General features: G+C 58.7%; 106 protein-coding genes and 4 pseudogenes (1 of these 110 only partly in view). 56 read left to right on the top strand and 54 right to left on the bottom strand.

The window, feature by feature from the left end:
* Window positions 1-414, top strand: partial view of a hypothetical protein gene (locus tag BFQ03_RS26885; RefSeq protein WP_065944397.1) — the final stretch only. 477 nt of this gene lie to the left of the window's left edge; 414 of the gene's 891 nt are visible here — the last part of the coding sequence; the start codon falls outside the window, past its left edge; its stop codon occupies window positions 412-414.
* Window positions 415-440: 26 nt separating this feature from the next.
* Here the strand turns inward: BFQ03_RS26885 and BFQ03_RS26880 are convergent, their stop codons facing one another.
* Window positions 441-1,220, bottom strand: coding sequence for a DUF2786 domain-containing protein (locus BFQ03_RS26880; RefSeq protein ID WP_065944396.1), 780 nt, complete (start codon window positions 1,218-1,220; stop codon window positions 441-443).
* A 50-nt stretch (window positions 1,221-1,270) separates the two neighbouring features.
* Between BFQ03_RS26880 and BFQ03_RS26875 the strand changes: the two genes are divergently transcribed.
* Both BFQ03_RS26875 and BFQ03_RS26870 read left to right on the top strand, forming a co-directional pair.
* The gene (locus tag BFQ03_RS26875) at window positions 1,271-1,627 is read left to right on the top strand and encodes a hypothetical protein (RefSeq protein ID WP_065944395.1); all 357 of its coding nucleotides are present in this window, start codon (window positions 1,271-1,273) and stop codon (window positions 1,625-1,627) included.
* Between the two features lie 409 nt (window positions 1,628-2,036).
* Complete coding sequence (locus BFQ03_RS26870) at window positions 2,037-2,594, top strand: hypothetical protein (protein WP_139115749.1); 558 nt, start codon at window positions 2,037-2,039, stop codon at window positions 2,592-2,594.
* A gap of 88 nt (window positions 2,595-2,682) precedes the next feature.
* Here the strand turns inward: BFQ03_RS26870 and BFQ03_RS26865 are convergent, their stop codons facing one another.
* Window positions 2,683-3,279, bottom strand: a complete 597-nt coding sequence (locus BFQ03_RS26865) for a hypothetical protein (protein WP_065944393.1) — start codon at window positions 3,277-3,279, stop codon at window positions 2,683-2,685.
* A gap of 93 nt (window positions 3,280-3,372) precedes the next feature.
* Here BFQ03_RS26865 and BFQ03_RS26860 point away from each other — a divergent pair, with 93 nt between their 5' ends.
* Entirely contained in the window at window positions 3,373-4,122 is a 750-nt protein-coding gene (locus tag BFQ03_RS26860) for a hypothetical protein (protein WP_139115748.1), read from the top strand.
* 77 nt (window positions 4,123-4,199) lie between these two features.
* On the opposite strand, the gene BFQ03_RS26855 is transcribed toward BFQ03_RS26860, so the two are convergent.
* Window positions 4,200-4,688: a hypothetical protein gene (locus BFQ03_RS26855; protein ID WP_065944391.1), complete on the bottom strand. Its 489-nt coding sequence runs from the start codon at window positions 4,686-4,688 to the stop codon at window positions 4,200-4,202.
* A 112-nt stretch (window positions 4,689-4,800) separates the two neighbouring features.
* A pseudogene (locus BFQ03_RS31140) lies at window positions 4,801-5,223 on the bottom strand (hypothetical protein); the annotation flags it as partial.
* Here BFQ03_RS31140 and BFQ03_RS26845 point away from each other — a divergent pair.
* Both BFQ03_RS26845 and BFQ03_RS26840 read left to right on the top strand, forming a co-directional pair.
* Window positions 5,170-5,799: a phage minor tail protein L gene (locus BFQ03_RS26845; RefSeq protein ID WP_239695294.1), complete on the top strand. Its 630-nt coding sequence runs from the start codon at window positions 5,170-5,172 to the stop codon at window positions 5,797-5,799. The pseudogene BFQ03_RS31140 and the gene BFQ03_RS26845 overlap by 54 nt on opposite strands.
* Before the next feature lie 2 nt (window positions 5,800-5,801).
* Entirely contained in the window at window positions 5,802-6,569 is a 768-nt protein-coding gene (locus BFQ03_RS26840; protein ID WP_065944390.1) for a C40 family peptidase, read from the top strand.
* A gap of 6 nt (window positions 6,570-6,575) precedes the next feature.
* Here the strand turns inward: BFQ03_RS26840 and BFQ03_RS26835 are convergent, their stop codons facing one another.
* The 3 genes from BFQ03_RS26835 to BFQ03_RS26820 form a co-directional block, all read right to left on the bottom strand.
* Window positions 6,576-6,881 carry a HigA family addiction module antitoxin gene (locus tag BFQ03_RS26835; protein ID WP_139115746.1) on the bottom strand — a complete coding sequence of 102 codons (306 nt, stop codon included), beginning with the start codon at window positions 6,879-6,881 and terminating at the stop codon, window positions 6,576-6,578.
* Window positions 6,882-6,889: 8 nt separating this feature from the next.
* Window positions 6,890-7,168, bottom strand: coding sequence for a type II toxin-antitoxin system RelE/ParE family toxin (locus tag BFQ03_RS26830; protein ID WP_065944450.1), 279 nt, complete (start codon window positions 7,166-7,168; stop codon window positions 6,890-6,892).
* A 662-nt stretch (window positions 7,169-7,830) separates the two neighbouring features.
* Window positions 7,831-8,823, bottom strand: coding sequence for a hypothetical protein (locus BFQ03_RS26820; RefSeq protein ID WP_065944388.1), 993 nt, complete (start codon window positions 8,821-8,823; stop codon window positions 7,831-7,833).
* Between the two features lie 379 nt (window positions 8,824-9,202).
* Between BFQ03_RS26820 and BFQ03_RS26810 the strand changes: the two genes are divergently transcribed.
* From BFQ03_RS26810 to BFQ03_RS30920, 5 genes are read left to right on the top strand one after another with little or no spacing between them, the layout of a single operon-like run.
* Entirely contained in the window at window positions 9,203-9,472 is a 270-nt protein-coding gene (locus BFQ03_RS26810; protein ID WP_239695290.1) for a hypothetical protein, read from the top strand.
* Window positions 9,473-9,490: 18 nt separating this feature from the next.
* Entirely contained in the window at window positions 9,491-9,835 is a 345-nt protein-coding gene (locus tag BFQ03_RS26805) for a hypothetical protein (RefSeq protein WP_065944386.1), read from the top strand.
* A 55-nt stretch (window positions 9,836-9,890) separates the two neighbouring features.
* On the top strand, window positions 9,891-10,475 hold the full coding sequence (locus tag BFQ03_RS26800) for a tail assembly protein (protein WP_065944385.1): 585 nt from the start codon (window positions 9,891-9,893) through the stop codon (window positions 10,473-10,475).
* A 57-nt stretch (window positions 10,476-10,532) separates the two neighbouring features.
* Complete coding sequence (locus BFQ03_RS30925) at window positions 10,533-10,847, top strand: hypothetical protein (protein ID WP_065944384.1); 315 nt, start codon at window positions 10,533-10,535, stop codon at window positions 10,845-10,847.
* Window positions 10,844-12,550: a DUF4113 domain-containing protein gene (locus BFQ03_RS30920; RefSeq protein WP_239695289.1), complete on the top strand. Its 1,707-nt coding sequence runs from the start codon at window positions 10,844-10,846 to the stop codon at window positions 12,548-12,550. The genes BFQ03_RS30925 and BFQ03_RS30920 overlap by 4 nt, the downstream gene beginning before the upstream one ends.
* Before the next feature lie 115 nt (window positions 12,551-12,665).
* Here BFQ03_RS30920 and BFQ03_RS30915 read toward each other — a convergent pair whose 3' ends face one another.
* The 5 genes from BFQ03_RS30915 to BFQ03_RS26770 form a co-directional block, all read right to left on the bottom strand.
* Window positions 12,666-13,658 carry a fimbrial protein gene (locus BFQ03_RS30915; RefSeq protein ID WP_083204922.1) on the bottom strand — a complete coding sequence of 331 codons (993 nt, stop codon included), beginning with the start codon at window positions 13,656-13,658 and terminating at the stop codon, window positions 12,666-12,668.
* Window positions 13,659-14,160: 502 nt separating this feature from the next.
* Window positions 14,161-14,370 (bottom strand): hypothetical protein, encoded by a 210-nt coding sequence (locus tag BFQ03_RS26785; RefSeq protein WP_065944383.1) that lies wholly within the window; start codon window positions 14,368-14,370, stop codon window positions 14,161-14,163.
* A 55-nt stretch (window positions 14,371-14,425) separates the two neighbouring features.
* The gene (locus BFQ03_RS30095; protein WP_139115744.1) at window positions 14,426-15,319 is read right to left on the bottom strand and encodes a fimbrial protein; all 894 of its coding nucleotides are present in this window, start codon (window positions 15,317-15,319) and stop codon (window positions 14,426-14,428) included.
* Window positions 15,320-15,580: 261 nt separating this feature from the next.
* Entirely contained in the window at window positions 15,581-16,696 is a 1,116-nt protein-coding gene (locus BFQ03_RS29410) for a fimbrial protein (RefSeq protein WP_239695288.1), read from the bottom strand.
* An 874-nt stretch (window positions 16,697-17,570) separates the two neighbouring features.
* Complete coding sequence (locus BFQ03_RS26770; RefSeq protein WP_083204921.1) at window positions 17,571-18,572, bottom strand: LysR family transcriptional regulator; 1,002 nt, start codon at window positions 18,570-18,572, stop codon at window positions 17,571-17,573.
* Between the two features lie 82 nt (window positions 18,573-18,654).
* Between BFQ03_RS26770 and BFQ03_RS26765 the strand changes: the two genes are divergently transcribed.
* Window positions 18,655-19,980 carry an MFS transporter gene (locus BFQ03_RS26765; protein ID WP_050593296.1) on the top strand — a complete coding sequence of 442 codons (1,326 nt, stop codon included), beginning with the start codon at window positions 18,655-18,657 and terminating at the stop codon, window positions 19,978-19,980.
* Window positions 19,981-20,012: 32 nt separating this feature from the next.
* The gene (locus BFQ03_RS26760; RefSeq protein WP_032857336.1) at window positions 20,013-20,945 is read left to right on the top strand and encodes a carbon-nitrogen hydrolase family protein; all 933 of its coding nucleotides are present in this window, start codon (window positions 20,013-20,015) and stop codon (window positions 20,943-20,945) included.
* Here the strand turns inward: BFQ03_RS26760 and BFQ03_RS31135 are convergent.
* Window positions 20,902-21,114: pseudogene (locus tag BFQ03_RS31135) on the bottom strand (hypothetical protein); the annotation flags it as partial. The gene BFQ03_RS26760 and the pseudogene BFQ03_RS31135 sit on opposite strands and share 44 nt — an antisense overlap.
* A 207-nt stretch (window positions 21,115-21,321) precedes the next feature.
* Here BFQ03_RS31135 and BFQ03_RS26755 point away from each other — a divergent pair.
* Window positions 21,322-22,575, top strand: a complete 1,254-nt coding sequence (locus BFQ03_RS26755) for a ferredoxin reductase family protein (RefSeq protein WP_065944449.1) — start codon at window positions 21,322-21,324, stop codon at window positions 22,573-22,575.
* A 246-nt stretch (window positions 22,576-22,821) separates the two neighbouring features.
* Here BFQ03_RS26755 and BFQ03_RS26750 read toward each other — a convergent pair whose 3' ends face one another.
* Both BFQ03_RS26750 and BFQ03_RS26745 read right to left on the bottom strand, forming a co-directional pair.
* The gene (locus tag BFQ03_RS26750; protein ID WP_065944380.1) at window positions 22,822-23,805 is read right to left on the bottom strand and encodes a fimbrial protein; all 984 of its coding nucleotides are present in this window, start codon (window positions 23,803-23,805) and stop codon (window positions 22,822-22,824) included.
* 23 nt (window positions 23,806-23,828) lie between these two features.
* Window positions 23,829-24,437, bottom strand: a complete 609-nt coding sequence (locus tag BFQ03_RS26745; protein ID WP_239695293.1) for a fimbrial biogenesis chaperone — start codon at window positions 24,435-24,437, stop codon at window positions 23,829-23,831.
* A gap of 545 nt (window positions 24,438-24,982) precedes the next feature.
* Between BFQ03_RS26745 and BFQ03_RS30910 the strand changes: the two genes are divergently transcribed.
* The 6 genes from BFQ03_RS30910 to BFQ03_RS30375 all read left to right on the top strand — a co-directional run bounded on the left by BFQ03_RS30910 (window position 24,983) and on the right by BFQ03_RS30375 (window position 32,740).
* On the top strand, window positions 24,983-25,324 hold the full coding sequence (locus BFQ03_RS30910; protein WP_083204920.1) for a hypothetical protein: 342 nt from the start codon (window positions 24,983-24,985) through the stop codon (window positions 25,322-25,324).
* A 99-nt stretch (window positions 25,325-25,423) separates the two neighbouring features.
* Window positions 25,424-26,680, top strand: coding sequence for a TolC family protein (locus BFQ03_RS26730; RefSeq protein ID WP_065944376.1), 1,257 nt, complete (start codon window positions 25,424-25,426; stop codon window positions 26,678-26,680).
* Window positions 26,677-28,161: an efflux RND transporter periplasmic adaptor subunit gene (locus BFQ03_RS26725; RefSeq protein WP_065944375.1), complete on the top strand. Its 1,485-nt coding sequence runs from the start codon at window positions 26,677-26,679 to the stop codon at window positions 28,159-28,161. Before BFQ03_RS26730 ends, BFQ03_RS26725 begins: the two co-directional genes overlap by 4 nt.
* Window positions 28,158-31,337: an efflux RND transporter permease subunit gene (locus BFQ03_RS26720; protein WP_065944374.1), complete on the top strand. Its 3,180-nt coding sequence runs from the start codon at window positions 28,158-28,160 to the stop codon at window positions 31,335-31,337. Before BFQ03_RS26725 ends, BFQ03_RS26720 begins: the two co-directional genes overlap by 4 nt.
* Before the next feature lie 221 nt (window positions 31,338-31,558).
* Complete coding sequence (locus BFQ03_RS26715; protein WP_032857323.1) at window positions 31,559-32,455, top strand: LysR family transcriptional regulator; 897 nt, start codon at window positions 31,559-31,561, stop codon at window positions 32,453-32,455.
* A gap of 30 nt (window positions 32,456-32,485) precedes the next feature.
* Window positions 32,486-32,740: a hypothetical protein gene (locus BFQ03_RS30375; RefSeq protein WP_175403922.1), complete on the top strand. Its 255-nt coding sequence runs from the start codon at window positions 32,486-32,488 to the stop codon at window positions 32,738-32,740.
* 67 nt (window positions 32,741-32,807) lie between these two features.
* On the opposite strand, the gene BFQ03_RS26710 is transcribed toward BFQ03_RS30375, so the two are convergent.
* Both BFQ03_RS26710 and BFQ03_RS26705 read right to left on the bottom strand, forming a co-directional pair.
* Complete coding sequence (locus BFQ03_RS26710; RefSeq protein ID WP_050593295.1) at window positions 32,808-33,053, bottom strand: DUF6434 domain-containing protein; 246 nt, start codon at window positions 33,051-33,053, stop codon at window positions 32,808-32,810.
* 54 nt (window positions 33,054-33,107) lie between these two features.
* The gene (locus BFQ03_RS26705; protein ID WP_065944373.1) at window positions 33,108-33,629 is read right to left on the bottom strand and encodes a GNAT family N-acetyltransferase; all 522 of its coding nucleotides are present in this window, start codon (window positions 33,627-33,629) and stop codon (window positions 33,108-33,110) included.
* A 312-nt stretch (window positions 33,630-33,941) separates the two neighbouring features.
* Here BFQ03_RS26705 and BFQ03_RS26700 point away from each other — a divergent pair, with 312 nt between their 5' ends.
* The 12 genes from BFQ03_RS26700 (at window position 33,942) to BFQ03_RS26645 (ending at window position 50,457) form a co-directional block, all read left to right on the top strand.
* A complete protein-coding gene (locus BFQ03_RS26700) occupies window positions 33,942-34,274 on the top strand; it encodes a DUF2790 domain-containing protein (protein ID WP_032857318.1) in 333 nt (110 codons plus the stop codon).
* A gap of 11 nt (window positions 34,275-34,285) precedes the next feature.
* Window positions 34,286-35,200: a LysR family transcriptional regulator gene (locus BFQ03_RS26695; RefSeq protein ID WP_032857316.1), complete on the top strand. Its 915-nt coding sequence runs from the start codon at window positions 34,286-34,288 to the stop codon at window positions 35,198-35,200.
* 235 nt (window positions 35,201-35,435) lie between these two features.
* Entirely contained in the window at window positions 35,436-36,758 is a 1,323-nt protein-coding gene (locus BFQ03_RS26690) for an OprO/OprP family phosphate-selective porin (protein WP_032857314.1), read from the top strand.
* A gap of 309 nt (window positions 36,759-37,067) precedes the next feature.
* A complete protein-coding gene (locus tag BFQ03_RS26685; RefSeq protein ID WP_065944372.1) occupies window positions 37,068-38,402 on the top strand; it encodes an EAL domain-containing protein in 1,335 nt (444 codons plus the stop codon).
* Window positions 38,403-38,781: 379 nt separating this feature from the next.
* Window positions 38,782-39,447 carry a response regulator transcription factor gene (locus BFQ03_RS26680; RefSeq protein ID WP_032857311.1) on the top strand — a complete coding sequence of 222 codons (666 nt, stop codon included), beginning with the start codon at window positions 38,782-38,784 and terminating at the stop codon, window positions 39,445-39,447.
* A gap of 133 nt (window positions 39,448-39,580) precedes the next feature.
* Entirely contained in the window at window positions 39,581-40,246 is a 666-nt protein-coding gene (locus BFQ03_RS26675) for a response regulator transcription factor (RefSeq protein ID WP_032857309.1), read from the top strand.
* 35 nt (window positions 40,247-40,281) lie between these two features.
* The gene (locus BFQ03_RS26670) at window positions 40,282-42,633 is read left to right on the top strand and encodes an ATP-binding protein (RefSeq protein ID WP_239695292.1); all 2,352 of its coding nucleotides are present in this window, start codon (window positions 40,282-40,284) and stop codon (window positions 42,631-42,633) included.
* Entirely contained in the window at window positions 42,630-44,987 is a 2,358-nt protein-coding gene (locus tag BFQ03_RS26665) for an ATP-binding protein (RefSeq protein ID WP_050593294.1), read from the top strand. Before BFQ03_RS26670 ends, BFQ03_RS26665 begins: the two co-directional genes overlap by 4 nt.
* A 353-nt stretch (window positions 44,988-45,340) precedes the next feature.
* A complete protein-coding gene (locus BFQ03_RS26660; RefSeq protein ID WP_032857308.1) occupies window positions 45,341-45,883 on the top strand; it encodes a fimbrial protein in 543 nt (180 codons plus the stop codon).
* 72 nt (window positions 45,884-45,955) lie between these two features.
* Window positions 45,956-46,702, top strand: coding sequence for a fimbrial biogenesis chaperone (locus BFQ03_RS26655; RefSeq protein ID WP_083204919.1), 747 nt, complete (start codon window positions 45,956-45,958; stop codon window positions 46,700-46,702).
* A gap of 33 nt (window positions 46,703-46,735) precedes the next feature.
* A complete protein-coding gene (locus BFQ03_RS26650) occupies window positions 46,736-49,333 on the top strand; it encodes a fimbria/pilus outer membrane usher protein (protein ID WP_032857305.1) in 2,598 nt (865 codons plus the stop codon).
* On the top strand, window positions 49,330-50,457 hold the full coding sequence (locus BFQ03_RS26645; protein ID WP_065944370.1) for a fimbrial protein: 1,128 nt from the start codon (window positions 49,330-49,332) through the stop codon (window positions 50,455-50,457). The genes BFQ03_RS26650 and BFQ03_RS26645 overlap by 4 nt, the downstream gene beginning before the upstream one ends.
* On the opposite strand, the gene BFQ03_RS26640 is transcribed toward BFQ03_RS26645, so the two are convergent.
* From BFQ03_RS26640 to BFQ03_RS26615, 6 genes are all read right to left on the bottom strand, one after another.
* On the bottom strand, window positions 50,451-50,885 hold the full coding sequence (locus BFQ03_RS26640; RefSeq protein ID WP_065944369.1) for an HIT family protein: 435 nt from the start codon (window positions 50,883-50,885) through the stop codon (window positions 50,451-50,453). The two genes, BFQ03_RS26645 and BFQ03_RS26640, sit on opposite strands and share 7 nt — an antisense overlap.
* Before the next feature lie 390 nt (window positions 50,886-51,275).
* Window positions 51,276-52,547 carry an NAD(P)/FAD-dependent oxidoreductase gene (locus tag BFQ03_RS26635; protein ID WP_065944368.1) on the bottom strand — a complete coding sequence of 424 codons (1,272 nt, stop codon included), beginning with the start codon at window positions 52,545-52,547 and terminating at the stop codon, window positions 51,276-51,278.
* Between the two features lie 2 nt (window positions 52,548-52,549).
* Complete coding sequence (locus BFQ03_RS26630) at window positions 52,550-54,121, bottom strand: aldehyde dehydrogenase (NADP(+)) (RefSeq protein ID WP_065944367.1); 1,572 nt, start codon at window positions 54,119-54,121, stop codon at window positions 52,550-52,552.
* Between the two features lie 68 nt (window positions 54,122-54,189).
* Complete coding sequence (locus BFQ03_RS26625) at window positions 54,190-55,137, bottom strand: dihydrodipicolinate synthase family protein (protein ID WP_032857296.1); 948 nt, start codon at window positions 55,135-55,137, stop codon at window positions 54,190-54,192.
* Window positions 55,138-55,163: 26 nt separating this feature from the next.
* Window positions 55,164-56,108 carry a 4-hydroxyproline epimerase gene (locus BFQ03_RS26620; RefSeq protein WP_065944366.1) on the bottom strand — a complete coding sequence of 315 codons (945 nt, stop codon included), beginning with the start codon at window positions 56,106-56,108 and terminating at the stop codon, window positions 55,164-55,166.
* 11 nt (window positions 56,109-56,119) lie between these two features.
* Window positions 56,120-57,751: an APC family permease gene (locus BFQ03_RS26615; protein WP_065944365.1), complete on the bottom strand. Its 1,632-nt coding sequence runs from the start codon at window positions 57,749-57,751 to the stop codon at window positions 56,120-56,122.
* Window positions 57,752-57,939: 188 nt separating this feature from the next.
* Here BFQ03_RS26615 and BFQ03_RS26610 point away from each other — a divergent pair, with 188 nt between their 5' ends.
* Window positions 57,940-58,707 (top strand): AraC family transcriptional regulator, encoded by a 768-nt coding sequence (locus BFQ03_RS26610; RefSeq protein WP_175403921.1) that lies wholly within the window; start codon window positions 57,940-57,942, stop codon window positions 58,705-58,707.
* A gap of 10 nt (window positions 58,708-58,717) precedes the next feature.
* Here the strand turns inward: BFQ03_RS26610 and BFQ03_RS26605 are convergent, their stop codons facing one another.
* The 4 genes and pseudogenes from BFQ03_RS26605 to BFQ03_RS26590 all read right to left on the bottom strand — a co-directional run bounded on the left by BFQ03_RS26605 (window position 58,718) and on the right by BFQ03_RS26590 (window position 62,337).
* Entirely contained in the window at window positions 58,718-60,238 is a 1,521-nt protein-coding gene (locus BFQ03_RS26605; protein WP_083204918.1) for a M91 family zinc metallopeptidase, read from the bottom strand.
* 307 nt (window positions 60,239-60,545) lie between these two features.
* A pseudogene (locus BFQ03_RS31130) lies at window positions 60,546-60,704 on the bottom strand (acid phosphatase); the annotation flags it as partial.
* Window positions 60,705-60,895: 191 nt separating this feature from the next.
* Window positions 60,896-61,426, bottom strand: a complete 531-nt coding sequence (locus BFQ03_RS26595; RefSeq protein ID WP_032857288.1) for a hypothetical protein — start codon at window positions 61,424-61,426, stop codon at window positions 60,896-60,898.
* Window positions 61,423-62,337 (bottom strand): Ssp4 family T6SS effector, encoded by a 915-nt coding sequence (locus tag BFQ03_RS26590; RefSeq protein ID WP_065944363.1) that lies wholly within the window; start codon window positions 62,335-62,337, stop codon window positions 61,423-61,425. The genes BFQ03_RS26595 and BFQ03_RS26590 overlap by 4 nt, the downstream gene beginning before the upstream one ends.
* 187 nt (window positions 62,338-62,524) lie before the next feature.
* Here BFQ03_RS26590 and BFQ03_RS26585 point away from each other — a divergent pair, with 187 nt between their 5' ends.
* Entirely contained in the window at window positions 62,525-63,013 is a 489-nt protein-coding gene (locus BFQ03_RS26585) for an Hcp family type VI secretion system effector (RefSeq protein ID WP_065944362.1), read from the top strand.
* A gap of 61 nt (window positions 63,014-63,074) precedes the next feature.
* On the opposite strand, the gene BFQ03_RS26580 is transcribed toward BFQ03_RS26585, so the two are convergent.
* From BFQ03_RS26580 to BFQ03_RS30370, 4 genes are all read right to left on the bottom strand, one after another.
* The gene (locus BFQ03_RS26580) at window positions 63,075-63,911 is read right to left on the bottom strand and encodes a 5'-nucleotidase, lipoprotein e(P4) family (protein WP_065944361.1); all 837 of its coding nucleotides are present in this window, start codon (window positions 63,909-63,911) and stop codon (window positions 63,075-63,077) included.
* Window positions 63,912-64,262: 351 nt separating this feature from the next.
* Window positions 64,263-64,772, bottom strand: coding sequence for a hypothetical protein (locus BFQ03_RS31125; protein ID WP_032857281.1), 510 nt, complete (start codon window positions 64,770-64,772; stop codon window positions 64,263-64,265).
* A 66-nt stretch (window positions 64,773-64,838) separates the two neighbouring features.
* Window positions 64,839-65,477, bottom strand: a complete 639-nt coding sequence (locus BFQ03_RS26570) for a helix-turn-helix domain-containing protein (RefSeq protein WP_032857280.1) — start codon at window positions 65,475-65,477, stop codon at window positions 64,839-64,841.
* Window positions 65,478-65,482: 5 nt separating this feature from the next.
* Window positions 65,483-65,644, bottom strand: a complete 162-nt coding sequence (locus BFQ03_RS30370) for a hypothetical protein (protein ID WP_167360822.1) — start codon at window positions 65,642-65,644, stop codon at window positions 65,483-65,485.
* Window positions 65,645-65,814: 170 nt separating this feature from the next.
* Here BFQ03_RS30370 and BFQ03_RS26565 point away from each other — a divergent pair, with 170 nt between their 5' ends.
* From BFQ03_RS26565 to BFQ03_RS26540, 6 genes are all read left to right on the top strand, one after another.
* A complete protein-coding gene (locus BFQ03_RS26565) occupies window positions 65,815-67,947 on the top strand; it encodes a TonB-dependent receptor family protein (protein WP_065944360.1) in 2,133 nt (710 codons plus the stop codon).
* Window positions 67,948-68,056: 109 nt separating this feature from the next.
* A complete protein-coding gene (locus BFQ03_RS26560) occupies window positions 68,057-68,599 on the top strand; it encodes a sigma-70 family RNA polymerase sigma factor (RefSeq protein WP_065944359.1) in 543 nt (180 codons plus the stop codon).
* The gene (locus tag BFQ03_RS26555) at window positions 68,596-69,543 is read left to right on the top strand and encodes a FecR family protein (protein ID WP_032857273.1); all 948 of its coding nucleotides are present in this window, start codon (window positions 68,596-68,598) and stop codon (window positions 69,541-69,543) included. Before BFQ03_RS26560 ends, BFQ03_RS26555 begins: the two co-directional genes overlap by 4 nt.
* A gap of 102 nt (window positions 69,544-69,645) precedes the next feature.
* Complete coding sequence (locus BFQ03_RS26550; protein WP_032857270.1) at window positions 69,646-72,123, top strand: TonB-dependent siderophore receptor; 2,478 nt, start codon at window positions 69,646-69,648, stop codon at window positions 72,121-72,123.
* Window positions 72,124-72,306: 183 nt separating this feature from the next.
* The gene (locus BFQ03_RS26545) at window positions 72,307-72,636 is read left to right on the top strand and encodes a hypothetical protein (RefSeq protein ID WP_032857268.1); all 330 of its coding nucleotides are present in this window, start codon (window positions 72,307-72,309) and stop codon (window positions 72,634-72,636) included.
* Between the two features lie 565 nt (window positions 72,637-73,201).
* Window positions 73,202-73,450, top strand: a complete 249-nt coding sequence (locus tag BFQ03_RS26540) for a DUF1652 domain-containing protein (protein ID WP_032857266.1) — start codon at window positions 73,202-73,204, stop codon at window positions 73,448-73,450.
* A 3-nt stretch (window positions 73,451-73,453) separates the two neighbouring features.
* Here BFQ03_RS26540 and BFQ03_RS26535 read toward each other — a convergent pair whose 3' ends face one another.
* Window positions 73,454-73,816 carry an NUDIX hydrolase gene (locus BFQ03_RS26535; RefSeq protein ID WP_032857264.1) on the bottom strand — a complete coding sequence of 121 codons (363 nt, stop codon included), beginning with the start codon at window positions 73,814-73,816 and terminating at the stop codon, window positions 73,454-73,456.
* Window positions 73,817-73,956: 140 nt separating this feature from the next.
* On the opposite strand from BFQ03_RS26535, the gene BFQ03_RS26530 reads away from it, so the two are divergent.
* The 3 genes from BFQ03_RS26530 to BFQ03_RS26520 all read left to right on the top strand — a co-directional run bounded on the left by BFQ03_RS26530 (window position 73,957) and on the right by BFQ03_RS26520 (window position 76,018).
* The gene (locus BFQ03_RS26530; RefSeq protein ID WP_065944358.1) at window positions 73,957-74,925 is read left to right on the top strand and encodes a Gfo/Idh/MocA family protein; all 969 of its coding nucleotides are present in this window, start codon (window positions 73,957-73,959) and stop codon (window positions 74,923-74,925) included.
* A 107-nt stretch (window positions 74,926-75,032) separates the two neighbouring features.
* Complete coding sequence (locus BFQ03_RS26525; RefSeq protein WP_032857261.1) at window positions 75,033-75,671, top strand: ribonuclease T2 family protein; 639 nt, start codon at window positions 75,033-75,035, stop codon at window positions 75,669-75,671.
* Between the two features lie 107 nt (window positions 75,672-75,778).
* Window positions 75,779-76,018: a DUF465 domain-containing protein gene (locus BFQ03_RS26520; RefSeq protein ID WP_032857259.1), complete on the top strand. Its 240-nt coding sequence runs from the start codon at window positions 75,779-75,781 to the stop codon at window positions 76,016-76,018.
* Window positions 76,019-76,163: 145 nt separating this feature from the next.
* On the opposite strand, the gene BFQ03_RS26515 is transcribed toward BFQ03_RS26520, so the two are convergent.
* The 3 genes from BFQ03_RS26515 to BFQ03_RS26505 all read right to left on the bottom strand — a co-directional run bounded on the left by BFQ03_RS26515 (window position 76,164) and on the right by BFQ03_RS26505 (window position 78,796).
* Complete coding sequence (locus tag BFQ03_RS26515; protein ID WP_065944357.1) at window positions 76,164-77,534, bottom strand: 2-oxoadipate dioxygenase/decarboxylase HglS; 1,371 nt, start codon at window positions 77,532-77,534, stop codon at window positions 76,164-76,166.
* 180 nt (window positions 77,535-77,714) lie between these two features.
* Window positions 77,715-78,029, bottom strand: coding sequence for an SCP2 sterol-binding domain-containing protein (locus BFQ03_RS26510; protein ID WP_032857254.1), 315 nt, complete (start codon window positions 78,027-78,029; stop codon window positions 77,715-77,717).
* A 56-nt stretch (window positions 78,030-78,085) separates the two neighbouring features.
* Complete coding sequence (locus BFQ03_RS26505; RefSeq protein ID WP_065944356.1) at window positions 78,086-78,796, bottom strand: histidine phosphatase family protein; 711 nt, start codon at window positions 78,794-78,796, stop codon at window positions 78,086-78,088.
* Between the two features lie 193 nt (window positions 78,797-78,989).
* On the opposite strand from BFQ03_RS26505, the gene sohB reads away from it, so the two are divergent.
* The gene (gene sohB / locus BFQ03_RS26500; RefSeq protein ID WP_032857249.1) at window positions 78,990-80,012 is read left to right on the top strand and encodes a protease SohB; all 1,023 of its coding nucleotides are present in this window, start codon (window positions 78,990-78,992) and stop codon (window positions 80,010-80,012) included.
* 71 nt (window positions 80,013-80,083) lie between these two features.
* On the opposite strand, the gene BFQ03_RS26495 is transcribed toward sohB, so the two are convergent.
* Window positions 80,084-81,625: an MFS transporter gene (locus BFQ03_RS26495; RefSeq protein ID WP_065944355.1), complete on the bottom strand. Its 1,542-nt coding sequence runs from the start codon at window positions 81,623-81,625 to the stop codon at window positions 80,084-80,086.
* 150 nt (window positions 81,626-81,775) lie between these two features.
* Between BFQ03_RS26495 and BFQ03_RS26490 the strand changes: the two genes are divergently transcribed.
* On the top strand, window positions 81,776-82,651 hold the full coding sequence (locus tag BFQ03_RS26490) for a LysR family transcriptional regulator (protein ID WP_065944354.1): 876 nt from the start codon (window positions 81,776-81,778) through the stop codon (window positions 82,649-82,651).
* A gap of 10 nt (window positions 82,652-82,661) precedes the next feature.
* On the opposite strand, the gene dhaL is transcribed toward BFQ03_RS26490, so the two are convergent.
* The 7 genes from dhaL to BFQ03_RS26455 form a co-directional block, all read right to left on the bottom strand.
* Window positions 82,662-83,309, bottom strand: coding sequence for a dihydroxyacetone kinase subunit DhaL (gene dhaL / locus BFQ03_RS26485; RefSeq protein ID WP_065944353.1), 648 nt, complete (start codon window positions 83,307-83,309; stop codon window positions 82,662-82,664).
* A 3-nt stretch (window positions 83,310-83,312) separates the two neighbouring features.
* Window positions 83,313-84,314, bottom strand: coding sequence for a dihydroxyacetone kinase subunit DhaK (locus BFQ03_RS26480; RefSeq protein WP_065944352.1), 1,002 nt, complete (start codon window positions 84,312-84,314; stop codon window positions 83,313-83,315).
* Window positions 84,315-84,470: 156 nt separating this feature from the next.
* Complete coding sequence (locus BFQ03_RS26475; protein WP_032857238.1) at window positions 84,471-85,586, bottom strand: MDR/zinc-dependent alcohol dehydrogenase-like family protein; 1,116 nt, start codon at window positions 85,584-85,586, stop codon at window positions 84,471-84,473.
* Window positions 85,587-85,612: 26 nt separating this feature from the next.
* The gene (locus tag BFQ03_RS26470; protein WP_065944351.1) at window positions 85,613-86,368 is read right to left on the bottom strand and encodes an SDR family oxidoreductase; all 756 of its coding nucleotides are present in this window, start codon (window positions 86,366-86,368) and stop codon (window positions 85,613-85,615) included.
* A gap of 148 nt (window positions 86,369-86,516) precedes the next feature.
* Entirely contained in the window at window positions 86,517-87,527 is a 1,011-nt protein-coding gene (locus BFQ03_RS26465) for a substrate-binding domain-containing protein (RefSeq protein ID WP_032857235.1), read from the bottom strand.
* A gap of 55 nt (window positions 87,528-87,582) precedes the next feature.
* Complete coding sequence (locus tag BFQ03_RS26460; RefSeq protein ID WP_032857234.1) at window positions 87,583-88,560, bottom strand: ABC transporter permease; 978 nt, start codon at window positions 88,558-88,560, stop codon at window positions 87,583-87,585.
* On the bottom strand, window positions 88,557-90,044 hold the full coding sequence (locus tag BFQ03_RS26455) for a sugar ABC transporter ATP-binding protein (RefSeq protein ID WP_032857233.1): 1,488 nt from the start codon (window positions 90,042-90,044) through the stop codon (window positions 88,557-88,559). The genes BFQ03_RS26460 and BFQ03_RS26455 overlap by 4 nt, the downstream gene beginning before the upstream one ends.
* Window positions 90,045-90,326: 282 nt before the next feature.
* Between BFQ03_RS26455 and rpiB the strand changes: the two genes are divergently transcribed.
* From rpiB to BFQ03_RS26440, 3 genes are all read left to right on the top strand, one after another.
* Window positions 90,327-90,788 carry a ribose 5-phosphate isomerase B gene (gene rpiB, locus BFQ03_RS26450; protein ID WP_032857232.1) on the top strand — a complete coding sequence of 154 codons (462 nt, stop codon included), beginning with the start codon at window positions 90,327-90,329 and terminating at the stop codon, window positions 90,786-90,788.
* Window positions 90,789-90,851: 63 nt separating this feature from the next.
* A complete protein-coding gene (locus BFQ03_RS26445) occupies window positions 90,852-91,832 on the top strand; it encodes a sugar-binding transcriptional regulator (RefSeq protein ID WP_032857231.1) in 981 nt (326 codons plus the stop codon).
* 390 nt (window positions 91,833-92,222) lie between these two features.
* Window positions 92,223-93,785: a TerC family protein gene (locus BFQ03_RS26440; protein ID WP_065944350.1), complete on the top strand. Its 1,563-nt coding sequence runs from the start codon at window positions 92,223-92,225 to the stop codon at window positions 93,783-93,785.
* Here BFQ03_RS26440 and BFQ03_RS26435 read toward each other — a convergent pair.
* Complete coding sequence (locus BFQ03_RS26435; protein WP_065944349.1) at window positions 93,782-94,144, bottom strand: thioredoxin family protein; 363 nt, start codon at window positions 94,142-94,144, stop codon at window positions 93,782-93,784. The genes BFQ03_RS26440 and BFQ03_RS26435 overlap by 4 nt on opposite strands.
* Window positions 94,145-94,478: 334 nt before the next feature.
* Here BFQ03_RS26435 and BFQ03_RS26430 point away from each other — a divergent pair, with 334 nt between their 5' ends.
* From BFQ03_RS26430 to BFQ03_RS26395, 8 genes are all read left to right on the top strand, one after another.
* Entirely contained in the window at window positions 94,479-95,327 is an 849-nt protein-coding gene (locus BFQ03_RS26430) for a transporter substrate-binding domain-containing protein (protein WP_065944348.1), read from the top strand.
* A 52-nt stretch (window positions 95,328-95,379) separates the two neighbouring features.
* Complete coding sequence (locus BFQ03_RS26425; protein WP_032857225.1) at window positions 95,380-96,042, top strand: amino acid ABC transporter permease; 663 nt, start codon at window positions 95,380-95,382, stop codon at window positions 96,040-96,042.
* A gap of 12 nt (window positions 96,043-96,054) precedes the next feature.
* Window positions 96,055-96,705, top strand: a complete 651-nt coding sequence (locus tag BFQ03_RS26420; RefSeq protein WP_032857223.1) for an amino acid ABC transporter permease — start codon at window positions 96,055-96,057, stop codon at window positions 96,703-96,705.
* Entirely contained in the window at window positions 96,702-97,469 is a 768-nt protein-coding gene (locus BFQ03_RS26415) for an amino acid ABC transporter ATP-binding protein (protein ID WP_032857222.1), read from the top strand. Before BFQ03_RS26420 ends, BFQ03_RS26415 begins: the two co-directional genes overlap by 4 nt.
* 15 nt (window positions 97,470-97,484) lie before the next feature.
* Window positions 97,485-97,874, top strand: coding sequence for a RidA family protein (locus BFQ03_RS26410; protein ID WP_065944347.1), 390 nt, complete (start codon window positions 97,485-97,487; stop codon window positions 97,872-97,874).
* Between the two features lie 81 nt (window positions 97,875-97,955).
* Window positions 97,956-98,720 (top strand): IclR family transcriptional regulator, encoded by a 765-nt coding sequence (locus tag BFQ03_RS26405; protein ID WP_032857219.1) that lies wholly within the window; start codon window positions 97,956-97,958, stop codon window positions 98,718-98,720.
* 17 nt (window positions 98,721-98,737) lie between these two features.
* Entirely contained in the window at window positions 98,738-99,946 is a 1,209-nt protein-coding gene (locus BFQ03_RS26400; RefSeq protein WP_065944346.1) for an amino acid deaminase, read from the top strand.
* A gap of 139 nt (window positions 99,947-100,085) precedes the next feature.
* Window positions 100,086-100,994, top strand: coding sequence for a sugar kinase (locus BFQ03_RS26395; protein ID WP_065944345.1), 909 nt, complete (start codon window positions 100,086-100,088; stop codon window positions 100,992-100,994).
* Window positions 100,995-101,111: 117 nt separating this feature from the next.
* On the opposite strand, the gene BFQ03_RS26390 is transcribed toward BFQ03_RS26395, so the two are convergent.
* The 10 genes and pseudogenes from BFQ03_RS26390 to yejB form a co-directional block, all read right to left on the bottom strand.
* Window positions 101,112-101,387, bottom strand: coding sequence for a peptidylprolyl isomerase (locus tag BFQ03_RS26390; protein WP_029293742.1), 276 nt, complete (start codon window positions 101,385-101,387; stop codon window positions 101,112-101,114).
* Window positions 101,388-101,428: 41 nt separating this feature from the next.
* Window positions 101,429-103,978: a PAS domain-containing hybrid sensor histidine kinase/response regulator gene (locus tag BFQ03_RS26385; protein WP_032861438.1), complete on the bottom strand. Its 2,550-nt coding sequence runs from the start codon at window positions 103,976-103,978 to the stop codon at window positions 101,429-101,431.
* A 143-nt stretch (window positions 103,979-104,121) separates the two neighbouring features.
* Entirely contained in the window at window positions 104,122-106,074 is a 1,953-nt protein-coding gene (locus tag BFQ03_RS26380; protein WP_032861437.1) for an acetoacetate--CoA ligase, read from the bottom strand.
* Window positions 106,075-106,243: 169 nt separating this feature from the next.
* Window positions 106,244-107,017 (bottom strand): 3-hydroxybutyrate dehydrogenase, encoded by a 774-nt coding sequence (locus BFQ03_RS26375; RefSeq protein ID WP_032861436.1) that lies wholly within the window; start codon window positions 107,015-107,017, stop codon window positions 106,244-106,246.
* A gap of 7 nt (window positions 107,018-107,024) precedes the next feature.
* Window positions 107,025-108,416, bottom strand: a complete 1,392-nt coding sequence (locus BFQ03_RS26370) for a GntP family permease (RefSeq protein ID WP_032861435.1) — start codon at window positions 108,414-108,416, stop codon at window positions 107,025-107,027.
* Window positions 108,417-108,712: 296 nt separating this feature from the next.
* Window positions 108,713-110,110, bottom strand: a complete 1,398-nt coding sequence (locus tag BFQ03_RS26365) for a sigma-54 interaction domain-containing protein (RefSeq protein WP_065944344.1) — start codon at window positions 110,108-110,110, stop codon at window positions 108,713-108,715.
* A 44-nt stretch (window positions 110,111-110,154) separates the two neighbouring features.
* A pseudogene (locus BFQ03_RS30900) lies at window positions 110,155-110,241 on the bottom strand (outer membrane lipoprotein carrier protein LolA); the annotation flags it as partial.
* A gap of 8 nt (window positions 110,242-110,249) precedes the next feature.
* Window positions 110,250-111,827 (bottom strand): ABC transporter ATP-binding protein, encoded by a 1,578-nt coding sequence (locus tag BFQ03_RS26360; RefSeq protein ID WP_065944343.1) that lies wholly within the window; start codon window positions 111,825-111,827, stop codon window positions 110,250-110,252.
* 10 nt (window positions 111,828-111,837) lie between these two features.
* On the bottom strand, window positions 111,838-112,860 hold the full coding sequence (locus tag BFQ03_RS26355) for an ABC transporter permease (protein WP_032861432.1): 1,023 nt from the start codon (window positions 112,858-112,860) through the stop codon (window positions 111,838-111,840).
* A partial coding sequence (yejB, locus tag BFQ03_RS26350; RefSeq protein WP_065944342.1) for a microcin C ABC transporter permease YejB occupies window positions 112,860-113,772 on the bottom strand: 913 nt, incomplete at its 5' end. The genes yejB and BFQ03_RS26355, both read right to left, overlap by 1 nt.

Raw genomic sequence — 113,772 nt, 5'->3', positions numbered from 1 at the left:
AACTGCTTTTTTAGCAATGTTGGTTCGGCGCTAGATGCCCCAGTCAAGCCAGTTGATAGATTGTCTGCTAAGTACAGGTGCGATGTTGATACGTCCCTTTCGCCTGCAATATCAATGTATGCCAAGGGGAAGAGAGTCTCGGTTTGTCCTGGCTTTGTCCAAAATCAGCAGGTGATGTTTTCCACCGCTTGCCGACGAGCCTCTAGGATAATTATTGTCGGCGTTAGAGTGGTTGCCGAGGACTCGCACATATGGGAGCCAATCTTGAAAAGCGGGTCTGAAGTGACTTATTTCGGAAATGAGGCGGATGAAGCTGAGCTGCGAGCTTGGGCTGATGCCGGCAATCGTAAAAATGTAAACTTTGTTAATGGGTATTTTGATAAGGCCATCGCCAGTATTTCCCCATACATTTGACAAGCTGCGCGGCAGTTGAGGGCGGTTCAGGTCGTTGCGGATAGGGCGAGGATATCCTCGCCACCACGCGCGATGCCGGCGTGTAGTTCCACCTTGCTGCCAGCAAGCATCCCGGCGATCTGGGCGTTTAGGTCCAGCTCTACCGCCTTGCCTTTCCTGGACTTCCCGATTTCCTGGGTAGCGAGGTATTCGCTGATCAATGCCTTGTCCTGCGCCTGAATCGCGACGAGGTCTTGGCCGGTGCCGGGGCTCCCCAGCGGATCATCGTCGCCTTGAGGCACAAGGGCTTTCAGCTTGGACTGGACCTCCCAAACCCAAGCCAGCGCAAAGTGATCGCCGGCAGTTTCTGCCGAATACCGGCTGCGATGGACTCCCGACCTGACGGCCGAGCAGTACTCCTTGCGCGCCTGAGTAAGCTTGGTGTGCAGTGCCTCATATGCGTACAGGGCGATGTTCTGGGCGGGAGAAACGCCGACGAATGTCGCGCACTCAATGATCTGGCCTTTTGCGGAACACCACGTCCGGCGCCGCAGGGTTGTGCAGCTGAATGCGTCTGCTACAGCGATGCTCAGCTGCTGGTCCCACGCCGGTCGACGCTTGGCGCGGAACAGGGTCGACTCAACCTCACCTACGTCGCTCAACTTCACATCCATTTCGGTCAACCGGTACTCGCGCATCAATGCCTGGGCCTGCCGGAGTGCCGTTGCGGCTTCGTTCTCATTGGCGCTCTGGGCAAGTGCCAGACAGTGCTTGATCTTGCGGATCGCGCGTTCGAGCTTCTTTTCGTCTATCTGTTGTGCGGACATAGGGGATCCTCGCCGGGTATATTTGGCGGATAAATTACTGAGGGATTCAAATGGATCAGGGATTGATTAACGACATCATTTCAACCTCCGTTGGAGGTGCGGCAGGCGGCGCAGTCGCGGCTCTGGTCGTGCTGGCGGTGCAAGGGATGAGCGCGGCTTGGAAAAATCACCGGGACGCACAGCGCATTTATGACTGGCTTCAGAAAAACAGCGATAGAAAGAAAGAGCCCTTTCGATCAACGCGGGCCATAGCAAGCCATAACAACCTCACAGAAGACCGCGTTCTATTTGTCTGCAGTCACGACCCGAGAATTAAACTGTCAACCGGCAAGGATGAAGGAATGTGGAGCATTCATATTCGCAAGCGCACATCATCTGTGATGAGCACAACTGATGAGATCGACTGAGTAACGCTCGCTGGCTGGCGTGATTCGTTGATGTGGGGTAAACAAAGCGATCAAAATCTAGGAGGCAGAAATGCATGGATTAAAAGTTGTGCTAACTACAGTGCTATGCGTCAGTTCGATATTGTCCTGTCTAAGCTGGGCTATGTCGGCTTCAGCTCATGCCTCCGCAGGCCCGGGAACCTCTGTCAGTTGGGTGCATGCCGACGGAACCGAGACGGACCTTGAAGCAACGATGAAAAAGCAATCGAAGTGGAACAAGATTGCCGCAGCACTCGCTTCATTGGCCGCCATTACGCAAGCAGGCCTTGTTCTTATTCCCTAGTCATCAGCTATTTGCTCATCGCTGGCGCGTTGGGTTGATATGGGGTATTACGGGTGACCGGCATGGAGCCGGAAGGAGCAGATAGATTTGAATTGGATGGATAGCAACTCAGGGCTAGCATCGTGGGCTCAAGCAATTGGGTCGTTTGTTGCTTTGTTTGTCGCTATAGGAGTTGCGTGGTGGCAAGGACGCCAGTCGCGAAAGTTGTTTTTAGACCAGATTAACCATGAGGCGGAAGAGGCCAGACTTCAACGTATCTCGTCCCTGAGAGCTACAGCTGAGGTGGTTGAAATTGTCGCTAGGCGCGTGATTGGGGTGGCCAGGAAGATGCCAGATATTCTCATGGAAGGGAGCGCCCCCCGCCATAAGGACGCTCTTGAGGTAGCAGCGCTGTGGATTTCAAAGTTACCTATTTATGAGCTGCCTGGAGCTTTGGTTGCCAGGGACGTACAGAACATAGCGCTGTCAGCAGATCGAATACTTAAAGTTCTAGATGCGATTTCCATTGATGGGAATCTTTCAGCGAAGAGCTACAAGTCTTTGTGTGGTATTAGTGATGCCGCCGAAAAGACTTTAGAGGATATGTCTTTTTTTGTGGATGAATATAAGGGTGGGGTCGGCGTCATCAGAGCTGTGGATCTTTAAACAATGCTCAGTTTCAATAAACGAACGATCGCTGGCTGAGCTTGTATGTTTCGAGTGGCCGGCCCTTAGCGCAATAGGTGAGGGCGGGTCAGGTCGTGATGCGCTCGCCAATCACCTTGGTGGTGAAGCTCACCGAGCACTCGGTTGTCAGCTCGAACAGGCCGTTGCAGGTGTCGCACTCCATGTTCTTGTCGCCGTAGTCCTCGCTTTCAATGTGGATCACGGTGGCGCAGTGCGGGCATTTGCACTCGTCCAAGTTTCGATAATCCCATTCGTCATAGTCGGTCTCGGCGACCTTGGCCAGCGCTTCGGCCTTCGCAACGGCGTCTTCTGCGTCCTGGCAAGGCTTACAGGTGAACCCGTCAGGATGACCCCACGGTGCTTCCGTGAGCTTCGAACGGTGAGTACTGCACAGGCGGCAAACGTCGTGCATGTCGCAGACGCTGTAGCTGTAACGCTCGCCGCTGCCGGTGCACTTGGCGCAACCCGATACCCAATACCAGGCCCCATCGATGCGCTCGGCGTACAGCCCTACTTCTGGTGGATTAAGCCGAACCTCTGGCAGTCCGTTGCGATGTGGCCGGTCGTGGCTGCAAGCGTTCCAGATGTTGGTTTTCCCTGAGCGGAGTCGCTCTGTCCATTCGCCGGAGATTTCCGGGATCAGGATCTTCGTGTTCTTGTCCATGGTTGAGCTCCTATATGGGGGGCGTGTTACGCAGAGCGTGGTGGCTAGTTGATATGTTTGTTAACATTGCGAAATTTTCAATGGAACTGGACTATGAGCAGCAATCTATTGCGAGGAAGAGTAAGAATTCGCAGATTCTTCCGAAGCAGTGCTGAACGGCTTGCAGGATTAGCTACGTCGATTTATTTGAGCGCTGTCATAATCACGGTCAGTTGGAGGATGCCGGAATTTTCAGCTTTACCTCTCAACGAACTGGGTGATTTTCTTGCGGGTGTTTTTGGCCCGCTTGCTGTCTTTTGGCTTGTTCTGGGCTATTACCAGCAAAGTAGAGAGCTCAGAATAAGCTCTCAGGCGCTTGTTGCTCAGTGCGTTGAGCTAGCTAATTCCGCAGAGCAGCAACGCTTAGCTTTGGAAGTCGCAAAAAACCAAATGATACTGGCGCATGAAAGACATCAAGTTGAACTATTAGAGTTGGAGGAGTCAATTAGGCCCAGAATTTCAATCAGCTACATTAATAATGGCATTTCCACAAGTAAAGAGTGGTTAAATTTTGAATTATTTGCGTTCAATGCCGCAGCTTATGATCTAAAAGTATTATGGATCGAGGGTGGAGTGGAGTTTTCCGCCCTTTCTGCGGGATATTTTGGGGTTAAGGCTAAAGAGCGCTTTCAGGTGAGTTTCGACAAAGGTCAAACTCCAAATAATTTTGATATCGCCATCTATTGCAAAAATGTTCGCGGCAGAAGTTATGGGTATCACTTTACTTATGAGTCTGTCGGTAGGGGCAAGGTGGTTGCCAAGTCACCATCTCCGACCACGGTTGAGAAAATTCCAGAAGCTTAGCGTCCGATGGAACATTGCGACTTGTCTTAAACCATTTCCATCACTTGCATGAACTAACGAATAATCGTGAAATGGTATTAGTATTGATCACTACTTTCTTCGGCGTTCATCTGAAGCGACTCGGCGAATCCTGCCTGCCGTAATTTGCGCGCCACAGTTTCGGATATCTCGTAATCATGGCGCTTGATTTTGAATAGTGGCGCGGAGTTTTCGGCGCCCAGTGAATGGGCATGAGTGATAATTCTCCAGATGGTCGACCGGTCTTTCGTCTCGCCCAGTTCGTCGGTGAGCGCTGCCAGCCGGTCACGCATTCCCTGCCGGAAGTAGTGGCGGATGATGTCGGACGGCCCTTTGACCCTTGGCGGCGCCGGCGGAAGATCCTCGGCCCGTGCATTCAGTACCAGCAACTGCACCGCTTCGCTGACTTCCTCGATCTCATGCCAGAGCATCAGATCGTCGAGCATCTGCCGGGTGCCGTACGGGACTGTGTGCCGCAATTCCTGCTCGCCCAGTCCCTGCCGTTTCTCGGCAAGTTTGGCTGTGCGTTCCTTCTGTTCGGCAGCCATAGCCTACCTCTTCTATTCCGCTGGCCGGCAGTACGAGCCAGGTCTGTCGATGATTCGGATATTGATGCGGCGCTGGCAGTAAGAACCACGTCTACCAGCGCGCAATGTATCGTTAGGTAGTAGGTCTGACCCGGAAGGCCAGGAACACTGGGCCGAATGGGAAGGTACTGACTTCCAGCTCATCTAGCGGGTTGAGCGTGCGCGTGCGACTCCCAGCATTGCTGTAGATCACATGGCTGCTCGATACGGCGATGTTGACCTTGCCGGCGGCCGCCTGGATCAGATTCACCTTGAACCCTTCAGTCACGTCATCACCAATGGTGAGCGTGACGTCTGTATCGCTGATGACCAGGATCGACTTACCTGAATCAGCCATAGTCAGTGGTCTGCTGCCGGTGATGGAGACGTTGGTGTGTACGTGGCCCCCAGCGTGATAGCTGACCATTCTCGGGTCGGCGAAGACGCGGGCGAAGGCGCCGACATAATTGACACTGGCGCGCATGTCATCGAATTGCTCGACCACGTACCCGCCAAGTCAATTTGGTTTCAAGGGAATGAATACGGCGCTTGGCCCATGCACATTGAAGGTATCGAGGCCAATGGTGATGGCACGGCAGTGCGCCCATCGTTAGCCGTTGGCAACGTCAATGGCAGGATCACAGCGCTGTGCCTGGCGTTTGATGATCTGCTTGAGTTCAAGTTGACCATGCGCCACACGTTGGGCCGATTTGTCGATGCCGAGAACTTTGAGGATGGCAATCCGGAAGCTGACCCAACTCAAGAATCTATTGAGGTCTGGTACATCGACCAGAAGACAAGTGAGGACGGGGAGACCGTCGGTTGGGCGCTGGCAAGCCCAGGCGATGTTGGTGGCGAGTCAATTGGTAGGCAGATGACGACGCTGTGCCACTGGGCGCTTACCGGTGGCTATCGCGGGCCAAGTTGTGGGTGGACGGGTGGGTATTTCGACATGGATGGCAATCCAACGGATGACCCGGAGCGGGATCAATGCAATGCGCTGCTTACCACAGGGTGCAGGTGTCGATTCGGTGAAAACAACCCCTTGCCGTTCGGGGGTATGCCTGCCGTATCCCTCATTGCCCGGAGCTGACCATGCGCAAGCACATCTTGAGCGCGATCCAGGCGCATGCGGCCGAGCAGTACCCGAAAGAGTGCTGCGGTCTGGTCCTGGCTGTCGGCCGCAAGCAGCAGTACTTCCCGTGCAGGAACATTTCCACGGAGCCGAACGAAGAGTTTCGGCTTGATCCGGAGGACTACGCCGCGGCGGAAGACTTGGGCGAGGTGATCGGTATTGTGCATTCACATCCTGACGCTACCAGCAGGCCGTCACCCCGGGATCTGGCCATGTGCGAGGCCACAGCCTTGCCCTGGCACATTCTCAGCTGGCCCGAGGGCGACCTGCGCACAATCACCCCCACGGGGAGCACACCACTGCTTAAGCGCCCATTCGTACACGGCGCCTGGGACTGCTGGCAGGTCTGCGCTGACTGGTATCAGCGGGAGTGGGGGCTTGAGTTCGAAGCCTTCCAGCGCACCGATGGCTGGTGGGAGAGTGCGGAGAACATCAGCCTGTATGAGGCCCATTACGAGGCTGCCGGCTTCGTGCGAGTCGACCGACCACAGCGCGGCGATCTGATCGTCATGTCAATTGGGCGGACGGTTCACCCCAACCACGCAGGGATCTACCTGGGTACTGATCCGACGCTACTTGGAGAGGAGTCAGGCACATTCGGCCCTGGGCCGTTCCTGCTGCACCATATGTACGGTCGACCATCTGAAGTTTTGGTGTTCGGCGGGCCATGGCTGGATCGAACCCGGCTTATCCTCAGGCACAAAGGTGCGAGCCTGGCAACTTCGTGACGCGGATTAAGCGGGCTCCGGGGCGCGCTGAACCTGACGGACAATGTCTGCGCCGTGGTCAATCTCTGCACGACGCAGATCGTATACCGCCTGTAGATTGATCCAGAACTGCGCGCTAGTGTCGAAGCAGGCTGCCAGACGAAGAGCAACGTCTGCAGTAATGCCGCGTTTTTCACGAACAATGTCATTAACCGTAGGCGCAGATACATGAAGGAGCCGCGCAAGAGCGGTTGGGGTCATATCCAAAGGATGCAGGAATTCTTCCTTGAGTATCTCGCCCGGGTGGACAGGGCGCATGCCGTTAGTGAACACAAATCACCTCAGTGGTAGTCTACAATTTCAACGTTTTCGGGTCCCTGAGCATCCCAGGTAAAACAAATACGGTACTGATCATTAATTCGGATGCTGTATTGACCGTTTCGGTTCCCTTGTAGTGCTTCCAGCCGATTGCCGGGCGGTGACCGCAAATCCTGCAATGCGATCGCCTGGTCAAGCATGGTCAGCTTTCGTTGCGCCACGGACAGAATTGCCGCCCATTTTCTGGAGGCGCCAGTGGTGAACAGGATGTGAGTGTCGCCACAACGAAAGCTGATGATCATCATTAACGCTTAACGTTATTCGTTAATGACGATTGTAGATCTATCCAAAATCATAATTTATTTTTTCGATGAACGGTTATCTGTCAGCCTTTTTGGGTGATCTCAGCTTCTCTGACGTAGCGTCCGGCCAGCCCTATAAACGTTTTTTCGTGAGCGCGGCATGGTGATACAGTCGCCACTTTCAGGACAAGGATGAATCATGCGGATTTTGATAGCGGCGGTAGCGGTGGTGATGCTTGCAGGGTGTACGCCATCCACGAGTGCTGTCCAGCATGTCGAGCCCGCTTCAGATACTCAGGAGTGCATGACGTACAGGGCCATGATGACAGCTCCGATGGAGCCAATGGCTCATGAGCGGCTGAGATTGGCTTGCGAGAACTCCAGGTCAGCGGCGGGCTCCAAATAGGCTGGAGCGCACTGGAAGCGCTTAGCAGAACTCTCCTATATCTAACATGAAAAAGCCCGGTCAAGTGCCGGGCTTTTTGCATTCAACCAACACTGAGGCTACCCATGAAATGAGACTGGGATCTGGTCAGGATGATCTTGAGCGCCGTTGTGGATCTGTCTGACTTCCATTCGGCAGTCGGCTAGCAGACCTCGACGGTTACCAAAAGAACGATGTGGGTGTATTGCTCCTTAGGTAGCCTTTTGGCTAAAGCGAGTTAATGACGAAAAGATCGTTCAACCCTTTTGAGTGCGTCTGAAACCCTATCGGCCCACCCATCAGGAAGCTCAATAATGAGTATGAGTTCATATGCCCCCGAAGTAGGTCGCGAAGCTATCATTTCTGTTAAGAACTTAGGGATTTTCGCCGTCTGCTCAATTATCGAACCTGCTACGCCTATGTACAGGTCTCGCACGTCCGAGAAGTCTTCATCTACGCTTGTAAAGCAAACGGATTCCTCCCAAAGCAATGTGTTAGCGCAAAGTTCTCCGTAGAGTCTGCATATCCTAACAATATCTACGTCGCTCCCTGAAATTCCAGGCTCTCCCCAAGTTTTCATCAGCTCGAAATTGGTGAGATTACTGAACGCGGCTACGATTAATTGGATTTCTTCAGATTTATCTCCGAGCCATAAAAATGACTCATCTTTGTGTATGCGCTGGGTGGGCTTTGTATATAATCCGCCCTTTAATGCCTCCCACCGCTGCAATGAAGGAGCTATTTCAAATCGTAGAACCTCGGCGGTGAGCAAGTATTCCCAATACGGATCTTTATCAATAATTAGCCGTTCAGCTAAATAGCTCAACTTGCCAAATTCTTCAAGGTGGCGCTTTTCGTACCTATGCCTGACCTCCGATGCAGCTTTACCAACCTCGTCAGAAATACGCTTGTCATGCTCCCGCTGCCATTCAAACAGTAAGCCTGACGGATATCTACTTGGGTCGTCATCAATTTTTTTGTGGCAGTTCCCACATAGCCATATCGCATTTGTAATAGCGCTTCGTTCAGATGACGCCATTTTTTCGTCATATCTTGCTGAACCGGGGTTGGCACCATATATATGCGCGGCTTCACCCAAGTTTACAGAGCCAGTGGGCTCGCTAGTTGGACCACTTGTGAGGGCGCCGCAGCTAGGATTGGCGCATCGATTTCCTGCTCTCTTTGCCAATACTGTAATGACAGATTGTTTGAAACGATCGTCTGTACTCATGACGTTCCTTGACGAGTAATAGATGGTTGGAAAACAAATAAGGTTAGCTGCTTTTGACCGAAATCCTACCAAGCAATCCTCAACGTAACCCCGCACTGTTTTGCTTGCATTTGGTGGGCATGAAAAAGCCCGGTGGGCCGGGCTAGTCTTCGACTGCTTCAGGCTGCTGCTGATCGAACATCTCGCTCAGCATTTTCTCATGCTTGGCCTGCGTGACGGAGTAGAACATTTTTCGGCCCAGGAGGATCCTCTTCATGCTCCGGGCGGACAAGAGGTGCTTGGCCTCGACTGAGATCTCTTCGGTCTCACCATCCCTGGTGTCAGCCACCTCTAGGTGGTACTGCTCAATCGAGCCATCGTCTCGCTTGGTGTGGCCTAGGTGTTTGAAGGTGAGGGTACGCGTGCCGTTGTAATTGCTCGCATAAAAAACTCAACTCCACCTGAAGAGGGGGCTGTGCTTGATGCGGACGCGAAGAAGGCCAAAGAAACCGGCGAGCCTTTTCAATATGTGCTTGAGCGAAAAGACACAAAGGATGGCTGGAAAATAACGAAGATCGCCAGCTTTCCTTCGTATGCAAGTGACTGGAAGGACGTATACGAAAAGCCTGAACCATCAAATAATCGGTACGTTTATGGCGCTTACCAATAAGCTGGCGAGGGGAACGACATGAAACTGTTCATAGGGGCGCTGGCCTTGGTTGCGTTGGCGGGGTGCGTTTCTCCAGCCGATCTTGAAAGCAATAAGCCGAGTATCGCGGCGAACACCAAGAAAAACCCCAAACAGTACGCACTCTGCGTGTTCCCGAAATGGCAGTCGGCCAGAACTGACTCATCCATGGTCGAGACTGAATCCGGTTACCGGCTATGGGTCGCGAGCAACAATATGGCGGACGAGCTTCTTGATATCAAAAAAAACGCCGGTGGTAGTTCTGTAACTTTGCGGCAGCGAATGCCGTGGTCTGCGATGCTTGGACGATCCAGCATCGAGTCTGCGGTTAAATCTTGCCTCTAAATACACGCTCAACCTAAGCCGCCTACGGGCGGCTTTTTATTATGCGGAGAAAAATATGGCAGCAACGGCAGCGCACTACGCACCTATGACCAACATAAAACTCTCAGGCTCACTTGCGCAGAAATTTGGTCGCTTGCATCGCAGGCAGATCGACTCGAGTGCTGGATGGGAAGTGTTCCGCGCCTTGAGCGCGACGCTGGAGGGCTTCGAGAAAGAAATCAAACGACTCGACCGCTTGGGAATGCGCTTCGCTATCTTCAGAAACAGGAAAAACGTTGGGCCGGACGAGCTCGGGCGTAGCGGCACTAAAGAAATTCGAATCGTGCCTGTAGTGGAAGGCAGTAAGCGAGGGGGAATTCTGCAAACGATTATTGGTGCCGTATTGCTTGTGGCAAGTATTTGGTTTCCAGCGCTGGCTCCGGCTGGTATCGCGATGGTTGCCGGTGGCGTTATTCAGATGCTAAGCCCTCAGGCGTCGGGCCTCAAGCAAAGCGCCTCTCCCGAAAACATGCCGTCCTACGCTTTCGGCGGCGCAAAGAACACCACTGCCAGCGGTAACCCAGTACCAATCTGTATCGGTGAGCGCCGCTGGGGTGGGGCGATCATCTCGGCATCGATATACGCCGAAGACAAAACATAAATAGAACGCAGAAAGCAGGCCGCCCATGAGGCGGTTTTTTAATGCCTGGAGGAAAGCATGGGCGCAGCACGAAAGATCGATATACACGGCGCCAAAGGCGGTGAGAGCAAGCCGAAGTCTCCGGTTGAGTCACCCGACAGTCTGCGCTCGACGAACCTGGCAAAGATGCTGATTGCCGTGGGTGAGGGGGAGTTTGAAGGCACGCCAACTGCCCGTGATATCTACCTCGACAACACACCCATTCAAGACGCCAGTGGATCCTTCAACTTCACCAATGTGAAGTGGGACTGGCGCCCCGGCTCAATTGATCAGACTTATATCCCCGGCATCCCATCTACTCGGGCGCCTATCTGGCCCGGGTGCGTTCAGTGAGCGCCTTCGAGATCTCCTCGATCTGGAAGAGCTCCAATCTGACCAACCTGGAAGGCAAGGCCGGCCTGCCGCCGGCGGTGGCGTTCCTGACCACCACCAGCCTGGTCTATGGCATCGGCATCCAGTGGGGCTTTCCACCAGGTGCAGAGGACACCCAGCGTACGGAGGTCTGGTATAGCGAGTCGCCGGACCTGACGACGGCGATCAAGTTGAGCGACTTCAGCTACCCGCAGGCCAAGCATGAAATGCACAGCCTGTTGGCGGGGGCGAGCCTGTTTTTCTGGGCGCGTCTGGTGGACCGTACCGGCAACGTCGGCCCGTTCTTCCCGATCCCTGGCGCGGTCAATGGCCAGGCCAGCTCGGACCAGACTGAGTACGAGAAGTACTACGCCGATAAGATCGGCAAGGGGGCGCTGTACCAGAGCCTGCGCGAAGAGATCGAGCTGATTTCTGGTGATGGGCCAGGGTCCGTCAATGATCGGCTGACGGAGGCCAAGGCCGAACTGGAGGACCTGCTGGGGCAGATCACCGGGGCAGAGCCATACGACCCGACGAAGCCATACGGCGCCGGCGCATTCACGCAAAAGGATGGGCACCTGTACCATGCGACTGGCCCGGTACCGGCCGGCGAAGCGCCGCCAAACCCGCTGTACTGGAAGGATATCGGCACGATCCTGCAAACCACCGACGCGCTGGCCCAGCAGGTTCAACTGGTCACCAGCATGATTGAGGAAATCGACGGCAAGGTGGTGGCCACCGCGTCATCCATTGAGGCGTTGCGTTCAGCCGCTCGCGACGATGACGGTGCTGGTGACCTGGCGAACGCGCTCAAAGGTTGGCAGGCAACCGCTGATCTGGCGCTTGAGAAACGCACCAGGGCAACAGAAAACGAGGCGATGGCGCAGCAGTACCTGACAATGAGCGCGCAAGTAGGGGCGAACAAGTCAGGGCTGACCGTTCTGGAACAGGTGGTGGCGACCAACAGGGAGACGGCAGCCACTCAACTCAACCAGCTCAAAAGTGATCTGGCGCTGACCGACGAGAAGGTGGCCAAGGCTGACCCGTGGACGCTGCGCAAGAAATTCAGCATCGTGATTGAGAAGACTGCGCGGGAGTTGGCCGGCACGTCGTGCCTGGAGCTGGACGAGCCCGACCCACCGAAGCAGGAGATCTGCTGCAGCCGGATGTTCGGTAAGCGCCTGACCGAGTTGCCGCCGATCAAGGAGGCGCTGGCCACCTACATGATGCGGGCCTCTGAAAAGCTCCGGGCCCAGGGCTCACTGTGCAAGAAGGTCCGTGTCTGCATTCGTACCGGTATGTTCAATCCGGAAGAGGCCAAGTATGCAAACGGGGTGGTGGTTGACCTGCCTTATCCAACCGACGACGTTCGCCTACTCACGAAGGCTGCGGTTGATGCGGTGGACCATATCTACCGGCCAGGCTTCAAATACAGCAAGGCCGAGGTGATGTTGCTCAACCTTTGCCAGCCGGGCGAGTACACCGACGATTTGTTCGCCGTGTCGCAGCCTGCGGAGGCTACCAGGGTGATGACGGTGCTGGACCAGATCAATGGACGGTGGGGAAGGGGAACGCTGCGGTCGGCCAGCGTTCCGACAAACCCTGACTGGGGGATGCGTCGGGAGATGATGAGCCAGAGTTATACGACAAGGCTTGATCAACTGTGGACGGTTTCTTGCAAATGAGGGGAGTGAATGGTTTTTTTAAATTTCGATGGATAGTCAGCGTACCCCGAACAGAAAAGCTTCTTGCTGATACCCATTGCTTCAAAAGTGTACGACTCCGCACTCTAACTTTATATTACAAGTAGTTGATTGAAAAGGTGACTTCAGTATCGGCCGAGCCAGAAACAAGTTGTTGGCTTTGTAGTCGTACATAGGAAGCGGTTAAAGGAATGGAGAAGTTCCCCCCGGCCGTATTGTAATCAGAAAACGTGTAAGATTGGTTCAGCTTGATCGGTAGACCGTTTTCATTCATTAGTTTCAGGCCTACGCCTTCGGCCGTAGAGCTGGCATTAATTGAAACTATTCCTCCTTCTCGATCAATGACTGGGGTCGTAGCGATCAGTGCATAATTTACTTTCTTGATACCTTTGGGGCAATTGATAAGCCCGATTTTGTAGCCGATAGGAATGGTTTGTCCATTGTGATTGAAGTCACTCGGTGTATATTCACCCATGGGCACCAAAATGTTAGGTGTTACGCACGATAGTGCTTCCTGAGGAACTTCTTTTGACATGGCAACATTAATAAGGGCCATTTGGTTGGCCTTGATAGTTCCCCAGATACCTGCGGGCAGCTTCGTTTTTCCAGTAATGTTGCCCGTTTTAATTATTTCCAATTTGAATTTGCTAACGTTGCTGGACCAGCCGTACCAAAGGTTAATAGGACCTAAGGGTGGCAAAATTTTACCTGGTGGTACTGAAGGGATTTTTCCCTCGATTAGGCTGCCGTTAGAAGCGGAAATTTGCCAAGAGAGACCAGTGCCTTTGATGGGGAATAGATAGCCTCCCGCGGGTTGTTCGCCGACTGCAAGGTTTGATTTTATACCGAAGGCAGCAGGTGTTTCGCATCTAAAGGTTGCACTAACGTTGCCTTGGGTTTCTTCATAAATTACCGTTCCTGAGGGTGTGTCCGCGGGTATGCTTAGAGATGCCGGGCCATGAAAGTTCAAAGTGCTAGTCCCTGAGGTCCAGGCTTCTTTGCAATCACCTATCGACCAAGCCGCAAATGCGCCGGGAATATGAACCGCTGACATAACGATAAATAAAAAAAACGTTATCGTAAAGTTCATGACCGCTGACCGCTGACCGCTGACCGCTGACCGCTGACCGCTGACCGCTGACCGCTGACCGCTGACCGCTGACCGCTGACCGCTGACCGCTGACCGCTATTATATGTAAGTCATTGATAATAGTCAAGTTTTGCCTTCTGTTTGATATGGACGGCAGAACACTTTAGCGACCGTTTCGGGCAGTGAACATAAGGCATTCCTGAGTTTGTCTGCGGCTGCTGTCATGGCTTTTAGTCAAGTAGTGAGGGGGGCTTTTTTGGCCGAGCACGGGCTATCTATAAGTCTCAGACTGGCAATCTTGAAGCTTGTTTGGTGGTGGTTTGTGTTCGGTCGGCAGGACGCCGGGGGAGGGGGTGAATCTTGTACCACTTTTTGTACCAATGACTGTGTTTAGCAGGGTAAATCCGGGTATTTCTGAGGAGGTAAACCCCCGGATTCATTGGCTTTTGCTACTTACCACGACCCATTGAAAATCGCTGTGTAATTCTGCTCCTCTCGATTGTCATTCTGGCGCCATCATCACTGAAAGCGTTATCTTGATGAACTCTTCATTCCGGTCGATGGCGTCCAGCGCGCCACGTACGTTGTCGGCGATTTCGGTGCCGCCTTGCTGCTCAACCCAGTTCGTAAGCTCCATGATGGCTGCTTCAAGGGCGAGTTGGTTTTCGTTGATTTTGGACAGCAGGGAAGGGAGCAGGTCAGAGTTCGGCATCGGTGTTCCTCCTTGGAGTGAACAGCGTAGCAGCTGTATCTGGAACAACTGCAGACTATTCGTAGGTGATCGTATAGATAACGCTACTGTTGGCAGTGCCTGCCTTGAGCGAGTCGGCTATACGGTAATAGCGAGCTTGGAGGGGGATGTTAAAGGTACCTTGACCTGTCTGCGTGCCTATATCCAAAGGTTCTTCATATTTAACGGGAGCATCATTTGATAATATCTGAACCTTTACCCCTTGAGCGGTATCAGCTGATGTGGGATTGGTGAGATTGAGTAACCCCTTTACATTGTCATAGATGCTCGCATTTCCAGCTTTGAGGGTTAGCTTGACTTTTGTCCCGCGGTCGCAACTAAGAGGAATGGAGAATTGGCGTTCGGCAGCGGTAATGCCTGCACTGCCTAGCTCTTTCATGCCGACCTCTCCAAGTGAAACATCGATATTAGTACCATCAACAGAACAGCCAAGTGTGTTTACAGTAAATGCTGTAGTAGTGAAGTATGATTCTGGACGCTGCCACGAATTTTGATTGTTGCGCAGTATGAAAGATGCCACTTCTTGCCCTGGTATTTTTCCAGGTGTTACCTCGCCAATTTTATAAAATACTAACTTTAAAGAGCCTTTCATTGGTTGCTCTCCAAATAGTCCATTTACGGAGCAAAAAATTTTGTCGTTAATGTTTCCAGTAAAAGTTGATCCGTCTATGGGGGAGTAGCTTGGGCAAGTTGTTCCAGAGTTTCCGTACAGTGCATACCCTATTCCAGAAGCGCCTGAACCAAGCTTGTAAATATTCAGGCCATTGATTTTACTTGAGGCTGTGCCATATCCTTTGACTCCAAACTCCTGATAGCTGAAGGTCCCTGTACAAGAAAAAGCGTTGATGCTAGTCGTTACGACAGTGCTTCCGATTTCCGTACCTATTGCTATATCACGGCGTATTGTCATATCCGGCACGTTCACGGTGGTAGTTTGCGTCTGTGTCGTGCACTCACCCGCCGAACTAATAACGGAATGGGAAAGTACTATAGCTGCAGCGATGATTATTTGTGTTGATTTTGAAAAAGGCATAAAAAGGTTGTACGTCAGTGGGTTAAACTTCAATCTTAACGGCTATTGAACGAAGTGAAAATCAGACGTTCCTGAGTTAGGCGCTGCAGAGTGAGCATCGTAGCGGTTGGCTGGTTGCGGCTATCGGGCCTGAGCATATTACAGGTAGCTCACAGTGAACGTTACTGAAGCATTAGCGGTGCCAGCTTCCAGTTTGCTATCGGCCAGGCGGTAGTAAGCCGCAGATAACGGTATGTTGAAGCTTGTGCCAGTTGTGTTGAACCCGTTGAACGGGTAGGTGGTGTCTAGCGCTATAGGCTGCCCTGCATCATCCATCAGCTTCAGGCCGATACCTTTGGCCGTTGAGCTGGAGTTAAGCGCCACGATACCCTTTTTCTGGTCTATGACTTGCGTGTTGGCTTTGAGTGAATAAGTGACTTTCTTTATGCCGCTCTGGCACTGGTTGAGGCCAATATTGAACTTGACCGTCCGAGGCGTATCGCTAGGTCTGTTGAACTCTTTCAGTTCATAGTCGTCACCCATTTGAACCGATACCGCCGGGGTCTGGCAGGAGGCAGTGTTTAAAGTTATGGGGTTTGCGAGGTATAGCTTTACAAATTCAAAGTTAGAGTATACTATAGTGCCGAGCAGACCTGCGGGTACTAAGTTTTGTCGCGATAGCTCCGCAGATTTATATATTTTAATTCTGTACTCGCTGTCTGTAGTCATATTACTGGTATTTACAGTTATATGATGTGGGCGAGTTACTGGAAAGTAACTTCCTTTAGTGCCGATCCTTCCGGAAAGTTTGAACGATAGACCTGTATTTCCTAAAGTGAAGCTACTATCCGTAGGGCCCCAGCCTACAAGGCTACTGTTGGCTCTAAGGCCCGTAGTAACGCCGTTTGGGGTACAGCTGTATTTAGCGGGTATTAGATGAATTGTATCATCATAAATTACCGTGCCGACAGGTGCGTCAGTCGCGACTGATAGAGCATCTTCTGTCAGGTTTACTCCAAAGTTCTTTGTTTGGGTTTGTCTGTCGGCAGTGCAATCTGCCGTTACAACTTCGCTTTGAAGGTACAAAAGAGTTGCAAGTAATGCGAAGTAAGTTTTTTTGTGCGTCATTCTGCTGACTGCTGACTGCTGACTGCTGACTGCTGACTGCTGACTGCTGACTGCTGACTGCTGACTGCTGACTGCTGACTGCTGACTGCTGACTGCTGACTGCTGACTGCTGACTGATATTATATGTAAGTTGTTGAAATTAATCAAGTTAATACCTTGGTTTTGACTTGGAAGTCAGAGCACTTTAACTACCGCTTTGGACAGTGAACATAGGGCATTCCTGATTTTTCCTGAGGCTGCTGTCATGGCTTTTAGTCAAGCAGTGAAGGGGGCTTTTTTGGCCGAGCACGGGCTATCTGTAAGTCTCAGGCTGGCAATCTTGAAGCTTGTTTGGTGGTGGTTTGTGTTCGGTCGGCAGGACGCCGGCGAGGGGCAAAAACAGTTCCAAAACTAAAACTGCACCCCTTGTAGAATGCGGTCTGTAGCCCGGTCACTTTTCCTGAGTAATGGAACTCCGCAGGCCTTCAACGCCCCGGCCCGCTGGAGTTTGCATAGCGGTCTTGAAAACCGGCGAACGTTAATAGCGTTCCCAGGGTTCGAATCCCTGGTTTCCCGCCAAGATTGATACGAAAGCCCCGCGATTGCGGGGCTTTTGTGTTTCTGGGGTTTGGCTGTGGCGGGCTTGTATTTGCTCGGCGTTCCATAACTATTATGGAACCGTTCCAGAACTTTTCTATTTTGACGGCTTCGCAGTGGCGCCTAGCCTTCTGCACTCCGTCCTTTCAGGTCGTTCAGCAGCAACTGTGCGGCGTTTACGCCCCAAAATAAGATATTCACGCCGAATTGAATTCCACTGCAGTCCTTCCAAAGGGATGCGGTCGCCTGCCAATCTCTGCGTAAGCTTCTTCTCTGGTCATCGTCTTGCCTCCGTTGATTATCCGGATGACCCTGTCGCCAAGGTCATCGAGGAAATATGTTGTCTTGCTCGGCAAACCTTGCGTGTCGAATCCCGATCACGGAAGCAGGCCGTATTGCGTTATCTCCCCCAGGCTTATTGCCGGGCTGTCGTCGTCTTGGTTAATTATGTCGATGATCTGCTGTTTTTTTCATTCGGCTCTGGCAACCGGTCACTGCCTCTCAGGTCGGTGTGTGAGCCGCGCTGCAGTTCCTGGGTGGTGTCGATAATGAAGCTACGTAGCCAGCGGTTGTGCGGATCGTCGTTGTGCTCCACATCCCAGACCATGAACACGCGAAAGGCCGGGACGAAAATCGGTACAGGGCTGACGGTCAAACGCGCAATCCGCGCATAGGATAGTGCTGCAAACGTGGGCAAGGTAGCGATCACATCGCTGTGCACCAGGGTCGCCAGGGCGCCACTGAAGTGGGTGAACGATGCCGACACCCGACGGGCGACCCCTTCGCTTTCCAGCAGATCGTCAACGAACCCCCGGCGCCCGTCGAAGGAAATCCGCACATGTTCATGCATGAGGTATTCATCGCGGGTGAGCGGGTTTTTTAGGTTTAGCCTGGGTCCGTCGTAGAGGCATGAGTAGGACGAAGAAAACAGTACCTGTGAGCTGTAATGCGAAGTCAGTTCCTTGGGTTCGGAGCACAGGACCAGGTCGATATCCGGGTCGGCCAACGAGCTTTTCCACAGCGAACTGTTGCTCTGGTGAAAGGCAAATTTCACCGAAAGCCCGCGTGCTTTTGCTTCGTTGACCAGCCGTGGCGATACATAGCTTTCGATGTCATCCGACAGCGCAATGTTGAACACCCGCGTGGACGATTCGGCGGAAAACTGCGGGCGTTTGTCGACGATGGAGGCCACGGCGGTGAGAGCCTCGGTGACTTTCGGCGCAATCTCCAGCGCCCGTCGGGTTGGCATCATGCCGGTGCTGGTACGGATGAACAACTCGTCGTGAAACTGTTCGCGCAGGCGCTTGAGCGAAGAGCTGACCGCCCCTTGCGTGACATGCAGCACCGCTGCTGCACGGGTCACGCTGCGCTCGTTCATCAGGCACTGAAAAACGATGAGCAGGTTGAGGTCGATCCTGCTGATATTAGCAACGCTAATTATGGTCATCTATTGTATTCGTTTGTTTAATTTGACTCGACATTCTTATTCTCGGCCCTACGCAAACACAACAATAATCAGGTGGCCGGGGATGCAAGATTCAATAGTGCAATCGCAACAGGGTGAGCGCGCGGTCTCATCAAACGACGCAGCAGAGCTGCGCAAACGGGCCATTGCCGTCGGCATTGGCAACTTCATGGAATGGTTCGACTTTGCCATCTACGGCTACTTCGCCGCGGTGATCGGGCAACTGTTCTTTCCTTCCACCGCGCCCGGCGTTTCGCTGCTGTCGTCGTTGGCGGTGTTTGCCGTAGGCTTCCTGTCACGGCCCTTGGGCGCTGTGGTACTGGGCCCGATTGGCGACAAGCTGGGGCGGCGCGCCGTGCTGATCATCACTGTGTTCGGCATGGGCCTGGCCACCACCCTGATCGGACTGTTGCCCGGCTACGCCGCCATCGGTATCGCTGCACCGATCCTATTGGTTGCTCTGCGTTTTCTGCAGGGCATGATGGTGGGTGGAGAGTGGTCCAGCGCCGGCATCTACATTGTCGAAAGCGCCCCCGCCAACCGCCGGGCAACCGCAGCCAGCGTGATCACCGGCACCGCAGGCGCGGCATTCCTGTGTGGTACGGCCATCGCCGCCATCATCACCGCGACCCTGTCGGACGCAGACCTCATGGCCTGGGGCTGGCGCGTACCGTTTGTAGCCTCGATCATCATGGCCGGTGTGGCCATGTACATTCGCCGCAAACTGGGTGACACCCCGGTCTACGAGGCGCTGCAACACAAGCGTGCCACCGGTGCCGTGGAGCAGGTGTCGCGTGGGGCCAAGCAGCGAGCTTTCGTGGTCTCGTTTGCCTTCTCCGCCCTGTTCGGTGTGTCGCTGTACTACTTCATCACCTACGCCAACACCCACCTGACCCAGACCGTGGGCCTGAGCAAATCGACTGCGTTGGTGCTGTGCAGCCTGGCCCTGGTGCTCTACACCCTGTTCAACCCGCTGGTAGGTCGCCTGAGCGATCGCTTCGGCCGTCGTCCGTTTGTACTGACTGCCGCCGCCGGCCTGACCCTGTTGGCGTACCCGGTGTTCCTGTTGATGAATACCGGCAGCTTCGCCGCGATTCTGCTGGGGCTGGTGATCATGGCGGCGCTGGTGGCAATCACCGCAGTGATGGATGTGGTGCTGCTGGTTGAAGTGTTCCCGGCCTCGATCCGTTCGACTGGGGCTGCTGTTGGCCACAACGTCGCCTTGGCGCTGCTGGCAGGCCCCGGACCGTTCATTGCCGTGGCACTGATCCAGGCCACTCATAACCCGAACATTCCTGCAGCCTACCTGGCAGCGGTGTCGCTGATCTGCTTCATCGTGCTCTGGTTCCTCCTCCCGGAAACCAAAGACCGCGATATCACCCACGGTTAATGCCGATCCACACATTCATCAAGGGAAGACTCATGATCAAGGTTGCTGTTGTTCAAGCTTCATCCATTCCGTTCGAGCCGCAACTGAGTGCTGAAAAGGCCGTCGGGTTGATTCGTGACGCCGCAGAGCGTGGTAGTGAACTTGCCGTATTCCCCGAGGCGTTTCTCGGTGGTTACCCCAAAGGTGCAGCGTTTGGCACCGTCGTCGGCAGCCGTAATGATATCGGCCGCGCGCAGTACTTGCGGTATGTGCAAGGCGCCGTCAGCCTCGACGGTCCGGAGCTGGCCAAGATCTGTGAAGTGGTCAATGAAACCGGCGTCCATGTCGTCATGGGCATCATCGAACGCCTGGGCCGGACCCTGTACTGCACCGCCGTGACTCTGGCGCCGGGCAAGGGCGTTGCAGGCTATCACCGTAAGCTCATGCCGACCGGGCAGGAACGCATCATCTGGGGTTTCGGCGACGGCTCAAGCATCGCCCCGGTAGACACCCCGTTCGGCCGAATCGGCACGGTCATCTGCTGGGAAAACTACATGCCGGCATTGCGCCAGGCGATGTATGCCCAGGGTACTGAAATCTACTGTGCGCCGACTGCCGATGACCGTCCCACCTGGGCTGCGTCCATGGTCCATATCGCACTGGAAGGGCGGGTGCCGGTGCTCTCCGCTTGCCAGGCGATCACCCTCGGCGAGTACCCGGCAGCCTACCGGGAAGACTTCAGCCTGGAGGCCGCAGAAGGGGACTACATCATGCACGGCGGCAGCATGATCGTCAGTGCTACCGGTCAGGTGCTGGCCGGGCCGGTGTTTGATCAGGAGACGATTCTGTATGCCGAGATCGATTTGACTGTGGGGCAGGCCAGTAACCTCGACTTCGACGTGTGCGGGCATTACGCCCGGCCGGATGTGTTCACCCTGAAGGTCAATACGGCGGCGATGAAACCGGTGGTGTTTGACGGAGACTGACACCCCCTGTTGTAGGCGTCAGCCTTGCTGGCGATACCCGGCAAAGCCGGGCCAGGGGCACTACATACTTGACGAACGCCCGGCGACTGAGAATCTCCAGCTGTCCACCAACCAAACCGAAGTCAGTCTGGATGATCGCTTTCTGTGCGGCATCCAGGTGAGGGTCGGGCTGTTGCGTGCAAATGAGGGGTTGGTGTTCGGTCGGCAGGACGCCGGGGCAATTCACCGTGCAAGTCTGGGATGATTAAGATGTTCTCCATAGGTATGACTTGGGTCATGCCCCGATTTCGGCAGTCTGCTAGCGTGTCCAGCCGCTGACACGCTCAGGGAGGATCAGGTTCAGCCTACAACCATATTGATGACTGGAGCATTCACGGTGAAGAGCTGGCACTGCATAATTGGTATCTTGGTGGTTACTACACTAACGTTGCTGATTGAAATACCTATTGATACTTGGCTTACATCGGCAACTCTCAGCCTGATACTTGGAACTTGCGCATTGGTCTTTATGGCTGCTTCCTGCCTACTGGCCAGTCGCTGGGGTGTAATTGAGAATCTATTCGGTGGACTAGACCGGGTCTATGAGTCGCACAAGTGGCTAGGCATCTGGGCTCTCGTATTTGCCACTTATCACTTTGTGTTCAAGGCAAATCTGGATGTTTGGAACAGCGTGCCTATCCTGGAGCTATCAAAATACTGGACACGACTAGTGCGCCAGTTGAGCTATGTAGCTTTAGGCTTCATCGTACTACTTGCGCTGAACCGCAATATTCCTTACAGCGTATGGCGGTGGTGGCACAAGCTCTCCGGACCATTGTTTCTTGTCGTGATCTTGCATTGGCTTAGCTTCAAGTCACCGATCACGTTGTTCAGCCCCTCAGGTATCTGGTTGGCGCTGTCCTGTGGGTTGGGTGTGTCAGCGGCCCTCTACAAACTGATTTTTTATCCATTTCTCGCACGTGCTGGCGAGTACAAGGTGACAGCAGTCAATAGAGGAAACAGGGCACTGCATTTGACGCTGGAACCAACCCATAATGGGTTTAACTTCAGCGCCGGGCAGTTTGCTTTTCTGGCAATGCGGCAAAAAGGTTTACGTGAGCCTCACCCTTTCACGATAGCGAGTGCTGGCGGTCCAAATGGGCAGGTTGAGTTCATAATCAGAGGGCTTGGGGATTACACCAAAAAGCTGTGCGAGTGCGCGAAAGCCGGAATGCTGGCCACTATCTATGCCCCTTATGGGCGATTTAAACGGGTTTCTCAGGCCGAGCGGGAAATCTGGATCGGCGCAGGTGTGGGGATTTCACCCTTCATTTCCTGGTTGCAAGATCCGAATGGCAAAGAGTTCAAAAAGGCAACCCTGGTCTATTGCTTCACCCCCTCACGCGTGTTTCCTCCTTCCGAGGAGTTGGAACGCATGACCGCAATGCGTGGCGTGCAATTTGTTCGTAATACAGGTGGTACTGAGCAGTTGGCTGAAACCTTGCGTGAGGCAGCAGCTCAAACCGAGCCGCACAAGATTCAAGTAAGTTTTTGCGGTCCAAAAGGCCTACTCGCCAAGGTGTATGAGCTTATGGAAATCAATCGGATTCCGAAGGCTAATCTTCAATTCGAACTTTTCGAGTTCCGTTGATTCGGCAGGATGCCTAATGCAGCTCACGCTACTTGGCTTTTGCAATCGTCCACCAGTGCTAGAGTCCCGCCAAACGAAAGAGGGAACGACATGCGGACTTTGATGGCGGCGGTAATGATGTTTGAAGCCAAATCACCGCTTCCGTCTTCGCTCACGCGCATCTTGCGGTGATGTAGCTCCAGCATCGTGTCCGCACCCTATTTGTTCCTCAAGTTGCCCGTGGCATAAGAGGTCCCTTAAAAACGCCTACTTGTAATACATATCCACCACCACTGCGGCGTCGAATACACCAGGGATCGGCTGCGTGCGCCATTTCAGGTCCGCGCGAAATTCATTGTGGCTCTGACCTTGCCCCATCAATGCCTGCAGCGTGAACCAGTCGTTGAAAGGCAGTGGCTGTTGGCTATCGACACGAGATAGCGAGATTCCCACTGACTTGTTGTTATCCGGCACCAGCAACCCATTGATCACACCGCCACCGCCTGGTGTGGTGGCGAAGCGCGCACTGACGGTATAAGGCGTGTCGCAGCCTTTGCGCAGGTTCAAGCTGAAGTTCGCGCTGCTGGCGACTTCTCCAATCGATGCTTTATGCGACGGATTGGGGAAATTGACCACACTGGGGCTGATGGTCAGATCGGGGGCGCACGGCACGAAGCGGATATCGTTCATGCCGGTGACCACATAGTTGAGGTTACTGTTGGGGCGGGGGTTGAGCCCGCCCTTGCCGTCCAGCTGGAATACACGGTACGAGGCCAACTGACTGGCCTGGCCGTTTGGCGGCGTGGTGCCATATTTCTCGATGAACACGCTGAAATTGAGGGTGAAGCGTGCCTTGTCCCAGCCTTGACAGTTGGCCCAGTTGCAACCGTGGTCGGAAAAGAATCCGGTAGCGACCGCCCCGGTGCTTTGGGTGATCAACTGGTTGTTATAGCGGATTCCCAAGCGGATACCCGTACCGATGTTGGCTTTGGCTGGATTGACGTAGAAATACACGCCTTCGCGGCCGGCTTCGTAGTCTTGCTTGCAGAGAATCTGGACGGAGCGTGGGCCGGACTCCCAGATGATAGTGCCGTCGGGTGCATCGGCTGAGATCGCCAGCGCCGTGCCCAGCGCTTCTTGAGTGATAGCCGAGTTGGTTCCGTCTTCAACACAGGCCAAGGCGTGGCTGGTAGCAGGCAATACCGCGCCGGCCCACAACAGTAGTGGCAGAAAACGTTTGGTCAGTGGCATAGGTGAAAATACTCCGTGATCGATCACTTGACTACCGCGCTGTGGTGGGACTGCAAGCCGATATCGTTGATTTCGGTGAAGTGGAGGGTGGCGCCTTTCGGCAAGGTGCCTTGGGCGCTTAGGGTTTTGCTCTCATAGGGTTTGAGCAGCAGATAATCGCTGAGGGCGTAGTCGGCGGTTTGCAGGTTCATCAGCGAAAGGTGGAATGCGCTGGGGTTGCTGACCGTTAGGGTGCGTCCGTCGTCGCTGCGCCAGACCAACTGCTGCACCGCTTCGGCCAAGTCACCCTTGAGCATGGGCGGTCGATAAAACAGCTTGAGTCGTTGGCGTATCGCAAACTGCACGCTGTTGGGACCTTCCGGCATGAGTGGGATTTCCATGACGTTGAGCCAGAACAGCGATTCGCGATCTATGGGCAAGCCTTCACCGGCATACAGGATGCGCAGTCGGTGATGCTCCCCGGCAGCCAGTTGCACTAGCGGTTCGGTGACGGCAAAGGGAACATCGCCGTCTGCGGCTTCGTCCTCGCTGGTGATCCAGGTTTGCACCAGCATTTTCTGTGGTGCCTGGTTGACCACGCCGATGCTGACCTCCCGGTCATGACCGAAGTAGATCAGGCGTGTGCCTTGGATTTTCAGTGCGGCGTGGGTTGACGGTGCGAGGGCCAGCAGTGCACAGGCGATCAGTAAGATTCTGAGGAGGGGCGGTAAGGATATTATCGTACGGGTAGGCGCGACCTTAGTGGCTGCTGGCTGCTGGCTGCTGGCTGCTGGCTGCTGGCTGCTGGCTGCTGGCTGCTGGCTGCTGGCTGCTGGCTGCTGGCTGCTGGCTGCTGGCTGCTGGCTGCTGGTATTTTACTTAACTATTTGAAATTAGTCAAGTTTTTGTCCGGTGTCTGACTCGTAAGCAGCACACTTTAGTGGCCACTTTGCGTCGTGAACATAAGGTGTTTCTGAGTTTTCTTGCGGTGGATGCCATCACTCATTGGGCAAATGCCGGTAACGCCAGGCAGAAACGGGCCAATCGCCTTTAATCTGAATGCTGCGTAAATCATAAGTTAGTGATAATGCTGGCTTAATTCAGATACGGTGATATCGCATGAATCAGAGCCTACGGCAGGCTGCTTTGAACCTGCATTCAATTGTAAGAGCCATTTTCAGCGACTGCACTCCGGCCCATGAAACGCTATCTACGGTTTTGCCTCATCTTCTTTATCAGCTTGGCGCTTCCCCTCAGTGGGATGGCGGGTGTTCAGGCACCAACAGAACCTTGCCCAATGAAGACGATGGGCATGGCGATAATGGACGACATGGGGATGGACTGCTGCAACGATATGAAAAGCCCTTCCGAGCACGGTAAGCCTTGCAAGCCGGGCCAGGAATGCAAGACGGGCGGGATACTGCAAGTCTCGGTCTTCAAGCCTCCCGTAACGTTGTTCAGCCCAGTAGCAATTTCCTTTTTCAGCGATTCCCTACCTATACAGACCCTATCCGGGGTATGGCGACCGCCCCGCGTTTGATTCCTGTCCCACATTGAGCCTCATTCTGCATTAGCGGGATGGACTAGCTGTGCGCATGTCTTTTGACGCGTGCAGTGGATGATTACAGGAATCGTAAACATGAACTCCAAGTGCAATTGCACAGGCTGGTCTCTCGTGGCTGGCCTAGCGGCAAGCGTGTTGGCATTGCCGAGTTTCGCTGCCGCATTGACGCTCGATGAAGCGTTGCGGCTGGCAGAAAACAATGCGCCGTCGCTGACCGCACAAGACGCAAAAATTCAGGCTGCCAGCAGTGCAGCCATCCCTGCTGGTGAATTACCTGATCCCAAGCTCCTGGTGGGCGTGCAGAACTACCCCATCGGCGGCCCGGATCGTTGGCGTATCGACCAGGACTTCATGACCATGCAGATGGTCGGGATCAGGCAGGAGGTGCCCAATAGCGACAAGCGCAAAGCGCGTATCGAAGTCGCCGATGCAGCTATTGATCGTGCCTCTGCGCAACGTCGAGTCGAACGTCTGAAGGTGCGCCAGTCCACGGCGTTGGCCTGGATCAGCAGCTACTCGGTTGAGCGCAAGGATGTGCTGTTCCAGGACTTCTACAAAGAAAACCGCCTGCTGAGCGATACCGTCCGGGCCCAAATTGCCGGTGGCCGCGCTCAACCCGCCGATGCGGTGACACCCAAGCAAGAAGCCGCTCAACTGGCGGAGCAACAGGACGATCTGACTCTCCAGAGAGCACAGGCGCGAGCAGCCCTCAAACGCTGGATTGGCTCCGCCGCCAACGACAAGCCCGTGGGGCGTATGCCTGAATGGCCCGTAGATACCTCAGGCTACTCCCATAAGTTGCAACACCACCCCGAGTTGGCAGCGTTTGCACCGATGACCCGCGAGGCGCAGGCTAAAGTTCGTGAAGCCGAAGCGCAAAAGCAGTCGGACTGGAGTTGGGAGCTTGATTATCAGCGTCGTGACCGTCAGTTCGGCGACATGGTCAGCGTTCAACTTTCCTGGGATCTACCGCTATTTCCCGACTCTCGTCAAAACCCCAGGATTGCAGCCAAGCAGGCTGAACTCAACCAGTTGGAGGCCGAGCGCGAAGCGCTGTCACGCGAGCATACCCAGCAACTGGAAAATGAACTGGCTGACTATGAGCGTCTGAATCGCGCCGTGCGCAGAAATCAGGACAGCCTGTTGCCTCTGGCCAAGGAAAAGGTCGAACTCAGCATGGCCAGTTACCGTGCAGGCAAGGGCGATTTAAATGCGGTGATTGCCGCCCGACGTGAACTCATTGAAGCCCGTCTTAAACAGATCGACGTGGAAGAGCAGCGAGCACTGACCAGTGCGCGTCTGTATTTTGCGTATGGGGAGTCCAGCCAATGATCCTTAAAAAATGGAGCGGGGCATTGCTGGTAGGCGTCTCGCTGGCATTCGGTGTTGCCGGGGGTTACTGGTTCGCACATCAACGCGTGAACGGAGTATCTGGTGCCAGCCCGGAGCAGAGTCCCAGCTCCCCAGAGGAGCGCAAGGCTCTGTATTGGTACGATCCCATGTACCCGCAGCAAAAGTTCGATAAGCCGGGTAAATCCCCTTTCATGGACATGCAACTGGTTCCTCAGTACGCCGGGGGCGCAGGAGATCGTGCGACTGTCAGTATCGATCCGAGCCTGACTCAGAATCTCGGTCTGCGTTTTGCGACAGTCACCCGTGGAATCTTTAATTCCAGTCTCGACGTCACAGGAGTCTTGGGATTCAACGAGCGTGATGTCGCTGTGATTCAGGCCCGCACCACTGGTTTTGTGGAGCGGGTCTATGCCCATGCTCCCGGCGATGTACTCAAAGCCAACGCGGCGTTGGCGGATATTCTGGTGCCCGAGTGGGCAGCCGCCCAGACAGAGTTCCTTGCCCTGAAGCGCAACGGTGATGCTGGCTTGTTGGCTGCCGCCCGCCAACGACTGCAGCTCACAGGGATGCCGGCAACACTGATCACTCAGTTAGAGCGTGGCGGTAAGGTTCAGCCCTACCTGACGCTCACCAGCCCTATTGGCGGCGTGCTGCAAGAGTTGAATGTCCGTTCGGGTATGACCGTGGCGACTGGCGACACTCTGGCGCGCGTCAATGGCTTGAGCAGTGTCTGGCTAGCCGTGGCCGTTCCAGAGTCGGATTCCGGAGCTATCACCGTGGGGCAGGCGGTCGAAGCGCGACTGCCGGCCTTCCCAGGAACAACACTCAGTGGCAAGGTCAGCGCGATTTTGCCCGAGACCAATCCGGACAGCCGCACACTTCGGGTACGTGTCGAGTTACCCAATCCGGGCGAGCGCCTCAGGCCGGGTTTGACGGTGCAGGTACGCCTGAATCGTTCGACCGAGCAAAGTGTATTGTGGGTGCCGAGTGAGGCGGTGATTCGCACTGGCCGACGAGCCCTGGTGATGCTCGCCGAAGACGCTGGTCGCTACCGTCCAGTGGAGGTGCACCTGGGGCAGGAAAGCGATGGCAAAACGGCGATAGTGAAAGGTCTGGAAGCAGGTCAGAAGGTGGTTACGTCTGGCCAGTTCCTGCTCGACTCGGAGGCCAGTCTCAAGGGCATTGTTGCTCGCACGGAGGAAGAGTCGCCACCCAGTGAAACAGCCTCCAGCTCTCATGAGGCGGATGGGCAGATCGTTGAGATCGACGACAAAGACGTCACGCTCGCCCATGGCCCTTTCAAGACGCTGGGTATGCCTGGCATGACGATGACTTTCCCACTCGCTAGTCCGGCGCTGATGCAGGGCCTCAAAGCGGGTGACAAGGTTCGAATCGCGTTGAGCCAGACCGACGATGGCTTGCGTGTTGAGCGCCTGGATAAATCGGGGAGCCAGCCATGATTGCTGCCCTGATTCGTTGGTCAGTGGCCAACCGATTCCTAGTGCTACTGGCGACACTGTTTGTCACCGCTTGGGGCGTCTGGTCGGTGCAAAGCACGCCCATTGATGCGTTGCCAGACCTCTCCGATGTGCAGGTGATTATCCGCACCCCTTATGCAGGACAAGCGCCGCAGATCGTCGAGAACCAGGTCACCTATCCGTTGGCCACCACCATGCTCTCGGTGCCGGGGGCCAAGACCGTGCGTGGTTATTCCTTCTTTGGCGATAGTTTTGTCTACGTGCTGTTCGAAGACGGCACTGACTTGTATTGGGCTCGCTCGCGGGTGTTGGAGTACCTGAGTCAGATACAAAGCCGCTTGCCGGCCAATGCCAAGCCGGCGTTGGGGCCAGATGCGACGGGGGTGGGTTGGATCTATCAGTACGCACTGGTGGATCGCAGTGGCGGGCATGATTTGGCACAGCTTCGCGCTCTTCAGGACTGGTTCCTCAAGTTTGAACTCAAGACCCTGCCGAACGTTGCGGAAGTGGCCACCGTGGGTGGCATGGTCAAGCAGTATCAAGTGCAGCTCGATCCGCTGAAGTTGGCCAGCTTCGGTATCACTCAGGCTGAGGTGACCGACGCCATCGGCAAGGCCAATCAGGAAACCGGTGGTGCCGTGCTGGAGATGGCGGAGACCGAGTTCATCGTGCGCGCCTCGGGCTATCTGAAGACGCTCAATGACTTCCGGTCGATCCCGCTTAAGTTGGGTGCGGGTGGTGTACCAGTGACCCTTGGCGATGTCGCAACGATCCAGTTGGGGCCGGAAATGCGGCGGGGCATTACCGAACTTGACGGCGAAGGCGAGACCGTCGGTGGCGTGGTGATTTTGCGCAGTGGCAAGAATGCTCGCGAGACCATTGCGGCGGTCAAGGCCAAGCTCGACGAACTGAAAAGCAGCCTGCCGTCCGGGGTGGAAATCGTTACCACCTACGACCGCAGCAAGCTGATCGACCGCGCTGTTGAAAACCTCAGCCACAAGCTGATCGAAGAGTTCATTGTCGTCGCGTTGGTCTGTGGAATCTTCCTCTGGCACCTGCGTTCATCCCTGGTGGCGATCATCTCGCTGCCTGTTGGTGTGTTGATTGCCTTTATCGTCATGCGCTACCAAGGCATCAACGCCAACATCATGTCCTTGGGCGGGATTGCCATTGCCATTGGCGCCATGGTCGATGCCGCTGTGGTGATGATCGAGAACGCTCACAAGAAAATTGAGGCATGGCACGCGGCCAATCCGGGGGAAGAACTGAAGGGCGAACGTCATTGGCATGTAATGACCGAAGCGGCGGCAGAGGTAGGCCCCGCGCTGTTCTTCTGTTTGTTGATCATCACCCTGTCGTTTATTCCGGTGTTCACGCTGGAAGCTCAGGAGGGACGGTTGTTCGGCCCTTTGGCTTTCACCAAGACCTACGCCATGGCGGCAGCGGCGGGATTGTCAGTGACCTTGGTGCCGGTGCTGATGGGCTACTGGATTCGAGGACGAATTCCCAGTGAACATCAGAACCCGTTGAACCGGTGGTTGATTCGGATCTATCAGCCAGCCCTGGACGCAGTCTTGTGTCGACCAAAGATCACGCTGCTGGTGGCGTTATTGGTTGTTGTCAGTACGCTATGGCCAATGTCGCGCTTGGGTGGCGAGTTTCTCCCCCCGTTGGATGAGGGTGACCTGCTCTATATGCCTTCAGCTCTGCCGGGATTGTCGGCGCAGAAAGCGGCACAACTGCTGCAACAGACTGACCGTCTGATCAAGACCGTGCCTGAAGTTGAACACGTCTTCGGTAAAGCGGGGCGCGCTGAAACCGCCACCGACCCTGCACCGCTGGAGATGTTCGAAACCACCATTCAATTCAAGCCGCACGAGCAATGGCGTCCAGGCATGACCCAGGAAAAGTTGGTGGAAGAGCTGGATCGAGTGGTACGAGTTCCTGGGCTGACGAATATCTGGATACCCCCGATTCGCAACCGTATCGACATGCTGGCTACGGGTATCAAGAGTCCAATTGGGGTGAAAGTTGCCGGCACCAACCTGACGGAGATCGATGCTGTGACTCAGGCGGTCGAGCGGGTGGCCAAGGATGTGCCAGGTGTCAGTTCGGCTCTGGCTGAACGACTGACCGGTGGCCGCTATATCGACGTGGATATCGACCGCAAGGCCGCCGCCCGCTACGGGCTGAATATCGCCGATGTGCAGTCCATTGTGGCCGGCGCTATCGGCGGTGAAAACGTCGGGGAGACCATTGAAGGGCTTGCACGCTTCCCGATCAACGTCCGTTACCCCCGTGAGTGGCGTGACTCGCTCGGCGCCCTGGCGCAGTTGCCAATCTACACCCCGCTAGGCAGCCAAATCACACTTGGCACGGTGGCGAAGATCAAGGTCAGCGACGGGCCGCCGATGCTCAAGAGCGAAAACGCAAGGCCTTCAGGCTGGGTGTATATCGACGTGCGGGGACGGGACATTGCCTCGGTTGTCGCCGACCTGCGTCGGGTCATCAATGAACAGGTCAAGCTGCAGCCAGGCATGAGCCTGAGCTACTCAGGACAGTTCGAGTTTCTCGAAAGGGCCAACGCACGCCTCAAACTGGTAGTACCTGCCACGCTGTTGATCATCTTCGTTCTGCTCTACCTGACTTTCGCCCGCTTCGATGAGGCGCTATTGATCATGGCCACTCTGCCATTTGCACTGAGCGGTGGAGCATGGTTCCTCTATCTCTTGGGGTTCAACCTGTCGGTCGCCACCGGAGTCGGCTTTATCGCCTTGGCTGGGGTTTCTGCCGAGTTCGGCGTGATCATGCTGCTCTACCTGAAGAACGCTTGGGCCGAACGTGAAGACGTCGGTGACAGCACTGAGCGCGGATTGATTGCGGCGATTCGTGAAGGTGCTGTGCAGCGAGTTCGACCTAAGGCCATGACCGTGGCCGTCATTATTGCGGGCTTGTTACCCATCTTGTTGGGCAGTGGGACTGGTAGCGAAGTGATGAGCCGCATTGCCGCGCCCATGGTTGGCGGCATGGTCACAGCGCCCTTGCTTTCACTTTTTGTGATTCCGGCAGCCTATCGCTTGATGCGTCGCCGGCACCTCTCAGTCGAACCCACCAAACCTGAAGGTAGCAGAGCCACGACTGTGTCTATTAAAAAATAAATACCTATGGTGGAAGTGTCCGGCACGCTTTGTTGTACCAGAGGGTGCTGGATCAGATTAATGGACGGTGGGCAAGGGGAGGGAATCGCTGTTTAAAATTACGGTGGGCAGCCAGCGTACTCTAAAACAGATCCTCATGAAGACTGCACTGTCCATCAATCGAAACTGGAAGATGGCCCACAAAAAATATATCGTGCCTCTTATTACTGAGAGGTTAAGCCATGGACTTCAATGCCGTCCGCATGTTCGTCAGCGTAGCGCAGACCGGCAGCCTGTCAGCTGCCGCCGAGCGCCTGGATATTCCATTGCCGACCTTGAGCCGGCGTATTCGCGAGCTTGAACAGCAACTGAAAGTGCAACTGCTCGAACGCTCTGTACGAGGCACCAGGCTCACCGATTCGGGGATGCGGTTGTACGAACATGCCAGTCGCGGCATTGAAGCGTTGGCCGAGGGCGAACAGGCGGTGATCAGTGATCAGGCGCTGCTCAAAGGCCGCCTTCGGTTGTCATTGCCACCTTCGTTTGAGCCCTGGTGGGATGTCTTGTCGGCGTTCCAGCGCCGCTATCCACAGGTCCAGGTCAGCGTCCATACCACCGAGCGGCGTATCGACTTGATCGAGGATGGTGTCGATGTGGCGTTGCGGGTCGGCATGATTGCCCACGAGACCATGGTTGCCCGCCGCCTGCTGAACTATCGCCACTGGTTGGTGGCCAGTCCGACGCTGATTGAAAGGCTGGGTATGCCTGCCAGTGTCGAGGCTTTGCACGGTTATCCCTGTGGCACCTGGAGTCAGGGAACCTGGCAGTTGGGAAGCGTGCTATTCAAGCCGCAGGCCATGTTGACCACGAATGACTATGCGCATTTGCGCAGCCGGGCGTTGGCCGGTGATCTGGTGACGGAGCTCCCGCCTTTTCTAGCCGGGCCCGCCATCCGCGAAGGGAAGCTGCTGGTGCTGCTACCTGAGCATCCACTGCCGGAGCAGCAGATTAACCTGATCTACCCATCACACCGTCATCCGTCGGCTATCGTGCGGGCGTATTTGGATTTTGCGCAGGGGTACGTGGAATATTTGGCGAGCGCGTCGTCAATGACCATTTTGGCTCCAGCCAGTTATTAAATCCGTCGACTATTCGCCGGGAAGCTATCAATGCGTTATTTACTTGGATGTCAGGTTTTGCTGGTGAAAGCCGTTGCGGTCGCTGGCGACCGTGCTGTGACTTCGGGTTCACATCTCCAGGGTAGGAATGGTCACCTGGCCACATTTGATCAGTTGGCCAGCGGTCACTTGAAGTCCATCGTTTGGTTTGGCGGCGTACCCGGCAAGAAAGCCGATGGCTACCAAGGCGATACAGAGCAGGGATCTTCGGATAATCATCGGGAATTCGCTGAGTCATTGGTATGAAAACATGCAGCACTGAGTCCCGATTGTGAAAAAGGTTCCTGGCCTGCGTTGCGCGCCAGCACCCTGATCAGTCGTTTGTCTGCTGCTGAGGCGCGATAAACATTTCCCCTGCGTCTCTGCGACTCCACATATCCGCCACGTCTCCCATCGTCAAGGGCTCGCCACTCTTGATCCAGGCCATGAACGGTCGGTCGAACTTGAACGACTCCCCGCACTCGCTGACCAGAAACTGACGCACCTTTTGCGTATTTCGGTAGTGCTTATCCAATGGGGTGGTGCGGGTGATGGGGCCGGAGTGCCAGTCGAAGATCATTGCCATTCCTTTGGTGATTAAGATGTGAGCGGTATGAGCGGCGTAGCCCCCTGGCTACCGGGAAAGGCCACAGTTCATCACCACCATCCCGATATCGGCCTTGTCGGTACTGAACGGTATTTCTCCTCGCACCTCGAACCCGCAGCTTTCATAGAAACGCTGCGCACTGGCATTGGACTTCAGCACCTCCAGCCAGATAGAGCCTTGCTGACGGTCTTTTGCTGACTGAAAAATGAACTGCAAGAGCTGCTTCCCGTAGCCTCGGCCGGCCTGTGTTTTGAGGAAGTAGACTTTCTGAAGCTCAGCACCAACCTGTCCAGGCAAGGGCATGGGTTTGGACCAGTTGATCTTGGCAAAGCCTACGCCTTGGTTGTCTGCATCAAATGCCATAAGCCAGCAATGACAGGCAGGCGACTCGATTGATTGCTGGAGTTCGCGGATTGAGAAGTCTTTGTTCAGGAAGTCCTGCATGCCCGCAGCGCTCCAGATGTCAGAGAAATGCTCTCGATAGGTCGCCATGCCGAGGTTCCGAAGTAGGGGGATGTCTTCTATGGTTGCTTCTCTAATACCGATCACTGTTTTGCTCCCTGTCTGAATTATCGGATGCGGCTGCTACTCGATTGCTCCTTTGGGTCAGAACCGGCTTTCAGTTGCTCGATACTCACCTGATAGGTCCCACCCGTCGCCAGCGTTACGCTGACCCAAAGTGGTGGGTCAGTTTGTTTGTAATCCGCCCGACGTTGATTGGGCGGTGATCATCGTCGTCGTTTCAGGCAATGCTTAGTGGTTGATAACAGAAAGGTAATCTTCAAGCTACCTTGGTGAAAGGGTCGGTTCGTTAATCTCAAGTCTGGAAAGTTTGCTGTAGTGACTTGAGAGATGAACCCTATGAACCTGTTAAAACTAAGTATTGCTGCATTGATGTTGTCATTGTCCACGGCCGCGCTCGCCACGGGAGGTGGTGACCGTGTGTTTGACCAGATGATGAGCGATAACCAGAAAGCCATGGCCGCTTATGCGGCAAAAAAAGGTAAGGACGAGCCCCAGGTCCAGGGCTATCGCTACGGGATGAAGCTGGACATCGCCAAGGTGGTCAACATAACGCCACCGATCCGTTCCTGTGACATCGTGCCATCGCGCATGACCTACGAGGACTCGGGCGGCAAGCTCAATACCATCGAATATAAAGTCATGGGGCAGTGCCGTAATAATGGCCGCTGAAAGGTTGCCTTATGACTGCACCGCCACCGTTGATTGACCGTGAGCTGGCGCAACGTTTTCTGACATGCGTACGTTGTGCCAGTTTTCGCCAGGCCGCCAGAAGTCTGAATATCCGCGCCGCAGTGTTGCGCAAGCAAATGATCCACCTGGAAAGCCATCTGGGTAGCCCGCTGTTTGTGTATCAGGACAGCGCCCTGCGCCTGACCCTCAAGGGGCAGCGTCTGCAAGCGGCACTGGTGGCGCGTTTTGGCGATGTCCAGCCACAGGCGAGCGTCTTGCCTCAACCGTTGTTGCGCCTGGCCGTGGAAGATTCCCTCATGCACGATCTGCTGGCGCGTGAGGTGTTGGATTTCATGCGCAAGCACCCGGCAATGCAGTTGGAAGTCATCCCGTTGACGGGCGAGCCGACGCGTCAGGCCGATATCATGGTGTGGCTGGCGGATCCTGGTCGCCCGCGTCCTTCCCCTGGGTTTGCCATGACCACGCCGCAACGGCTGGCACGCATTGATTACAGCCCGCATATTGCCAAGCGCTACTGTCGCGGTAACCGTTTGCCGGCGCAAATCGCAGACCTGTCTGACTTTATGTTGGTACAAGGTCGTACGAATGCTCCGGTTGCGGCTTTTGAGCCCTGGAACCGCCTGGTCAAACAACGCCAGAGGGCGGTAGCCCAGGTGCATTCCCAGGCGTGGGTGCGGGAGTGGATCAGGCACAGTGCCTGTGTCGGCTTGTTGCCAAACTACATCACCCATCTGGACAAGACGCTGCTGGGCCTGACGCCATTGTTCAGCGAGCGCATGGAGCGTTTGGCGTGGCTGTCCACTGCGCCCTTGACGGCCGAGCAACCTCATGTGCAAGCGTTGGTGGCGCTGATTCACAAAGCCTTTGACGAGCGCAGTGATTGGTTTGAAAGAGTGGTCAGCTAGCCCCCTTGAGGTGGAGGAGTGTCATCTGAGTCAGCAGCAACTTTAATCATTCTGAAATATTTGGCGAGATCCCTTGAAAAGTTGCTGGGCCCTTTGTTTATAAGGCTTGCGTCGTGATTCAAGAGCGAAAGTCGTCACCGTCACAAAAGTGTCTTTTAAATAAACCAAAACCGTCATCTGCTCTTTGGAAGCTCCCCGTCGCCAAGTTGTACTTAACGATAACGAGGGGAAGTTGATGTCGATTAGCGATTCGAAATACGTTGGATTCACTCAGTTGAGCCTGGCCGTCATGGGCGGCATATTGGCCATGTCGGTTCAGGCTGGCACGGTGACCACCGATGGTGCTGATATCGTGCTGAAAACCAAGGGCGGCCTCGAAGTTGCCACTGCCGACAAAGAGTTCAGCTTCAAGTTGGGCGGGCGTATCCAGGCTGATTACGCCAGGTTCAATGACTACTACACCCGTAACGGCAACTCGGCAGACGCCGCCTATTTTCGTCGGGCCTACCTGGAGTTTGGTGGTACGGCCTACAAGGACTGGAAGTATCAGATCAACTACGACCTGTCCCGTAACGTGGGCAATGACAGCACAGGCTACTTCGACGAAGGCAGTGTGACCTACACCGGGTTCAATCCACTGAACCTGAAAGTCGGTCGTTTCTACACGGATTTCGGCCTGGAGAAAGCCACCAGTTCCAAGTGGGTCACGGCCCTGGAGCGCAACCTTTCCTACGACGTGGCGGAGTGGATCAACGACAACTCCGGCATGGGCGTACAGGCCACCGGCGTCGTAGGGAGCATGGCCTACTTGTCCGGCAGCGTATTCAGCGAAAACAACAACGACACCGACGGTGACAGCGTCAAGCGCTACAACCTGCGTGGTGTGTTTGCGCCGCTGCATGAGTCCGGCAATGTGCTGCACGTGGGGCTGCAATACGCCTACCGTGACCTCAAGGATGCAGCCATCGACACCCGTATCCGTTCACGCATGGGCATGCGCGGCGTCGAGACCAATGGCGGCAACAGCGCGGGCACCAACGGTACCCGCTCGGTATTTGGCGGCAGCGCTGCCCAGCAGGGCTTGTGGCAGGACGATTCGGTGTGGGGCCTGGAAGGCGCCTGGGCGCTGGACGCGTTCTCGGTACAGGGCGAATACCTGCGCCGGACCCTCAAGGCCGATGCCGCACGCAGTGACATCAAGGCCAGCGGTTATTACGCACAGATGGCCTACACCCTGACCGGCGAGCCACGCATCTATAAACTCGATGGCGCCAAGTTCGACTCGATCAAGCCGCAGAACAAACAGATCGGCGCCTGGGAGGTGTTCTACCGCTACGACGCGTTCACTGTCGAGGACGACAATGTGGTGGTCAGCACCAATGTACGCCAGGTCGGCGACAGCGAAGGCAAGGCACACACCCTGGGGGTCAACTGGTACGCTAACGAAGCCGTCAAGGTCAGTGCCAACTACGTCAAGGCCCGCACGGATAACGTCAGCAACACCGTGGGCGATGACACGGGCGATGGCATCGTGATGCGCTTGCAATACGTGTTCTAGAACACGCAGGAAAGTGGGGTGCCGATGGGGCAGTGTTGATGCCCATCGGTGCCGCTCTGGCAGTATTTCATCGAGAAGGGTTCTCGGTCGCTACGTTGCTCATGTCCAGAGTCATCCCTCCCTTTCTCACCACACAGTTAACGGTCTTTGCCATCACGCTGTTCGTGCTGTCGCTGGGGCGCCGTTGCCCAAGAACCAAAGGCCCTGGTGCTTGATCTGATTCGCCGAGCTTTTAGTCCCAATCCTATTTGCTTCTTTTTTGGCACTGATAAGCTTTTTTCCTGGATACAGTCTCGGGAAAATTTTGTCATGATCTTAAATGCCGCCGTGCCCAACGAGTTCAACGCCTTGCGCGTCATCACGTTGGCAACCGACGCTACCTGCGCAAGTCGGCTCTCCGGCGCCTTGAGTGCTATGGGTATTACGCCTCTGGCCAATGTTGAATCCTTGAGCGCAGTGCAGGCCTGGCTGGATGAAAGCCAGGTCGATGTCATTGTCTGCGAAATCCGGCTTGGCAGTGACGCCGGGTTGATGCTGCCCAGCCTGCTCAAGGGGCGGTATGACGCCGGCACTCTGATGCAGTTGCCGAGTATTTTCTGGACGGGTGAAACCACCCTGAATGCTCGGGCGCAAGCGGTCGACGGGGCCTGTGTACCGCCTCGACAGGCTAGCACCAATCAATTCTGGATCAGGCACATTGGCGGGGTGGCGGTGAGTGCGCTGGAGTCCCATGCCCGGCTGGCCCGCACCGCGGGTATTCTGGTGGAGATCCTGCGTGACGGTACGCCTCTGGAGCTGGGTGATGCCTTGCGAGCCGTGATGCTGACCCGCGCAGAAGCCGACCCCCAGTTGAACGTGGCCACCTTCGACGCCCTGGCCGAGGATGAAGTGATCAATGCCCTGACCACAGGAGAGGGGCTACGCTTCGTGTTCCAGCCACAGTTCGAACTGTTGAGTCGGCGTGTGGTGGGCGCCGAGGCGTTGGTGCGCTGGAAGCATCCGCAGTTTGGTGAAATACCGCCGTCAGTGCTGATGCCCCTGGTCAACCGGCTGGGCTTGGACCTGTTGCTGTTCAGTCTGGTTGAAATGTGGACCATCCGGGTCATGCTGGCCCTCAAGCGTGAACGCATCTGGATTCCCATTGCGGTCAATGCGTCGGCGAAAACCATTTGCACCCCGCACTTCGCTGACAGTATGGCGGCGCGTATGCGGCAGGCCGACCTGCCAACCCGGCTGCTGAAAATCGAACTCACCGAGGATGTGCCTGAGCCGGACGAACTCTTGCTGTCGGCTTCGCTGACGGCCATTCGCACCAAGGGTTTCCAGGTGTCCCTGGATGACTTTGGTACCGGGGCGGCCACCTTGAATCTGTTGGCAAATCTGTCGTTCGATGAGATGAAAATCGACGGCTCGTTCGTGCGGGCTGTCGAGCAGCATGCCTCGTCACGCAAGGTGATCGCAGGCATCGTCAATTGGGCGGGCTTGCTCAATTTGAACCTGGTGGCCGAGGGCATCGAGGATGAGTCCACCATCCCGTTGCTGCACCGCTTGGGATGTCGCGTCGGCCAGGGGTATGCCCTGGCTCGGCCAATGGAAATCGATGCGTTCCTGGATTTCGTGATCGAGCAGGGAAAACCCCAGTAACGCGCCTCCGCTCGCCTTCAGTCCTAAGACTGATGGTGTTTTTAGGAGTGCTCCGATGTCCATTTCTGCGTTATTGCCTTAAATTCCCATCATCGAATTTTTTATCGCGGGCTCCAGGGATTAGTGCCTCTTTGCGTCGGGTACTTATTGCTTGCTGTAATTGGCTTGAAAAAACGACTGTTCATCGGGCAACTTTAAAGTTTGTCTGTGGGCACTTCTTTGCGTAAACGAAAGTTCGCCCGTTACTCTTTTAGTGTGCGATTGCTCAGTTGCACGGATGTAATTGATGTTGTAGGTCCGTCAGCCATGACGGCAACTTACCAATGATGAATGGGTGTTATTCATCTTTTTGCTCGTTATACAGAGTGTCCTGTGATCTATGAAACGCTTACAAATTGCTTTGCTGGATGATCATGCAATCGTGCGACATGGTTTGGTCAATCGGCTGGTGCAGGAGCCTGACTTTGAAGTGGTCGGCGTCTATTCCCGCACGCGTGACCTGCTGGCAGGGCTGGCGAAAGATCCGGCGCAGGTCCTGTTGCTGGACTACGTGCTTGGGCCGAATGAGTTGGACGGAGTTTTACTGATTCGCGCACTGCGGGTGAAGTTTCCACAATGCCGCATTCTGGTGTTCTCCACGCACCATGATGCCGCCACCGTGATCCTGGCCCTGCGTGTCGGCGCCCGGGGCTTTCTCGGGAAGGGCGAAGATATGACCCAGTTGATCGATGCAGTACGGCTGGTGGCCTCGGGGGCGGTGTACCTGAGTCCGGACATGGCTTATCGGGTGGCCGAAGCCACAGCCAGCCCGTGTGACGGAGACGCCAGGAGCCGCGAGGACGCACTGCGTTTTGTCAGCTTGTCTGCCCGTGAGCAGGAAGTGATCCGCTGTTACCTGACGGGCATGACCATCACCGAAATTGCCGAGAAATTCAATCGCAGCATCAAGACCATCAGCTCGCAAAAAGCCTCGGCATTTCGCAAGTTGGGTGTGATGTCGAACAACGAGTTGTTCAAGATCAAACACATTATTGAAGGTGTGTGAACCAGTTGGCTTTATGCGCCGTGTCATTTTTCGTTTGTTACATATACTTAAGCAAGAGTCAGACGTTGTATCGGAGGGGTATCCCTGTTTTCCAGCAGCGCCGCGTGCGCTGGGCTGAGTGGGCTCGATTGCGATGAAACCTATACGTATTGCTTTACTCGATGACCATGCTGTTGTTCGTCATGGCCTGGCCAATACCCTGGCCGCCGAGACGAACTTTGAAGTGGTAGGCATTTATGAGCGCAGCCGAGACCTGATCGCCGGTCTCGCCACGGCGCCTGCCGACCTGTTGCTGCTGGATTTCTCCCTGAGCCCCGATGAGTTGGACGGCGTGTCGCTGATCCGCGCCTTGCGGGTCAAGTTTCCCGCCTGCCAGATCCTCATCCTGTCCAGTCATCACGACCCGGCGACTGTGGGCCTGGCCATGCGCGTCGGTGCCCGGGGGTTTGTCGGCAAGGGCGAAGACATGACCCAGTTGATCAAGGCCATCCGCAAAGTGGCTTCCGGGGCGGTGTACCTGAGTACCGACATGACCTATCGCCTGGCCGAAACCGTCACCAGCGATACCCGCAAGGGTTCGGACGAGGTCCCGGACGCACTGATCCTGGCAGAGTTGACCAGTCGTGAGCAGGAAGTCATCCGCTGTTACCTGGCAGGCATGACCATCACGGAAATCGCCGAAAAATTCAATCGCAGCATCAAGACCATCAGCACCCAGAAAACTTCGGCGTTTCGCAAGCTGGGGGTCACGTCGAACAACGAACTGTTCAAGCTCAACAAGATCATCGGTTCGCCATGAGGCAGTGGCTGTGTGGGGGCGTGCTGCTGTGGTTGATGGGAGGAGTGCCTGCCCTTTGTGCGGGGCCCATTGAGTTGAGCGAACAGGAGCAGCGCTGGATAGAGCAGCATCCGGTGTTGCGGGTGGGGGTGGTCGAAGGCTTGATTCCCTTCGAATACATGAGTGATGGGACACTGCAAGGGCGATCAGTTCAGTATCTGAAGTTGGTGACGGATACCACGGGACTTACATTCACGTACACGCCGGGAAAGACCCTGGAAATACGCGAGAAAATGCTCTTTGAAGGTCAGGTCGACCTGTTGTCCTCTTACCTGCATTTCAGGTCTGAGCCATCTACCGAGGGCCTTACCGCGCTGACCTATCACACCACCTCGCCGATCATCGTGACGCGGGTCGACAGCCCCGGTCTTTTCGATCTGGATCAACTGCAAGGCAAAACCGTGATGATCCCCGACACAGATCATTACGAGCAGATATTCAAGGCTACGGGTACCGGTGCCAACCTAATCAGAAGCACCTCGGCCCTGGATATGCTGACCCGCGTCGAGGATGGCAGTGCTGATGCAGCGGTCGCCTCCGAAACCTTCCTGATGCCTTATCTGTATCGGCAGTTCCAGGGCGTCCTGGAAACCTCAGGGGTGGTCGGGAGCCAGATACTGGATGTCAGCATGGCCGTTCGTGATGACCAGGCCATATTGCTTTCGATCCTCGGGAAGGTCCTGGACTCAATCACCGCCGAACAACGCAATCAGATCTACGATCACTGGTATCAAGACCTGGACCTGGATGTTCCGACCCTGTTCACGATTGCCAATCACTACTTGCATGTGCTGATCCTGGGGGCGTTGGTGCTGGCCAGTTTGTGTGTGCTGGCCTATCGCGGTCATCGCCAGCGGCTTAAAGCTGTGCGTAACGAGCAGGAAAAAACCATGTTCCTGGCGGTCATGGGCCATGAAATACGTTCACCGATGAATGCCGTGCTGGCGGCCATGGAGTTACTGGGGCACACCCGGCTCAATGAGCAGCAGCGCCACTTTGCGCACCTGGCCAATAGTGGTGCCAACGCCTTGGTGCGCTTGCTTGATGATGTGCTGCATACACCTGGCTCGGGCGCCAGGGCCCTGCGCCTGAACATCGAGCCGACCGATGTCACGGCGCTGGTGCAGGGCGTGGTCGGCTTGCACCGCCTGCGCGCCCGGGAAAAGCACCTGAGTTTGAATATGAACATCCAGGCACAGCTGCCCTTGCTGTTGCTCGACAGCTCCCGCCTGACGCAGATTTTTCATAACCTGCTTTCCAATGCCATCAAGTTCACCGATGCCGGAGGTGTCGACATCAAGCTGTGCCTGGTGGCCTCGCAGGCCGGTGACCCGCAGTTGCAAGTCAAGGTCCACGACACCGGGATCGGCATGAGCGAAGCGGTACAGGCCTCTTTGTTTCGTCCCTATGCCCAGGCCAGTCAATCGTACAAGCGCTCCGGTGGTACGGGCCTGGGCCTGGTGATCTGCCAGCAACTGGCGAGCTTGATGCAGGGTTCGTTGAGCCTCAGCAGTGAACCGGGTGTGGGCACTACCATCATTCTCTGCGTGCCGGTGACCGTTGCACCTGAGCCCGCTGCACAACCACCGGTTCAGGCGCCAGCGCCTCAGGCTGTCACCGACGGCCTGCAGATCCTCGTGGTGGAAGACACCCTGGCCAACCAGGAGGTGCTGCGCGCCCAGATCGGCGGTTTTGGCTGCCAGGCTGTGATCGCTGCGGATGCTGCCCAGGCCCGGCTCTTGTTCGGTGAGCAGGCCTACGAACTGATCCTGATGGACTGCGACCTGCCGGACCAGGACGGTTACAGCCTGGTCCGTGAACTGCGGGTGTTCGAGCGTCAGTTGGGGCGGGCCCGTTGCCCGATCATTGCCATTTCTGCCTTGACCGGCGAGCAACACCTTAAACGCTGCATGGATGCTGGCATGGACGCGGTATTGAGCAAGCCGATACGCCTGGGACAACTGCGCGAAGTGATCGAGCGCTGGTGCGACGTCAAGTTGGCGGCACCCCGTGCGAGCCTGATGGCACCCAGGCTTGATCAGGAGGCGATCAATCGGGAAATGGCCAGTGACCTAGGGAGCCTGATCAAGGCGATAGCGCTTTGTGATCGTCCCAGCGCCGTGCATGTTGCCCATCGCGTGCACGGCGCGGCGCTGATTATGGAGTGGTCGGCCCTGGGCCAGAGTGCCGAGCGCCTGGAGAGCCTGTTGCGTGCGGAGCAGGGCTGGGATAACCCCGTCTATGCGCAGGCCTTGCAGGCATTGGTTGAGCATTGGCATGCCCTGGGCGCAGACACGGCCTTCGACGTACTGGCGCCTGCCCGGAGCACGCGGATGGCGCCGCGATGAGCGCCGTACTGGCACGCTTGCTGCTGATAGGGCTCCTGCTGGGTAACCTGGGTATGGCAGCGCAGGCCAGCCCAGTGCCGATGCAATTGACGCAGCAGGAGCTTGACTGGATTGCGGCCAACCCGGTGCTGCGTGTCGGGGTGTTCGACAACCTGCTGCCCTTTGAATACATCAGCGATGGCCAGCTCAGAGGGTTGTCGGCCAAATACCTGGGGCTGATATCTTCGCGCACGGGCCTGCGTTTCGAACCGGTGAGCACCACCACGCGCAGCGCCCGCAAAGACATGCTGATCAGTGGCGAAGTCGACATCCTACCCACCCGGCGCCAGGATGACGATCCCGTGCAGGATCGCGGGTTGCTCTACACCACGCCTTACAACACCAGCTCGACCATTCTTATCAGCCGTTTTGGCGATCAGCCTTTTGTGGCCTTGGAGCAGCTCGCCGGCAAGCGCCTGGTGATGTTGGGGCGCGAAGGGTATTTCGCGTTCTTGCAGCAGAAGGCGCCCGGTATCACCATCATCTCGGCGCAGAATGCGGTGGACATGATGGCGATGGTCAAGGACGGCCGTGCGGATGCGGCGATTGCTTCCGAATGGCTGCTGATTCCTTACCTGTCTCGCCAATACCGTGGGGTGTTGCAGATATCCGGTGTGGTCCCCGAGCAACATACCGGCGTGAGCATGGCGATACGTGACAGTGACCTGATCCTGCTGTCCATTTTGCAGAAGGCGCTGGCGTCTATCACCAGCGACGAGCGCAAGGCGATCTATGACGCCTGGTTCGTCGATATGAACCTGGATATTCCTACCATCAAGGCCATTGCCGAACATTACCAAGGCGAGTTGTGGCTATTGCTGTCCGTGGTGGCGCTGTTGCTCGCGCTGGTCGTGCAAAGTCGTCTGCAGCGGCGCCAGGCAATGCACAGTGAGCGGGAGAAAGCGATGTTTCTGGCCGTCATCAGCCATGAAGTACGCTCGCCGATGAACGCGGTGCTGGCTGCTGTCGAGTTGTTGGAGCACACGCCGCTTGACGAGCAGCAGCGTCACTTCACCGGGTTGGCCAATAGCGGGGCCAACACCTTGCTACGGCTGGTGGATGATGTGTTGGATATCTCCAAGATGGAGGCCGGGCAACTGACTCTCAATCTTGAGCCGGTGGATCTCTGGGCACTGGTCCTGCGGATAGTGGACGAGTATCGAGCGCCTGCCGAGGACAAAGGTCTTGAGCTGATGGTGACGGGCGAGCGCCCCGACGATCCCTTGCTGCTGGATGACCTGCGCCTGGCGCAGGTGCTGCGCAACCTGGTGTCCAATGCCGTCAAGTTCACCGATATCGGCCGGGTCGAGGTGCAACTGCAACTGCTGGAAAAGCCTGCGGTTGAGGTTCGACAGCTGGTGATTCGGGTCATCGACACGGGTATCGGCTTGTCCGAGCAGGCGCAGTCCTCGTTGTTCCGGCCTTACGCCCAGGCCAAGCAATCCTACCGGCGCACGGGCGGTACCGGGTTGGGCCTGGTGATCTGTCGGCGGCTGGTGCGGCTGATGCATGGTGAGCTGCTCCTCAGTAGCCTGCAAGGCGTCGGTACCCAGGTCGAAGTGAGGCTGCCTGTTGAGCGCGCCGCTTGCCATGAACTGCCGGCAACCGAGCCGGCTCCGATAGTTGAGATCAGTCACGGTTTGCAGGTGCTGGTGCTCGACGATTCGCTGCCCCGCCGGCAAGGGTTGCAGGCACAGCTCGGCAGCCTTGGTCACGGGGCGCTGCTGGCGGCGGATGCAGCCCAGGGGAGGGCGCTGTTCAGTGCCCGCAGGGTCGACATGGTGCTGATCGACTGTGACTCGCCAGAGGGTGACGCGCAACGCATGGCCGGCGCATTGCGTGAGTTGGAGCGTGAGCAGGAGCGCTCCTATTGTCCAATCATTGCCCTCTCGCCATCTGCCGGTAACGAATACCTTCAGCGTTGTTTCGACGCGGGTATAGATGGCGTGCTGACTAAACCGATCGAACAGGCCAAGTTGCAACAGATGATTGAACTATGGTGCGAAGTTCCCCAGGCTCCCCCGATTGAGCCGCGTCCGGAACCTGCCGCGGCGCCGGAGGAACTGCACAAGGAACTCAACCGCCTGATTGAGCGGCTTGCCCTGCGTGATCGCAGTTCGGCGTTGGACGCGATACAGAAGCTGCACATGGCAGCGTTGGTGATTGGCTGGGCAGACTTTGCGGCCACGGTGCAGCATATCCAAGCGTTGTTGCAGGACGAAGTGAGCTGGCCGGCAGAAGCGATTGCGGACCATGCTCGTAGCTTGCTGGAGCACCGGGGTGGGCTTGTCTGCGGGGCGCAGGTGAGCGGCTGAGCGGCTGTGATTGCGATGGGCTCACCGCGTTTTACTTGCCGGGCCGCAGCGCCAACATTCTATTTCGGTATTTGCCCAATAAGCTGGGTTTAAGAACTATTGGAGTGACTGCTTTTTAGGAGTGATCCTATTGACGCAGTGTCGATGATTTTTAAAAAGGAGTTAAGGCGAAACAGTAAGTTTTGCGGGGCATGTAAGTGCTGAAAAGTTTAGGCGTTAAATTGTTTTTCAGAGCACTCCTATATTGAGTTTGATGCGTCCTCCCTAAACTTCATCCCGCAACAACACAGAAGCTCTCCGGCAAGCGGAAGCTTTAAAACTTACTGTAGAACATCGCTCTCTCGGAGTTACTCATGAATTACAAAGCCCGCGCCCTCGCTGTACTGGTCGCTGCCACGGTGTCTTCTGCTGCTCTGGCTTCGGACGGCAAAATCGATTTCAACGGCGAACTTAAAGCCGAAACCTGCAAAGTTGCAGTGAACGGTGCATCCGGTGCGAATGGGACTACCGTCACGCTGCCAACCATCTCCACCGCTTCCCTGACTACCGCAGGCCAAGTGGCCGGCCAGACCGGTTTCAACATCGAGCTGAGCGATTGCTCTGCTGCGATCAAGACCGCTGCTGCCTTCTTCGAGTCGGGCGGTAGCGTTGACCCGGCCAGCGGCAACCTGAAGAACGTGAGCGGTTCTGCCACCAAAGTTCAACTGCAACTGGTTGACGCAACCAATGGTCAGGCGATCAAGGCCGGAAACACCGCGCAGGTCACTTCGACCAGCCGTGTCGACGTTGCAAACACCTCCGCCATCCTGCCATACGCAGTTCAGTACTTCGCCCAGGCTGCTACTACTCCGGGCACCGTTGTCAGCTCCGTGACTTACTCCATCAACTATCAGTAAGTCGCAGACCATGGACACACGCCCTGCTGTTTATTGAAAGGGCGTGCTTCCATGCGGCAACGGGATTGCTTTATGTCTTGCAAATTTCTATTCAAGCAACTGCTCCTGACAGGGATGGCGACACTGATGTGTTCCCAGGCCTTGGCTGGGGTAGTGATTACCGGAACCCGCCTGATCTACCCGGCGGACCAGAAAGAAATCACCGTAAAACTCAATAACAACGGCACGCAGCCAGCGCTGACCCAGTCGTGGATCGATACCGGCGACGTCAAGTCGACCCCGACCAGCTCCAAGGCGCCGTTCCTGCTTTCGCCACCCGTGGCGCGCATTGATCCGACCAAGGGCCAAAGCCTGCGGCTGATGTTCACGGGGGCTCCCTTGGCCCAGGACAAAGAGTCGGTGTTCTGGCTCAACGTACTGGAAATTCCGCCCAAGCCCGAAGCCGGCACAGACCTCAATACCCTGCAAATGGCGTTTCGTTCGCGGATCAAATTGTTCTACCGCCCGAGCGATTTGCCGGGTACTGCCACTGAGGCGATTGAGCAGGTGCAGTGGCAACTGGTGCCGGCGCGTGACGGGCAAGGCCTGGCCTTGCAGGCGTTCAATCCGACGGCGTTCTACGTCTCGCTGGTTGAACTGGAACTGGTGGCCGGCGCCCAGCGTGAGCGCAGTGAAGACGGCATGATCGCTCCGGGCGAAACCCGGCAGTTCGAACTGCCCGCGCTCAAGGCGCGACCGGCTGGCGATGCCCAGGTGGAGTTCAACGCCATCAATGATTACGGCGCACTGGTCCCGACTCGGAAGCCACTCCAGCGCTGATCAATCCCTGACGTTTTTACTCGCGAGTCATTTATGTCGACCTCTTTCAGCAGCAGGCTTTTTCTGCGGGCGCGGCCTCGCTTCGCCTTGAATCCGCTCACGGCCTTGATCCTCAAGGTATTGGCCGTTGCCCCGGGCGTAATAGCCGTGCAGGACGCACTGGCGCAAGAGGTGCAATTCAATGACGCGTTCCTGCCTGAGGACTCGCGCAATCTCGACCTTGGTGCCTACCAGGCCGGCAACCCGGTGATGCCGGGGCAATACCGTGCAGACGTGGTGCTCAACGGCCAGTTGAACAGCCGCCAGGACATCCGCATCGAGGCCCAGGCCGACGGCAGCAAGCCGGTGGTGTGCATGACTCGTGGCTTGCTTGAGCGCCAGGGCGTGGAGATGTCCAGCCTGTCGCCCGAAGCCAGCCTGGCTCTCGACAACCAGGGCTGCGCTGCTGTGGGCATGTTGATCCAGGGCGCCACCGCAAACTTTTCACCGGATAACCAGGCCCTCGACCTGAGCATTCCACAAATGGCGCTCAAGCGTAATGCGCGCGGCTATGTCAGCCCCGAGTTGTGGGACCGTGGCGTCACCGCCGGTATGCTCAGCTACAACTTCAGCGGCAACCGGAACCACACCCGCAGCGGCAATTCCGACTCGGCGTTCCTGGGGTTGCAGGCCGGCCTTAACCTGGGTGACTGGCGCCTGCGCCACAATGCCTCGGTCAATTGGCAGTCGCGCCTGGGCACTGATTACCAGGCCCTGGACACTTACGCCCAACGCGATATCACTGCGCTGAAAAGCCAGTTGACGGTGGGTGAGTCCAACACCACCGGCGAGATCTTCGACACCTTGTCGTACCGTGGTGTGCAGTTGGCGAGCGATGACCGCATGTTGCCCGACTCCATGCGCGGCTATGCCCCGGTGATCCGTGGCATTGCCCGCACCAACGCGCGGGTGACCATTCGCCAGGCCGGTAACATCCTGCTGGAAACCACCGTGGCCCCCGGCGCCTTTGTGATCGATGACCTGTACTCCACCGGCTACGGCGGCGACCTCAACGTGAGCGTGGCGGAAGCTGACGGTACTGAACAGAACTTCATCGTGCCGTATGCCTCGGTCAGCCAATTGCTGCGCCCGGGCACCTCACGTTTCAGTCTGACCGCCGGTGAAACCCGCAACAACTATGTCGACAAGCAGGTGCGCCTGTTGCAGGGCACTGTGCAATATGGCCTGAACAATACCTTCACCGGGTTTGCCGGTATGCAGTCGAGTGATGACTACACGGCCGCGCTGACCGGCCTGGCCTTCGGCACGCCTATCGGCGCCATGGCCGTGGACGTGACCCATGCCCAGACCGACCTGGCTGGCGGTGCTGCGAAAGGGCAGAGCATGCGGGTGTCCTACAGCAAAAACGTGCTGAGTACTGGCAGTAACTTCTCACTTGCGGCCTATCGTTTTTCCACCAGCGAATACCTGGATTTCAGCAATGCTGTGCAACTGCTCGATGCCGAGAAAAGTGGCTGGGACACCAGCATGTTCGGGCGCCCACGCAGCCGCTTTTCAGTCACCGCCGATCAGAGCCTGGGCGACTGGGGACAAGTGGCAATCAGTGGCTTTGCGCAGAACTATTGGAACCTGCCGGGCAGTGACTTGCAGTACCAGTTCAGCTACAGCAAGCAGTTCAATCGCATCAGCTTCAGTGTGAACGCCAACCGCAGCCGTATGGGCCTGGGCGATATGCAAAACAGCTTCTTGCTGACCATGAGCATGCCCCTGGAGTTTGGTGCGTCTGGCCACACCCCGCAAATAACCGCGCAGGTGGGGCGTGATACCGAAGGCAATTACAGCGAGCAGGCCGGCATCAGCGGCACCGCTGGCGATGACCGCCAGTATGGCTACGGCGCAACCTTCGGTCATGACGGTGCCAACAACAGCAAGAGCGTGGCCCTCAATGGCCAGTACACCGGCGCCCGGGCCATGCTCAGCGCTGCCCTGGGCCGTGGCGATGGCTATACCAGCGCCTCGGTGGGCGCCAGCGGTACGGTGGTGGCCCATGCCGAGGGTGTGACCCTGACACCGTATCGCGGTGAAACCATGGCGGTGGTCAGTGCGCCGGGTGCCGAAGGCGCCAAGGTGTCCGGTTATCCAGGGCTCAAGCTCGACGGCAGCGGCAACGCGGTGGTGCCGTACCTGCGCCCTTATGAATTGAACGAAGTGGCAATCGACCCGATCGGCAGCTCGCTGGATGTCGAACTCAACGAAACCAGCCAGCAGGTGGCCCCGCGTGCCGGCGCCGTGGTGCATCTCAAATACACCACCAACCAGGGCCGCGCGGTGTTGCTCAATGTGCGCCTCGACGACGGCAGCAGCTTGCCTTTCGGTGCGGGTGTGACCGATGCCGAAGGCACGTCGGTGGGCATGGTTGGGCAGGGCGGTCAGTTGTACGCCCGGATCAAGCCTGAAACCCGCCAGTTGCTGATCAACTGGGGCAGCAAGACCCATCAGCAATGCGCGCTGGTGATCCCGGCCGGCCCCGGCGAAGGGCAGCAGTTGCAGCAGTTGGACGCCGTGTGTGCGGCCGGTAAACACGTGGCTGGCAGCGTGCAGCCCAACACTCTTCAAAAGGTACAGTTATGAACATCGGGGCTTTGATCAAGGCGGGCCTGGCCGTCGGCGCATTGTGGGCGGTGGCCGGGACGGCCATGGCGGTCACCTGTACCTACATGGACGGTATTCGCCCGGCCGTAGGCTCCATGCCATTGCAGGTTTCGGCGATCACTGTCGGGCGCGATGTGCCGGTGGGTACTGAAGTGTATCGCCAGAAATTCAGCATGGCGGCAGGCCAGGCGCCCAAGCTTGAGTGCCTCTATGCCCCGTACCAGCAGTGGACCGAGCTGACTGTCGAATCCAGCTATGCCCTGGCCAGTGTGTCCAGCGGGACGTATGCCAACAAAGTCTACAGAACCAGTATTCCGGGGCTGGGGGTCGCCTTCAATAGCGCGGGTGGCCCGCTGCCAAGGCAATCGGGTAAAGCATGGACCACGTGTACGAATGGCTGGAGGTGCCTGGTCCCCTTTGACGGGCCCTCGAACTTTGAGCTGATCCTGATCAAGCTGGGCGATGTGACGCCGGGTGTACTGGTGGGCAGTACGTTACCGATCGTGAGCCTGTTCGGTAACTTCGGCGACGCCAGGATGCAGGGTTTCAGGATGGGCATCTCCGGCAGCATCCAGATTGTCTCGCGCACCTGCAGTACGCCGGATGTGTCGGTGCCCATGGGCTCGCACCTGACTGCCAAATTCACCGGGGTCAACAGCGCCACGGGTTGGACAGACTTTGCCATTGCCTTGAACAACTGCCCGGCGTTCAGCGGGATCTATACGACTAGCGGGCCGAACTGGGTCTCGCAAAGTGGCAACTCACCGTCTGGCAGCAGCACCAGTAGCGGTACCCGAGTCAACAACTCCTTGCAGTACCGTATCGACCCGGCCCGCGTGGCGATCAACGCAACCAATGGTGTGCTTGCCCTCGACCCTGGCGCGACGGGGAATGTACCAGCCGCTACCGGCGTCGGTGTGCAGGTGGCCACCAGCAACGGTACGGCTGTGCCGTTGGCAACCAACCGAGCCAGCGGCCTCACCTTGCGCACCAGCGAGGGCAGCTATTCGATCCCCCTGCGTGCGCGTTACCTGCAAACCGCGAACACGGTCACGCCGGGGCCGGCCAATGCCTCGGCGACGTTCACGATTATTTATCAGTGAGGGGCCAGCAACCGCGCAATCTCCAGTCGCAAGGCACCGTGGATGTCCTCGGCGTACGGCGTGGCAGTTTTCCAGTCGTAGAACCAGACCGGCATCTTGCGGTAGTGCTCTGCTTCCGAGGCGTAGCGGGGGAAGATGTGGCAGTGCAGTTCCGGCTCTGAATTGCCGAGGATTTCGTAGTTCATGCGCAGTGCACCGGTTGCCTGCAGCACGGCATCGCCGAGGCGGGCCATATCCAGCAGGTAGGTGGTCCTGGCCTGGGTATCCAGGTCGTTGAGGCTCGGCACCACGGGGTCGGGCAGCAGCAGGCAGTAGCCCGGCAGAAACTGCACATCGCCCATCACGGCCCAACCGGAGGCCATTTTGCAAATCACCTTGTCATTGGCGCCGCCGCGCGCCAGTGCTACACGTTGCGAGATCAGAGACATCCGTAGTCCTTAAATGGGCAGGCGAAATGCCGCATTGAAACACGGATCAAAGGGCGTGCGGTTGACTCCTGTAGGAGCGGGCTTGCCCGCGATGGCGGTGTTTCAGTCACAAGCTTTGGCGGCTGATCCAACGCCATCGCAGGCAAGCCAGCTCCCACACTTGATTCATGTCGCGGCCAAAATTCCGGACCTGCCACCAACCCCCTGTAGGAGCGGGCTTGCCCGCGATGGCGGTGTTTCAGTCACAAGCTTTGGCGGCTGAACCAACGCCATCGCAGGCAAGCCAGCCCCCACATTTGATTCATGTCGCGGCCAAAATCCCGGACCTGCCACCAATCCCCTGTGGGAGCGGGCTTGCCCGCGATGGCGTGCGCAAGAACGCCTCGACCCTCAAAACCGATCCAATCGATACGCCTCAAGTGCCGGCAACCCCTGCGGCTGTGGCACGTAGATCGGCGAAGCCAACTGCGCGATAAGCTCGGCCGTCACCGCTGCTTGCGTCAGGCCCAGGTGTTGATGGCCGAACGCGAGCAACACTTTGCCGTCGCATACCCGGTCGATGATCGGCAGCGAGTCCGGCAATGAAGGCCGAAAGCCCATCCACGGCGTCGCGTCTTCAGCACTCAGGTCATGCCGCAGCAGGCCGTGGCTCAGGCGATGCAATTGCCAGGCGCGCTCCATATTCGCTGGCCGCTCCAGGCCGGCAAACTCAACGGTGCCGGCGAGCCGCAGCCCGTCGGTCATCGGCGTCATGATGAACTTGCGCTCCAGCGAGGTGACGGCAAACGGCAGGCGCTCCTGCTCATGGGGCAGCATCAGGTGATAGCCGCGCTCGGTGTCCAGCGGCACCTTTTTACCCGTCAGTGCCTGGGTGAGTCTGGCCGAGTGCGCGCCGCAGGCGATCAGTACCTGGCGTGCGTGCATTTGGCCTTGGTCGGTAATCAAGGCAACACCCTGGGCCTGTAACTGGCCGCCCCGGACCTGTTGTTGGAGAAAGCGCACGCCACAGGCCTTGGCGGCTTCGACCAACTCGCCCACCACGCGATACGGATCCAGGAAGTGCCCGGTACGAGGAAAGAACAACCCCCCTTGAATCCGCTCACTCAATTGCGGCGCGGCCCGCTGTACGGCGTCGGCCGACCAGAACTCAACCGGCACCTGTTGGCGGGTCATGCGCGCTTTCAATCCTTCAATCGCTGGCCGTGATTCGGAACGCTCAAACACCAGCAGCGAGCCGTCTTCGCGCATCAACCCAGGCCGGTCAATGCTTGCCAGCAGGCGGTGCCAGGCGCCCAGGCTGCTTTCGTTAAGGGCACGGATGCCGGCCACCGTGCGCTGGTAGGCCGTCGGCCGCAGGTTCAACAACAGGCGGGCAAACCAGGGCAGGGCGTGGGGCAGGTATTTCCAGTCCAGGCGCAGCGGCCCCATGGGGTCCATCAACATGGCGGGCAAACGCATCAGGATCGACAGGTCGGCGATGGGGAACACTTGCTCGGTCGCCAGGTGCCCGGCGTTGCCGAACGAGGCGCCCATGCCGGGTGCCTGCTGGTCGATAACCACTACGCGCCGGCCCTGGCGTGCCAGTTGCAGGGCGCAGGCAACGCCGATAATGCCGGCGCCGACCACGGCGATATCGATCTCGGGTTGACGATTGTCAGGCATATTCAGGCTTCTCTCAGGCCGTCGAGCAAGCGGCGCAACGCCAACGGATTACTGTGCTTGAGGGCGTCGGGCAGCAGGCTGTCCGGGAAGTCCTGGTAGCACACCGGGCGCAGGAAACGCAGGATCGCGGCAGTGCCCACCGAGGTCGAGCGCGAGTCCGAGGTGGCCGGGAACGGCCCGCCATGCACCATCGCATCGCACACCTCGACCCCGGTCGGCCAGCTGTTCACCAACAGGCGCCCGGCCTTGCGCTCCAGGGTCGGTAACAACGCCCGTGCGTGCTCGATATCGCTGTCATCCAGGTGCAGGGTGGCGGTCAACTGGCCTTCGAGATGTTCGGTGACCTGGCGGACTTCGTCGTCATTGGCACATTGCACCACCAGTGATGCTGCGCCGAAGATTTCGGCCTGCAAGCGCGGGTTGGCGAGGAAGTCTTGTGCGCGGGTGGTAAACAGCTGCGCCTGGCACTGGTTCGGACCTTGTGCTGCCAGGCCGCTGGCCAGGCGTTGGGCATGTTCGGCCAAGGTGCCGACGCCCGTTTCATAGGCATTGAAGATGCCGGGGGTGAGCATGGTCTGTGCCGGGCGCTCTTTTAGATGCTCGCTGGCGAGGCTGATAAAACGCTCCAGCGCTGCTCCCTGAACCGCAATCACCAGCCCTGGGTTGGTGCAGAACTGCCCGGCACCCAGGGTCAGCGACGTGACAAAGCCTTGCGCCAGTGCCTCACCACGCGTCTTGAGGGCGCCGGCAAACAGGTACACCGGATTGACTGCACTCATTTCCGCATACACCGGGATTGGCTCAGGCCGCGCCTGGGCCGCCTGGCACAAGGCGATTCCGCCACTTTGCGAACCGGTGAAACCCACGGCCTTGATGCGCGGGTCGGTGACCAGCGCAATCCCCACTTCGCGGCCGGAACCGTACAGCAGGGAGAACACGCCTTCGGGCAAGTCACAGTGCTTGACCGCACGGGCCACGGCGCGGCCCACCAACTCACTGGTGCCCGGATGGGCGCCATGGGCCTTGACGATCACCGGGCAACCGGCAGCCAGTGCAGAGGCGGTGTCGCCCCCGGCCACCGAAAATGCCAGCGGGAAGTTGCTGGCGCCAAACACCGCCACCGGCCCCAGCGGCACCTGGCGCTGGCGCAAGTCAGCGCGGGGCAAGGGTTGACGGTCTGGCTGTGCGGGGTCGACCCGCACATCCAGCCATTCGCCGGCGCGCACGGTACGGGCGAAGGTGCGCAGTTGCTGGCAGGTGCGGCCACGCTCGCCCTGGATCCGCGCATGCGCCAAGCCGGTTTCGGCCACGGCACGTTCGATCAGTTCATCGCCGAGGGCTTCGATTTCGCTGGCGATGGTGTCGAGCAATTCAGCACGCGCCGCCAGGGACGTTTCGCGGTAGCTGTCGAAGGCTGACCATGCCAGCGCGCAGGCCTGGGCCACGTGCTCGGTGGTGCCTCCGTGGTAGGCCGGCTCCAGCGCAGCATTGGTGGCCGGGTTGATCGCACGGACGGCCTCGCGGGTGCCGGGTGTAGCATGCTGACCGATCAGCATATTGCCTGTCAAAGTCATGGTAAATCCTTGCTAAAAGAGTCCAGCCGCTGCGCAACACGATGGTTTCACAGCGGCGTGCGCGGCAGTCAGTCGACGTTCTGTTCCGCCGACCAGTTGGCGTACCACTGGCGGAACAGCGCGTACTGGTTCTCGGCATAGCGGCGCTGGGCATCGCTGAGCACATCGCTTTGGTTGAAGTGCAGGCGGTATTGCAGGTCGCCATTGAGCACCATCAGGTGCTTGTAATAGAGCACCAGGTCGCAGCCTTCATCGAAGGACGACAGCACTGCCAGCGCCGCTTCCAGTTCGCGGGCCTGGCGCCGGGCCTTGGCGTCGCCCTTGGCGGCTTTCTTGCTCAGGGCCACCAGTTGCAGGACTTCCCGTGGCAGGGCGTTGCCGATACCGGTGATGGCACCGGTGGCGTTGCAGTTGACGAAACCGTGCACCACCTGGGTATCGACGCCCACCATCAAGGTCACGTCATCGTCCTTGGAGGTGATGTGTTCGGCCGCATAGCGCAGGTCGGCAGCGCCGCCGAACTCCTTGAAACCGATCAGGTTCGGGTACTCGCGGCGCAGTTCGAAGAACAGGTCGGCGCGGGTCGCAAAGCCGTAGTAAGGGCTGTTGTAGATCACTGACGGCAGGTTCGGAGCGGCGCTAAGGATCGCCGCGAAGTGCGCCTTTTGTGCCGTCGCCGAGGCGCCACGGGACAGCACGCGGGGGATGACCATCAAGCCATGGGCGCCGACCTTGGCCGCGTGGGCGGCATGGGATATTGCCTCACGGCTGTTGACCGCGCCGGTGCCGACGATGGTCGGGATGCCGGCGGCCACCAGGCGCGCCACGCCTTCCTGGCGCTGGGCTTCGGTGAGCAGCGGCCAGTCGCCCATGGAACCGCAATACACCACGGCGCTCATGCCGATATCGATCAGCTCGCGGCCCTTGGCGACCAAGGCGTCGAAGTCCGGCTGACGCTCGGCAGTGCATGGGGTCATCAGGGCCGGGATGCAGCCGGTGAAGATGTTATCGCTCATTGTTTTATCTCCGTGGAAGGGTTTGGTTAAACGCTGCCGGGTGCGCAAATGCCCCAGGCAAAGGGATCCTGTGCGTCGATCAGCAACGTGCTGTCGGCGGTCATGTAGGCGCGGCCAGTGATGAACGGGCGGATACGCTGGCCTTCCCACTCAAAACGGCCTTCGAACTGGCTGGCGGTGATGCTGGCTTGTACCCAGGGTTCACCGGCCTGAAGTTTTCCATCGGCGGCCAGGCACGCCAGCTTGGCGCTGGTGCCGGTGCCGCAGGGTGAGCGGTCGTAGGCTTTGCCGGGGCACATGACGAAGTTGCGGCTGTCGGCCAGTTCGTCATCGGCAAACAGTTCGATATGGTCGATCAACGCGCCGTCTTCGCCCTGGATACCTTGGGCTTCGAGGGCCTTGAGCATCGCCCAGGTGAAGTCGGTGAGGGCGTCGACATTGCCCATGTGCAGTGCCTGGCCGTGCTCCGACACCAGGAAAAACCAGTTGCCACCCCAGGCGATATCGCCGTAGATACGGCCATGCCCTGGCACATCCACCGGCACTTGCTGGCGATAGCGATAGGCGGGCACGTTGCGCAGGGTCACGGCGCCATCCTCATGCAGGGTGGCGCTGACCGGGCCCACCGGCGTGTCGATGCTGTGCACTCCCGGTGCGATGTGCCCCAGGTAGTGCAGCGAGGCGACCAGGCCGATGGTGCCGTGGCCACACATGCCGAGGTAGCCGGCATTGTTGAAGAAAATCACCCCGCAGGTGGCTCCCGCCGAGACGGGCTCGCAGTACAGCGCGCCGACCAGGACATCGTTGCCACGGGGCTCCAGCAGGCACGCGCGGCGCCATTGATCATGTTCGCTGCGCAGGCAGTCGAGCTGGTCGGCGATGGTCTGGCCGGCAAGCTGTGGGAAGCCATTCATGATCAGGCGCGTGGGTTCGCCGCCGGTATGGGAGTCAATCACGTGCAGTCGTTTCATCAAGCTCTTCCTTAGTGATTGGCCAGTTGTGCGTTGGCCGGATGCAGGCCGGTGGCGGGCAGCACGGCTTCGCTTTCGTCGTCTTCGTGTTCCAGTTCAACCAGGTGCGCAGGCACGCCGGTGGCTGCGCCCCAGTAGTAGATGCCCAGTGCGCAGGCGGCGACGACCACGGTGTCGAACGGGTGGGTAAGCACGCCCAGGCCACCAAAGCTGCCGAGCTTGGACAGCGCGATGGTCACCGCGTAGAAGCCGATCAGCCACGCGCTGGAGCGCACTTGCTGGGCGATGTTCAGGTGCTGGGTCGGCACCAGGCGACGGCACAGCAGGTACACCACAAACATCACGATTTGCAGGCCCAGCAGCCAGGACACGGTGTTCCAGCCCGACCAGTAGACGATCAGCGCGGCGATGATGAACGACAGCGGGCCCAGCACATTCATCCGCTTGACCCGAAACGGGCGCGGCATGTCCGGGGCATTGCGCCGTAGTGCGGCGACGCATACCGGGGCCACCGCGTAGCTCAATACCAGGGCGGCGGATACCACGTTGATCAGCGCTTCCCAGGATGGGAATGGCAGGGTCCAGAATACCGACAGGCCAAAGGTCAGCCACAGCGCCGGACGCGGGATGCCGGACTTTTTGTCGATACGGGTGAAGATCTTGAAGAAGGTGCCAGTCTGCGCCCAGCCATAGATCACCCGTGGCGTGGCGTTCATATAGATATTGCCGCAGCCGCTGGGGGAGATCACCGCGTCGGCCACCACCAGGTAGGCCAGCCAGCCCACGCCCAATGCCAGGGCGATATCACGATAGGGCAGCGCCAGTTCCTTGCTGATCCCGGCCCAGCCGTTGGCGAGCATTTCGGTGGGCACGCCGCCGAGGAAGGCCACTTGCAACAACACATAAATGGCCGTGGACAGCAGCACCGAAAGGATCAGGGCAATGGGAATGGTGCGTTGTGGATTCTTCACTTCGCTGGCCACCGAAATGATCGGCGTCAGCCCCAGGTACGCAAAAATCACCCCACCGGCAGACACCGCCATTTCGATCCCTGACAGGCCGAACGGCGCGAACCCTTGGGAGTGAAAATTGGCCGGCTTGAAGAAGGTGAACAGTACGCCGATCACCAGCAACGGCACGACAAACTTGAATAGACTTACCAGGTTATTGGCGATGGCAAAGGTCTTCACGCTGCGGTAGTTGAGCACGAAAAACAGGCACAGCAGGCCAAACTGCAGCAGCCAGCCCAGGGTGGTGGGATCGCTGGATCCCGCCTTGGTCAGTTCGGGAAACCAGGCGGCGGCGTATTGCCGTGCAGCAACCACTTCAATCGCCACCAGGCTAGAGAACGCGATCAGCGTGATAAAGCCCATCAGGTAGCCCAACAGCGGGCCGTGGGAATACACCGGGTAGCGCACCACGCCACCGGCACGGGGCAGGGCCGCGCCCAATTCGCAGTAGACAATGCCCAGCAACAGCACCGCAAAGCCGCCCAGCAACCAGGAAAAAATCCCCGCTGGGCCTGCGATGGACGACACGTGACTGGCGGCAAACAACCAACCGGAACCGAAGATGGCTCCCAGTCCGATAAAGGTGAGGTCGATCAGAGACAGCTGTTTCTTGAACTTGCCTTGGGCTGACATAGCGGCGCCTTCTTGTGGGTTATTGGATAGGCATGCAGTGGCGCTACAGTGAACCCATCGACCCGCTGGCGATTGATGTTTTGCGTGGCGATCAATGACGAATTCAGCACAATTGCCAGACTCGACAGGGCCATGGTCATCGGGCAATCTGCTGGCCTTGCGAGGCGATCAATGAGGCGGTGAGCGGCATGATGCAGAACGCGTTTGCAACCCTTTGCCAAGGCGGCGAGCAGCGGCCACACAGCCTCGAACAGCTGCTGGCGGGCGTGGCCATGCTGTTGCCGATGCTTGACGTGATCCCCAATGCGACGATGTTTATCAAGGACGTGCAGGCGCGCTACGTCATGGCCAACCGCACGCTGGTGCAGCGTTGCGGCTTGAAAGACCGCCGGCCGCTACTGGGCAAAACCAGCGCCGAGGTGTTTCCCGCGCAGTTGGGGCCGGGTTATACCGAACAGGATCGGCGCGTGCTGGAACAGGGCCTGGTGCTGGAGGACCAACTGGAGTTGCACCTGTACGGCAGCCGCGAACCCGGTTGGTGCCTGACCCATAAATGGCCGTTGTACAACCACGAAGGCGCGATCATCGGCCTGGCGGGCATTTCGGTCGACCTGCAATCGGCCAGCGAAACCCACCCGGCCTATCAGCGCTTGGCTGCTGTGGACGAATACATCCGCGCCCATTTCAACCGACGTGTGACCCTGGGTGAGCTGACGCGCATCGCCGGTACGTCCGTGGCGCAGTTGGAGCGTTACTGCAAGCGCGTGTTCCACCTGACGCCCCGGCAGATGATCCAGAAAGTGCGCCTGGAGCATGCCCACCGCCTGCTGCATACCGAGTTGCCGATCACCGAGGTGGCCTTGCAGTGCGGCTACACCGACCACAGTGCATTTACCCGGCAGTTCAAGGCGTTGACTGGTTTTACGCCGCGTCAGTATCGCCAGGCGACAAGTTAACCTTTGACCTTCAAACAACATTCTCAATGTGGTACGCCTTGCGCAGGGGCTCACCCATTTCTTCGTGAAGGCCGTTTTCCGTGAATGGCTTTGGGTTGGTAAATGTAGGCGGTGTGGACGGGTCTCTGTCGAAGTCGAATGACTCGTTCGTCCATAAACCGACGGCTTGACGCTCTATATTATCTTCTAAACCTTTAGGTCCATCATTGATCTTGGTTTTTCCTTTAAATTCACTTTTGTTTACAGCGTTATAAGCGTGGGCCATTTCATGATATAAAATACTGATTGGAAATGTCTGGGGCTTGGTCCCCAAGTATGAAGGGTTGACGTTTATGTCCCGGAAAAAGAAGTGCCCGTCATCATCGTCTGCTTGCTTGATCTCGATGGGTTGATCTTCTTCAAATTGCCCGGTCTCCACGTTGTATATTTCAGCCCTCGGTGTATCACCGTCAGACGCAGTATTGCGCCGATAGGCTTCATCAAGCTCCATCAGCATTTTTTGCCCTGTGGGTGATAGGCGTAGTAGCTCAAAGTCATCTGCAATCCGCTGTTTGAATTCAGGGGTTCCTGAAACTTTCAAGCCCGCGTGCCCTGCGTCAGAGTATTTGGCCTCTACCAGTTTAGAGCCGGAAGTGCGTTGGACAGTATCATCTGTCTTGGCAAAAATCGTATCGGTATCACTGAGTGAGATAACCCGGTTTTTTTCTTTCCCAGTATAGATATGGCTACCGCCACAACTCATTATAAAGTTATTGCCCAGGCCGCCGTGCATAATAGTACGCCCACCCTTTGCGTACATTTCGTCATTGCCACGCCCACCATCCATATAGGTTCTTTGTGTGTTGCCAAAGTAGCCTGCAAACATTCTGTCCTTGCCATCATTTCCGTACAGTGCACCCATTCCGCGGCCTGCAATCAGTACATCATCTCCCTTGCCGCCCTCGGCATAACCAAAGCCGCTGCCAAGTCGCACCGTATCGTTGCCGGCACCCGCCAGCACCCGCGTATAACCACTTCCGGCCTGAACATAGTCAGCACCATCCCCGGTCTCGATGAGCATCCGTTCACTGACATCAGGATCGACCCAGACGTGGTCGTCGCCTCCGAGGGTTTTAATATGGATCTCCGGGATTTTCTGATCACGCTGCTGACTGTCTATATGGTAGGTCTTGCCGTTGATAATAATATCAATACTTTTATTGCTTGCTTTTTTTACGTGAACAGTGTCTGCATGACTTGTGGTTTCTATCACCAGGCGATCTTTTTCTACCTTGGTTTTAGGCGCTTCATATACCCACTTCAGTTCGCGAGAAACTGTTATATTCCGATCGCTTAGAATTGGGTAGTTTTTTGATAGCTCCTTTTTTTCAGGGAATACTCCCAGTGTTGGATTTTTTATTTCAGATATCGTCAGGGTGTTTGAAAAGTCACGCTCTTGCTTTTTTACCCCGACAGAAGATCCATTGCTGGATGATGGTTGATGTTGTGTGGCGTTAAAGGGGGTGGCAGGTGGTCTGTGTGATATTTTCATAGTACAGCCTCTGAACTGTTTTGCTTTTGTCGACACTGACGTAATAATGATTAGGCTGTTGCAGTTTTTAGCTGGGCCCGGAAAGTCCGCAATCCTAATCCATGCTTGTGTTCGTCATTGACTTGATAGCATCTGTGGTGTCGACGGCAACATAGTTCCACGGAACTTGAGGGGGTCATATCGCGTAAAGACTTTTCAACGCACTCCGGTATGCAGCTTCCTCTACCTGGTGATGTCAGTACTTATGGTGGCTGACCCAGATTTGATCGTCATTGCTGCAACTGCAGGGCCTCACGCTTGAAAAAGCGGCCAGGGCCACGTCGAACTGGCGGGTGGCGTCGGCGAACACCTGGCGATAGATCAGATCATGCTTGATGGAGGTCTGGGTCCAGAGCACGGCATCCAGTTGGTCGTTGGTGGGTGGGTACTGCTGACAACCGACCAATAGCGAAGAAAACAGGCAGATACTGGCGAAAGTAGGATTACGCGTGAAAGACTCGGCCTTAAAAGTGAATGGGACTCAGGGTCAGTACATTAGCCTAATCGCCCAGGTTTGTACGTGACCCGCGTGTCAGTGCATTTACCCGGCAGTTCAAGGCGTTGACCGGCTTTACGCCGCGTCAGTATCGCCAGGCGACGGCTGTGTAACCCCTGGCTCTACCACCACTTCCATTTGCCTTGTTTTTTGAGGGTGACGACTCTCTCTTCACGCTTATTGCGGATTTCAACCATCTTTTTGCGCATTTCCTTGCACCGGTTGCTGTTGAGAATCAGCAGGCCTGCTAGCGGCCCAACGAGCGCCATGAGGTAAAGGTAAAGGCTTGGGCGATAGATGATTGCCGGAAGAGATATCAGCAGGCACGTGAAGTAAATTCCGGTACTTATCCAAACCCAATGAGTTCGACCGGACAGAACTTTGAATTTAGCGATCGTAAATATCAGGCCCGACCCCAGGCTACCGAAAAAAAATATCTGGGAGAGCAGAACCGTTGGGAGTGTAGAGAGGTAGGTCACCGTTACTAAGACGGTGGTTATAGCAATCGAGAAGCACCCGACAAGGAGGTCGCCCCCTATAACCGGCATATAACGTTTGAGGAGTGGCCATGGATCTTCAATAAAAAAATTGGAGTCGTAGAGCGTTTTCCGGCCTTTAGACTTTTTCAGGTCTAGTCTCCTTTGCCGGCTCATGGCATTACTTCTTCATAGATGCCAATAGCTAATGTGTTGATGTTCCCAGACATTGCGCTGCTGCCCAAGCCAAGGGTTGCGGCCATGGCGTCTCGAATATGGCTTGCGGTGGGCGCCTGGATTTCTGTGGCACTGATGCGTTTTGGTAGACTTCCTGTGGCCTGTTTTAACTTGAGTAGTTTCGGCGTCAACCGTGGATCCTGAATTTTGAGCAACTCATTATTCAGTTTTATTCGTTCCTGTCGGGTAAGCCCTCTGAGCGCTTGGCGCAGGGATTTTCCGGTTGCTTTTGTGGTCATGTTGACCACCTTCATTGTGGTCAAAGCTGATGCCGCAATGCCCAGCACGGCAATGCCATCCAGTATATTCATCACGGCCTGGTACCAGGCTTCGCTATCTAGAACATCATTAAGTGTTGGTGCATAAGCTTCAATTCCTGTTCTAAGGGCTCCAGCAATACACTGAGTGGTGCTTGCTACTGCCGCCGCCTGCCCAAGAAAAGAAATCACCGCACTGGTTCCGGCAGTGAACGGCATCAGAATAAAGCCACTCGTAATCACTGCCCAACTGAGCAGCGCACCGGCGCATGTCATTGCTGTATTCAGTGCGAGCGCGGTCAGTTCCGATTGCCGAGGCTCATGCTCCAGCATCCGCTTGAACTCTGATGGCCCGACATGTCGGGGCGCCTCACGTAACACCAGCTTTTTTGGCAGTACACTGCAAATAGGCTGGAACTCACGCAAGGTGACTACGTTGAATTGAGCATCTATATAGATAACTCCCGCACCGATCAGCTGCGGGTCTGCATCAATAGCGAAGAACAGTCGGCGCAGGTCAACGCTGCCTTCAATCTGTTGACGTGTGATGCGATGGGCTGAAGGAAACCCATCTCTGAGCGGGGACGAAGTCATTCCTTAACTCCTGGCTTTCATGAGGCCCGTGAGATTAAAGATGCGTCGTCGTGGATGAATGTCAGAAAAGTTCCTTTATGCTGAAAGGTGCTTCCCATATCGATTTTGGTGTCTTGCAGGCGCCATCCTGAATAGGAAAAGGTGCGCTCCTTGCCGCTACCGGCGAACACCAGGACAGGGAGTAACTATGGCAACTGACATGTTTTTGAGGTTGGGAGATATCAAGGGTGAATCACGGGACCAGATGCATCGTGATGAAATCGAGATTACCCACTGGGCCTGGGGCCTGTCCCAATCGGGCTCCATGCATAGCGGTACGGGGGGCGGATCAGGCAAAGTCAACGTCGCTAACTTGAACCTCAAGAAGGCCCTGGATAGATCCACGCCTAACCTGATGATGGCCTGTGCCAGCGGCACACATTATCCAGAAGCGAGACTCGTGGTGCGTAAGGCTGGCGGCCCCAATTCGTTGGAGTATCTGGTCATTGTGTTGAAGGAAGTCATGGTTACTTCCTATGACGTGCGTACTGACGATAACAGCGATATTTTGTATGAGAGTCTCGCGCTGAATTTTGCCAAGGTGGAAGTGAGTTACCAGCCTCAAAAAGCAGAAGGCGCAAAGGACGGAGGGCCGGTGAAGTTTGGCTGGAACATTCGCGAAAATATTAAAAACTAGAGTTACGGAGCAGCTTTGCTCTGCGGCAAGAGCCGGCAAGCCGACTCCTATATAAAGCGGGTTATTGCTGCAACTGCAGGGCCTCACGCTTGAAAAAGCGCTTCTGCGCAAACGGTATCTCTTCGCGGTCGCCATAGGGCGCGCTGTACCAGTTGCCGTAGGTAGGATTGGGCAGCAGGAACCAGCGCTGGCCGAACCAGCCCGCATAGGGTTCGACCGCCCGACGCTGGGCGGCCAGGGTGTTGTGTTCGGCCTGGACGAAATCCCCCAGGGAATCACCGGCCATCAACAGCACTCGCGCCTGGCTGGCGACCCATTGGCGTCGGCAGTTCTTTCCGTAGCCCGCTTGTTCGCAATGGCCGGTCGGGGTGGCGGCTGCCAGCACCTGCTCATTGTTTTCTATCGGGAAACCGCGCAAACGCAGGTTGTCGACGGTGGCCTGGACCTGGCTGTGCTCACGGTTGGTCAGGTAATACACCTTGATCCCGCGTTGCTTGGCCGCCTGCAAAAACGCCACGGCGCCGGGCAGGGCCTGGGCCTTGGCCTGGTCGACCCAGGTGTTCCAGCGGTCATAGGAGTAGACTTGGTTGTTGACGATGTCCCGGGCATTGAGCGGCACGTTGTCCAGGAGGGTTTCATCGATATCGACGATCACCGCCGGCGGCAGGCCGGCCAGGTTGCGTGGGGCAAAGGGCAGGGCGTCCCAGTCCTTGGTGGCCAGGGCCACGTCGAGCTGGCGGGTGGCGTCGGCGAACACCTGGCGATAGATCAGCTCATGCTCGATGGAGGTCTGGGTCCACAGCACTGCATCCAGTTGGTCGTTGGCGGGTGGGTGCTGTTGGCAGCCCATCAGTACCGAAGAAAGCAGGCATACGCCGGCAACATTCATCAGACGCATAAAAATAGTCGGCCTTAAAAAAATGGCGATAGTGGAACGACGATCGAGCTCCGCACAGTACCGCAGTATTGCGCGCCAGCCTGCATCAGGCGCTTATTTTCACAAGGGTTAGATCGTTTATTTCCTTATCGAAGGTACATAGCACTCCAGTGAATATCCATCGCTGCTATTTTCAGGTCGCTGCATCGGGAGTGGATGCAATAACAAGCATTTGTCTGCTCCCACGCTTTTACAGTCTGTCTTAAATGATAATCGGACGGTCTGACGTCTATTTCTGCTGCTCGGCCAGCGTCTTGCACCGCCGTGTGTCATCTCTAGAATCGGCCCCAGAATTTAGTCCTTTCCTGTCGATTACGGAGTTTCGAACATGATGAATGCCATGCAGATGCCAATGAACAACGCGATGCCGATGATGCCGATGATGGGCATGCCGATGATGATGGCCACCATGCAGTGTGAAATGACCGGTGATGCCATGATGTGCACGATGAAACCGGCAGCCGGCATGGACATGGCGATGTTCAAGAACAACGCCGAAATGATGGTGATGATGATGAACTGCGGCATGCCGATGATGATGCAGTGTGCCAATCTGTCGATGATGTGCATGTCGCAAGACACCATGGCCATGATGAACAACATGCCGGCGATGAACATGCCGATGGGGATGTCGATGCCGATGATGAAGTGCGTCATGGAATGCACCCTGCAAGCCGATGGCATGACCTGCAAGATGATGCCGATGCCCGGCATGAGCATGGCGATGATGGACAACTGCTGCATGCTGATGAAGAAAATGATGAATGACTGCGCCATGCCGATGATGATGAGTTGCAACGGCATGCCGATGATGTGCTGCACCTGCTGACAGGCTGTTCGCGGGCATGAAAAAGCCCCGCCTGATTGCTCAGGCGGGGCTTTTTGCGTTCAGTCCAGGCGTTCGGGGTGGATGATGACCAGGAACGCCAGCGCATCGCTGTCTGCCGGGTTGCGGTAGCGGTGGGGCTGGTCGGCATAGAACAGAATCGAGTCGCCGGTGGACAGCAAGTATCGCTCCTCGTTGACGCTGACTTCCAGCACGCCCTGAGCGACCACCAGGTTTGCCTGGATTCCTGGCCTGCGGCCTTCGCACACCTCTTCACCGCGCGCGCTCAGGCGTATCTCATAGAACTCCGACTGGCGTGACATGTCGTCGGGAAACAATGCACGGCTGACGAACGTACCATCGGCACTCACCAGGCGTTTGCTGTGGTGGGCGGGGAGCAATTCAACCCCTTCGAACGAGCGGTTTTCCAGGAACGCCGCCACCGATACTTTCAGGCCCTTGGCGATTTTGCACAGCACCTTGATCGACGGCACACTGCGTCCGGACTCGATTTGCGCGAGCATCGCCCGGCTTACTCCACAGGCGCGGGCCAGCGCATCCAGGGACAAGTAACGTTTGCTGCGCAGGCGCTGCAGGTTATGCGCGACGCACTGGCTGATGGCATCGTCGTCGCGGGTGGCGCAATCCTTGGGTTGAGCGGTGGGAGGCAGCCGTTCGGGAAGGGCCTGGAGAAAACTCATCGGCCTTATGCCCGGCGTGTATCGCTGGATGCGTTACTGGTCTGCAAGGTGAATCCCGACAGCCCGGCACGCGCCGCGTACATTGCCCACATCAGCTCGGCCGCTGCACGTGCCTGGCGGCGCTTGCGGTGGAGGGTGAAATCAATGACGTTGGCGGATATCGACATGGGGCAGTCTCGGGTGACGGTGGTGACTCGGTTGCTCCACATTACTGCGTGCAGCTTATTTCCTTAAATACTGAGTTAGCATTTATTAATTCTATTTTGGACTTAAAAACAGACGTGACCTACCGTACCCCTGGTTCTTCCAACGCTTGAACTTTTCCAGGATTCGGCCCATGCGCCTGCGACAACCTTTGCTGCTTCTTCCTTTCGGCGTCGCCCTGACATTCAGTCACCTGGCCCAGGCCCAGGAGGCACTGCAGCTGGCGCCGCTGCAAGTCACCAGCAGCGAGCTGAGCGAAGGTGAGGCGGCCCAGGCGCAACTGCGGCAGGTGCCCGGTGGGACCAATTACATTGACATGGCCAGCGTCGAGCAGGGGCGAGTCAGCAGCAACGAAGATGTACTCAAGTACCAGGTCGGCATCTACGCCAAGGCGGCGAACAACGAAGGGGTGAAAATCTCCATTCGCGGCTCGGGCATCAACCGTGGTCCCGGCAGCCACGCCTCCGGCCTGTATGAAACCATCGACGGCCTGCCACTTACCGGCCCCGGCGGCACACCTTACGAACTCAAGGACCCGTTGTGGCTCAGTCGGGTCGAAGTGCTGCGCGGCGCCAACGGCTTTGACCGGGGCGCACTGGCCCTGGGTGGTGCGGTCAACTATGTGACCCACACCGGCTACGATGCCCCCAAGTTGCGCGTGCGCTACGAAGCTGGCAGCCATGGTTACGCCCAGCGGGAAATCAGCTCCGGGCAAGTGCTGGGCGATGCTGACTACTACATCAGCCTGACCGACTCTGACTACGATGGCTTCCAGCAACAAAGCGCCGGCAGTGGCAAGGGTGTGGCGGCCAACTTCGGCTACCGATTCAACCCGGACCTGGAAACCCGCTTCTATTTCCGTTACCGCGAAACCGCCAACGACAGCCCCGGCAAACTCACGCGCGAGCAGATCGAGCACAGCCCGCGTAGGGCCAATGCCGTCAACCTGGCGCGCGACTCCAAGCGCTTGCAGCCGGGGTCTACCTGGATCGCCAACAAGACCACATTGCAGTTGGACGATAACTCTCGGGTAGAGGCTGGGCTGGTCTACCACGATTACCCCATGGACCTGCGCGAAGGCACCAACCGGTTGAAGGTGGCATACAGCGATATCAGCGGCACCTTGAATTACATCCGTCAGGACACGCTGCTGGGGCGCGACAGCAAGACCATCGTCGGCCTGCGCACCACCCAGGGTTTGCCCAATAACGGTGTGTCCGAGTACGTGCGTGTACCCGCCGGCACCACTGCTAACTTCACTCCCGGCACCAAGACCCGTGACTACAGTTACCTGGGCTCGGATACGGTGTTGCACGTGAGCAACGACCTGGAACTGTTGCCCGACCTGTGGCTGACTACCGGCCTGGCGGCGATCTACACCCGCCGCGAAACCGAAGTCACTTATCCCGACACCCGTGCCCCCTTGAGTACCCACGACTGGGACTACGCCCCGCGCGTGGGCCTGCGCTATGACTTCAACCCGCAGTTGCAGGTGTATGGCAACTTGAGCCGTTCGGTCGAGCCGCCGCATGCCTGGTCGATGATCTGGGGTTCGAACAAATTCTTTGCGAAAGACTCTGGCAGGCCGGAGGCGGGCCTGACCCGCGAAGGCGTGGAACTGCAAAACCAGACCGCCACCACCCTGGAACTGGGCGGGCGCGGCGAAGCCTGGTTCGGCCAGTGGGACCTGGCGTTGTATCACTCGCTGGTGCGCCATGAACTGCTCAGCGTCGAGACCCAGGCGGCCACGCTCAACAGTTCGCAGGTGGTTGCCGAGTCCAATGCCAGCCCGACCATCCACCAGGGCCTGGAACTGAGCCTCACCAGCCCGCTGTGGGACGGTGGTAATGCCGGCCGCCTGGCCCTGCGCCAGGCCTACACCTTCAGCAACTTCCACTACCGCGACGACCCACGCTTTGGCGACAACACGCTGCCTGGCATCCCCAAGCACTATTACCAGGCGCAGTTGCGCTACAGCCATCCCAGCGGTTTTTTCAGCAGCCTCAATGGTGAGTATTCCTCGCGGGTGGCGGTGGACTATGCCAACTCCTACTACGCGTCAGCCTATGGCTTATTGGGCGCCACCGTTGGTTACGACGCACCGAAACAGGACTGGCAAGCCTGGGTCGACCTGCGCAACCTGACCAACCAGCGCTACGCCAATACCGTGACCCCGGGTTATGACGATCAAGGCCGTGATATGGCGCGCTCGACGCCGGGCGATGGCATGGGCGTGTATGCCGGGGTTTCCTGGAGCCTGCGTTAAGGCTCCTAAACTTATAGCCAGGCGCCATCGTCGGGCCCTTGCCCTGCTATCGTTTTGCTGTCATCGTTTGCGCGATTGGTAATCTTTCTTGTTTGAGAATTTTTTGCGCATGCATGATTTTCCTGTGGCCGAATGTGATATCGCCCGCCGCCAGCAGACACTCACCGCGCTCTACAGCGACCACCACTCCTGGTTGCACGGTTGGCTGCGCAAGAAACTCGGCTGCTCACAGCATGCGGCGGACTTGGCCCAGGATGCATTCGTACGGGTGTTGTTGCTGGCCGAGCCCCACAACATTCAAGAGCCCCGGGCATTTCTCGCGACCACAGCCGGACGCCTGCTGATTGACGGCGCGCGACGGCGCAAGATCGAGAAAGCCTACATGCAAGCCCTGGCCATCCAATACGAAGACGCCGGCATGCCTGACCCGGCGACCATTCATGTGGCGCTGCAGGCCTTGGAGCGCATTGCGCTGATGCTCGCCGGTCTGTCGGACAAGGCTCGCGAGGCGTTCCTGCTCAGCCGCCTGGACGGGCTGACCTACAGTGAAATCGCCGCCCAGCTTCAGGTGTCGTCCAGCACGGTGAAAAACTACATTTCCAGCGCGCTGGTGCATTGCTACCACACGCTGCACGGCGCCGACCCGCTGTGACATCCACCGAGCAGATTGTCAGTGAGGCGGCGCGCTGGTTGGCGCTGCTCAATGACGAGGACGTCAGCGTTATCGACCGCGAGGCCTTTGAGGCGTGGTGCGAGACCGACCCACGCCATCGGGTGGCTTTCGAGCGCATGCGATCGCTGTGGGGCAGCCTTGATGAACTGCCTGCCGAGCCGGCACGCCTGGCGTTGAATCAGGCCTTTGTTCCACGTAAATCCGGGTACGCCGTGCGAGGTGGGCAAGCCCTGGCGTTGCTGGGTGTGTTGGTTATCGGTTGGCTGGGTGTTGAGCAACTGCCGGTGTGGACAGCCGACCAACGTACCAGCGTCGGTGAGCGGCGTCAGGTTGTCCTGGCCGATGGTAGCCAGGTGCAGCTCAACAGCAACTCGGCGCTGGACGTGAAATTCGATGGCCGCCAGCGTGTGATCGAATTGCTCAAGGGCGAGATGTGGGTCGAAGTGGCCAAGGACGCGCAACGGCCATTTATGGTGCGCACTGACCAGGGCACGGCAACGGCACTGGGTACGCGTTTCCTGGTTCAGCGTGCAGTGGACGGCTCGACCGTGGTCACGGTGATCGAGTCAACAGTGGCCGCCAAAGGCAACGACAGCGAAGCGGTGAAAGTGACCGCAGGCCAGCGTGCGATCCTCAAGCAGGGCCGTGCGCAGCCGGCACAACCGGTCGGCAACAGCGACCCGGCTGCCTGGACCCGAGGCTTGCTCACGGTGGATGATCGGCCGCTGAGCGAAGTCCTGCAGACCCTGGCCAGCTATCGCCATGGCGTGGTGCATTTTGATCCCCAGGCGTTGCAAGGCATGCGTGTGTCGGGTGTGTTCAAGCTCGATGACAGCGACGCGGCGCTGGCGACCCTGGCGGATAACCTGCCGATCAAGGTGGAGTATTTCACTGACCTGATGGTGGTGGTCAAACCCATCTGAGCGGGCTGAAAACACCCATTCAAATAAAAAGGCTGCTCATTCATACCCGATTTCCCGACATGGCCGTCATGGAATATAGAACTCCATTTTCCAGGACCTCTCATGTCACGCTTTGCTCGTCCGTTGCACCCGCTGGCGCTGTCAGTGGCGCTGGCTTTTGCCGCTGTGCCCCTGACCATTCACACGGCATGGGCTGATGAAGGCAGCCATTTCTCGATCCCTGCCGGTGACCTGAGCCAGGCCCTCAACGGCTTTGCCGAACAGGCCGGGCTGGCCCTGGCCTTTGATCCGGCCTTGACCCGCAGCAAGCGCAGCAGTGGCTTGAGCGGGCAGTTGAGCAGCGACGCAGCACTGGCCCAATTGCTGGCGGGTAGCGGTCTACGTGCCCAGGCATTGTCTGCCAAGCGCTACCGCATCGAGCCCATCCCCCAGGCGGACGGTTCTGTGGAGTTACAGGCCACGACCATCAGCGGTGCCTATCAAAGCGAAAGCCCGATCGGCCCGGTATCCGGCTATGTCGCCACGCGCAGCCTGTCCGGCACCAAGACCGACACCGCGTTGATCGAGACCCCGCAATCGATCTCGGTGGTCACCAAGGACCAGATGCGTGCGCAGAATGCCGAGAGCCTCAACCAGATCCTGCGCTACAGCGCCGCGGTCGTCCCGGAAACCCGTGGCGCCACTGCCTCGCGCCTGGACCAGTTGACCATCCGTGGCTTCTCGCCGGTGACGTACCTGGATGGTTTGCGCGTGGCGTCAAGCCGCGATGCCTCGCCGCAAAAGGATGCCTTTGACCTGGAGCGCGTGGAGGTCCTGCGCGGCCCGGCATCGGTGTTGTACGGCCAGGGCAGCCCCAGCGGTGTGATCAACATGGTCACCAAGCGCCCGCTGGATACGCCGTTCCATGAAGTGGGCGTCGAGTACGGCACCTTCAACAAGAAGCGCACCACCTTCGACCTCAGCGGCCCGCTGGACGAGCAAGGGGTTTATTCGTATCGCGTCGCCGGGTTGTTCGATGATGCCGACGGCCAGGTCGAACACACCGAGACCCGTCGTCAGTCCCTGTCGTCGGCCTTTACCTGGCGTCCGAATGAGGCCACCTCGCTGACCTTGCTCGGGCATTTCCAGAAGGACCCCAAGGGTGCGTCCTACGGTTCGGTCCCGGCCTGGGGGTCGGTGCTGCACAGCCCGCTCGGGCGCAAGATTGATGTGGATTTCTATGACGGCGAGAAAAACTTCGAGAAGAGTGATCGCGAGCATTACTCCATCGGCTATGCCTTCGAGCATCATTTCAACGATGTCTGGACCGTGCGCCAGAACGCCCGCTATATGCGCAGCGAAGGGATCTATCGCAGTATCTACAGCAATAATCTGCAGGCCGATTACCGCACCATGAGCCGCTCGACCATCGCCACCGATGTCGATATGGACGCCTACAACCTGGATAACCAGTTGCAAGGCAAGTTCGACACCGGCCCGGTGCAGCACACGCTGTTGATGGGGCTTGATTACCAGAACACCAGCGTCGATACCAAGGCCGGTTATGGCAAGGGATCGGACCTGGATATCTTCGACCCGGTATACGGTGTGCCAGTGCAGACGCCGGCATTCACCACTGACGCCACGTCTCGCAGCGAGCAGACCGGGGTGTATCTGCAAGAGCAAATGAAATGGGACAAGTGGGTACTGTTGATGGGCGGCCGTTATGACTGGGCCAGTACCGACAACACCACGCTGACCCTCAAGACTGGCGCCAAGTCCAAATCCTCCCTGGACAGCAAAGCCTTTACTGGCCGCCTGGGTGTGGTCTACCTCTTCGATAACGGCCTGGCGCCCTACGCCAGCTATTCCGAATCCTTCTCCCCGCAAACCGGTACCGGCTACGGCGGTTCGGTGTTCAAGCCGACCGAAGGCAAGCAGTACGAAATCGGCATCAAGTACCAGCCGCCAGGCAGCAACAGCTTTATCACCGCCGCTATCTTCGACCTGCGCCAGAACAACGTACCGACCATGGATCCGGACCCCACTCATCTGTGTGGCAGTGGTCGTTGCCAGGTACAGGACGGTGAAGTGCGCTCCCGTGGCTTCGAACTGGAAGGCAAGGCCAGCCTTAACGACAATCTGGATATCACGGCGGCCTATGCCTACCTCGATAACCGCATCAGCAAATCCAACAGCACCGTGCGCTACGCGCCGATCACCGACATTGGCGTAGGCCCGGCCGTACCGACCCAGGGCACCACCACCTATGCTGTACCGCGCCACACGGCCTCGGTATGGGCCGACTACACCTTGCACGACGGCAACCTCAAAGGGTTTGGCGTAGGTGCGGGCGCACGTTACGTCGGCTCGTCCTGGGGCGATACTGCCAATACCTTGAAGGTCCCGGGCTACACCTTGTTTGATGCGGCGGTGCACTACGACATCCCGCACATCAATACCCTGGGCGACAACCTGCGCCTGGCGCTGAACGCCACCAACCTGGCGGATAAAGAGTACGTCGCGTCCTGCTATTCGTACTCGTGGTGCTGGTATGGCTCGCAGCGTACGGTGCAGGCCAGTGCGACGTATCAGTGGTAAGTTGAAAAAACGCCCTGCGTAGCAATGCCGTCTCAAAAGGTCAGTTCATTATCGAGCTGACCTTTTTTATTGCAGCGGGCAAGGGTTTTGCTCAAATGTATCGAGAAGGCATTTTGCTGGCCCCCACGTCGCCAATGTTTCGCCAAAATCACTTTTATTTTCAGGTGGTTAGGTGGGATGCCAATGCGCAACGTAAAAATCACGCTGATTGCCTTGGCCCTGGCGAGCGGGACGACGGTGGCCCAGGGCAAGGCGCTGCGCGAAGGGGATCGGTACATGTGCAGTTGGGGGGCGGGGACGGCGGCCAGGGCCCAGGAACTGAAGTTGGCCGGCGTTTCATTGTATGCGGCGCGGCAGAAGATCCAGCGGTACAAGTTCGACAAGTCCTGGATGCGCATGATGGCCATGGGCATCACCGAGCAGACCTATGACAGCCCTTCGCGACTCAAGCCTACGGCCGTTCGCGCAAGCTTTTATGAAGAGTGCGTGCGTTACAAGTTGGCGCGCAAATAGATACTTGTAGGAGCGGGCATGCCCGCGAAAAACGTCAACGATAACGCGGGGTGTCTGGTCCCCCGCGTTGCTCTCAGGTGCTTCGCCGGCAAGCCGGCGCCTACACAAACGTCAACTGCGTTCATGGATGTTCATTAACCTGATAGTTATTAAGGTTTTAACCTGGCAAGTTTGCAAGTTGCACCAAAAAGTAGCACTGAGGAAGTCATGCTCCATAAAAAATGTGTGGTTATTGAATGACTTAGCGCTGTTTTAATCCGACGAAAGGCTATTAATCAACTTGTTACAAGTTGTCTCGCTGGTTATTATGCCCGGGCGTTCACCTCCCACGGTTTATGCATTTTTAAATCCCAAGTGTCCATCAGCTACTTGGGATTTTTTTTGCCCGGGATTTGACCTTCATACCTGAATGCTCGTGGTTTTTCTGGCGCCAATGCACCAGCGCCGTCGGGGAAAAGTGTGGGGTAGCTAACACTTTCGTAGGATTACTCACACGCGCTGCACAACCTGACCTACCCTGTATGAATCACGTCTATCGCGTCATGTGCGAGCAAGGGTGTCCAGGATGATTCCGATCGTTGAGTTGAGCCGCATCATGGCGTCCGGTTTTGTCCCGCTGTCGTGCGACTGTAGCGTCAACCCCCAGGGTTTTTTGACGATCCGTGTCTTCGAGCCCGAGTCCGGTCGTGTGGACCTGCTGTTGACCGGCGTGTCGCCCCAGGGCCTGGACAGCATCCGTGCCATCTCCAACCTGATCGGCGAACTGCGCACCGAGCTTGCGGCCGGGCGCCGTGGGTTTGCGGCATTCGGCTAGGTATCAGAGCCTGCGCAGAAACGAGCGGACAATCTGTTTGGTGGTATCGGTTGCGTCCAGTTGCTCCAAGGCACTGTAGGCATGCCACTGGCAATCGATGATTTCATTGCAGGGCCTGGCCTGGTCGATGTTCACCACCGAGGCTTCAAACACGTGATGCAGTGTGTCACTGGCCTTTAATTCTTGCAGATACAGCAAACCATCCACGTTCAGCCCGGTTTCCTCTTGCAGTTCACGCTCGGCCGCGCCGACCGGGCGCTCATCGCGCTCGACCTTGCCACCGGGTAATGCCCATTTCGACCTGGCCTTGCGCACGAACAGAATGTGCCCCTCGTGCTCGCAAATCACCGTTGCGCGTATTTTCATCGTCTGTGCCCCGCAGCTAGATGCTTGTCATAAAAGTGTAATGCAATTGTCATGCTGGGTCTTTATGGGGGGAGGCTGGAGGCCGCACAGGAAAACACCGATACTGCCCGACTGAAAGAATACTGATGAAGGAAAGTCAGATGAGCACCATCCGCTGGGGCATGATCGGTTGTGGCAGTGTTACTGAAATCAAGAGTGGACCCGCCTTCTACAAAGCGCCAGGCTCGGCCCTGGTGGCCGTGATGGGGCGGCGCGAGGAAGTGGTGCGCGATTATGCGGTACGCCACGGGATTGCCCGGACCTACACGGATGCCCAGGCACTGGTCAATGACCCCGAAGTGGATGCGGTGTACATCGCTACGCCACCTGACAGCCATCTGGAATACAGCCTGCTGGCGGCTGCGGCGGGCAAGCATTGCTGCGTCGAGAAACCGATGTCGCTGAATGCTGAACAGAGCGCATTGATGCAGCGCACCTTCGAACGCGCCGGGCTGCATCTGTTTGTGTCCTATTACCGCCGCTCCCTGCCGCGCTTCCAGCAGGTGCGCGCCTGGCTGCAAGAGGGGCGCATCGGCGAGTTGCGGCACCTCAGTTGGACGTTGTGCAAGCCGCCGTCGCCGACCGATACCCAAACCAGCAACTGGCGTACCGACCCGACGATTGCCGGGGGTGGCTATTTTGCCGACCTGGCCAGCCATGGCTTCGACCTGTTCCAGTACCTGGCGGGAGATATCGTCGAGGTCACGGGTTACACCGCACATCAGGCCGGGCGCTATGCGGCGGAAGATGCCGTTACCGCCTGCTGGAGCTTCAGTTCGGGCGCGCTGGGGATGGGCTGCTGGAACTTTGTCGCCGACCGTCGCGAGGATCGGGTCCAGTTGATTGGCAGCCAGGGGCGTATCACTTTTTCAGTGTTCGACGAGCAGCCGTTGCAACTGGAAGCCGAGGTCAGCGAGACCCTGCACATTGCCCATCACCCCCATATCCAGTGGCACCACGTGTTGGGCATGAACGCGCATATCCGCGGCGAGAGCGTGCACCCGGCCCTGGCGATCGAGGCCCTGAAGACCGACCGGATCATGGATCGGGTGTTGCAGCGCAAGCCTTGATGCCTGGAGCTGTTGCGCTTTCTGCTGCGCGGCGGCGCGTTGCCTGACTACCAGTTGGGGCGGAGGTTCAGAACACTGGCCGTTCACTTTAAAGAAGGATTAGCTCGATGAAATGGAAAACCGCCTGGATCGCCCTGTGCCTGGTGTTGGCTACGCAGGCAGGCGCCGCCTCGCGTAACCAGGGGCAAGCCGGCGACTTTGATTTTTATGTGTTGGCATTGTCCTGGTCGCCGACTTTTTGCCTGACCCATCCGCAGGACCAGCAGTGCATCGGCAAGGGTTACGGCTTTGTGCTGCATGGCCTGTGGCCACAATATGCACGGGGCGGGTGGCCAGCCTCTTGCCTGCCGCAGTCACGGTTGTCGGCCGAAGAAATGGCCAAGGGCATGTCATTGTTCGTCACCGAAAAACTGCTCAAGCATGAATGGGCCAAACACGGCACATGCAGTGGTCTGGAGGCGTCCGACTATTTGGACAAGACCGATGCTGCATTGGGCGTGGTGCAGATTCCGCAGGCGTTCCAGCCCTTCAATGTGCCCGGCCCACTCGCCGCCAGGGACATTGAAGCCTTGTTTCGCGAGAGTAACCCCAGCATGGGGCGCCACGGCATGGCCGTGATCTGCAAGGGCAAGGTGTTGTCGGAGGTGCGGGTCTGCTTGAATAAGGAACTGCGCTTGGCCGGTTGCCCGCAGAGCATCAAGACGCAATGCCGTGGTGGTGAGCTCCGGATTCCTGCGCAGCGCTAGTTGTCTTCTATGTCGGCCCGGGGAATTGACCCTGGGCATGACAAGAGACCCATGGATGGGCTAGTTTCAAGGTGTACCAGTCATTGATTAACTTGCGGAGGTACTTCATGCCAGTGAAACATGATCTTTATCAGGATTTGGGGTTGAGCAAGGAGGATGTCCAGCAGCGTCGGGCAAGCCACCATCGGTTGGATGTATTGCTTACCCAATATGACGTCGCCGACAAGGAGGTATTGGAAGCTGAATCCGCAAGTGCCAATGACGATGATGTGGAGAACCTGAAGAAGAAACGCCTGTTGATCAAAGATAAAATCGTCGAACAACTGGAGCAGACCAAGGGGCATTAGCCAGCGCTGGCAGGCGTCCATATTTGTTCAGAATTGACCAAAGGACAGCCGTCCCGCCACTGCCTATTATCCCAACCGTTCGCCCGACCCTGGGGCACGTTGACTGCGCATGGAATGCGTTGTGGTGTCGGGCGAACTCTATTTTCTAGGTGCGCAGCGCCTGCAGGCAGGCGTCGATCGAGCGCTGCTGGGTGTCTGCATACAGCTGCAACTCATCAATGGTCCGGCGGCCCAGGGCCTGTTCAAATTCAGCCTGGTTGGCGTTGGCCGCGTAGTGACTCTGCGCCGTATCGCCCAGGTTCGACTGGAAAATCCCCGCCGCGCTGACCGGCAGAAAATCCTCATACACCAAGGGTTCGATCGCCACGTGACCGGCCTCAAGCAGTGCGTCCAGATTGGGTCGCGGGCTCTTATCGGCTACGCGGCCCTTGTCGGTCACAAAGTAGCGAAAGAACGCCAACCCTTGTTCGCGCATGTCCCGGTAATTATCCGCAAAAGCCTGGAAGTGCTGTTCCATCAGTTCGCTGTAGCGTTGGGCGTTGGTTTCATTGGGAAAGGCGCCCAGTTCGTCCCTGGCGGCGTTGAGTAACTGGTCGTAGAGCGCCCGGCCTTTGGGCGTCAGAGCCACGCCACGCTGTTCGATCTCGCCAAACCTTGCGCTGTGACTGCCTTTGGCATCGGTAAAGGCAATGGCTTCGTCGAGGGCCTTGAAGCTGGTCTGGCGCAGCAGGATCGGGCATTGGCGGCGGGGTGGGCCTTCGATCACGGCCTTGGGGGTGATGCCTTTGCCGGGCATGTCGGCTTGTACGCGGTCGATGTCCAGGGTGCGCGGGGTCAGGTGATTGATGTGCGGACCCTTGAAGGCCACCACGTCGGCAATCAACCGGTGCTGGTCGCTGAGTTGTTGGTATTGGGCGGCGCTGACCGTGGCGGTGTGGTGCCAGCGAAAGGTTTCCAGGGCCTGCTGGATAAAGGCCTGGGCATCACTGGCATTGAGGCCGCCGTCGGCTTCGGCCTGTTCGATCAGGGCCAGGGCCTGCGGGGTGAAGATCGAGCGCTTGGCCAGGGCGGCTTCGGCAAAGGCCCGCAGTTCAAGGTTTTCGATCAGCTCCAGGCGCAGCAGCGAAGTGAAGACCCGGAACGGGCTGGTTTGCAAGGCGCTTTCATGCACTGCGCGAAAGGCTGTGGAATGCACTGGCACGCCAGCCGGGGTGAGGTCGTAGTAGCCCACCGGCTGCATGCCCATCACCGCAAACAAGCGGCTGATGGTTGCCAGTTCAAGGGCAGTGCCCAGGCGGATGGCGCCGTGGCGCTCCCTGTCCAGGCGCTGGATTTCACCGGTGCGCTGCAGTTGCTGCGCCAGGTCGGTATCGTTCGCCAGCACCCGGGCATTGGTTTCGGCCACCAACTCCAGCAACGCGCCATACAGCGGCACTTCCTCGCGGTACATGTCGGACATGGCCCTGGAGAAGTCTTTGCGGATGTCGTCGGGGCTGATATGGCGCGGGGTAGACATAGAAAAATTCCTGGCTGCGATAACGGTGGTATGGGCCGTAAGCCAGATTTTGTTGGGCGTTGCCCGTGGGCGCAAACGAAGATTCCTCTGGACTTCATTCTGCAAATGAATGAGCGCGACAGGCGCAAACAAAAATCCCGCCTGGGCAGGCGGGATTGGTCAATCCAGGGTTGCCCTGGATCAGGCCGGGAACAGCTCGCTCAGCTTCATCGCCAGCATCATGTCGCCTTCGGTGCGCAGCTTGCCGCCCATGAAGGCCTGCATGCCGTCGGTGGAGCCGTCGACGATGCCTTGCATGGTTTCACCGTCCATGACCAAGGTCACTTGGGCGTCTGGGTTCTCGCCTTCTTGCAGTTCGCAAGTATTGTTCTTGACGATCAGCGAGAAGTTCTTGGTGTCGTCGATACGGAAACCGAACACCAGGTCCAGGCCGTCGGCGGCGCTTGGGTTGAATTTGGCTTTCATTGCTTCTACGGCTTTAGCTACGTCAGTCATGGTTCGATCCTTTTATGGGTGGTGCCAGTGACCTTGGGGTCACGGTTGGCCGCAATTCATCGGAAGGTGATGAGCTGCGGCGCCTTCAACAGCTGCAAGTGGGTATGGCTGTTGAAGGAAGCCAGTGCCACTTCGCGACCACGGAACTTCAAGTGGTTGAGCGAAGTGTTGACAATCTGCCAGTTCAGCTCGAAAGCCTGGGCGGCAGGTATGCGGGTAATCAGGTGGAGCAGGGCGGTGATGGTCCCGCCCGAAGTAAATACGGCGATCTTGTGGGTGTTGTCGGCAGTCTCAAGCAGGCGTTGCAAGCCACCGCGGACGCGCTCGACAAACCCCAGCCAGCTTTCCAGGCCGGGCGTGTCGTAAGTCCCGCTCAGCCAGCGCTCGATGATCAGGGCGAAAATGCGCTGGAACTCGCTACGGTTCTGGGGGGCGTTGCGCAGGATCTCCAGGGCTTCGGGCTCGCTGTCGAGCAAGTCCGGGAGCAGGGCGCGGATGATTGCGTCGGCATCGAATTCGTTGAAGGCGCTGTCGATTTCCAGGGGCGGCACCGGCAAGCCTTGGGCACCGATGGACTCGAAGGCGGCGTTGGCGGTGTGCTGCTGGCGGCGCAGGTCGCCCGACACGCAGCGGTCGAACGTCAGGCCCAGGTCAGCCAGGTGGCTGCCGAGGATCTGCGCCTGCTGCACACCAACGGGCGACAGCACGTCATAGTCGTCTGCACCGAAGGAGGCCTGGCCATGTCGAATCAAATAGATGCTGCCCACGTCCGTTCACCCGGTACGTTGAAAGTCTGGCGAGGTTATGAGGATGCCGGGAAGCTGTCAATGAAAAAACATACGCTTGTTTTAAAAGCTCGTTAGAGGCCCGTCTCAAGGGGTTTCAGCTCTGGCTCCCCGGCGGTCCCGTCGGTATGCTGGGGCGATCCGCGCTTGGCGCACCGTATCTGTAAGGAGTCCCATGGAGTTTCTGGCTGAGTATGCAAGTTTTCTGGCAAAAACCGTTACGTTGGTGGTCGCCATTCTGGTGGTACTGATCAGTTTTGCGGCGTTGCGCAGCAAGGGTCGGCGCAAGAATGCCGGGCAGTTGCAGGTCAGCAAGCTCAATGACTTCTACAAGGGCCTGCGCGAGCGCCTGGAGCAGACCCTGCTCGACAAGGATCAGCTCAAGGCCCTGCGCAAATCCCAGGGCAAGTCCGAGAAAAAACAGAAGAAAACCCCTGAGGCCAAGCCACGGGTGTTTGTCCTGGATTTTGACGGCGACATCAAGGCCTCGGCCACCGAGAGCCTGCGTCATGAAATCACCGCGCTGCTGAGCCTGGCCACGCCCAAGGACGAAGTGGTGCTGCGTCTGGAAAGCGGCGGTGGCATGGTCCACAGCTATGGCCTGGCGTCGTCGCAATTGGCGCGGATCCGCGAGGCGGGCGTGCCGCTGACGGTGTGCATCGACAAGGTTGCAGCCAGCGGCGGCTACATGATGGCGTGTATCGGCGAGAAGATCATCAGTGCTCCGTTTGCCATCCTCGGCTCCATTGGTGTGGTAGCCCAGCTCCCCAACGTCAACCGCCTGCTGAAGAAGCACGACATCGACTTTGAAGTGCTGACCGCTGGCGAATACAAGCGCACCCTGACCGTGTTTGGCGAAAACACCGAGAAGGGGCGGGAGAAGTTCCAGGAAGACCTGGACATTACCCATCAACTGTTCAAGAACTTCGTGTCGCGCTATCGCCCGCAACTGGCGATTGATGAAGTGGCCACCGGCGAAGTCTGGCTGGGTGTCGCGGCGCTGGACAAGCAACTGGTGGACGCCCTGCAGACCAGTGACGAATACCTGGCCACCAAGGCCAAGACCGCCGAGCTGTTCCATCTGCACTATGCCGAGCGTAAAAGCCTGCAGGAGCGGGTGGGCCTGGCAGCCAGCGGCTCGGTGGACCGAGTGCTGCTGGCCTGGTGGAGCCGCCTGACCCAGCAGCGCTTCTGGTAACACGGCCCACTGTAGGCGCGAGCTTGCTCGCGAAAAACTCAAGACCAGCGCGGTCATCCAGCAGACCCGCGTTATCCTTGACGACCTTCGCGAGCAAGCTCGCTCCTACAGGGTGTGGGAATCGGATGCCTCAGCAGCAGGCCCACCACCAGCGCCCCCAGCAGGCTCAACAGCCCCGCCACCCACAACACCCTGCCAAACCCACCGACAAACGCCTGCCATGCCAAGGGTTGCACCAGCCCCTGCGCCGATTCCGGCAGCAGCGCCATGGCCGCTGGCATGTCCCCGGCCACCACCCGCGAGGCAATCCCCGGTACTTGCGCCTGCCATTGTGCACCGAGACTGGCGTGCAGCAGATGCTCGCTATGACTGGCCAGCAGCGCCCCGTATACCCCGATCGCCAACATGATCGCGCTGAAGCGCATGGTCGTGCTCATGCCCGAGGCCATGCCAGCACGGTCCCGCGGCACACACGCCATGATGTTTTTCTGGGTATCGCCATTGAGCAGGCCGGCACCGGCGCCGGTCACTGCAATCGCCAGGGCGAACGGTAGATAACCGCCGACACTCACGGCCCAGGCGCTGAGCAGGTTGCCGCTGCCCACCAGGGCTAGCCCGCTCGCCATCAGGGTGGCCGGGGCGAAGCGGCTGGCCAGGCGTGCGCCGATCCGCGGGCAGATCAGCATGGTCAGGGCAAACGGCAGCATGCCCAGACCCGAGGCAATCGCAGAAAATCCCAGGCCGTTTTGCAGGTAGAACGGCAGCAACGTCATCATCACCTGGGCACAACCGGCATAGGCAAACATCCCGAGCAGCGCGCCGATAAACCGTGGGTACTGGAACAGCTGCAGGTCCACCATCGGCCGGCGTTGCAAACGCTCGACCCACACAAACAGACCCAGCAGGAATGCGCCGCCGAGCAACCGCGCATAGGTCAGCGGGTTGTCCCAGCCGATCCGGTTGGCTTCGATCAGCCCCCAGATCAGGCACAACAGGCTGGCGCTGAAGGTCAGGCTGCCCCAGGGGTCGAGGCGCGCCGATTGGCTGTCGCGCGATTCCGGTATGGCGTGCAGGACCAGCGCCAACAACGCCAGGCCCACCGGCAGGTTGAGGTAGAAAATCCAGCGCCAGCCCGTGTAGTGGGTAATCAGGCCGCCGAGGGTCGGGGCGGCGGTCATCGCCACGCCCATGCAGGCGCCCCAGAAGGCCCAGGCCTTGGCCCGTTCCAGTTCATCGTGAAAGGCGTGGCCGATGGACGCCAGGGCTGAGGTCAGCAGTAATGCCGCACCGACACCTTTGACGGCGCGGGCAATATCCAGCAGCAGCACGTTGGGGGCGGCGCCACAGCCCAGGGAGGCGAGGATAAAAATAGCCAGGCCCCAGAGCAGGGTTTTCTTGCGGCCGAAGCGGTCGGCAATGCTCCCGGCCGGCAACAGCAGGGCGGCGAACGCCAGCATATAGGCGCTGACCACCCATTCGATATCGGCGAAATTGGCCCCCAGGTCGCGGGCGATAGTCGGCAGGGTCACGGCGACGATATTGGTGTCGAGGACAATCAGCGAACAGACCCCAGAGGCGGTCAACAGGGTAAGGCGTGGGCTGACCTGGCTCATGGTATGATTACCTGAAAGGCAACAGGCAAGGTGCAATTGACGAACATGATGAGGACTCTCTACTGTGGGCATCCTGTCAGCTTATCGTCGGCGCCCAGTGGTTCTGTTAGCCGAAGCGAAGCACATCATTACCTTTGAGCTAATCCTGCAATGGAAATACGCCATTTCCGCTACTTCCTGGCCGTTGCCCGGCACCGCAACTTCACGCGTGCCGCCGAGCAGTTGGACATTGCCCCGCCCACCTTGAGCCGGCAGATCCAGGATATGGAGCGTGCCTTGGGCACTCGCCTGTTTATCCGCCGCCAGCGCGACGTCAGCCTGACGGAGGCGGGCACTGCGCTGTTGGCCGAAGCCGAGGCCACCGTGCGCCAGTTCGAGTTTGCCCAGCGCAATGCACAGCGCGCCGGGCGTGGCGAGATCGGCCATATCGAGTTGGGTTATGTCGCGTCGGCGGTGTATTCGGGAGTGTTGCAACGGCAGGTCCAGGCATTTTGCGCAGAGTTTGCCGATGTCAGCCTCAGCGTACGGGAAAGTCCCATGGCCCTGTTGCCGGGGCTGGTGGCCGAGGGGCGCTACGACATTGGCTATATTCGCTCACCGATGACCTTGCCCGACGGTGTGGAGGCGCTACGCCTGGGCAGCGAAGGTTTTGTCCTGGCGTTGCCCCAGGGGTCGTGGCTGCTGGGTTTGAAGGCGATCACCTGCGAGCATTTGCAGAACGAGACCTTCATCCTGCCCGAGCAAATCAGCGGCACCTTGCAGGTGGCCGCGCAAGGCGGGTATGCCCCGCGCCTGGGGCCGCAGCCGGGAGGCCTGGTGGCGGTGATTGCCCTGGTGTCGCTGGGGCAGGGCGTGGCGGTGGTGCCGGAGTCGGTGGTGGGGCATGTCAGCCTGCCGGGTGTGCAATACCGCAACATCCAGGGCAGCGATGCCTCGTCGTGGCTGTCGCTGATTTACCGGCGCTTTGAAAAGGCCCCGGCGGTGGCACGGTATATCCAGCACGTCAAACATAACCCCACTTTGTAGGCGTCGGCTCCTACAGGGTCAGGCGGGGTTGGATCGAGTCTGCCAGTTGCGTGAGGATCAGGCAGCAGGACACCGCCCCGGCATCCAGTACCCCCAGCGAGCGTTCGCCCAGGCGGCTGGCCCGGCCGATCTTGGCCACCAGGTCCTTGGTCGAGTCGCGGCCCTGGGAGGCTGCAGTTTTCATCGCGTCCAGGGCATCACCGAAGGACGCGCCCGCTGCCTGCGCCCGCTCAAACGCCTCCACCGCCGGAATCAGGGTGTCCATCAAGCACTTGTCGCCCACACCGGCTTCGGTGATGTCCTGCAACGAAGTCAGGCCGCCGCGCAGCAAATGGGCGAAGGTGGCGCCATTGATGTCTTCGCAGCCGCGCACCTCGTCGGCCATGCCGATAAACAGGCTGCCATATAGCGGTCCCATGGAGCCACCGATGCCTTCCATCAGGCTCAAGGTCAGTTCATCCAGGGCCTCGGCCAGGGTCAACTGCCGGCCTTCGATGGTGCGGCCGCAATGGGCGAAGCCCTTGGCCATATTGATGCCGTGGTCGCCATCGCCAATCGCACCGTCGACTTCGCTGAGGTACTCACGGTTGGCGACGATCACGCTGACCAGGTCGGTGACAATTGCACTGCCATCGTGGGTAGAAAAATGCTGGCTCATGGTTTATTCCGCCTGGGTCATGCCGATGGAGCGGCAAGGTTGGTCGATCAGGGTTTTCAGTTCGGCATCCAGGCCTAGCAGGGTCAGGGTCACGCCCATCATTTCCAGGGAGGTGAAGTAGTTGCCGACGTAGCAACGATGGATCTTCAGGCCTTTGGCCTTGAGCTGGCTTTCGACTTCGGCGTAGAAGATGTACAGCTCCATCACTGGCGTCGCGCCCAGCCCCGAGACCAGCACCACCACGCTGTCATCCTGGCTGAAGTCACGGTCGGCGAGGATCGGTGCCAGCATGCGCGTGGCCATGGCGGCGGCGGATTCGATCGGAATCACTTCGATGCCGGGTTCGCCGTGGTGGCCGATACCCAATTCCATCTGGCCGTCGGGGATCTGGAAGTTCGGCTTGCCCACTGCCGCAATGGTGCAGGGGGTCAGGCCGATACCGATGGAGCGACAGTGATCGACGGCCTTCTGTGCGACGCGAATCACTCCATCCAGGTCGTAGTGCTGCGCGGCGGCGGCACCGCCGATCTTCCACATGAAAATCTCCCCGGCCACCCCGCGACGCTTGGCGATATCGGCCTTGGGGGCCGAGGCCACGTCATCGTTGGCGACCACGGTGCGGATCTGCATGTCCTTGCTGGCGGCCATTTTCATTGCCAGCTTCACGTTCATATTGTCGCCGGCATAGTTGCCGTACAGGCAAGCCACGCCAGCCCCATGGTCGGCGGCGCGGAAGGCATCGAAAAAGCTCTTGGCGGTGGGCGAAGAGAAGATTTCGCCGACGGCCACGGCGTCCACCAAGCCTGGGCCGACATAACCGAGAAACGCCGGCTCATGGCCCGAGCCGCCACCGGTGACGATGCCGACGCAGCCCTGGCTGGAGGGCTTGGCCTTGCTGATCACGCGGGGATTGGTGTCGCTCTGGCGCAGTTCGGGATGGGCGACCAGAATGCCGCGCAGCATGTCCTCGACCACTTGGTCCGGATCGTTGATGACTCGATTCATAACGCGGGTTCCTGTTCTTGTTGTGAGCAACTGACTGTAGGAGCGAGCTTGCTCGCGAAAAACGTTAACGCTAACGCGGGCTGCCTGGATGAGTGCGTCGCCCTCAGGTTTTTCGCGAGCAAGCTCGCTCCTACAGTAAAAAGCGGTTGGGGTGTTTTAGGGTTCGAGCACGACCTTCAAGGACTTGTCCCCACGTTCCATCACTGCAAACGCTTCCTTGAAATCCGCCAATGCAAACTTGTGGGTCACCACGTCGCGCATGTCGATCTTGCGCTTACCGATAAAGTCGATGGCCCGTGGGTACATGTAGGGGCCCAGGTGCGAACCCAGCACATCCAGTTCCTTGCGGTCGCCAATGATCGACCAATCTACCGTGGCCTCGTCGTTGAATACGCTGAATTCGACGAAGCGCCCCAGCTTGCGCAGCATCGCCAGGCCCTGGTTCACCGCCTTGTGGTGCCCGGTGGCTTCGATATAGATATCGCAGCCATAACCGTCGGTGATTTCGCGGATTTTTGCCAGTACATCCACCTCGGCCGGGTTCCAGACCTCGTCGGCGCCCATGCGCAGGGCCAGTTCGGCGCGTTCGGGTTTCATGTCGAGCACGATCAGGCGTTTGGGGTTACGCATGCGCACCGCGCCGATGATGCCCAGGCCCAGGGTGCCGGCGCCGGCTACCACTACGACATCGTCGAAATCCACATTGGCCCGTTCCGCCGCGTGCAGCGAGCAGGCCAGGGGTTCGATCAGGATCGCCTCGTCTGGCGCGATGGAATCCGGCACCTGGTGGATGATGCCTTCCTTGGTGAAGATCATGTACTGGGCCATGGCGCCCTGGACGTTGTTCTGGAAACCGTAGAGGTCGTGTTTCTGGCACATCCAGTACTGGCCGTGGTTGCAGAAGCGGCAACCCCAGCAGGGCACGATCTGCTCGGAAATCACCCGGTCGCCAACCTTCACCCCACGCTTCTCGGCGCCAGGGCCCAGGGCGACCACGCGGCACACAAACTCATGCCCGGGAATCATCGGCGGCTTGACGTAGCGCGGCTGCTCGGCGTCGCCCCAGAACGATGGTGCGCCGCGATAGGTCTTGATATCGCCCATGCAGATGCCACACAGCTCGACCTTGGTCAGGATTTCGTCGGGGCCGGGTGTCGGGACGTCGACGGTTTCCAGGCGATAGTCTTCCGGGCCGTGGCACACCACGGCCTGCATGGTCTTGGGGATTACCGGGTTGAGTTGTTCGGCGGTACGTTCGGTGGCGGTGGACATGACAAACCTCGCGACGAATAGATGGGTTACTGAATGCTGTAGCCGCCGTCGATCACCATATTGGCGCCGGTGATCATCTGGGCCGCGTCACTGAGCAGGTACAACGCCAGCCCGGCGATTTCATCCGGCTGGGCAAAACGGCCAGCCGGGATCTGCAATTTGGCTCGTTCGCCCACCTCGCCAGCCCAGGCTTTCTTGCCCAGGGCGGTTTCGACGATGGTCGGGGAGATGGCATTTACATTGATGTGCGGTGCCCATTCCATGGCCAGGACCTTGGTCATGCCGACAATCGCCGCCTTGCTCGCGCAATACGCCACGTGCCGGTCCAGGCCGATCACCGCTGCCTGGGAGGCCAGGTTGACGATGCGCCCGCTGCCTTGGGCCAGCATGTATTTGGCACAGGCCTGGGCCACGAAGAAGCTGGCCTTGAGGTTGATGTCCAGGGTGATGTCCCAGGCGTTTTCGCTGACGTCGATGGCCTTGTCCAACATCACCACACCGGCGCTGTTGACCAGGTAGTCCAGGCGCTTGAAGTGCGCGAACACGTAGTCGATGCTGCTCTGCACCTGGTCCAGCTGGCGCAGGTCGACGACGATCCCCAGATGCCCGGCGCCGAGGCTGGCGGCGACTTCGGCCACGGCCGGATCACGGTCGAGCAAGGCCACGCGCGCACCACGCTCCACCAGCAGGCTGGCACACGCCAGGCCAATCCCCGCGGCCCCGCCGGTGATCACGGCGCAGCGGCCACTGAGGTCGAAGGCTTGGTTCCAGAATCCAGACATTGGTTTAACTCCATTCTCAAAAACAGTGGAGATCAAATGTGGGAGCTGGCTTGCCTGCGATAGCATCGACTGGGTAACCCTGATACACCGAGGTGCTCGCATCGCAGGCAAGCCAGCTCCTACACTGGGCTGTATTTCAACTCAATATTTATTTAGTGCCACTGACCTGCTGGTACAGCGCATCCGCATTCGCAGTGGTCACGGGCACCCACGGCAGGATGTAGCTCTTGGCGGTGCCGTCGCCCCATTGCACGTCCTTGGCATAGCGCTCCCAAATCACGGAGCGCGGCTTGTAGTCCTTGCCGGCCAGGGCGCGCAGGGCTACGTCCAGGGCGCCTTGGGATTGCGCCTGGGCGTCTTGCAGGAAGGTGGTGATTTCGTTTCTCTTCGCAGCCTGGATGGCATCCGGCATGCCGTCGATGGACGTCACCGGTACTTCGGTGGGCGTCAGTCCGCGGGACTTCACCGCTTGCAGGGCGCCGAGGGCCATGTCGTCGTTTTGCGCGATGATCCCGGAGATGCCGCCATTGGGGTGGGCATTGAGCCAGTCTTCGGTCAAGGCCAGGGCTTCGGCCCGGGACCAGTTGGCGGTCTTCATCTCGATAATCTTGATCTGCGGGTGCTTGTTCAGTACCTCCATCTCGCCCCGTTCCCGGTCGATCTGGGCCGACTGGCCAATCGGCCCCTGGATGATCGCCACATTGCCCTTGCCTTTGAGTTGCTCGACCATGGCCTGGGCCTGGAGCCGGCCACCCTCGACGTCATCGTTGCCCACGTAAGGAATCTTGGGGTCTGCCAGCTTGGCATTGGAGGCAATCACCGGGATGTCTTCGGCCATTGCCCGGGTCACGGTACCGATGCCGGCCTTGGTATCGATGGGGACAAACAGGATCGCATCGAAGCGCTGGGTGATCATGGTTTCGATCTGGTTGTTCTGGGTCAGCGCATCGTAGTTGCCATCGAATACGGTGATTTGCACGCTGCCGTCCTTGACCGCCGGGTGCTCTTTGAGTTCGCGCACCCAGTTCTGCATGAACTGGCCCTTGAGGCCGTAGACGGCGGCGCCGATCTTGTAGGGCTTGCCTTCGGCGGCCAGGGTGATGCTGCTGGCGAGCAGGGTGAGGGCCGCAACGGCGGCAAATGATGTAGCGAATTTCATGATGAGAACTCCGTTTATTGTTGTGGTCGTTCAGTTCGTTTCAGAGGAAAAGCGACTAGCGTTTTTTCTTGCGCCACACGTCAATCAACACCGCGAGCACGATGATCAGGCCCTTGGCGACTTGCTGGTAATAGGAGGACACACCGAGCAGGTTCAGGCCGTTGTTGATCACCCCGATCAGCAGGGCGCCGAACAGCGTGCCGACGATGGTGCCGACGCCGCCGGACAGGCTGGTGCCGCCGATCACCACGGCGGCAATCGCATCCAGCTCATAAGACATGCCGGCCTGGGGCAGGGCGGAGGTGGTGCGTGCTGCCAGAACGACACCCGCCAGGCCCGCCAGTAGCCCGGAGACCACGTACACCGAGAACGTCACCTTGCGCACCCCAATCCCCGAGGTGCGTGCGCTCTTTTCGTTGCCGCCTACCGCGTAGATATAGCGCCCGTAAGTGGTGTAGCGCAGCACCATCCAGAAAATCAGCGCGACCACGGCAAAGATGATCACCGGCACGCCAATCGGCCCGAACTTACCGATGCCCAGGGCCAGGTAGGCGTCCGGCAAGTCAGTGACCGGGCTGCCGTCGTTGAGGATGAAGGTCATGCCCCGGGCAATGCTGAGCATGCCCAGGGTCGCGACGAAGGGCGGGATCGACAGGTTGGCCACCATGAAGCCGTTGACCACCCCCAGCATCGCGCCGGCAAACATCCCGGCGCTGACGGCGGCCAGCAAGCCGTAGCCCTGGGTCGCGACCAGGGCGCTGCACAGGCCGGCGAAGGCGAGGATCGAGCCCACCGAGAGGTCAATGCCCTTGGTCAGGATCACATAGGTCATGCCTACAGCGAGGATGCCGTTGATCGAGGTCTGGCGCAGGATGTCCATCCAGTTGCGCCAAGTCATGAAGTATTCGCTGGAAAACGCCATGACCACGCACAGCAGGATAAACACCAGCGGCAGGCCAAAGCGGTCGAGGGAAAGACGCAGGCGGCTGCGCGCGGGGGTGGTCAACGGAGCGGCAATGGTTTTGGCGTTCATGAGGCAAGACTCAACAAGGCTTCCTGGGAAAGGGCGGTGTCGCTGCTGATAGTCACCAGTCGGCCACCCTTGAAGACGGCGATACGGTCACTCAGGTGCAGCAGTTCCGGGGCTTCCGACGACACCACGATGGCCGCGCCACCGGCGCGCACGAACTGGTCCAGCAAGTGATAGATCTCCTGCTTGGCGCCTTCATCGATACCCCGGGTCGGCTCATCGCACAGCAGGCACACCGGTTGGGTCGACAGGCATTTGGCAAGCACCACCTTCTGTTGATTGCCGCCGCTCATGGACGCCACTGGCAGGTCCAGGGAGGTGGTCTTGATTTGCAGGCGCTTGACCATGTCTTCGGCCAACTGGTTTTCCTTGCGCGCATTGATCAGCGACCAGCTCGACAGCTGCTTGTACGCCGATAATGCGATGTTCGAGAGGATGCTGGAGCTGAGCACCAGGCCACTTTCCTTGCGGTCCTCGGTAACCAGGGACATGCCCGCGCGGATGGTCGCCTTGGGCAGCCCGATGGGCATCGGCTTGCCTTGCAGGGTGACGCTGCCGGCATCCGGGGTGGTCAGGCCGTAAATGCAGTTGAGGAACTCGCTGCGCCCCGAGCCCATCAGGCCATAGATGCCGAGGATTTCGCCCTGGCGCAATTGCAGGCTGATGTCCTGGAACTCGCCGCTGCGGCTCAGGCCCTGGACGTCCAGGCAGCACTCGGCGGCGCTTTCACGCCCGGCCTTGTGGTCGATGCGCGTCAGCTCCTGGCCGACAATACCGCGCACCAGGTGGGCGCGGTCGATATCGGCCATGCGTCCGCTTTCGACGAAGGCGCCATCGCGGAAGATGCTGTAGTCGTCGGCGATCTGCGCCAGCTCGCTGAGACGATGGGACACATAGACGATCCCGGCACCGCGGGCAGTGAGGCGGCGGATAGCCTTGAACAGGGTTTCGGCTTCACGCTCGCCGATGGCGGAAGTGGGTTCGTCCATGATCATCACCTGGCAGTCATGGCTGAACGCCTTGGCGATCTCCACCAACTGGATCTGCGCCACGCTCAGGCGGTGCATGGGGGCGGTGGCCTCGACCTCGAACTCCAGGCTTTCCAGCAACTCGCGGGTGCGCCGGTTCAGTTCCTTGCTGTCGACGATGCAGCCGGCGCGCCGTGGTTCGCGGCCCAGCCAGATGTTCTCGGCGACGGTCATGTAAGGGATCGGCTCCAGCTCCTGGGTGATCATCGCGACCCCCGCCGCCAGCGCTTCGCTGGGGCGATGGAAATGCACAGGGGCGCCATTGAGCAGGATGTTGCCGGCATCACGCTGGGTGATGCCCATCAGGATGCTGAGGAACGTGGATTTGCCGGCGCCGTTGCCGCCGCACAGGGCATGCACGCTGCCGGCCCGCAGCGAGAGGCGGCCGTCACGCAGGGCAGGGATGCCGGCGTAGGCCTTGGCGACGTGTTCAGCCTGGAGCAGTAATGGCGTAGCCATCGGCGTGTCCTCGTGCTGTGAATTCTTATTAGGTACACAGTCGTGTTGCTGCGTGATCATATGTGTACCAAATGAAATTCTGATCAGTCAATCTCTTTCACTGAAAACTTGTAATTGCCTGCCATCTCTTATTTCGTGGCGTTTTAGAGGGGTTTGACTGGTGGGTCAGTTAAAACGTGCTTGACAGTTGCGAGGGAATATCCGAGAAATGACTGATAGAAATTTCATCGAGTGATCATATGATCAGTCTTAAGTTTCACCACGGCAGCGGAGCCTAATGTCATGAACTCACCTTTCCCGGTGGCTATCGGATGTGACGAAGCAGGTTATGAGCTCAAGGAGCTGTTGAAGCGCCATATCGAGGCGTTGGGGTATCCGGTGACCGACTTTGGCACCCATTCCACGGCGCCCGTGCTCTACCCGGACATTGCACTGGCAGTGGCCACGGCCATCAACGCCGGGCAACAGCGCCTGGGGGTGCTGGTGTGTGGCACGGGCATCGGCATGGCTATCTCGGCCAACAAAGTCCTGGGGATTCGCGCGGCCCAGGCCCACGACACCTATTCGGCGGAGCGGGCGCGCAAGAGCAACGATGCGCAGATCCTGTCCATTGGTGCGCGGGTGGTCGGGGCGGAACTGGCCAAGAGCATCGTCACTGCGTTTCTGGCCTCGGAGTTCGAGGCGGCGCGTTCCGGGGCCAAGGTCGAGCGCATCAATGCCATAGAGCGTGATGGGCATCAGTAGTGGACGTGGTGGGGCAAGAGTCGGGAGAATGCGCCTTTGACGCCGAAACGGAAGCCCGTCCCCATGAGTGACAGTACCCTGCGCACCGCCAGCGATATCGATCTGATGACCGAAGTGGCGATGCTCTATTACCTTGAGAACGTCACTCAGGAAGCCATCGCCAAGCGCTTTGACCTGTCCCGCGCGAAAGTCAGCCGGCTGCTCAAGCGTGCGCGCGATGAAGGGATTGTCGAGGTGCGGGTGTTGCAGCATCCGGCAATGAACAATGAATTGGAACAGGCGCTGGTGGAGCGCTTCCAGCTGGACCGTGCGTTGATCGCGGTCGATCACAGCGACGCCGACACCCAGCGCTCCGCCGTGGCCAGCCTGGTGGCCAACTACCTGAACAAGACCCTGGGCGACGGCATGATTGTCGCCGTTGGCATGGGGCGCAATGTGGGGGCGGTGGCCGATAACGTGTTTTTGCCGGTGACGCGCAACTGCACGTTTGTCTGCGCCATTGGCGGTTCGCTCAAGGCGGGTGAATACATGAACCCCGACCATATCTGCCGGCGCCTGGCCCTGCGCTTTGGCGGCGAGAGTGAAAGCCTGTATGCCCCGGCGCTGGTCGCCAATCCGGAACTGCGCAGCATCTTGATCAGCAACGACACCGTGCGCTCGACCCTGGACCGCGCGCGCCGCGCCGATATGGCGCTGATCGGCATCGGTGACATGAGCGAAAACAGCAATATGGTGCGCATGGGCTGGTTCTCACCCCAGGAAATCGCCCAGGCGCGTTTGTCCGGCACCGTGGGCGACATGATGGGCTACGACTTTATCGACATCCACGGCCAGCCCGCGGTCAACGCCATTCAAGGGCGGGTGATCGGCTTGACGGTACAGGAGCTGTTCCGTATTCCAGATGTAGTGGCAATCGCCAGTGAAAACACCAAGGCGGCGGCGACGCTGGGGGCGTTGCGCTCGGGGGTGATCAATACCCTGGCAACCACGGTAACTAATGCCCACACCATCCTGGCGCTGGACGACGCAACCCGCAAAACCTGAGCTGCCTCCTATCAAAATGTGGACACTGGCTTGTGTGGGAGCTGGCTTGCCTGCGATAGCATCACCGCAGCGTGACTGATACACCGTGGCGTATGCATCGCAGGCAAGCCAGCTCCTACAGGCTTCGTGCGCCTGCTTTTACAGATCTTGTAATAGTTTTAAATTGTAGGAAATTTGTATTTCGGCTGTAGGATTAAAGTCCTTTTCTCACTGCAGGACTTGCATGAACACCCTCTCGGAGCCCCCCAGTCGTCTTTCCCCAAGACCTCTACTGTCGTTGTTCCCGCTGAAACATCCTGTATTCCGACTGCTAACCTATTCCCGGTCACCTGATCGCGTTTTGCCATGCCCGGCATTCTGAATATCAAATAAAGAGACAGAGACTTTTATATGGAATGGTTAGCGGATCCAACGGCCTGGCTCGGCCTGTTGACCTTGATTGTGCTGGAACTGGTACTGGGCATCGACAACCTGGTGTTTATCGCGATCCTGGCAGACAAACTGCCGCCGGAGCAGCGCGACCGTGCGCGGTTGATCGGTTTGTCCCTGGCGCTGATCATGCGCCTGGGCCTGTTGGCGAGTATTTCCTGGTTGGTGACCTTGACCCAGCCGTTGTTCGAAGTGTTCGACAAGAGCTTCTCCGGACGTGACCTGATCATGCTGTTCGGTGGTGTGTTCCTGTTGTTCAAGGCCACCATGGAGTTGCATGAGCGGCTCGAAGGGCATATCACCGAACGTACCGGCAATGCGGCCTACGCGATGTTCTGGCCGATCGTGGCGCAGATCGTGGTGCTGGATGCGGTGTTCTCCCTCGATGCGGTGATTACGGCAGTCGGGATGGTGGATGAGCTGGCGGTGATGATGATCGCGGTGATCGTGTCCATCGGCGTGATGATCGTGGCCAGCAAGCCGTTGACTCGCTTCGTCAATGCGCACCCGACAGTGATCATGCTGTGCCTGGGCTTCTTGATGATGATTGGTTTCGCCCTGACCGCCGAAGGCCTGGGCTTCCATATTCCCAAAGGCTACCTGTACGCGGCCATTGGTTTCTCGATCCTGATCGAGGTGTTCAACCAGATCGCCCGGGCACGTCGCAAGAAGTCCGCGCAAGGCCTGCGACCGATCCGTGAGCGCACGGCCCATGCGGTCATGCGCCTGCTGGGCGGTCGCAGCCTGGCGGTGGAAGAAGTGGGTGAAGACGTTACCGACCTGCTCGATGGCGGCGATAACCCTCAAGGCCCGCTGTTCGATCGTCGCGAACGGATCATGATCAGCGGTGTGCTGCAACTGGCCGAGCGGCCGATCCGCACCTTGATGACGCCACGGGCGAATGTCGACTGCATCGATCTGGCTGACGATCCGGAGACTATTCGCCTGAAACTGATGCACTCGTCCTACTCGCGTTTGCCGCTGATCCGTAACGGCGCGGTGGATGAGCCGTTGGGCTTCGTGCACAAGAAGGAATTGCTCAAGGAGTACCTGGCCGGCAATGAGCCCAACCTGGAGCACTTGGCGCGTCGGGCGATCAACCTGCTGGACAGTTTCTCGATCCTCAACGCCCTGGAGCAGATGCGCCAGGAGTCGACGCACATTGCCTTCGTGATCAACGAATTCGGCGACTTCATGGGAGTGTTGAGCATGACCGACATTCTTGAGTCCATCGCCGGTGAGTTGCCGGACGCCAGTGAAGTGGAAGGGCCGGACATCGTTGAAGAGCAGGGCGGTTACCGCGCCAACGGTGCGTTGAACCTGAACCTGATTCGCCAGCGCACCGGTTTCCAGGCGGTGGCCACCGAGGATTACCAGACCCTTGCGGGCCTGGTCATGAGCTTGTTGGATCGCCTGCCGGTGGTAGGGGATAGCCTGGAACACGAAGGTTGGCGCCTGACCGTGGCAGCGGTGGAGGAGCGGCGGGTGACGCAGGTGCTGTTGACCCCTGTTTCGGTGGGTTAACGAGGCTTTGCGCGTTTGGTCGGCACACCTCGGGTGTGCCGCTCGAAGGTTCTCTTCAGGGTCTGCTCCTGGGTCTCCCAGGGGCCGAACCCCTTGAGTTTTTCGACCAGCCTGCCGTTCTTCAAGATCAGCAGCGTTGGTGTGCCGGTCACCTCGGGATGGCGTGGGGTCTGAGTCGTATCCAGCACATAAAGCGCAGCCTGGCGGCGATAACGTCCGGCCACTTTGCTGAACAGTGGCTTGGCCGCACCGCATACCGGGCACTGGGGCGATACAAAGAGCATGAATACCGTGCGTTGGGTCTCCAGCGCACTTCTATACGCATCCGCGTCGTCGATTACCGTGGTGATCAACCCCATGACAAGCTTCCTTTATGCCCATGGCTGTGTCCTGAACGCTAAGCGAGGCGGGTGAGCGGGTCTACTGTCAGAGTTCACAGGTAGCGCCTCTGATGTGTGCAAATGCGCACTCAAATAGAACCTTCCACCTTCGGTTGGGGCGCACGGTAGCAATCTGCCTGCCGAAGCTTGCGCAATGTTGTGTCGTCGATCCCTGCGTATCTGACTGATTTAAAACAGATTCAAGGCATCGATATTTTTCTGTTACTGGCTGTGGCACACTTTCTGCTGTCTATTCCGTTGTTACATACCAAGTTCCGGTATAGCGGAATACACAACTCCTGGAGTGCTTGTCATGCATCACCGACCTTCCGTGTTCAAAGCGTGTGTTTTTCTCTTCGCCGCGCAGGCGTCTTTTGCAGGCCTGGTGCAGGCGGCAGACGGCAAACTCGACAGCGTGCTCTCCCGTGGGCACCTGATCGTCGGTACAGGCAGTACCAATGCGCCGTGGCACTTCCAGGGAGCGGATGGCAAGTTGCAGGGTTTTGATATCGATATCGGGCGCATCGTCGCCAAGGGCCTGTTCAACGACCCGAGCAAAGTCGAGTTTGTGGTGCAGTCATCCGATGCGCGGATTCCCAACCTGCTGACCAACAAAGTCGATATGAGCTGCCAGTTCATTACCGTTACCGCCAGCCGCGCGCAGCAAGTGGCGTTCACCTTGCCGTACTACCGCGAAGGCGTCGGCCTGCTGTTGCCGGCCAACAGCAAGTACAAGGAAATCGAAGACCTGCAAGCGGCGGGCGACGACGTCACCGTGGCCGTGCTGCAAAACGTCTACGCCGAAGAACTGGTACACCAGGCACTGCCCAAGGCCAAGGTCGACCAGTACGACAGCGTCGACCTGATGTACCAGGCCGTGAACTCCGGGCGTGCCGACACCGCCGCCACCGACCAGTCTTCGGTCAAGTACCTGATGGTGCAGAACCCCGGTCGCTACCGTAGCCCTACCTACGCCTGGAGCCCGCAAACCTATGCGTGTGCGGTCAAGCGTGGCGACCAGGACTGGCTGAATTTCGTCAACACGGCCCTGCATGAAGCCATGACCGGCGTGGAGTTCCCGACCTACGCAGCGTCGTTCAAACAGTGGTTTGGTGTCGATCTGCCGACCCCGGCGATTGGTTTTCCCGTCGAGTTCAAATGAATTGTGAGCGCGGGGCGTCGTTGCTGGCGCCCCGGTCAAGGTATTGCCGACCATGAACTATCAGTTGAATTTTGCCGCGGTATGGCGTGATTTCGACACCTTGCTGGTGGGGCTCGGCCTGGGCCTGCAACTGGCCTTGCTGTCGATTGCCATCGGCTGCGTGATTGGCCTGTTGATGGCCTTTGCCATGCTGTCCAAACACCGCGCGTTACGCATCCTGGCCTCGGTGTATGTGACGGTGGTGCGCAACACGCCGATCCTGGTGCTGATCCTGTTGATCTATTTCGCCTTGCCCAGCCTGGGCATCCGCCTGGACAAGATCCCCTCGTTCATCATCACCCTGTCGTTGTACGCCGGCGCCTACCTGACCGAAGTGTTCCGTGCCGGCCTGTTGAATATTCCCAAGGGCTTGCGCGAGGCAGGCCTGGCGATTGGCCTGGGTGAGTGGCAGATCCGCGCCTATATCACCGTGCCAGTAATGCTGCGCAATGTGCTGCCGGCCCTGTCGAACAACTTTATCTCGCTGTTCAAGGACACCTCCCTGGCGGCCGCGATTGCCGTGCCGGAGCTGACCTATTACGCCCGCAAGATCAACGTCGAAAGCTACCGGGTGATTGAAACCTGGCTGGTGACGACTGCGCTCTATGTGGCTGCCTGTTACCTCATCGCCATGCTGCTGCGTTACCTGGAGCAGCGTTTGGCGATCCGTCGATAAGAGGGGTTTTCCATGTATTGGCTGCATGAGTTGTGGATCGCCCGGGAAACCCTCTGGACTGGGTTCCAGACCAGCGTGTATTGCTCGGTGCTGGCGATTATCTTCGGCACCCTGATCGGCATCGTCGCCGGGCTGGTGCTGACCTACGGCAAGTTCTGGATGCGCGCGCCGTTTCGCCTGTACGTCGACCTGATCCGGGGTACCCCGGTGTTTGTGTTGGTGCTGGCCTGTTTCTACATGGCGCCGGCGCTCGGCTGGCAGATCAGTGCTTTCCAAGCCGGCGCCCTGGGCCTGACGCTGTTTTGCGGCTCCCATGTCGCCGAGATTGTGCGCGGTGCGCTGCAAGCCATTCCCCGTGGGCAACTGGAGGCCGGCAAGGCCATCGGGCTGACCTTCTACCAGTCCCTGGGGTATGTGTTGTTGCCCCAGGCGCTGCGGCAGATTTTGCCGACCTGGGTCAATTCCTCCACTGAGATCGTCAAGGCCTCGACCCTGTTGTCGGTGATCGGCGTTGCCGAATTGCTGTTGAGTACCCAGCAAGTCATCGCGCGGACCTTCATGACCCTGGAGTTCTACCTGTTCGCCGGGTTTCTGTTCTTTGTCATCAACTACGCCATCGAGTTATTCGGGCGCTACATTGAAAAGCGGGTGGCCTTGCCATGAATCAACCATTGCTCAACATCAGCGGCCTGCGCAAGCAATATGGCGCGGTGGAAGTGCTCAAGGGCGTCGATCTGTCGCTGCAACGTGGCAACGTCGTGACGTTGATCGGCTCCAGCGGCTCGGGCAAGACCACACTGCTGCGTTGCGTCAACCTGCTGGAAGAGTTCCAGGGTGGGCAGATCACCCTCGACGGTGAGTCCATCGGTTACCGCGATGTCGCCGGCAAACGCGTGCGCCATCCGGAAAAGGTCATCGCCCAACATCGCGCGATGACCGGCATGGCGTTCCAGCAATTCAACCTGTTCCCTCATCTGACCGCGTTGCAGAACGTTACCCTGGGCCTGCTCAAGGTCAAGCACATGGGCAAGGACGAAGCGGTGGCCCTGGCAGAAAAATGGCTGGAGCGCGTCGGCCTCCTGGAACGGCGCAACCACTTCCCCGGTCAGTTGTCTGGCGGCCAGCAGCAGCGCGTGGCAATTGCCCGGGCGATTGCGATGAACCCGAGCCTGATGCTGTTCGACGAAGTGACCTCGGCGCTGGACCCGGAGTTGGTGGGCGAAGTGCTCAGTGTGATCAAGAACCTGGCGCAAGAGGGCATGACCATGCTGCTGGTGACCCATGAAATGCGCTTTGCCTACGAGGTCTCGGACAACATCGTATTTATGAACCAGGGCCGGATTGAAGAGCAGGGGCCGCCGAAGGCTATCTTCGAGCGCCCCCAATCACCGCGCTTGGCGGAATTTCTGAAAAATATTCGTTTTTAATCAAGGAGCAACTTTATGAGCATTACTCGTTACGGCGCTGGCAGCACTGCAGGTGGCGGCCAACCCCGCCCGTTTGCCCGCGCGGTGGAAGCGGATGGCTGGTTGTATGTGTCCGGGCAGGTGCCGGCGGTGGGGGGCGAAATCATCAATGGCGGGATTGTCGAGCAGACCCACCAGACCATGAAGAACGTCGTCGCGATCCTGGAAGAGGCCGGTTATGGTCTTGAAGACGTGGTGCGTGTCGGTGTATGGCTGGAAGATCCACGGGATTTCTGGAGTTTCAACAAGGTGTTCGGCGAATACTTCACCCCCGAACATGCCCCGGCACGGGCCTGTGTGCAGGCGAACATGATGGTCGATTGCAAGGTTGAGATCGATTGCGTGGCCTACAAGAAAAAAGGCTAAATGCCCGATCTGAAGACCACTCAAATCCAATCCCACAGGGGATTGGGTGCAAGCCCTATGATTTCCGGACCGAAGACTGCCATGACCGAAGACACCATCAAACGCCGCGCCAAAGGCCTCGACCGAGCGTTCGATATCCTCGATTTTCTCAAGGAAGTCGGCCAGCCCCTGCGCCCCAACGATATCGCCAGCGGCATCGGCAGCCCCAAGTCCACGGTCTATGAGCTGGTCGCGTCCCTATTGGAGCGGCGGATTCTCGAAGCGGTGGGCAAGGACGGCCACGTCTACCTGGGCCGTCAGCTGTACTTCCTCGGGCAGGCCCACTTGCGTCATTTCGACCTGACCCGCGAGGCCGATCACGCCCTGCAGGAGATCGTCAGCCAGACCCATGAAACGGCGCAGATGTGCCTGCTCAACGGGCGTAAATACACGGTGGCGCTGATGCGCGAGGGCGAGCGGCATTTCCGCATTTCCTCGGACATCGGTGAGAACGCGCCAATCCCCTGGACGGCTTCCGGGCGCCTGTTACTTGGGCACTTGAGCGACCAGCAGATTATCGACTTGATCGACCACGATGACTTCATCCTGCCGGACGGCCAGCGCCTGCCCCTGGAGACTTTCCTCGGGCAAATCCGCCAGGCCACGGTCGATGGTTTTTTCTCCTTCGACAGCGTCGCCGACACCTTTACCCACTGCTTTGCCGCCCCGGTACGCGATGCCCAGGGTATCGCCATTGCGACCCTGTGCATCGTCGCTCCACGGGCCGACGCCAAGAACAACTACAACGACTATCGCCGGGTGCTGATCGAAAGCGCCAACAATCTGGCCCGGCGCATCAACGAATAGCAAAACGGAGTAACCCCATGTCTGCCTTCAATGCTGTTGAAAAAGGCGCTGCTGCCAGCGGTGCCCACCTGGTGCGCGACGTCAGCCTGCCAGCCCTGGTGCTGCACCGTGCTGCACTGGAACACAACATTCGCTGGATGCAGGACTTTGTCAGCAAAAGCGGCGCGCAACTGGCGCCCCATGGCAAGACCAGCATGATGCCGGCGCTGTTTGAGCGTCAGTTGGCGCAAGGCGCCTGGGGCATCACCCTGGCCACGGCAGTACAGACTCGCGCGGCCTATGCCGGCGGGGTGCGTCGGGTGTTGATGGCCAACCAATTGGTGGGCGCACCGAACATGGCGTTGATCGCCGAGCTGTTGGCTGACCCGGGTTTTGACTTCCATTGCATGGTCGACCACCCGGACAACGTGGCTGACCTCGGTGCGTTCTTCGCTGCCCGTGGCCTGCGCCTGAACGTGATGATCGAGTACGGTGTGGTCGGCGGGCGCTGTGGCTGTCGCAGCGAGCAAGAGGTGCTGGACCTGGCACGGGCGATCAAGGCCCAGCCGGCCCTGGCGCTCACGGGTATCGAAGGTTACGAAGGGGTGATCCATGGCGAGCATGCCATCCGTGGTATCCGCGAGTTTGCCGCGTCCCTGGTACGCCTGGCGGTGGATATGCAGAACAGCGGTGCCTTCGACCTGGGCAAGCCGATCATCACGGCTTCGGGTTCGGCCTGGTATGACCTGATCGCCGAGTCCTTCGCCGCGCAAAATGCCGAGGGGCGTTTCCTCAGCGTGCTGCGCCCTGGCAGCTATGTGGCCCACGACCATGGCATCTACAAGGAGGCGCAATGCTGTGTGCTCGACCGGCGCAGCGACCTCAGCGAAGGCTTGCGCCCGGCCTTGGAAGTCTGGGCTCATGTGCAGTCGTTGCCGGAGCCGGGGTTTGCGGTGATTGCCCTGGGCAAGCGTGACGTGGCCTACGACGCCGGCTTGCCGGTGCCGCTCAAACGCTACAAGGCCGGCGTGCTGCCGGCGGCGGGCGATGATGTGAGTGGCTGCAAGGTCACGGCGGTGATGGACCAGCATGCGTTCATGAGTGTGGCGGCGGGGGTTGAGCTGCGCATTGGCGACATCATCTCCTTTGGCACCTCGCACCCGTGCCTGACCTTCGACAAGTGGCAGGTGGGGTGCCTGGTGGATGAGCAGTTGCAGGTGGTTGAGTCGCTGCGCACCTGCTTCTAGACCGCGGCCCACTGTAGGAGCGAGCTTGCTCGCGAAAATCGTCAACGATAGCGCTGGCTATCTGACAACCCGTGGCGATCTTGAGTTTTTCGCGAGCAAGCTCGCTCCTACAGTGGAGGTGTATTTGGAGATCTGTGACATGAAGCCAATCCCCCGCATCGCCCTGATCGGCGAATGCATGATCGAATTGCAACACCGCGCCGACGGCAGCCTGCAACAGAGCTTCGGCGGCGATACCTTGAACACCGCCGTCTACCTGCGCCGCGAACTCGGCGCACACAGCACGGTGGACTACGTCACCGCCCTGGGCGATGACAGTTTCAGTGATGCCATGTGCCAGCAATGGGCCGCTGAAGGTCTGGGCCTGGAACAGGTCCAGCGTCTGCCGGGGCGCCTGCCGGGTTTGTATTGCATCCAGACCGATGCCAGCGGTGAGCGTAAGTTTCTCTACTGGCGCAACGAAGCGGCGGTGCGCGACTGTTTCACCACGCCTGCGGCCGAACCGATTCTAGCTGCCTTGCCGAGTTATGACGTGTTGTATTTCAGCGGTATTACCCTGGCTGTATTGGGCGAAACAGGGCGCGAACGCCTGTTGACGGTCTTGGTTGAAGCCCGCCAGCGCGGTGCTCGGGTGGTGTTCGACAATAACTACCGTCCACGTCTGTGGGCCGGTGTCGAAGCTGCTCGCGCGGCCTATCAGCAGGTGCTTGCCCATGTGGATATGGCCTTGCTCACCGAGGATGATGAACGGGCCTTGTTTGGCTATGTCGACAGCGAGCAGGTGTTCGCCGCCTACCCGGACATCAGTGAAGTGGTGCTCAAGCGCGGGGCGGATGATTGTCTGATTCGTTGTGGCGCTGAACGTTTCGCGGTGCCGGCGGTGGTGGTCGAGCAGGTGGTGGACACCACGGCGGCGGGGGATTCGTTCAGCGCGGCGTACCTGGCCAGCCGGCTGCGCGGTGGTTCGCCGCAAGAGGCAGCCTTGGCTGGGCATTGGCTGGCGAGCCGGGTGATCCAGGTTCCGGGGGCGCTGATTCCCAGGGATTGAGAGTGTAAGGTCGCCTGCGGCGGATCGCGGGCAAGCCCGGCTCCCACATTTTGGGCGGGTTCACACCTCCAAGTGTGGGAGCTGGCTTGCCTGCGATAGCGGTTTTGAGCCAAGCGCTCAGTCGCGGTAGAACACCTGCACCAGGTGATAACCAAACTTGCTCTTGATCGGGCCGTGTACCACCCGCAGCGGCTTCTTGAAAATCACCGCATCGATCACCCCGACCATCTGTCCCGGCCGTACTTCACCGAGGTCGCCACCGCGCTTGCCGGACGGGCAGGTGGAGAACTTCTTGGCCAGCACATCAAAGGCTTCGCCCTTGGCAATACGTTGCTTGAGCTGTTCGGCTTCTTCGCTGGTCTTGACCAGGATATGACGGGCTTGGGCTTTCATCGGGCAGTTACCTTGCAACGGTCGGGCTTGAAGGCGCGCGATTATGCATCAACTTGGCCTTTGACGTTGATCATGCTGCGGATTTTTGTGGCCAGCAGGTCGATGGAAAATGGCTTGGCCACCATGTCCATACCGTCCTCCAGGAAGCCTTGGCGTTCGGTGGCCGTTTCGGCGTAACCGGTCATGAACAGCACTTTGAGCTGCGGGCGATGCTGGCGGGCGATTTCCGCCAGTTGCCGGCCGTTCATGCCGGGCAGGCCGACATCCGTCACCAGCAAGTCCACCCGCAGGTCAGACTCCAGCAACGGCAAGGCCGCCCGCGCGTCGGCGGCCTGGTGGGCAGTGTAGCCCAGCTCATCCAGCAGGTTGACCACCAGCATGCGCACCGCCGTATCGTCTTCGACCACCACCACGGCTTCGCCGTCTCGCGCCACCGGCGCTTCCATGGGGCTTTGCGGCAGGACTTTTTCCAACGCGGTGCCATGCAGGCGCGGCAGGTACAGGCGCACGCAGGTGCCTCGGCCCGGCTCGCTGTGGATCGTGACGTGGCCGCCGGATTGCTGGGCAAAGCCATAAATCATCGACAGACCCAGGCCGGTGCCCTGGCCGATGGGCTTGGTGGTGAAGAACGGGTCGAAGGCCTTGGCCAGGATCTTTGGCGTCATCCCGGCGCCGTTGTCGCATACGCCAAGCATCACATAATCACCGGCCTTGACGGGCTCCAGGGTGGTGATGTCAGTGCCGTCCAGGTAGCTGTTGGCCGTCTCGATGCTCAGCAGCCCGCCATCGGGCATGGCGTCGCGGGCGTTGATCACCAGGTTGAGCAGGGCGTTTTCCAGTTGGCTGGCGTCGGTGTTCACCGGCCAGATATCGTTGCCCAGTTGCACCTTGAGGTCGATATGGGCGCCTTTGGTGCGGCGGAACAGTTCTTCCAGGGACGCGACCAACTGGTTCGGGTCCAGGGGGCGGCGATCCAGGGACTGGCGCCTGGAGAAGGCCAGCAGGCGGTGGGTCAACGCGGCCGCGCGATGGGCCGAGGACACGGCGGCTTCGGTGAAGCGGCCAATCTCATCGCTACGTCCGGCGGCGAGGTAGCGCTGCATCAGGTCCAGGCTGCCAATGATTCCGGTGAGCATGTTGTTGAAGTCATGGGCGATACCGCCGGTAAGCTGGCCGACCGCTTCCATTTTTTGCGCATGGCGCAGGGCGTCTTCGGCGCGCTCGCGCTCGAACATCTCGTTTTGCAGGCGCTGGTTGGCTTCGGCCAGGGCCTGGGTGCGCTGGACCACGCGCTCTTCCAGGTTGTCATTGAGATGGCGCAGCGCTTCTTCGGTGAGTTTGCGTTCGGTCTCATCGATCACAAAGATATAGAAGCCGTTGACCGAGCCGTCCGCGCTGAAACGCGGCAGGTACTTCATCAACGCATGCCGTGGCCGGCCATCGCGGTGGGGGGTGATGGTGACAAAACTGCAGGCCTTACCCTTGAGCGCGGCCGCGATTTTATCGGCGCGCCCGGCATAGATCTCGGCGCCGATGACTTCGCGAATGGTCTTGCCATACAGCTCTTGCGGCGTCAGCCCATACCAGTCGAGGTAGGCGCTGTTGTTCAGGCGAAAGCGTTCTTCGTGGTCGACATAGCCGATCAGCACCGGCATGGCGTTGATGATCAACTGCAGCTCGGTCTGGCTCTGGCGCAGGGCTTGTTCGGTCTGCTTGCGTTCGGTCAGGTCCAGCGCGGCGCCGAGAAAGCGCGCCGGCCGGCCGTGGTGATCCTTGTAGCAGCGGCCACGGGCAAACACCCAGCGCACCTGGCCGTCCGCCTGGAGCAGGCGATACTCTTCGGCGTACTCGGTGCCATGGGTAATGCAATGCTTGATGCTGCGGGCGACCATGCCGCGGTCTTCTGGGTGCACGCCTTGCAGGTAATCGCTGATGGGCAACTGTTGGGCATTGCATGGATCAACCCCATGCAACTGGGCGAAATGGCTGTCGGCGATAAAGCGATCTTCGCTGATGTCCCAGTCCCAGGTGCCTACCGCATCAGTGGCGGCCAGGGCCAGTTGCAGGCGTTGCTCGGTGTTGTGCTGGGCCTTGAGGCTGGCGTCGGAGCGTTGTTGCAGCTCTTGGGCCAGTTGCCGGCGTTCGTTGGTTTCAATCGCCGTCCCCAGGATCCCGGCGACCCGGCCACGTTCATCGCGAATCGGGCTGTAGGTCAGGTCCAGCCAGATTTCCGTATCGCGGTGATTGCGCTGCAGGACAAATCGTTGCTCGGTAAAGGTACGCACCTGGCCGGTGAGGACGGCGCTGTAGATCGGGTCGGTGAAGTGTTGCAGTTCCGGCCAGACCAAATGGGTGGGTTGGCCGAAGGCCTGGGGGTGTTTGTTGCCGGCCAGCAGGGCGAAGCCATCGTTGTAGATCTGTGTGAGTTCGTCGCCCCACAGCAACAGCATCGGCATCGGAGAGTGGATGACGATATCGATTGCCGTGCGCAGGCTTTGCGGCCAGCGGCTGGCATCACCGAGGGGGCTTGTGGCCCAGTCCAGCCGCGCGATCAGTGTCGCGGCCTCGCTGCCGGTGGGTGATCCGTTCATGTAGGTGCCCTGCGTGTAACGCTTGAAGAATGACCAAAGCCAGTGCTCCCGTGGTGCGGGAGTGGCTGATTACCCCTCGAAAAATAGCATGCTTGAGGGGTTTTTCTTCAAATGAGTGCGTTATAGCTGAAACCTTTCATCATTTATGCCAGTTCAGGGCGGTTGCGAAATTGCTCCAGGGCTTGGGGGTTGGCCAGGGCATCGGTGTTTTTCACCGGCTCGCCATGCACCACATTACGCACTGCCAGCTCGACGATCTTGCCGCTGATGGTGCGCGGAATATCGGTCACGCTGAGGATCTTCGCCGGTACGTGACGCGGTGTGGTGTTGGCGCGGATCACCTCGCGGATCTGCTGCTCAAGGGCTGCGTCCAGGTGTTCGCCTTCATTGAGGCGCACAAACAGCACCACGCGCACATCGTCCTGCCAGCGTTGGCCAATGGCCAGGCTTTCCATGACCTGCGGGACTTTCTCCACTTGGCGGTAAATCTCCGCCGTGCCGATGCGCACCCCGCCAGGGTTGAGCACCGCATCCGAACGCCCATGGATCAGCAGGCTGCCATTGGGACGTTGTTCGGCATAGTCGCCCTGGGCCCAGACGCCGGGGAACTGGCTGAAATACGAGGCCCGCAGTTTTTCCCCTTGCGGGTCATTCCACAGGCCGATGGGCATGGCCGGGAAATGCCGGGTACACACCAGCTCGCCTTTTTCGCCAACCAGTGGCCGACCCTGGTCGTCCCAGACCTCGATGGCCATCGCCAGGCTCTTGCACTGCATCTCACCGCGGCGTACCGGCAGCACCGGGTTGCCGATGACAAAGCAGGAGACGATATCGGTACCCCCGGACATCGACGACAGGCACAGCTCGTGTTTGATCTCGCGGTACACGTAGTCGTAGCTCTGGGGCGAGAGCGGCGAGCCAGTGGAGATCAGGCCCTTGAGGCTGCCCAGGTCATGGCTTGCGCGCGGTTGCAGGCCGGATTTTTCCAGGGTCGCGAGAAATTTCGGGCTGGTGCCGAACACGCTGATGCGTTCCTGGTCGATCAGGTCGATCAGCCGTTCGGGGCCGGGATGAAAGGGCGAGCCGTCATACAGCACCACCGTGGCGCCGATAGCCAATACCGAGACCAGCCAGTTCCACATCATCCAGCCGCAGGTGGTGTAGTAGAACAGGCAATCGTCGCGCGACAGGTCGGCGTGCAGGCCGTGTTCCTTGAGGTGGGTCAGCAGCACGCCGCCGGTGCCGTGGATGATGCACTTGGGCACGCCAGTGGTGCCGCTGGAGTAGAGGATATAGAGCGGGTGGTCGAAGGGCACGGCGACAAACTGCGGTTCGCCGCCTGCGCTGTAAAAGTCGTCCCACAGGCTGATATTGGCCTGGGTCTGATAATCGTCGACACGCGCCTCGGGCCGGGCGTAGGGCACGATGATCAGTTGTTGCAGGGAGGGCAGGCGTTCGAGGATTTCGTTGAGCTTGGCGCTCTGGTCGATCAACTTGCCGGCGTAGCGATAACCGGCACAGGTGATCAGTACCTTGGGTTCGATCTGGCCGAAGCGGTCGATCACGCCTTGGGTGCCGAAGTCCGGCGAGGAACAGGACCAGATCGCGCCGAGGCTGGTGGTCGCCAGCATGCCCACCAGGGTTTGCCAGGTGTTGGGCATGCACGCTGCGACGCGATCGCCCAGGCCCACTCCGGCCGCTTGCAGGCTGCGTTGCAGGCCGGCGACGTGCGCGGCCAGTTCGGCATAGGTCAGTTGTTCGCGCTGGCCGTCTTCGCTGATCGCGACCACGGCGGGGTGGTCATCGCGACGCCGTAGCAGGTGTTCGGCAAAGTTCAGGGTGGCGCCGGGAAACCACTGGGCGCTGGGCATCTGCGTGCCTTCCACCAGTATGGCGGCAGGCGGCGTGCGCCATTGCACGTCGAAGAACTCGACAATCGCCGCCCAGAAGTCCGGGCGCTGGTCGATACTCCATTGGTGCAGGGCTGGGTAATCGTTGATCTGCAAGGCGTGGCGATCATTGATAAAGCGTCGGAACTGGTCCATCCGGGTGTTGTGGATGCGTTCCGGGCTAGGTTGCCAGAGGATGTCGGACATAAGCACGTCTCTTGTTCTTGTCGCAGATGTTTGACACTGCAAAGATCCTAAGGTGGGAGCGGGCTTGCTCGCGAAAGCGGTGGTTCAGTAATGAATAGGTTGACTGACACACTGCTTTCGCGAGCAAGCCCGCTCCCACATTTGGATCGGCGTTGTGCTGAGGATGGGGTTATTGGGCCAGCCACCCACCATCGATATTCCACGCCGCGCCACGCACCTGGCTCCCGGCTTCGCTGCACAGAAATAGCACCAACTCGCCCAGTTGCGGCGGGGTCACGAATTCCAGCGACGGCTGTTTTTCAGCCAGCAGATCATGCTGGGCCTGCTGCGGGTCAACGCCGGCGGCGATGCGATCATCGATCTGCTTCTGCACCAGCGGCGTCAGCACCCAACCCGGGCAAATAGCGTTGCACGTTACATTGCTGGTGGCGGTCTCCAGGCCCACGACCTTGGTCAGGCCGATCACCCCATGCTTGGCCGCCACATAGGCCGCCTTGCCCACCGAGCCGACCTGGCCATGCACCGAGGCGATATTGACGATCCGCCCCCAACCCTTGGCCTTCATGCCCGGCAGGCTCAGGCGGGTGCTGTGGAACACCGATGAAAGGTTGATGGCGATGATCGAGTCCCAGCGTTCTACCGGAAAGTCTTCCACTGCCGCTACATGCTGGATGCCGGCGTTGTTGACCAGGATATCGATACCGCCGAACTCTTGCTCGGCGTAGGCGACCATCTCGGCGATCTGCGCCGGGTCGCTGACATCGGCCGGGTGGTGGCCGACCTTGCCGCCAAAGGCTTGCACCTGGGCAATCACCGCGCTGGCATCGCCGAAACCGTTGAGGATCAGGTTGGCGCCGGCCTTGGCCAGGCTCAGGGCAATGCCCAGGCCGATGCCGCTGGTGGAGCCGGTGACCAGAGCGGTCTTGCCATTCAATGTCGTCATGAAAACCTCACACAATGCCGGTGGCGTAGAAAGTACCGATCACCACGAACACCGCGAGGGTCTTGATGATCGTGATGCCGAAAATATCCTTGTAGGCCTCGCGGTGCGTCAGCCCGGTGACCGCCAACAGCGTGATGACCGCGCCGTTGTGCGGCAGGGTGTCCATGCCGCCGCTGGCCATGGCCGCAACCCGGTGCAGCACTTCCAGGGGGATATTGGCTGCATGGGCCGCCGAAATAAAGCTCTCGGACATGGCCGCCAGGGCAATGCTCATGCCGCCCGAAGCAGAGCCGGTGATGCCGGCCAGCAGGGTCACGGTAATCGCTTCGTTGACCAGCGGGTTGGGGATGCCCTTGAGCCAGTCCGCCAGCACCAAAAAGCCCGGCAGCGAGGCAATGACTGCGCCGAAACCGTATTCGGACGCGGTGTTCATCGCCGCCAGCAGGGCGCCGCTGACCGCACTTTTGCTGCCTTCGGCCAGCTTGCTCTTGATCGCCGAAAAGCCGAACACCAGGACCATGATGATCCCCACCAGCAAGGCGGCCTGCACCGCCCAGATGGCGGTGAGCTTGGCGATTTCGGTGGTCACCGGCGCGCTCATGCCCGGCAGGGCGAGGCTGTGGGTCTTGCCATACCATTGCGGGATCCAGTGGGTGAACAGCAGGTTCATCACTCCCACCAGAATCAGTGGCGACAAGGCAATCCACGGGTTGGGCAGGCTCAGGTCTTCGGCGGTTTCCGGCTCGTTGCGCAACTCGGTGCCATAGCCTTCACCGGCACGCTGGGCCTTGTTGCGCTGGCGCGCCAGGTACAGCATGCCGGCGCAGAACACAAAGATCGTGCCGATCAAACCCAGCCAGGGCGCGGCCCAGGCAGTGGTGTTGAAGAAAGTGCTGGGGATGATGTTCTGGATCTGTGGGGTGCCGGGCAGGGCGTCCATGGTGAACGAGAACGCGCCCAGGGCGATGGTCGCGGGGATCAGGCGCTTGGGGATATTGCTCTGGCGGAACATCTCGGCGGCAAACGGGTACACCGCAAACACCACCACGAACAGCGACACGCCGCCGTAAGTCAGCAGGGCGCAGACCAGCACGATCACCAGCATCGCCTGGCGGGTGCCGAGCAAGCGAATGGCCGCAGCCACGATCGAGCGTGAAAAGCCCGACAGCTCGATCAGCTTGCCGAACACCGCGCCGAGCAGGAACACCGGGAAGTAGAGTTTGATAAAGCCGACCATTTTCTCCATGAACACCCCGGTAAAGGCAGGGGCGACAGCGGAAGGGTCGGTGAGCAACACGGCGCCAAGGGCGGCGATGGGGGCGAACAGGATGACGCTATAGCCACGGTAGGCAGCCAGCATCAGCAGCGCGAGCGCCGCCAGGGCAATGATCACACTCATGGTGTGTCTCCATCGGATTGTTATTGTTGTGGGGTGAAGCTGTAGGAAGGGGCTGTAGCGGGAATTGTGCCAAGTTCATAACTTATTGATATGTATGAATATTTATAAGTCTTCGTGACTGATTTTCAAATCATGTCTCTATTTAAAGACAAATGAAGAGCAAATGTGGGAGCGGGCTTGCTCGCGAAAGCAGTGTGTCAGTCAACTGATTTATGGCTGAACCAGCGCTTTCGCGAGCAAGCCCGCTCCCACATTTAGAGTGTCTTTGTTTTGAGAGTTGAGTCTCTTTATTGAGACTATTCGATGCCCAGCGCCACCATCTTCTTGTACAGCGTCGACCGCCCCAGCCCCAACCGCTTGGCCGCCTCGATCACATTGCCGCCGCATTGGCTCAACGCCGCACCAATCAACTGCCGGTCAAACCGCTCCCGCGCCACGCTGAAGGTTTCGACGTCAACCGGTGCCACGGCATCGCGTTCCACCGGGCTGAACGTACCAATCGCCGCACGAATTTCCCGCGCATCCAGTATCAGGTCATCACTGAGCAAGGCGGCCCGCTCCAGCACGTTGCGCAATTCGCGGATGTTCCCCGGCCAGGCATGCTGGGCCAGCAGCGCCAGGGCTTCGCGGTCCAGTTCATGCTGGCTGCGCAGTTCTTCAAGGATCGCTTCACTCAACGCCGGAATATCATCCAGGCGTTCGCGCAACGGTGGCACCTGGATCGGCAACACGTTGAGGCGGTAATACAAGTCGGCGCGAAACTCGCCGCGCTTGATCGCCGCTTCCAGGTCGGTGGACGTCGCGGCGATTATCCGCACGTCGCTGTGGATCATCTCGTTGGAGCCCACCGGCTCAAACTCTTTCTCCTGCAACACCCGCAGCAACTTGCTTTGCAGGGGCAGTGGCATGTCACCGATTTCATCGAGAAACAGTGTCCCGCCCTGGGCGATCTGCAATTTGCCGGGGCGGCCCTTGCGGTCGGCGCCGGTGAATGCGCCGGGCGCGGTGCCGAAAAATTCGGCTTCCAAAAGGTCGTGGGGAATGGCCGCGCTGTTGATGCTGACAAAGGCTTTGTTGGCGCGTGGGGAGGCGCCGTGGATGGCCTGGGCCAGCAGCTCCTTGCCGGTGCCGGTCTCGCCCAGCAGCAACACCGGTGACTCGGCACTCGCACTGCGCCGCGCCCGGCGCTTGACTTCCAGGCTGGCGGCGCTGGTGCCGATAAAGTGTGCGAAGTTGTATTTGCTCTGGCGTGAGCGCAGCAGCGAGCGGGTCGAGGCCAACTCCTGTTGCATGCTCAGGTAGCGTTCGATCATCGGCGAAAGGTTGCGCAGTTCATCGAACAGGGCAAAGCCGATGGCGCCGATCACCTTGCCGGCATCGTCGTGGATCGGCAGGCGCATCACCACCAGTGGGCCTTTGGGCGTGTCCTGGATATCCAGGAGGATCGGCTGGTCAGTGCGCACCACCTGGCGCAACAGGCTGTTGGAAATGACCTGCTCGCACGGCTGGCCGATGGCCTGGTCGGCGCTTTTCAGGCCGAAACGCTTGGCGTAGCGCTCGTTCATCCACACGATATTGGCATCGCGGTCGACAATCACCGTGCCTTCACTGGACTGCTCGATAATCTCGAACAGGGACTGGATCGCCAGGCCGCGAACGTGCTGGTAGTCCTTGAGGCTTTCGGTGGTGTTCATGCAGGCGCCGCCAATACAAAGGTTATTAGGATCACACCGCCCCTTGTAGGAGCGAGCTTGCTCGCGAAAAACCTGAGGACCCCTCGGGGTGGCAGGCTTTTCGCGCTATCGTTAACGATCTTCGCGAGCAAGCTCGCTCCTACAAGGGCAGTTGTGTGGCTGCGAGCAGCTCCTGGGTGTAGGGGTGTTGCGGTGAGTCGAACAGTTCCTGGCTCGGGCCGCGCTCGACCACCTGGCCATCCTTGATCACGATCATATCGTGGGCCATGGCGCGCACCACGGCCAGGTCATGGCTGATGAACAGGTAGGTCAGGCCATACTTTTCCTGCAGTTCGCGCAGCAGCGTCACCACTTGTTTTTGTACGGTGCGGTCCAGCGCCGAGGTCGGTTCGTCCAGCAGCATCAGCGCCGGGCGCAGCACCAGCGCGCGGGCGATGGCGATGCGTTGGCGCTGGCCACCGGAGAACTCATGGGGGTAGCGATGGCGGCTGGCCGGATCGAGGCCGACGTCTTCGAGCACCTTGATCACTTGCGCGTCACGTTCCTTGAGGCTGCACGGCGCATGCACTTCCAGGCCTTCGCTGATGATCTGTTGCACCGACATGCGTGGGCTGAGGCTGCCGAATGGGTCCTGGAACACCACCTGCATCTGTTTGCGCCAAGGGCGCATCTGCTTCTGGTTGAGGCTGTCGAGAGCTTCACCCTGAAAGCGGATGCTGCCGCTGGAGTCGAGCAAGCGCAGGATCGCCTGGCCCAGGGTCGACTTGCCGGAGCCGGACTCGCCGACGATCCCCAAGGTCTTGCCCCGTTGCAGGTCCAGGCTGATGCCGTCCACCGCCTGCAGGTACTGCTTGGGGCGAAACAGCCCGCCCCCGATGGGGAATCGCACACTCAAGCCGTCGACCTGCAAGACGTTTTCGCGCGTGTCCTGGCACAGTGCCGTGCCGACCGGCTCGGCGTCCAGCAGCAGGCGGCTGTAGGGGTGTTGCGGGGCATTGAACAGGGCTTGGCAGTCGGCCTGCTCGACAATTTCCCCGGCCTGCATCACGCACACGCGCTGGGCAATGCTGCGCACCAGGTTGAGGTCGTGGCTGATCAGCAACAGCGACATGCCCAGGCGCTGCTGCAAGGATTTGAGCAGCAGCAGGATCTTGCGCTGCACGGTGACGTCCAGCGCGGTGGTCGGTTCGTCGGCGATCAGCAGTTCCGGCTCGCAGGCCAGGGCCATCGCAATCATCACCCGTTGGCGTTGGCCGCCCGACAACTGATGGGGGTAGGACTTGAGGCGCTCCCGGGGCTTTTGGATGCCCACCAGCTCCAGCAGTTCAAGGATGCGTGCCTGGGCCGCCTTGCCGCCGAGCCCCTTGTGCAGCAGCAGGGTTTCGCCGATCTGCTTTTCGATGCTGTGCAAGGGGTTGAGGGAGGTCATCGGCTCCTGGAAGATCATCGCAATCCGGTTGCCGCGCAGTTTTTGCAGGGCGCTGGGCCCGGCACCGATCAGTTCCTGGCCGCGATAACGCACCGAGCCTGTGGTCGTGGTGCCGGCCTGGGGCAGCAGTTGCAGGATCGAATGGGCAGTCACCGACTTGCCGGAGCCAGACTCACCCACCAGCGCCAGGCACTCGCCGGGGCGAACATCCAGGGACAGGTTGCGCACCACGGTCTGGCCGCTGAAGGCGACGCACAGGTCGCGGATCTCGATCAGGTTGTCGCTCATACGGATTCACTCATGAACGTGGGTCGAAGGCATCGCGCAACGCCTCGCCGATAAATACCAGCAGCGATAGAATCAGTGCCAGGGTGAAAAATGCGGTCAATCCCAGCCATGGCGCTTGCAGGTTCTGCTTGCCCTGGGCGATCAATTCACCGAGGGACGCGCTGCCTGCGGGCATGCCGAAGCCGAGGAAATCCAGGGCGCTGAGGGTGGAAATCGCCCCGGTCAGGATAAAGGGCAGGTAGCTCAAGGTGGCGGTCATCGCGTTCGGCAAGATATGCCGGCGGATGATCTTGCCGTCACCCAGGCCCAGGGCGCGTGCGGCTTTCACGTATTCCAGGTTACGCCCACGCAGGAACTCGGCGCGCACCACATCCACCAGGGCCAGCCAGGAAAACAGCGCCATGATCCCCAGCAGCCACCAGAAGTTGGGCTCGACAAACCCCGAGAGGATGATCAGCAAGTACAGGACTGGCAGCCCCGACCAGACTTCCAGGATGCGCTGGCCGAGCAGGTCGACCCAGCCGCCGTAATAGCCTTGCAAGGCGCCGGCGGCAATGCCGATGGTGGCGCTGATGACGGTCAGGGCCAGGGCGAACAGGATCGACACCCGAGCGCCGAAGATCACCCGCGCCAGCACATCCCGGGACTGATCGTCGGTGCCCAGCCAGTTCACCGCTGAAGGCGGGCTGGGGGCAGGGCGGGTCAACTCGTAGTTGGGCGTGTCGTCGCTGAACGGGATTGGCGGGAACAGCATCCAGCCGCCGTCCTTCTTGATCAGTTGCTGCACATAGTCGCTGCGATAGTCGGCCTGGAACGGCAACTGGCCGCCGAACTGTTGTTCGGTGTAGCGCTTGAACACCGGGAAGTACAGTTCGTCCTGGTAACTGAGTACCAGCGGCTTGTCGTTGGCGATCAACTCGCCGCCCAGGGTCAGGATGAAGAGGCCGATAAACAGCCACAGCGACCACCAGCCCCGGCGGTTTTGCTTGAAACGTTCGAAGCGCCGACGGGCCACGGGAGACAGATTGAGCATCAGGCGTTCCTCGCGGCGAAGTCGATACGCGGGTCTACCAGGGTGTAGCAGAGGTCGCCGATCAGTTTTATCAAGAGGCCGAACAGGGTGAAGATAAACAGCGAGCCGAAGACCACTGGATAGTCCCGCGACACGGCGGCCTCGTAACTCATGCGGCCGAGGCCGTCGAGGGAGAAAATCACCTCGATCAGCAGTGAACCGGCAAAAAACACACTGATAAACGCCTGGGGGATTCCGGAAATCACCAGCAGCATGGCGTTGCGAAATACATGGCCGTAGAGCACGCGCCGTTCGCTCAGGCCCTTGGCGCGCGCCGTAACCACGTACTGGCGCGTGATTTCATTGAGGAACGAGTTTTTGGTGAGAATGGTCAAGGTGGCGAACCCGCCGATCACCAGGGAGGTGACGGGCAGCACCAGGTGCCAGAAGTAATCGGCGATCTTGCCGACGGTGCTCAGTTGCTCGAAGTTCTCCGACACCAGGCCGCGCACCGGGAACCAGTTCAGCGTGGTGCCGCCGGCGAAGACCACGATCAGGAACATCGCAAACAGGAACGCCGGCATGGCGTAGCCGATGACGATGGCGGTGCTGCTCCAAACATCAAAACTGCTGCCATGGCGCACCGCCTTACGGATGCCCAGGGGGATCGACACGAGGTAGGTGATCAGCGTTGCCCAGAGGCCGAGGGAAAGGGTCACCGGCAGTTTTTCCAGGATCAGGTCGGTCACCGTCGCGCCGCGAAAGAAGCTGTTGCCGAAATCCAGTTGGGCATAGCTCTTGAGCATCAGCCACAGGCGTTCATGGGCTGGCTTGTCGAAGCCGTATTGTTTTTCGATGTCCTTGATCAGTTTCGGGTCAAGGCCGCGGCTGGCCCGCGAGCCGCTGCTGACCCCGTCGCCGGACGCGCCACCG

The sequence above is a fragment of the Pseudomonas sp. 25 R 14 genome (assembly GCF_900004755.1).
In the GTDB taxonomy this organism is placed as follows: Bacteria; Pseudomonadota; Gammaproteobacteria; order Pseudomonadales; family Pseudomonadaceae; genus Aquipseudomonas; species Aquipseudomonas brenneri.
Note: the sequence above shows the minus strand (reverse complement) of the source record. Positions and strands in the feature narration are given on the sequence as shown.

Bases quoted from the DNA above. Each gene is read 5' to 3' on its own strand.
- BFQ03_RS26880 (WP_065944396.1), bottom strand. From the start codon at position 1,220: ATGTCCGCACAACAGATAGACGAAAAGAAGCTCGAACGCGCGATCCGC.
- BFQ03_RS26875 (WP_065944395.1), top strand. From the start codon at position 1,271: ATGGATCAGGGATTGATTAACGACATCATTTCAACCTCCGTTGGAGGT.
- BFQ03_RS26865 (WP_065944393.1), bottom strand. From the start codon at position 3,279: ATGGACAAGAACACGAAGATCCTGATCCCGGAAATCTCCGGCGAATGG.
- BFQ03_RS26860 (WP_139115748.1), top strand. From the start codon at position 3,373: ATGAGCAGCAATCTATTGCGAGGAAGAGTAAGAATTCGCAGATTCTTC.
- BFQ03_RS26855 (WP_065944391.1), bottom strand. From the start codon at position 4,688: ATGGCTGCCGAACAGAAGGAACGCACAGCCAAACTTGCCGAGAAACGG.
- BFQ03_RS26840 (WP_065944390.1), top strand. From the start codon at position 5,802: ATGCGCAAGCACATCTTGAGCGCGATCCAGGCGCATGCGGCCGAGCAG.
- BFQ03_RS26830 (WP_065944450.1), bottom strand. From the start codon at position 7,168: ATGATCATCAGCTTTCGTTGTGGCGACACTCACATCCTGTTCACCACT.
- BFQ03_RS26820 (WP_065944388.1), bottom strand. From the start codon at position 8,823: ATGAGTACAGACGATCGTTTCAAACAATCTGTCATTACAGTATTGGCA.
- BFQ03_RS26805 (WP_065944386.1), top strand. From the start codon at position 9,491: ATGAAACTGTTCATAGGGGCGCTGGCCTTGGTTGCGTTGGCGGGGTGC.
- BFQ03_RS26800 (WP_065944385.1), top strand. From the start codon at position 9,891: ATGGCAGCAACGGCAGCGCACTACGCACCTATGACCAACATAAAACTC.
- BFQ03_RS30925 (WP_065944384.1), top strand. From the start codon at position 10,533: ATGGGCGCAGCACGAAAGATCGATATACACGGCGCCAAAGGCGGTGAG.
- BFQ03_RS30915 (WP_083204922.1), bottom strand. From the start codon at position 13,658: ATGAACTTTACGATAACGTTTTTTTTATTTATCGTTATGTCAGCGGTT.
- BFQ03_RS26785 (WP_065944383.1), bottom strand. From the start codon at position 14,370: ATGCCGAACTCTGACCTGCTCCCTTCCCTGCTGTCCAAAATCAACGAA.
- BFQ03_RS30095 (WP_139115744.1), bottom strand. From the start codon at position 15,319: ATGACAATACGCCGTGATATAGCAATAGGTACGGAAATCGGAAGCACT.
- BFQ03_RS26770 (WP_083204921.1), bottom strand. From the start codon at position 18,572: ATGACCATAATTAGCGTTGCTAATATCAGCAGGATCGACCTCAACCTG.
- BFQ03_RS26765 (WP_050593296.1), top strand. From the start codon at position 18,655: ATGCAAGATTCAATAGTGCAATCGCAACAGGGTGAGCGCGCGGTCTCA.
- BFQ03_RS26760 (WP_032857336.1), top strand. From the start codon at position 20,013: ATGATCAAGGTTGCTGTTGTTCAAGCTTCATCCATTCCGTTCGAGCCG.
- BFQ03_RS26750 (WP_065944380.1), bottom strand. From the start codon at position 23,805: ATGCCACTGACCAAACGTTTTCTGCCACTACTGTTGTGGGCCGGCGCG.
- BFQ03_RS30910 (WP_083204920.1), top strand. From the start codon at position 24,983: ATGAAACGCTATCTACGGTTTTGCCTCATCTTCTTTATCAGCTTGGCG.
- BFQ03_RS26730 (WP_065944376.1), top strand. From the start codon at position 25,424: ATGAACTCCAAGTGCAATTGCACAGGCTGGTCTCTCGTGGCTGGCCTA.
- BFQ03_RS26725 (WP_065944375.1), top strand. From the start codon at position 26,677: ATGATCCTTAAAAAATGGAGCGGGGCATTGCTGGTAGGCGTCTCGCTG.
- BFQ03_RS26720 (WP_065944374.1), top strand. From the start codon at position 28,158: ATGATTGCTGCCCTGATTCGTTGGTCAGTGGCCAACCGATTCCTAGTG.
- BFQ03_RS26715 (WP_032857323.1), top strand. From the start codon at position 31,559: ATGGACTTCAATGCCGTCCGCATGTTCGTCAGCGTAGCGCAGACCGGC.
- BFQ03_RS30375 (WP_175403922.1), top strand. From the start codon at position 32,486: ATGCGTTATTTACTTGGATGTCAGGTTTTGCTGGTGAAAGCCGTTGCG.
- BFQ03_RS26710 (WP_050593295.1), bottom strand. From the start codon at position 33,053: ATGATCTTCGACTGGCACTCCGGCCCCATCACCCGCACCACCCCATTG.
- BFQ03_RS26700 (WP_032857318.1), top strand. From the start codon at position 33,942: ATGAACCTGTTAAAACTAAGTATTGCTGCATTGATGTTGTCATTGTCC.
- BFQ03_RS26695 (WP_032857316.1), top strand. From the start codon at position 34,286: ATGACTGCACCGCCACCGTTGATTGACCGTGAGCTGGCGCAACGTTTT.
- BFQ03_RS26690 (WP_032857314.1), top strand. From the start codon at position 35,436: ATGTCGATTAGCGATTCGAAATACGTTGGATTCACTCAGTTGAGCCTG.
- BFQ03_RS26685 (WP_065944372.1), top strand. From the start codon at position 37,068: ATGATCTTAAATGCCGCCGTGCCCAACGAGTTCAACGCCTTGCGCGTC.
- BFQ03_RS26680 (WP_032857311.1), top strand. From the start codon at position 38,782: ATGAAACGCTTACAAATTGCTTTGCTGGATGATCATGCAATCGTGCGA.
- BFQ03_RS26675 (WP_032857309.1), top strand. From the start codon at position 39,581: ATGAAACCTATACGTATTGCTTTACTCGATGACCATGCTGTTGTTCGT.
- BFQ03_RS26670 (WP_239695292.1), top strand. From the start codon at position 40,282: ATGGGAGGAGTGCCTGCCCTTTGTGCGGGGCCCATTGAGTTGAGCGAA.
- BFQ03_RS26665 (WP_050593294.1), top strand. From the start codon at position 42,630: ATGAGCGCCGTACTGGCACGCTTGCTGCTGATAGGGCTCCTGCTGGGT.
- BFQ03_RS26660 (WP_032857308.1), top strand. From the start codon at position 45,341: ATGAATTACAAAGCCCGCGCCCTCGCTGTACTGGTCGCTGCCACGGTG.
- BFQ03_RS26655 (WP_083204919.1), top strand. From the start codon at position 45,956: ATGTCTTGCAAATTTCTATTCAAGCAACTGCTCCTGACAGGGATGGCG.
- BFQ03_RS26650 (WP_032857305.1), top strand. From the start codon at position 46,736: ATGTCGACCTCTTTCAGCAGCAGGCTTTTTCTGCGGGCGCGGCCTCGC.
- BFQ03_RS26645 (WP_065944370.1), top strand. From the start codon at position 49,330: ATGAACATCGGGGCTTTGATCAAGGCGGGCCTGGCCGTCGGCGCATTG.
- BFQ03_RS26640 (WP_065944369.1), bottom strand. From the start codon at position 50,885: ATGTCTCTGATCTCGCAACGTGTAGCACTGGCGCGCGGCGGCGCCAAT.
- BFQ03_RS26635 (WP_065944368.1), bottom strand. From the start codon at position 52,547: ATGCCTGACAATCGTCAACCCGAGATCGATATCGCCGTGGTCGGCGCC.
- BFQ03_RS26630 (WP_065944367.1), bottom strand. From the start codon at position 54,121: ATGACTTTGACAGGCAATATGCTGATCGGTCAGCATGCTACACCCGGC.
- BFQ03_RS26625 (WP_032857296.1), bottom strand. From the start codon at position 55,137: ATGAGCGATAACATCTTCACCGGCTGCATCCCGGCCCTGATGACCCCA.
- BFQ03_RS26620 (WP_065944366.1), bottom strand. From the start codon at position 56,108: ATGAAACGACTGCACGTGATTGACTCCCATACCGGCGGCGAACCCACG.
- BFQ03_RS26615 (WP_065944365.1), bottom strand. From the start codon at position 57,751: ATGTCAGCCCAAGGCAAGTTCAAGAAACAGCTGTCTCTGATCGACCTC.
- BFQ03_RS26610 (WP_175403921.1), top strand. From the start codon at position 57,940: ATGATGCAGAACGCGTTTGCAACCCTTTGCCAAGGCGGCGAGCAGCGG.
- BFQ03_RS26605 (WP_083204918.1), bottom strand. From the start codon at position 60,238: ATGAAAATATCACACAGACCACCTGCCACCCCCTTTAACGCCACACAA.
- BFQ03_RS26595 (WP_032857288.1), bottom strand. From the start codon at position 61,426: ATGAGCCGGCAAAGGAGACTAGACCTGAAAAAGTCTAAAGGCCGGAAA.
- BFQ03_RS26590 (WP_065944363.1), bottom strand. From the start codon at position 62,337: ATGACTTCGTCCCCGCTCAGAGATGGGTTTCCTTCAGCCCATCGCATC.
- BFQ03_RS26585 (WP_065944362.1), top strand. From the start codon at position 62,525: ATGGCAACTGACATGTTTTTGAGGTTGGGAGATATCAAGGGTGAATCA.
- BFQ03_RS26580 (WP_065944361.1), bottom strand. From the start codon at position 63,911: ATGCGTCTGATGAATGTTGCCGGCGTATGCCTGCTTTCTTCGGTACTG.
- BFQ03_RS26570 (WP_032857280.1), bottom strand. From the start codon at position 65,477: ATGAGTTTTCTCCAGGCCCTTCCCGAACGGCTGCCTCCCACCGCTCAA.
- BFQ03_RS30370 (WP_167360822.1), bottom strand. From the start codon at position 65,644: ATGTCGATATCCGCCAACGTCATTGATTTCACCCTCCACCGCAAGCGC.
- BFQ03_RS26565 (WP_065944360.1), top strand. From the start codon at position 65,815: ATGCGCCTGCGACAACCTTTGCTGCTTCTTCCTTTCGGCGTCGCCCTG.
- BFQ03_RS26560 (WP_065944359.1), top strand. From the start codon at position 68,057: ATGCATGATTTTCCTGTGGCCGAATGTGATATCGCCCGCCGCCAGCAG.
- BFQ03_RS26550 (WP_032857270.1), top strand. From the start codon at position 69,646: ATGTCACGCTTTGCTCGTCCGTTGCACCCGCTGGCGCTGTCAGTGGCG.
- BFQ03_RS26545 (WP_032857268.1), top strand. From the start codon at position 72,307: ATGCGCAACGTAAAAATCACGCTGATTGCCTTGGCCCTGGCGAGCGGG.
- BFQ03_RS26540 (WP_032857266.1), top strand. From the start codon at position 73,202: ATGATTCCGATCGTTGAGTTGAGCCGCATCATGGCGTCCGGTTTTGTC.
- BFQ03_RS26535 (WP_032857264.1), bottom strand. From the start codon at position 73,816: ATGAAAATACGCGCAACGGTGATTTGCGAGCACGAGGGGCACATTCTG.
- BFQ03_RS26530 (WP_065944358.1), top strand. From the start codon at position 73,957: ATGAGCACCATCCGCTGGGGCATGATCGGTTGTGGCAGTGTTACTGAA.
- BFQ03_RS26525 (WP_032857261.1), top strand. From the start codon at position 75,033: ATGAAATGGAAAACCGCCTGGATCGCCCTGTGCCTGGTGTTGGCTACG.
- BFQ03_RS26520 (WP_032857259.1), top strand. From the start codon at position 75,779: ATGCCAGTGAAACATGATCTTTATCAGGATTTGGGGTTGAGCAAGGAG.
- BFQ03_RS26515 (WP_065944357.1), bottom strand. From the start codon at position 77,534: ATGTCTACCCCGCGCCATATCAGCCCCGACGACATCCGCAAAGACTTC.
- BFQ03_RS26510 (WP_032857254.1), bottom strand. From the start codon at position 78,029: ATGACTGACGTAGCTAAAGCCGTAGAAGCAATGAAAGCCAAATTCAAC.
- sohB (WP_032857249.1), top strand. From the start codon at position 78,990: ATGGAGTTTCTGGCTGAGTATGCAAGTTTTCTGGCAAAAACCGTTACG.
- BFQ03_RS26495 (WP_065944355.1), bottom strand. From the start codon at position 81,625: ATGAGCCAGGTCAGCCCACGCCTTACCCTGTTGACCGCCTCTGGGGTC.
- BFQ03_RS26490 (WP_065944354.1), top strand. From the start codon at position 81,776: ATGGAAATACGCCATTTCCGCTACTTCCTGGCCGTTGCCCGGCACCGC.
- dhaL (WP_065944353.1), bottom strand. From the start codon at position 83,309: ATGAGCCAGCATTTTTCTACCCACGATGGCAGTGCAATTGTCACCGAC.
- BFQ03_RS26480 (WP_065944352.1), bottom strand. From the start codon at position 84,314: ATGAATCGAGTCATCAACGATCCGGACCAAGTGGTCGAGGACATGCTG.
- BFQ03_RS26475 (WP_032857238.1), bottom strand. From the start codon at position 85,586: ATGTCCACCGCCACCGAACGTACCGCCGAACAACTCAACCCGGTAATC.
- BFQ03_RS26470 (WP_065944351.1), bottom strand. From the start codon at position 86,368: ATGTCTGGATTCTGGAACCAAGCCTTCGACCTCAGTGGCCGCTGCGCC.
- BFQ03_RS26465 (WP_032857235.1), bottom strand. From the start codon at position 87,527: ATGAAATTCGCTACATCATTTGCCGCCGTTGCGGCCCTCACCCTGCTC.
- BFQ03_RS26460 (WP_032857234.1), bottom strand. From the start codon at position 88,560: ATGAACGCCAAAACCATTGCCGCTCCGTTGACCACCCCCGCGCGCAGC.
- BFQ03_RS26455 (WP_032857233.1), bottom strand. From the start codon at position 90,044: ATGGCTACGCCATTACTGCTCCAGGCTGAACACGTCGCCAAGGCCTAC.
- rpiB (WP_032857232.1), top strand. From the start codon at position 90,327: ATGAACTCACCTTTCCCGGTGGCTATCGGATGTGACGAAGCAGGTTAT.
- BFQ03_RS26445 (WP_032857231.1), top strand. From the start codon at position 90,852: ATGAGTGACAGTACCCTGCGCACCGCCAGCGATATCGATCTGATGACC.
- BFQ03_RS26440 (WP_065944350.1), top strand. From the start codon at position 92,223: ATGGAATGGTTAGCGGATCCAACGGCCTGGCTCGGCCTGTTGACCTTG.
- BFQ03_RS26435 (WP_065944349.1), bottom strand. From the start codon at position 94,144: ATGGGGTTGATCACCACGGTAATCGACGACGCGGATGCGTATAGAAGT.
- BFQ03_RS26430 (WP_065944348.1), top strand. From the start codon at position 94,479: ATGCATCACCGACCTTCCGTGTTCAAAGCGTGTGTTTTTCTCTTCGCC.
- BFQ03_RS26425 (WP_032857225.1), top strand. From the start codon at position 95,380: ATGAACTATCAGTTGAATTTTGCCGCGGTATGGCGTGATTTCGACACC.
- BFQ03_RS26420 (WP_032857223.1), top strand. From the start codon at position 96,055: ATGTATTGGCTGCATGAGTTGTGGATCGCCCGGGAAACCCTCTGGACT.
- BFQ03_RS26415 (WP_032857222.1), top strand. From the start codon at position 96,702: ATGAATCAACCATTGCTCAACATCAGCGGCCTGCGCAAGCAATATGGC.
- BFQ03_RS26410 (WP_065944347.1), top strand. From the start codon at position 97,485: ATGAGCATTACTCGTTACGGCGCTGGCAGCACTGCAGGTGGCGGCCAA.
- BFQ03_RS26405 (WP_032857219.1), top strand. From the start codon at position 97,956: ATGACCGAAGACACCATCAAACGCCGCGCCAAAGGCCTCGACCGAGCG.
- BFQ03_RS26400 (WP_065944346.1), top strand. From the start codon at position 98,738: ATGTCTGCCTTCAATGCTGTTGAAAAAGGCGCTGCTGCCAGCGGTGCC.
- BFQ03_RS26395 (WP_065944345.1), top strand. From the start codon at position 100,086: ATGAAGCCAATCCCCCGCATCGCCCTGATCGGCGAATGCATGATCGAA.
- BFQ03_RS26390 (WP_029293742.1), bottom strand. From the start codon at position 101,387: ATGAAAGCCCAAGCCCGTCATATCCTGGTCAAGACCAGCGAAGAAGCC.
- BFQ03_RS26385 (WP_032861438.1), bottom strand. From the start codon at position 103,978: ATGAACGGATCACCCACCGGCAGCGAGGCCGCGACACTGATCGCGCGG.
- BFQ03_RS26380 (WP_032861437.1), bottom strand. From the start codon at position 106,074: ATGTCCGACATCCTCTGGCAACCTAGCCCGGAACGCATCCACAACACC.
- BFQ03_RS26375 (WP_032861436.1), bottom strand. From the start codon at position 107,017: ATGACGACATTGAATGGCAAGACCGCTCTGGTCACCGGCTCCACCAGC.
- BFQ03_RS26370 (WP_032861435.1), bottom strand. From the start codon at position 108,416: ATGAGTGTGATCATTGCCCTGGCGGCGCTCGCGCTGCTGATGCTGGCT.
- BFQ03_RS26365 (WP_065944344.1), bottom strand. From the start codon at position 110,110: ATGAACACCACCGAAAGCCTCAAGGACTACCAGCACGTTCGCGGCCTG.
- BFQ03_RS26360 (WP_065944343.1), bottom strand. From the start codon at position 111,827: ATGAGCGACAACCTGATCGAGATCCGCGACCTGTGCGTCGCCTTCAGC.
- BFQ03_RS26355 (WP_032861432.1), bottom strand. From the start codon at position 112,860: ATGCTCAATCTGTCTCCCGTGGCCCGTCGGCGCTTCGAACGTTTCAAG.